Origin of the sequence: Microbacterium jejuense, from assembly GCF_039544225.1 — a bacterium.
Lineage (GTDB): Bacteria > Actinomycetota > Actinomycetes > Actinomycetales > Microbacteriaceae > Microbacterium > Microbacterium jejuense.
This window is the reverse complement of record NZ_BAABLG010000006.1, coordinates 1-98,191: the sequence shown is the minus strand read 5'-3', so window position 1 is coordinate 98,191 and position 98,191 is coordinate 1. Positions and strand designations below refer to the sequence as shown.

Annotated in this window: 75 protein-coding genes; 40 read left to right on the top strand and 35 right to left on the bottom strand. The window is 71.1% G+C overall.

All coding sequences use genetic code 11. The features are described from left to right. From ABEA46_RS12625 to ABEA46_RS12575, 11 genes are all read right to left on the bottom strand, one after another. Window positions 1–901, bottom strand: a 901-nt coding sequence (locus ABEA46_RS12625) for an RDD family protein (protein ID WP_345544910.1), incomplete at its 3' end; no start/stop codon positions are given. 16 nt (window positions 902–917) lie between these two features. Further along, window positions 918–1,673, bottom strand: a complete 756-nt coding sequence (locus tag ABEA46_RS12620) for a hypothetical protein (RefSeq protein WP_345544909.1) — start codon at window positions 1,671–1,673, stop codon at window positions 918–920. Further along, on the bottom strand, window positions 1,670–3,277 hold the full coding sequence (locus ABEA46_RS12615; RefSeq protein ID WP_345544908.1) for a DUF5684 domain-containing protein: 1,608 nt from the start codon (window positions 3,275–3,277) through the stop codon (window positions 1,670–1,672). The genes ABEA46_RS12620 and ABEA46_RS12615 overlap by 4 nt, the downstream gene beginning before the upstream one ends. After that, complete coding sequence (locus tag ABEA46_RS12610) at window positions 3,274–5,922, bottom strand: transglutaminase TgpA family protein (protein WP_345544907.1); 2,649 nt, start codon at window positions 5,920–5,922, stop codon at window positions 3,274–3,276. Before ABEA46_RS12610 ends, ABEA46_RS12615 begins: the two co-directional genes overlap by 4 nt. After that, entirely contained in the window at window positions 5,919–7,325 is a 1,407-nt protein-coding gene (locus ABEA46_RS12605; protein ID WP_345544906.1) for a DUF58 domain-containing protein, read from the bottom strand. Before ABEA46_RS12605 ends, ABEA46_RS12610 begins: the two co-directional genes overlap by 4 nt. Further along, entirely contained in the window at window positions 7,322–8,287 is a 966-nt protein-coding gene (locus ABEA46_RS12600; protein ID WP_345544905.1) for an AAA family ATPase, read from the bottom strand. The genes ABEA46_RS12605 and ABEA46_RS12600 overlap by 4 nt, the downstream gene beginning before the upstream one ends. An 87-nt stretch (window positions 8,288–8,374) precedes the next feature. Further along, entirely contained in the window at window positions 8,375–14,779 is a 6,405-nt protein-coding gene (locus ABEA46_RS12595) for an Ig-like domain-containing protein (RefSeq protein ID WP_345544904.1), read from the bottom strand. Then, the gene (locus ABEA46_RS12590; RefSeq protein ID WP_345544903.1) at window positions 14,779–15,927 is read right to left on the bottom strand and encodes a serine/threonine-protein kinase; all 1,149 of its coding nucleotides are present in this window, start codon (window positions 15,925–15,927) and stop codon (window positions 14,779–14,781) included. Before ABEA46_RS12590 ends, ABEA46_RS12595 begins: the two co-directional genes overlap by 1 nt. A gap of 153 nt (window positions 15,928–16,080) precedes the next feature. Further along, the gene (locus ABEA46_RS12585) at window positions 16,081–16,740 is read right to left on the bottom strand and encodes a spermidine/putrescine ABC transporter substrate-binding protein (protein ID WP_345544902.1); all 660 of its coding nucleotides are present in this window, start codon (window positions 16,738–16,740) and stop codon (window positions 16,081–16,083) included. A 74-nt stretch (window positions 16,741–16,814) separates the two neighbouring features. After that, window positions 16,815–17,360 carry a hypothetical protein gene (locus ABEA46_RS12580; RefSeq protein WP_345544901.1) on the bottom strand — a complete coding sequence of 182 codons (546 nt, stop codon included), beginning with the start codon at window positions 17,358–17,360 and terminating at the stop codon, window positions 16,815–16,817. A 118-nt stretch (window positions 17,361–17,478) separates the two neighbouring features. Further along, window positions 17,479–18,567, bottom strand: a complete 1,089-nt coding sequence (locus ABEA46_RS12575) for an ABC transporter (RefSeq protein WP_345544900.1) — start codon at window positions 18,565–18,567, stop codon at window positions 17,479–17,481. A gap of 153 nt (window positions 18,568–18,720) precedes the next feature. Here ABEA46_RS12575 and ABEA46_RS12570 point away from each other — a divergent pair, with 153 nt between their 5' ends. Beyond that, window positions 18,721–19,308 (top strand): hypothetical protein, encoded by a 588-nt coding sequence (locus ABEA46_RS12570; protein WP_345544899.1) that lies wholly within the window; start codon window positions 18,721–18,723, stop codon window positions 19,306–19,308. Between the two features lie 22 nt (window positions 19,309–19,330). Here ABEA46_RS12570 and ABEA46_RS12565 read toward each other — a convergent pair whose 3' ends face one another. The 4 genes from ABEA46_RS12565 to ABEA46_RS12550 form a co-directional block, all read right to left on the bottom strand. Continuing rightward, window positions 19,331–19,945 carry a hypothetical protein gene (locus ABEA46_RS12565; protein WP_345544898.1) on the bottom strand — a complete coding sequence of 205 codons (615 nt, stop codon included), beginning with the start codon at window positions 19,943–19,945 and terminating at the stop codon, window positions 19,331–19,333. Between the two features lie 103 nt (window positions 19,946–20,048). Then, window positions 20,049–23,921 (bottom strand): DNA-directed RNA polymerase subunit beta', encoded by a 3,873-nt coding sequence (rpoC, locus tag ABEA46_RS12560; protein WP_345544897.1) that lies wholly within the window; start codon window positions 23,919–23,921, stop codon window positions 20,049–20,051. A gap of 39 nt (window positions 23,922–23,960) precedes the next feature. Continuing rightward, complete coding sequence (rpoB, locus tag ABEA46_RS12555; RefSeq protein WP_345544896.1) at window positions 23,961–27,461, bottom strand: DNA-directed RNA polymerase subunit beta; 3,501 nt, start codon at window positions 27,459–27,461, stop codon at window positions 23,961–23,963. Between the two features lie 332 nt (window positions 27,462–27,793). After that, window positions 27,794–28,126, bottom strand: coding sequence for a hypothetical protein (locus ABEA46_RS12550; RefSeq protein ID WP_345544895.1), 333 nt, complete (start codon window positions 28,124–28,126; stop codon window positions 27,794–27,796). A 225-nt stretch (window positions 28,127–28,351) separates the two neighbouring features. On the opposite strand from ABEA46_RS12550, the gene ABEA46_RS12545 reads away from it, so the two are divergent. Beyond that, window positions 28,352–30,958 carry an ATP-binding protein gene (locus ABEA46_RS12545; RefSeq protein ID WP_345544894.1) on the top strand — a complete coding sequence of 869 codons (2,607 nt, stop codon included), beginning with the start codon at window positions 28,352–28,354 and terminating at the stop codon, window positions 30,956–30,958. A gap of 17 nt (window positions 30,959–30,975) precedes the next feature. On the opposite strand, the gene ABEA46_RS12540 is transcribed toward ABEA46_RS12545, so the two are convergent. Both ABEA46_RS12540 and ABEA46_RS12535 read right to left on the bottom strand, forming a co-directional pair. Beyond that, window positions 30,976–32,613 carry a 5-oxoprolinase subunit B/C family protein gene (locus ABEA46_RS12540; RefSeq protein ID WP_345544893.1) on the bottom strand — a complete coding sequence of 546 codons (1,638 nt, stop codon included), beginning with the start codon at window positions 32,611–32,613 and terminating at the stop codon, window positions 30,976–30,978. Next, entirely contained in the window at window positions 32,607–33,362 is a 756-nt protein-coding gene (locus ABEA46_RS12535) for a 5-oxoprolinase subunit PxpA (RefSeq protein WP_345544892.1), read from the bottom strand. The genes ABEA46_RS12540 and ABEA46_RS12535 overlap by 7 nt, the downstream gene beginning before the upstream one ends. Window positions 33,363–33,535: 173 nt before the next feature. Between ABEA46_RS12535 and ABEA46_RS12530 the strand changes: the two genes are divergently transcribed. From ABEA46_RS12530 to ABEA46_RS12520, 3 genes are all read left to right on the top strand, one after another. Next, the gene (locus ABEA46_RS12530; protein WP_345544891.1) at window positions 33,536–34,399 is read left to right on the top strand and encodes a spermidine synthase; all 864 of its coding nucleotides are present in this window, start codon (window positions 33,536–33,538) and stop codon (window positions 34,397–34,399) included. A gap of 141 nt (window positions 34,400–34,540) precedes the next feature. Further along, window positions 34,541–35,068, top strand: a complete 528-nt coding sequence (locus ABEA46_RS12525; protein ID WP_345544890.1) for a hypothetical protein — start codon at window positions 34,541–34,543, stop codon at window positions 35,066–35,068. A 48-nt stretch (window positions 35,069–35,116) separates the two neighbouring features. After that, window positions 35,117–35,605, top strand: coding sequence for a SprT-like domain-containing protein (locus ABEA46_RS12520; protein WP_345544889.1), 489 nt, complete (start codon window positions 35,117–35,119; stop codon window positions 35,603–35,605). 13 nt (window positions 35,606–35,618) lie between these two features. Here the strand turns inward: ABEA46_RS12520 and ABEA46_RS12515 are convergent, their stop codons facing one another. Further along, the gene (locus ABEA46_RS12515) at window positions 35,619–36,260 is read right to left on the bottom strand and encodes a 2-phosphosulfolactate phosphatase (protein ID WP_345544888.1); all 642 of its coding nucleotides are present in this window, start codon (window positions 36,258–36,260) and stop codon (window positions 35,619–35,621) included. 148 nt (window positions 36,261–36,408) lie between these two features. Between ABEA46_RS12515 and ABEA46_RS12510 the strand changes: the two genes are divergently transcribed. Further along, complete coding sequence (locus ABEA46_RS12510) at window positions 36,409–36,927, top strand: hypothetical protein (RefSeq protein WP_345544887.1); 519 nt, start codon at window positions 36,409–36,411, stop codon at window positions 36,925–36,927. Window positions 36,928–36,950: 23 nt separating this feature from the next. Here the strand turns inward: ABEA46_RS12510 and ABEA46_RS12505 are convergent, their stop codons facing one another. Beyond that, window positions 36,951–37,544 (bottom strand): NADPH-dependent FMN reductase, encoded by a 594-nt coding sequence (locus ABEA46_RS12505; RefSeq protein ID WP_345544886.1) that lies wholly within the window; start codon window positions 37,542–37,544, stop codon window positions 36,951–36,953. A gap of 76 nt (window positions 37,545–37,620) precedes the next feature. Between ABEA46_RS12505 and ABEA46_RS12500 the strand changes: the two genes are divergently transcribed. The 3 genes from ABEA46_RS12500 to ABEA46_RS12490 are packed head-to-tail and all read left to right on the top strand — an operon-like array spanning window position 37,621 to window position 41,919. Beyond that, a complete protein-coding gene (locus tag ABEA46_RS12500) occupies window positions 37,621–38,793 on the top strand; it encodes a DUF2235 domain-containing protein (RefSeq protein WP_345544885.1) in 1,173 nt (390 codons plus the stop codon). A gap of 1 nt (window position 38,794) precedes the next feature. After that, window positions 38,795–40,537, top strand: coding sequence for a gluzincin family metallopeptidase (locus tag ABEA46_RS12495; RefSeq protein ID WP_345544884.1), 1,743 nt, complete (start codon window positions 38,795–38,797; stop codon window positions 40,535–40,537). Then, a complete protein-coding gene (locus ABEA46_RS12490; protein ID WP_345544883.1) occupies window positions 40,534–41,919 on the top strand; it encodes a ComEC/Rec2 family competence protein in 1,386 nt (461 codons plus the stop codon). The genes ABEA46_RS12495 and ABEA46_RS12490 overlap by 4 nt, the downstream gene beginning before the upstream one ends. Before the next feature lie 155 nt (window positions 41,920–42,074). On the opposite strand, the gene ABEA46_RS12485 is transcribed toward ABEA46_RS12490, so the two are convergent. The 6 genes from ABEA46_RS12485 to ABEA46_RS12460 form a co-directional block, all read right to left on the bottom strand. Then, the gene (locus ABEA46_RS12485; protein ID WP_345544882.1) at window positions 42,075–43,559 is read right to left on the bottom strand and encodes an ABC transporter permease; all 1,485 of its coding nucleotides are present in this window, start codon (window positions 43,557–43,559) and stop codon (window positions 42,075–42,077) included. After that, window positions 43,556–44,368, bottom strand: a complete 813-nt coding sequence (locus ABEA46_RS12480; RefSeq protein WP_345544881.1) for an ABC transporter ATP-binding protein — start codon at window positions 44,366–44,368, stop codon at window positions 43,556–43,558. The genes ABEA46_RS12485 and ABEA46_RS12480 overlap by 4 nt, the downstream gene beginning before the upstream one ends. 224 nt (window positions 44,369–44,592) lie before the next feature. Next, window positions 44,593–45,099: an SRPBCC family protein gene (locus ABEA46_RS12475; RefSeq protein WP_345544880.1), complete on the bottom strand. Its 507-nt coding sequence runs from the start codon at window positions 45,097–45,099 to the stop codon at window positions 44,593–44,595. Window positions 45,100–45,176: 77 nt separating this feature from the next. After that, window positions 45,177–45,584, bottom strand: a complete 408-nt coding sequence (locus ABEA46_RS12470; RefSeq protein ID WP_345544879.1) for a VOC family protein — start codon at window positions 45,582–45,584, stop codon at window positions 45,177–45,179. A 33-nt stretch (window positions 45,585–45,617) separates the two neighbouring features. Then, a complete protein-coding gene (locus ABEA46_RS12465; protein ID WP_345544878.1) occupies window positions 45,618–46,271 on the bottom strand; it encodes a response regulator in 654 nt (217 codons plus the stop codon). Further along, complete coding sequence (locus ABEA46_RS12460) at window positions 46,268–47,458, bottom strand: sensor histidine kinase (RefSeq protein ID WP_345544877.1); 1,191 nt, start codon at window positions 47,456–47,458, stop codon at window positions 46,268–46,270. The genes ABEA46_RS12465 and ABEA46_RS12460 overlap by 4 nt, the downstream gene beginning before the upstream one ends. 298 nt (window positions 47,459–47,756) lie before the next feature. Between ABEA46_RS12460 and ABEA46_RS12455 the strand changes: the two genes are divergently transcribed. From ABEA46_RS12455 to ABEA46_RS12415, 9 genes are all read left to right on the top strand, one after another. Beyond that, window positions 47,757–48,605 (top strand): nitrilase-related carbon-nitrogen hydrolase, encoded by an 849-nt coding sequence (locus ABEA46_RS12455; RefSeq protein WP_345544876.1) that lies wholly within the window; start codon window positions 47,757–47,759, stop codon window positions 48,603–48,605. A 12-nt stretch (window positions 48,606–48,617) separates the two neighbouring features. Then, entirely contained in the window at window positions 48,618–50,054 is a 1,437-nt protein-coding gene (gene hydA / locus ABEA46_RS12450; protein WP_345544875.1) for a dihydropyrimidinase, read from the top strand. A gap of 25 nt (window positions 50,055–50,079) precedes the next feature. After that, on the top strand, window positions 50,080–51,099 hold the full coding sequence (locus ABEA46_RS12445; protein WP_345544874.1) for a TIGR03842 family LLM class F420-dependent oxidoreductase: 1,020 nt from the start codon (window positions 50,080–50,082) through the stop codon (window positions 51,097–51,099). Between the two features lie 21 nt (window positions 51,100–51,120). Beyond that, window positions 51,121–52,047 (top strand): ABC transporter permease, encoded by a 927-nt coding sequence (locus ABEA46_RS12440; RefSeq protein WP_345544873.1) that lies wholly within the window; start codon window positions 51,121–51,123, stop codon window positions 52,045–52,047. Then, window positions 52,044–52,892, top strand: coding sequence for an ABC transporter ATP-binding protein (locus ABEA46_RS12435; RefSeq protein ID WP_345544872.1), 849 nt, complete (start codon window positions 52,044–52,046; stop codon window positions 52,890–52,892). Before ABEA46_RS12440 ends, ABEA46_RS12435 begins: the two co-directional genes overlap by 4 nt. Next, the gene (locus ABEA46_RS12430) at window positions 52,889–53,719 is read left to right on the top strand and encodes an ABC transporter permease (RefSeq protein WP_345544871.1); all 831 of its coding nucleotides are present in this window, start codon (window positions 52,889–52,891) and stop codon (window positions 53,717–53,719) included. The genes ABEA46_RS12435 and ABEA46_RS12430 overlap by 4 nt, the downstream gene beginning before the upstream one ends. An 83-nt stretch (window positions 53,720–53,802) precedes the next feature. Further along, a complete protein-coding gene (locus tag ABEA46_RS12425) occupies window positions 53,803–54,996 on the top strand; it encodes an ABC transporter substrate-binding protein (protein WP_345544870.1) in 1,194 nt (397 codons plus the stop codon). 106 nt (window positions 54,997–55,102) lie between these two features. Next, window positions 55,103–56,419: an aspartate aminotransferase family protein gene (locus ABEA46_RS12420; RefSeq protein WP_345544869.1), complete on the top strand. Its 1,317-nt coding sequence runs from the start codon at window positions 55,103–55,105 to the stop codon at window positions 56,417–56,419. 46 nt (window positions 56,420–56,465) lie between these two features. Beyond that, complete coding sequence (locus ABEA46_RS12415) at window positions 56,466–57,983, top strand: CoA-acylating methylmalonate-semialdehyde dehydrogenase (RefSeq protein WP_345544868.1); 1,518 nt, start codon at window positions 56,466–56,468, stop codon at window positions 57,981–57,983. An 84-nt stretch (window positions 57,984–58,067) separates the two neighbouring features. On the opposite strand, the gene ABEA46_RS12410 is transcribed toward ABEA46_RS12415, so the two are convergent. Further along, window positions 58,068–58,514, bottom strand: a complete 447-nt coding sequence (locus ABEA46_RS12410; RefSeq protein ID WP_345544867.1) for an Lrp/AsnC family transcriptional regulator — start codon at window positions 58,512–58,514, stop codon at window positions 58,068–58,070. A gap of 71 nt (window positions 58,515–58,585) precedes the next feature. On the opposite strand from ABEA46_RS12410, the gene ABEA46_RS12405 reads away from it, so the two are divergent. From ABEA46_RS12405 to ABEA46_RS12395, 3 genes are read left to right on the top strand one after another with little or no spacing between them, the layout of a single operon-like run. After that, window positions 58,586–60,019 carry a DUF6421 family protein gene (locus tag ABEA46_RS12405; protein WP_345544866.1) on the top strand — a complete coding sequence of 478 codons (1,434 nt, stop codon included), beginning with the start codon at window positions 58,586–58,588 and terminating at the stop codon, window positions 60,017–60,019. Beyond that, window positions 60,006–60,710 (top strand): SDR family NAD(P)-dependent oxidoreductase, encoded by a 705-nt coding sequence (locus ABEA46_RS12400; protein ID WP_345544865.1) that lies wholly within the window; start codon window positions 60,006–60,008, stop codon window positions 60,708–60,710. The genes ABEA46_RS12405 and ABEA46_RS12400 overlap by 14 nt, the downstream gene beginning before the upstream one ends. Window positions 60,711–60,721: 11 nt before the next feature. Continuing rightward, on the top strand, window positions 60,722–61,792 hold the full coding sequence (locus ABEA46_RS12395) for a threonine aldolase family protein (RefSeq protein ID WP_345544864.1): 1,071 nt from the start codon (window positions 60,722–60,724) through the stop codon (window positions 61,790–61,792). 184 nt (window positions 61,793–61,976) lie between these two features. Here the strand turns inward: ABEA46_RS12395 and ABEA46_RS12390 are convergent, their stop codons facing one another. From ABEA46_RS12390 to ABEA46_RS12380, 3 genes are all read right to left on the bottom strand, one after another. After that, window positions 61,977–63,584 carry a coiled-coil domain-containing protein gene (locus ABEA46_RS12390; protein WP_345544863.1) on the bottom strand — a complete coding sequence of 536 codons (1,608 nt, stop codon included), beginning with the start codon at window positions 63,582–63,584 and terminating at the stop codon, window positions 61,977–61,979. Between the two features lie 240 nt (window positions 63,585–63,824). Next, window positions 63,825–65,738, bottom strand: coding sequence for a M3 family metallopeptidase (locus ABEA46_RS12385; RefSeq protein ID WP_345544862.1), 1,914 nt, complete (start codon window positions 65,736–65,738; stop codon window positions 63,825–63,827). Window positions 65,739–65,792: 54 nt separating this feature from the next. Further along, window positions 65,793–66,380: an NUDIX hydrolase family protein gene (locus tag ABEA46_RS12380; RefSeq protein WP_345544861.1), complete on the bottom strand. Its 588-nt coding sequence runs from the start codon at window positions 66,378–66,380 to the stop codon at window positions 65,793–65,795. A 74-nt stretch (window positions 66,381–66,454) separates the two neighbouring features. Between ABEA46_RS12380 and ABEA46_RS12375 the strand changes: the two genes are divergently transcribed. After that, window positions 66,455–67,126 carry an alpha/beta hydrolase gene (locus ABEA46_RS12375; protein WP_345544860.1) on the top strand — a complete coding sequence of 224 codons (672 nt, stop codon included), beginning with the start codon at window positions 66,455–66,457 and terminating at the stop codon, window positions 67,124–67,126. Here the strand turns inward: ABEA46_RS12375 and ABEA46_RS12370 are convergent. Together ABEA46_RS12370 and ABEA46_RS12365 are read right to left on the bottom strand one after the other, a co-directional pair. Next, entirely contained in the window at window positions 67,123–67,371 is a 249-nt protein-coding gene (locus ABEA46_RS12370) for a hypothetical protein (protein ID WP_345544859.1), read from the bottom strand. The genes ABEA46_RS12375 and ABEA46_RS12370 overlap by 4 nt on opposite strands. Window positions 67,372–67,461: 90 nt before the next feature. Then, window positions 67,462–71,235 (bottom strand): rhamnogalacturonan lyase family protein, encoded by a 3,774-nt coding sequence (locus ABEA46_RS12365; protein ID WP_345544858.1) that lies wholly within the window; start codon window positions 71,233–71,235, stop codon window positions 67,462–67,464. A 408-nt stretch (window positions 71,236–71,643) separates the two neighbouring features. Here ABEA46_RS12365 and ABEA46_RS12360 point away from each other — a divergent pair, with 408 nt between their 5' ends. Further along, window positions 71,644–73,299 (top strand): ABC-F family ATP-binding cassette domain-containing protein, encoded by a 1,656-nt coding sequence (locus tag ABEA46_RS12360; protein ID WP_345544857.1) that lies wholly within the window; start codon window positions 71,644–71,646, stop codon window positions 73,297–73,299. A gap of 114 nt (window positions 73,300–73,413) precedes the next feature. Next, window positions 73,414–73,593 carry a PspC domain-containing protein gene (locus ABEA46_RS12355; protein ID WP_345544856.1) on the top strand — a complete coding sequence of 60 codons (180 nt, stop codon included), beginning with the start codon at window positions 73,414–73,416 and terminating at the stop codon, window positions 73,591–73,593. 13 nt (window positions 73,594–73,606) lie between these two features. Here the strand turns inward: ABEA46_RS12355 and ABEA46_RS12350 are convergent, their stop codons facing one another. Further along, window positions 73,607–74,116 (bottom strand): hypothetical protein, encoded by a 510-nt coding sequence (locus ABEA46_RS12350; protein WP_345544855.1) that lies wholly within the window; start codon window positions 74,114–74,116, stop codon window positions 73,607–73,609. A 116-nt stretch (window positions 74,117–74,232) separates the two neighbouring features. On the opposite strand from ABEA46_RS12350, the gene ABEA46_RS12345 reads away from it, so the two are divergent. From ABEA46_RS12345 to ABEA46_RS12315, 7 genes are all read left to right on the top strand, one after another. After that, the gene (locus tag ABEA46_RS12345; RefSeq protein ID WP_345544854.1) at window positions 74,233–79,071 is read left to right on the top strand and encodes an Lhr family ATP-dependent helicase; all 4,839 of its coding nucleotides are present in this window, start codon (window positions 74,233–74,235) and stop codon (window positions 79,069–79,071) included. Beyond that, window positions 79,064–79,852, top strand: a complete 789-nt coding sequence (locus ABEA46_RS12340; RefSeq protein WP_345544853.1) for a DNA-formamidopyrimidine glycosylase family protein — start codon at window positions 79,064–79,066, stop codon at window positions 79,850–79,852. The genes ABEA46_RS12345 and ABEA46_RS12340 overlap by 8 nt, the downstream gene beginning before the upstream one ends. 268 nt (window positions 79,853–80,120) lie before the next feature. Further along, entirely contained in the window at window positions 80,121–81,317 is a 1,197-nt protein-coding gene (locus tag ABEA46_RS12335; protein ID WP_345544852.1) for an ABC transporter ATP-binding protein, read from the top strand. 40 nt (window positions 81,318–81,357) lie between these two features. Then, window positions 81,358–82,536: a polyamine ABC transporter substrate-binding protein gene (locus ABEA46_RS12330; protein WP_345544851.1), complete on the top strand. Its 1,179-nt coding sequence runs from the start codon at window positions 81,358–81,360 to the stop codon at window positions 82,534–82,536. Next, window positions 82,529–83,458 carry an ABC transporter permease gene (locus ABEA46_RS12325; protein WP_345544850.1) on the top strand — a complete coding sequence of 310 codons (930 nt, stop codon included), beginning with the start codon at window positions 82,529–82,531 and terminating at the stop codon, window positions 83,456–83,458. Before ABEA46_RS12330 ends, ABEA46_RS12325 begins: the two co-directional genes overlap by 8 nt. Then, window positions 83,455–84,351 carry an ABC transporter permease gene (locus tag ABEA46_RS12320; protein WP_345544849.1) on the top strand — a complete coding sequence of 299 codons (897 nt, stop codon included), beginning with the start codon at window positions 83,455–83,457 and terminating at the stop codon, window positions 84,349–84,351. Before ABEA46_RS12325 ends, ABEA46_RS12320 begins: the two co-directional genes overlap by 4 nt. A gap of 93 nt (window positions 84,352–84,444) precedes the next feature. Then, window positions 84,445–86,094: an amidohydrolase gene (locus tag ABEA46_RS12315; protein WP_345544848.1), complete on the top strand. Its 1,650-nt coding sequence runs from the start codon at window positions 84,445–84,447 to the stop codon at window positions 86,092–86,094. Between the two features lie 198 nt (window positions 86,095–86,292). On the opposite strand, the gene ABEA46_RS12310 is transcribed toward ABEA46_RS12315, so the two are convergent. Next, window positions 86,293–87,141, bottom strand: coding sequence for an NAD-dependent epimerase/dehydratase family protein (locus ABEA46_RS12310; RefSeq protein WP_345544847.1), 849 nt, complete (start codon window positions 87,139–87,141; stop codon window positions 86,293–86,295). Window positions 87,142–87,205: 64 nt separating this feature from the next. Between ABEA46_RS12310 and ABEA46_RS12305 the strand changes: the two genes are divergently transcribed. From ABEA46_RS12305 to ABEA46_RS12280, 6 genes are all read left to right on the top strand, one after another. Continuing rightward, window positions 87,206–87,568 (top strand): winged helix-turn-helix transcriptional regulator, encoded by a 363-nt coding sequence (locus ABEA46_RS12305; protein WP_345544846.1) that lies wholly within the window; start codon window positions 87,206–87,208, stop codon window positions 87,566–87,568. Window positions 87,569–87,591: 23 nt separating this feature from the next. Next, a complete protein-coding gene (locus ABEA46_RS12300) occupies window positions 87,592–88,149 on the top strand; it encodes a cysteine hydrolase family protein (protein WP_345544845.1) in 558 nt (185 codons plus the stop codon). A gap of 121 nt (window positions 88,150–88,270) precedes the next feature. Beyond that, window positions 88,271–89,701 (top strand): NAD(P)/FAD-dependent oxidoreductase, encoded by a 1,431-nt coding sequence (locus ABEA46_RS12295; protein WP_345544844.1) that lies wholly within the window; start codon window positions 88,271–88,273, stop codon window positions 89,699–89,701. After that, entirely contained in the window at window positions 89,698–90,021 is a 324-nt protein-coding gene (locus ABEA46_RS12290) for a cupin domain-containing protein (protein ID WP_345544843.1), read from the top strand. Before ABEA46_RS12295 ends, ABEA46_RS12290 begins: the two co-directional genes overlap by 4 nt. 214 nt (window positions 90,022–90,235) lie before the next feature. Next, a complete protein-coding gene (locus ABEA46_RS12285; protein ID WP_345544842.1) occupies window positions 90,236–91,162 on the top strand; it encodes a GIY-YIG nuclease family protein in 927 nt (308 codons plus the stop codon). A gap of 83 nt (window positions 91,163–91,245) precedes the next feature. Then, on the top strand, window positions 91,246–92,289 hold the full coding sequence (locus ABEA46_RS12280) for a zinc-dependent alcohol dehydrogenase family protein (RefSeq protein WP_345544841.1): 1,044 nt from the start codon (window positions 91,246–91,248) through the stop codon (window positions 92,287–92,289). 51 nt (window positions 92,290–92,340) lie between these two features. On the opposite strand, the gene ABEA46_RS12275 is transcribed toward ABEA46_RS12280, so the two are convergent. Together ABEA46_RS12275 and ABEA46_RS12270 are read right to left on the bottom strand one after the other, a co-directional pair. Continuing rightward, the gene (locus tag ABEA46_RS12275; protein WP_345544840.1) at window positions 92,341–92,544 is read right to left on the bottom strand and encodes a hypothetical protein; all 204 of its coding nucleotides are present in this window, start codon (window positions 92,542–92,544) and stop codon (window positions 92,341–92,343) included. Between the two features lie 79 nt (window positions 92,545–92,623). Next, on the bottom strand, window positions 92,624–94,201 hold the full coding sequence (locus ABEA46_RS12270; protein WP_345544839.1) for a PucR family transcriptional regulator: 1,578 nt from the start codon (window positions 94,199–94,201) through the stop codon (window positions 92,624–92,626). A 167-nt stretch (window positions 94,202–94,368) separates the two neighbouring features. Here ABEA46_RS12270 and ABEA46_RS12265 point away from each other — a divergent pair, with 167 nt between their 5' ends. The 3 genes from ABEA46_RS12265 to ABEA46_RS12255 all read left to right on the top strand — a co-directional run bounded on the left by ABEA46_RS12265 (window position 94,369) and on the right by ABEA46_RS12255 (window position 97,927). Next, complete coding sequence (locus ABEA46_RS12265; protein WP_345544838.1) at window positions 94,369–95,937, top strand: CoA-acylating methylmalonate-semialdehyde dehydrogenase; 1,569 nt, start codon at window positions 94,369–94,371, stop codon at window positions 95,935–95,937. A 57-nt stretch (window positions 95,938–95,994) separates the two neighbouring features. Beyond that, window positions 95,995–97,371, top strand: a complete 1,377-nt coding sequence (locus ABEA46_RS12260) for an aspartate aminotransferase family protein (protein ID WP_345544837.1) — start codon at window positions 95,995–95,997, stop codon at window positions 97,369–97,371. A 148-nt stretch (window positions 97,372–97,519) separates the two neighbouring features. After that, complete coding sequence (locus tag ABEA46_RS12255) at window positions 97,520–97,927, top strand: transferase (protein WP_345544836.1); 408 nt, start codon at window positions 97,520–97,522, stop codon at window positions 97,925–97,927. Window positions 97,928–98,191: the final 264 nt, after the last annotated feature.

Sequence of the window (98,191 nt, the reverse complement as noted above, 5' to 3'; positions counted from 1 at the left end):
GGGCCTGCGGCGGCGCGGAGGCCTGTGCCTGCGCGGCGGCCTGAGCCGGCGCGGGGGCCGGTGCCGCGGCGGCGGTCGGCGGCGGGGCTGCAGGGTTCGCCGCTGCGACGCCGGGGGCGCCGGTCACGAGGCCGGTCGCTGCGTGCGCGACCGCGGCGGCACCCGGCACCTGCGCGATGACGCTCGCGTCCACGCCGTCCGCGACAGCCTCCCACTGGGCGCCGGTGCTGCCCGGCCCGACGACGCCGGCGCGCGACCGTGAGCCGGGGATCCGCAGCGCTGTGGCGGCATCCGCGTCGCTGGCCATCGAGGGCAGCTCCTCGCTCTGGTCGGGGCGCCCGGCGGCGGCCCGGCGGGCCTGCCGCAGCGCCTTGGCATCGAACGGGTCGAGTCCGGCGCGCGCGTCGATCACCCAGCATCCGCCGACGCGGTCCAGGATGCTGCGCCCCCGCCGCTGCGGATCCCACAGCCCGGACGCGAACATGAGGGCGGGGCCGACGAGCGGCACGATCCCGCTCGCCCACAGCACGAGCGCCCGGAGCGCGACGCGCCAGAATCCGGCGCGGCCGAGGTCGTCGACGTCGATCGAACGCAGCCGCATCGCAGCCTTGCCGGCGGTGACGCCGCGGCGCCCGTGCAGGATGAGCTGGAGCAGACCGAACAGCAGCGGCAGCACCGTGCCGATGAGGATCAGCAGCGGCGCGACGAACGAGGTGTCACCGGCGAGCAGCATCACCGCGCCGACGACGGCGGGCGAGGCCAGCAGGATCCAGATGCCCGCGTCGATCGTGAACGCGACCGACCGGATGCCGGGTGCCGCGGGCACGATGCCGAGCGCGGCGGCGTCCTCGGAGCGGACAACGGCGACGGGAGGAGGGGGGACGGATGCGGGGAGGGTCATCGGCTTCCTCGATGGTTCAGATCAGCAGCAGCACCAGTGCGACGACGGCGGCGACGAGCACCACGGCGACCACGACGGCGACGATCAGCAGCCGGCGGCGATCGCGTCGTCGGCGTGACGCGATCCCGTCGGGGGCGGGCGGGGGCGTGGCGGACGGCGGTGAGGCGGTCTGCGCGCGGCTGGCCATCGCGGGACCGGTCGTCCTCGGCGCCCGGCGGTCGGGCGTCTCGCCGGTGGGCACGTAGGCCGTCCGGCGCAGCTCGGCCGGATCAGGCCCCGCGGGCGGACCGGCCGGAGCCGCGCGGCGCACCGATCGCAGCACGGTGTCGTCGGTGCGCTCCTCGATGGTCGTCCCGCCCGCGGTGCGGGTCTCGGCCGATGCCGGGGGGTTCGGAAAGCCCTCGGCCGTCGTGGGGCGACGGCCGGCTATCGAGGTCGCGTCGAGGTCTTCGTCGACGGGCGCGGTGCGGCGCGATGGAGCGAGCACCGTGTTCTCGTCGACGTCGGGCTCCGGCTCCGACACGCGCCGGGCCGACAGCACGGTGCGGTCGTCGACGTCGGGCTCCGCAGCAGGCGCACGCCGTGCCGACAGCACCGTGGCCTCGTCGACGTCGGGCTCCGCAGCAGGCGCACGCCGGGCCGACAGCACCGTGGCCTCGTCGACGTCGGGCGCCGGGCTCCGCCGAACCGACAGCACCGTCGCCTCGTCCGGCGCGTCGTCGGCGTCGGGCGGCGTCACGCGATGCGTCAGCTCGTCGTCGGGGAGGATCACACGTCGCTCCGCTGCAGCCGGATCTCGGCGTCGCCCAGCAGGAAGCGCTCACCCGCCTCGACCTCTTCGCCCGGGGTCGCCTCGACCTCGGTGCCCATCACTGTCGAGAACAGCACGCCGTTCGTCGAGTCGAGGTCGACGACGTACCACTTGTCGTCGCGCAGCTGCAGCCGCGCGTGCGTCTTCGAGACCGTGCCGTCGTGGATCGACACGAGCTGCGCGCCGGGGCGCTCCGCGTCGGCCGACGGGCGGCGTCCGAGGATCACGACGTCCGCCGTGAGGGCGATGGGGTCGCCTGCCGGCGGGATGAGCGTCCAGTCGGTGCGCTTGCGGCGCGCGATGACCGTCTCGTCGAAGGAGTCGTCCTCGTCGGGGAGCTCGGGGCGGCCGTGCTGGGCCGACACCGACGAGCGCGCCGAATACGGGATGCCGGCATCCGCCACGCCCGCGACGGCCGATACGGGGCCGGAGGCCTCAGGGAACGCTTCGGACTCCGCCATCGGCGAATGCGCCGGGGCCCAGGGCTCGCGGTCGTCGCCGGTGATCGCCGGCAGCGGCACATCGGTCACCGGCGGACGCATGATGCCCTCGCCGGGGGGCTGGGTCGACGGACGCGGTGCATACGCCTCGGGCGGGATCTCGTACGCGGTCGGAACCGCCGGGACGCCCTCGGGGCCCGAGGCCGGCACCGCCGAGATCGGGGCAGGGGCGCCGGTGAACGCCCCGGTCACCTCGGCGCTGCGGTCGGTGGTGTCCAGCGCGAAGCCCTGCCACGGATCCGCGTCGCCGGACGCGTCCCCACCCGTGGGCGCGCTCTCAGCGGGCAGGCCGTCCAGCGCCGCCTCGGCGGCAGCCGCCGACACCGGGCGCCCCGGCAGCGGCGGCGGCGTCCAGCCCCCGGGCGGAGGCACGACGACAGCCCCGGCGGCCGGAGTGTCGGTGGGCGCGGCCGGCGCCGGCTCGGACGCGGGCGCGGGCGCCGGCGCCACGGCCGAAGCGACGGGAGCAGCGACAGAAGGAGCCACGGGCTCGACGGCCGCAGGAGCCGGAGCAGCCGCGGGAGGCGTGTACGCCGGCGGCGGCGCGAACCCGCTCACGGCAGGGTCGGTCGCGACGGGCGCGGGGAACGCGGCCGGGGCACCGGACCGCGCGACGGGAGTGGGGAACGGGGGCAGCGGGGGCAGGCCGGCGGCGGCCTCGGCCGCACGCCGGGAGGCGGCATCCACTTCTCGTCCGACCCAGCGCGCACTCCCCCAGCCGATCACCGAGGCCCACACCGGGAACACCAGCACGCCCAGCACCGTCATGCCGGCGCCGTACCCGAAGGCGACGCTGACGCGATAGACGGCGAACACGAACACGACGACGAGCGCGATGGCTCCCAGCACCGGGAAGAAGATGAGCAGCAGCCACCAGCCCGACATGCCCGCGAGCTGCAGCACGACGACGGCGTTGAGGACGGGCACCCAGGCCTTCCACGACTCGACACCGGACTTGCGGAACACCGCGGACAGCGCGAGCGCGATCCAGACGTAGACCGCCGCGGAGAGCAACAGGGTGATCAGCGACCCGACGAGGGCGGCGGTGGGATCGGTGGCGTTCATGGCGTGGGACGCACGGGCTCGGCCCGTCGTCTCCCCCTTTCGGCAAGTCGGGCCTTCTCGGCGGATCGGGTGCGCGAAGCGGATCCGGACCTCAGCGGGCGGAGCAACGATCTCAACGATACGGTTGCGCGGGCTCCGCGCCAGAACCCGTTCTCCCGACGGAGCTCCCGGCGCTCCGTGTCGATGGCACGCCAGTAGCCTTCCGCATCCTCGCCCGACATCGCCGCGGGCGAGAACACCGCCCGGTCGGCGTCGCGTGCGAGGTCGGCGCCGGCGGGCGTCGCGAACGCCGCGGCGAGTTCACTGCGAGTGGATGCCGGCACCGCTGTGCGTCCGGCGTCCAGGGCCGCGTCGACGTATTCGTCCCAGCCGCCGGCGACGCGGTCGGCGGGAGTGCCGAAGCGGCGGCGCTTGCGCCGGCGACCCGCCTTCGCCCAGATGATGGCCAGGAACGGCCCGAACGCGAGCGCGAGCAGGAGCAGCGTGATGCCGCCGACGCGCAGGATCGGCCACAGCCAGGCCAGGTCGACCGCGGTCTGCTGCTCGTCCTGGGTGTCGGAGCCGGAGTCCTCCTGCGTGGGGTCCGGCGGCACGACCTCGTGCACCGAGTCGGGCCGGACCTCGGTCACGTTCTCGGGGTCGCGCTGCTCGGTCACGTCGAGGCTGGGGCTCTGCGCGTACTGAGGCGACACGTCGATCGCGACCCAGGTGCCGTCGGCGGACTGCACCTCGGTCCAGGCCGTGAGGTCCTCGGCGCGGCACGCGCCGTCGTCGCACGTCGCCAGAGCGGGGTCGGCCGTCTGGAGGCGGGCGCCGAGCACCACGCGCGACGGGAAGCCCACCTCTCGGGCCATCAGCGCGACGGCGACGGCGAACTGCTCGTCGTCGCCGACGGCCGCGACGTAGTTCCCGGATGCCTCGGCCCGAGGATCGGCCTCGCGCTCCAGCAGCCGCGAGAACATCGTGTCGATGCGGGCGAGCGAGTGCCCCGACGCACTGGGCTGGAAGGCGTAGTCGCCCAGCGCCTCGGTCCACACCGGGGCGGACTCGCCCTCGGTGAGCCCGTGGCTGAGGTAGCCGCGCTCGCGCAGCAGCTTCACGAGTCCGGCGAGCTCCGTGCCGCCCGACCCTGACGCGTGCGCATCCATCCACGCGCGCAGGCTGTCCGGCGCCGAGACACCGCCCGGGCTGCCCGGCGCCTCGAGGCTCTCGAGGTCCTCGATCTTCGGCGTCACCGCGTGCACGACATACGAGTCGCCGGCCGTGAGGCCGCCGCCCGAGGTCTGCACGCCGGCCGCCGCGGCGGCGTTGTAGTAGAACCGGTCGGCGAGCGATGCCGACCTGTCGCCCGAGAAGTCCACCGACTGCAGGCGGCCGGCCGTCGGCATCCAGATCTCGTCCCATGTGCCGATCTCGACCCGCAGCGTGACCTCGTCACCGGCCCCCGCGTCGAGCGTCGACGGCACGCGGACGAAGCGCCCGGCGTCGACGGCGCCCTCGCCGCCGGAGCGGAACACCTCGCCGTCGTACGCGTCGAGCGTCGCGATCCGCACGCGGTCGGGCAGCGTGCCCGGCCCCGCCTCGACAGTGAAGAGCACGTCGGCGGCGCGGTCGTCGGCGAACAGCGAGCGGTACTGGGCGAGCGGGCTCACCTCTGCCGACAGGTCGATGTCGGGACCGACGGCCGAGCGCAGCACGTCGCGGTCCGCACCGCGTGCCGCGTACGGCACGACGGCGATCGCGATCACGAGCGCGCCCACGACCATGCCGGTGCCGAGCACCGTGCGGCGCCGGTCGGCGCCGGTCGGCTTGCGCGAGATGCGGACCCCGCTGGATGCCGCAGCCCGCTGCAGCGCCCGCAGGCGCTGGTCGTGGGTGCGCCACGCGAGCCACAGCAGGCACGCGAGGAGCCCCGCGATGCCGATCGCGGTCTCGACCGGCGCGTACAGGGTCACCGGGCCGATCCGCCAGGGCGCGCTCACCGTCGTCCGCCCGAAGAACAGGCCGAACGACACCATCGCCAGCCCCACGGGAACTGCGAGCAGTGCGGCCCCGTCGTCGCGCCACGCGAGCAGCAGGACGAGGCACGTGCCGATGAGGAACACCACGAGGGCGGGCACGAGCAGGTTGCGGTACGAGCCGACGGGCAGCTCGACGGTGACGAGGTCCTTCCACGCGAAGACGAGTCCGTTGCCGAGCTCGATGAGGCCCCGCAGCAGCTCGGACACCCCTCCCAGGCGCGACGGCACCGCGAGGGGGACGCCGACCAGCAGCAGCGTCACGGCGATCACACCCGCGACGATCGCGGCGTTCCACCGCCGCCACCACGCGACCGCGGCGATGCCGCCGCCCAGGAGAGCGCCCGCCGCGACGAGCACCACGAAGTTCAGGGACCGGTAGATCGGCCACGCGGCCACCGCGGCGACCACGACGATGAGCACCGCGAAGGCGACTCCCGCCGCGATGCGCGGAACGAAGCGCCGGGGGGCCGATGCCGTGACGGCCCCCGTCGCCGGGCCGCCGGCATCCCGTCGTCCGCCATTGACGGGAACGCCGCCGGTGCCCGGCGCCGGGGCGCCCGGAACACCGGTGCCCGGAGCCTGACCGCCCGGAACGCCGACGCCCGCTGCCATGCCGTCGCTCACGAGGTCGCCCCCCTCAGCAGCAGGCCGGCGAGGTCGTCCAGGGTGCCGACGGTGAGCACCGTCATGCCCGACACGGGCTGCATGCGCGGGTGGGCGCGCTCGTCGCAGATGAGCCCCACCACCTCGGTGCCGGCGGGGAACGCGAGCGCGGCCTGCTGCAGGCGCGTGAGCGGCACGCGCGAGCCCACGATGACGAACGCGATCGACAGACGCTCGCCCGACTCGGCGGTCAGGCGGCACACGTCGCCGACCGGCATGGTGCTCTCGAGCATGTCGACGCCGCTGAAGCCGTCGAGCATCGGCCGCGGCGCCACCGACGGGATGTGCCGGATCGCGCGCAGCCGGCCGCGCACCACGCGCGGGATCTCGGAGCCGACCACGATCTGCACGTCGCGGGCGTCGTGAACGGCGCGCAGACCGAGCGACGCGGCGCACGAGACGGCCAGTTCGAACTCGTCGGCGTCGGCGTACTCGCCCTCGGCGACACCCAGCACGACGGCCATGCGCGAGCGGCGGGACTCCTCGTACTGCCGCACCATCAGTCGCCCGGTCTTGGCTGTCGACTTCCAGTGGATCTGCCGGCGCGAGTCGCCCGGCGCGTACTCGCGGATCGCGTGGAACGACATGTCGGCGTCGACGAGCCGCCGCGTCGGGCTGCCCTCGAGGTCGCGGATGAGGCCGGCACTCGTCGACGGCAGCGAGGTCGTGCGCGGATGCACGAACACCTCATGCACGTCCTCGAACGCGTGCTCGCGGCGCAGCAGGCCGATGGGGTCGCTGCGGACCGTCGTCGCGGGGCCCACGGTGACCACGCCGCGACGCATGCCGGGGATGTCCAGCGGCTGCGAGATGTGGTGCCCCGGCCGCAGCAGCGGCACGCCGAACTCCACGAGCCCCGCACCCACCGGGATGTCGATGCGGCCCGGCAGCGACAGGCGGTGGCCGTCGTTGCGCACCACGATCTCGCCGGCGACGTCGTCACCGGCCACGACCCGCTCGTGCGTGAGCGTCAGGTCCACGTCGTACGAGCGGGCCCCGAACAGGAACGGGATCGCCGCCACGAGCAGGACCAGGGATGCCGCCCCCGCGACCATCCACTCGACCCAGCCGAACAGCATCCCGAGCACGAGGCCCACCGTCGCCGCGAACGCGACCAGCGCACCCGCAGGGCGGATGGTGCCGGCGGCCCACTCGGCCGCCGACGTGACCCCCGAGCCGGTGGCGCGCCACACACCCGTCCACCACACGGCGGCGCGCACGAACGCGCGCGACCGCCGCGACCGCCCGGTGGTGCCGAACGCGGTGCTCGTCGAGGTGACGTGCGTGCGTCCGGACGCGCCGGTGCGACCGGCGGTGCCGGTGGAGTGGACGGTGCGGGTGAGCCGCGACTCTTCGAGGGTCATGCGGTCTCGCGGCGTGAGGGCGGGGCGACGTCGAGCAGCACCTGTCCGACGACGGTCTCCTGCGTGACGCCGTCGAACTCGGCCTCGGGGTGCAGGATCAGGCGGTGCGAGAGCACCGGCACCGCGAGCGCCTTGACGTCGTCGGGCGTCGCGTACGTGCGGCCCTGCGAGGCGGCACGCGTGCGGGCGGCCCGCGTGAGCGCGAGGGCGCCGCGGATGCTGACGCCCAGACGCACCTCGTCAGCGGTGCGCGTGCTGTCGACCAGGCGCGCGATGTAGTCCAGCACGAGGGCGTCGACGTACACCTGGGCGCCGAGGTCGGCCATGCCGACGAGGGCCTGCGGCGTGATGATCGGGGTCAGCTCGGCGGTCGCGACAGCCGCGCCGTCGAGGATCCGGACGGTCGCGGCGTGGTCGGGATAGCCGAGCGACGTGCGCATCATGAAGCGGTCGAGCTGCGCCTCGGGCAGACGGTAGGTGCCCGCTTGCTCGACGGGGTTCTGCGTCGCCAGCACGAGGAACGGCACGCCGACCGGGCGCGAGACGCCGTCGATCGTGACGCGTCCCTCCTCCATGACCTCCAGCAGCGCCGACTGCGTCTTCGGGCTCGCGCGGTTGATCTCGTCGGCCAGCACGATGTTGGCGAAGACCGGGCCCGCGTGGAACTCGAACACGCCCTCCTTCTGGTCGTAGACGCTCAGACCCGTGATGTCGCTCGGCAGCAGGTCGGGGGTGAACTGGATGCGGGTGTTCGACCCCTGCACCGACTGGCCCATGGCGCGCGCGAGCGAGGTCTTGCCGGTGCCGGGGACGTCCTCCAGCAGCACGTGCCCGTCGCTCAGCATCGCGGTCAGCACGAGTTCGACGACGTGACGCTTGCCGAGCACAGCCCGCTCGACGTTGTCGGCGATCTGCCGGAACGTCTGCGCGAACCAGTCGGCCTGCTCCTGCGTGATGGTCATGTCGTGTGGTTCCTCTGGTGTGGGGGTCGTGTGCGGTTCGTCTGGGGGGAGGTGGATGCCGGCGGCCGGTGTGGGTGCAGCCCGGGATCAGGGGGTCGTTGTGGGGTCGGGATCGGGCTCGGGTTCAGGGGCGCCCGGTGAACTGCCGCGCTGCCAGGCAGCGCCGTCCCAGTAGGCGGTGTCCCAGTTGCCCAGTCGCACGTACTGGCCTTTGGCCCAGATCGTGGTCTGCCCGAGCGCGCCCATCCCGCGCAGCTCGTCGAGGTTCTGCGGAATCCGCTCGTACTCCGAGACGAAGTGGCCAGGCTTGCCGGCCACCACTCCCGTCGGCAGCGGCTCCGGCGCTCGACCGCTCTGCCACTCACCGCCGTCCCAGTACGCCTTGGACCGGTCGCCCAGCTCCACGTACTGTCCCGGGACCCACGCAGCGGACTGACCGAGCGCGCCCATGCCGCGCAGCTCGTTGAGGTTGCCCGGGATCCGGTCGAAGTCCGAGACGAAGTGGCCGGGGTCGCCGGCGACGACGCCCGTCGGCAGCGGTTCGACCGACGAGCACTCGGCCCGTGACAGCTCGGCGCCCTTGACCCGCGAAAGACCCCAGTCTGCGCCGCTCCAGTCCACCGTGACACTCACGCCGGTGACATACGCCGCACCGGCCGGGACCTTCGTGCGATCGGCGGTGTCAGTGATGTCCTTGCCCCGCTTGCTGAAGTAGCGCGCAGCCGAGTAGTCGAACGTGAACTTCGCCTTCGAGTCGGTGGACTGCCCGGCCGCGGTGATCGTCCCGCCGCCCACGCACGAGGTGATCCCCCACGTCGCCTGCACCTGGTACGGCGCGCTGCCCGACTTGGGCGTCACCGCCGACCAGTCGGTCGCGATGGGCCACCTGTCGTGCACGTAGCGCACCTGGATGCCGGGGTCGCTGCCGATCACCGTCGTGCTGCCGTTCCACCCCGAGAACTCGACGTGGTTGTTGTTGGGGACCTTCTCCTTCGACGCGGGATCGCTGCGGATCACCCACTCGGCGTGCCCGTCGCTCACATTCGGTGTGGCATCCACCGCGAACGTCCAGCCCGACGGCGCGTCGCCGGACTGGCGGGCCTGCACGGTCTCGCTGTCTTCGGCGCGCCCGTACGAGCGGTCGCCCCAGACGGACTCGACGCACATGCGGTACGTGTACTCCGTGCCGTCGTCGACGGTGAAGGTCTTGGACGGCCCGCCGTCGGCGACGCATCGCTGCCCCTCGGGCACGAAGCCGTAGCGCAGCTTCGAGCCGTCGCCGCCTGCGATCGCGGTCCCCGTCGCCGTGATGGTGGACTTCCCGTCACCGTTGGACTTCGACTCCAACGTCAAAGCAGGTGACTGCGGCTCGCCGACGCCGTTCGTCGTCACGGTCACGGTGCCGCCCGACGCGACACCGGCGAGACCCGCAGGGATGTCGAAGCGCGAGTAGGGCGTGATCGTGACGATGGTCGCGCGGTTGGTGCCGATGCGATACGAGGGCACGTCGATCGTGTTGCGGTTGCCGTTCACCGGCACCCGCACCGTCTCACCGGTCTCGCTGCGGATCTCGATGCTGCCCGTGGAAGCGGTGTCGACGCCCTTGATCGTGAGCGACACGACCTGGCCGTTGCCGTCGCCGGTCACCACGGGCGCCGCCGTCACGCCCGAGGGCGCCGGTGGCGTGTCGTACGCCCACGCGACGGTGCGCACGCTGCCCTTCGACTCGCCGACGGAGTTGACAGCCCACGCCTCGTACGTGCGCTGCTCGCCGTTGGGGGCCTCGATCGGCGGGCACGACCCATCGGCCTCGCACTCGGCGACGTCCTTGCCGTCCACGCGGATCACGAAGCCCGTCAGCGCCGGGTAGGCCAGACGCGACTCGCCCGGGTCGACCCGCAGCGTGACGGTGCCGTTCGCGTACGAGGACTGCACGACGCTCGCCGGCGTCCTCGGGTAGCCGAGCAGGTCGAGCAGCACGCGGCCGTCGCGCTCCGAACTCGTCACGCGGCCCTGCGCGTCGCGCACGGAGAACGCGGCGGTGCAGGTGGCGCCCGGGGCGTCGCCGGTCCAGGTCGCCGTCACCGCGGTCGCGGACGCCACCTGGAATCCGACACCCGCACAGGAGCCGGTCGGGCGCACCTCGACGAGCTCGAGCGGCGTGTTCGGCAGCGGATTGACCTCGTCGCTCGCGCCGATCACCGTGAACGTGCACGACGAGCCCGACGCCTGCGTGCACTGCTGCGTGATCGAACCGCCCTGCGGAAGCGTCGAGGGCGCCGCGCCCACGCGCAGGATGAGCCGGGCCTGGGCGACGGCCGGGTGGCTCGTGACCGAGACGATCACGACCTCCTCCGAGCCGGGCACGGCACGATCGGTGCCGGTCACCGTGAGCGTGGAGCCGTCCTGCGTGACCTCGAACGCGCTGCCGGCGTAGTCGGTCGCGTAGACGATGCCCTCCCAGTCCGCGCGCAGCTGCCACGTGGTCATCGTCTTCAGGTCGTATGTCGACGTCTCGCCCGGGCCGACCGTGATCGACGCGGGGTGCAGCTCGGGCTGCGGGTCGCGCGGAGTGACGGTGACCGGCACCGACAGGTAGGTCCAGTCCGACTTGCCCTCCAGGCGCACGGGCACCTGGCACGCGTCGACCCAGGGCGCCCCCGTCCCGGCGTCGTAGCGGACCGTCGTGCCGGATTCGAGCGTGCACACGGCTTCGGGGCGCGCGCCGGACGACTTGGTCTCGGCGCCCACCTCGAGGCTCGTGCCCTTTGGCCGCGCGACGAGATCCGCCATGTCGAACGAGACCGACTCCTGCTCGGTGACGGTGGGTGTCGTCGCCCCCGCGCGCAGCGTCAGCGCGAGGTCGTCGTCGCCGGGGACGCGCAGGAACCCGTACGACGTCACCTCCTCGCCCGACGCGCTGGTGCCGGTCACGGCGAACGGGATCAGGCGGGTCTTCTCGGGCAGCTCGCCGCGCAGCTTCGTGCCGTCGACCGTCACGCCGGCGGGTTCGCCCCACAGCGCCACCGTCAGATCGCTCACGTCGCCGCCCGACCACGTCGCCTTGCCCTCGAGGACGTCGACACCGCGGGGGAAGTCGTCGCGCGTCTCGACCGTGAGGTTCGTGTCTGCGACCACCGGGTAGTCCGGCACGCGCTCGCGCACGACCCTCACCACGATGAGACCACGGCCGGTGTTGCCCGAGGTCGACTCGACGTCGTACAGGAACGACATGGTGGTCGGCTCTTCACCGGCGGCGATCACGACCGTCGCGTCGTCGATGTCGAGCACCTGCTCGCCGAGCCGCGCGTAGTCGGGGTTGGCGCTGCCGTCCATCAGCGAAGTGGGCACGTCGGGCCTGATGTCGGTGATCTTCAGCGCGCCCATCGTCGGGTCGACGTCGTTCGAGAGCGGGCTCACGCGGATCGTGTTGCCCTTGCCCGCCTGCACCTGCACGTAGTCGGTGTAGGTGATCGGGCTCGGGTTCGCCTCGCTGTCGAGCACCCCGACGCGGACCGTGCCCTCGGCGCTCTCGCCGAACGAATCCACGACGCGGTACCGGAACGAGACCTGTCCCTTGTCTCCGGGAACGCTCGAGTACAGGATGGATGCCCCGTCCGCGGCGATCGTGGCGGCACCGCGCTGCGGCTGCTCCACGATGCTGTCGAGCGTCACGACGTCGCCGTCGGGGTCCATGCCGAAACCGTCGAAGTCGATCTGAGCGGACTGGCCGCTGAGGACGCGGCCCTCCATCGTGTCGGCGGTCGGCGCACGGTTCGCGTCGTCGTTGATGACCTGGACGCGCACCGTCGCGGTGTCGGCGAGCGAGGGCGATCCGGTCGTGAACACCGAGTAGTCCACGCCGTACTCGCCCGGTGCGCTGGGGGCGAGGTAGCGCAGCACGTCGCCCGAGGCGAAGGCCAGCGCATCCGGCGTCGACGAGACGACCGATGCGGGGTTCAGGGTCGGGCGTCCGCCGGCCGGCGAGATGTCGTTGTCGAGGACCGGGATGTCGATCTGCGCTCCCGCGCGCACGACCACGGTGTCGTCGACCGCGATCGGCGCGAGCTCGGGTGCGGGCGGCAGCAGATACACCGTCGCCTGCCCCTGCACGCGCGAGCCGGCGTCCTCGGTGCCGTCACTGACCAGGTACGTGACAGTCCCGAGGCGCCCCGGGCTGCCGTCGGCCGTTGTGCCCGACACGCGCAGGTGGTTCTGCCCGACCGCGTCCACCGACAGCGTCGCGCCGTCGTCGGCGCGGGCGACCACGTCGCTCAGCAGCAGCACGCGGCGGGTCGGGTTCGACACCGCGTCGAAGACCTCGAGCGTCGCATCCTCACGCGGGTGGACGAAGGCGACCACGGGCGACGTGGCCAGCTGCGCGGGCGCATCGGCAGGAAGCAGCGTGATGCGCGCCGTGCCGTTCGCCTCGCTCGTGCCGTCGGTGACAGTGAAGTCCACCCGGTAGGTGCCGGGGCTCTTCGAGGTGAAGTCGAACGAGGTCGACCCGCCGACGACCGTCGCGGTCGCCGCCGCGTCGTCGAGCACGCGGACCGAGTCGAGCGACAGCGTTCCGGCCGTCCCGGTCACATGGTCTGCCACGTCGACGGTCAGACTCGAGGCCACCGTGTCGGTCACCGCGAACGATTGGACGGCGAGCTTCGGCTGCCCCGACACCTTCACGACCAGCGCCTTGACCGCCGTCTGGCCCTGCGTGTCGGCGACCGTCACCGCGAGCTCGATCGTCTGGTCGCCGGTCTGCCCGTCGTCGCTGTGCTGGTACACGACGTCGCCGCCGGGCGTGGCGGCGACGCTGCCCACACCCGTAGTGTTCTCGACCGACAGCAGCAGGAGCGGGTCGCCCTCGGGGTCGACCCAGCCGTTGAGCACCGGCACCGTGACCGTGCCGCCGAGCGCGACCTCGGGCTGCGGCCACTCCACGAGGCAGCGGTCGACGCCGCACCACTCCGGAGCCGACTCGGCGCCCGCGCCGGCCACGGTCAGCGTGACGGTGGTGGGCTCGGACGTCAGACCGTTCTCGGCCGTCCCGTCCGTGACGCCGTACGAGAAGGTCGCCGACCCGCTCGCGCCGGGCGCCACCTGGACGGCGAAGCGCTGGCCGTCGTCGGTGACCGCCACCGTGCCGAACGCGGGGTCGAGCCCGTTGACGGACGCAGGGTCGATCGTCAGCACGTCCTCGTTCGGATCGTGGTCGTTCAGCAGCACGGGCAGCGTCGCCAGCGCACCGGCGCGCACACCGAAGGCGTCGGGCTCGGCGACCGGAGGCTTGGGATCCAGCACGACCTGCAGCTGGTCGTCGCTGGGCACCGCGTCGGGGTCGGTGCGGTCGTCGAGGCTCCAGTCCTGGCTGGACGGGATCAGCGCGCCGTCGGGAACGGACCACGCCCAGCCCGACCGCGTCTCGTTCAGGATGACGGCGGTGCTGCTGGCCACGAACACCGGGCGCCGGGTGTCGCCGATGCTCTGCCCGTCGTAGTCGAGCGGCACGGTCCCCTCGCCCGACCGCCACAGGAGTCCGTCGGTCTCGCCCTCGCCGAGCCATGCGGCGTACGTCACCCCGTCGTGGGTGATGGGCTGGGCGGGGGTGCCGACGACGGCGCCGTTGCCGCCGCCGACCTCGACCTGCATGTCGGATCCGTCCACGGGCACGCGCACGAGGGCGGTGTCGTCGGCGAGGTACACGTTCGTGCCGCCGGCGTCGGGGGTGCCGACCACGACGGTGCTCGTCATCGGCGCCCGGGATGCGGCATCCTGACCGCGAAGCCACACATCGCCGTCCTCGGTGTCGACGACCGCCCACGTATCGCCCGCCGCCGTGATCGCCGGCATCGTGAGGCCCTCGGGGTCGAGGGCGTCGCGGCCACGCACCTCGCCGTCGCGGACGCTGTAGCGCAGCACCGAGCCGTCGGCGCGCGAGTAGGCGAACAGCATGCCGCGGGTGTCGATCGCAATGGCGTCGGCGGTGTACTGCGGCGCGTTCTCGTCGTCCGACGGGAAGGGATCGAGCTTGCCGGCGGGGCCGCCCGAGAGCCGGCCGGCGTACACGGCGCCGGAATCGGTGAGGTAGGCGGCGAAGTCGCCCGCGGTGACGACCTCGGTGGTTCCGGCCGGAGTCTTCTCCGACGTCTGCAGCGCCTCTTCGTCGAGGTCTGCGGGCATCGACTCGTCGATGCGCGTCACGGTGCTGTAGCTGTCGCTGAACAGGTAGGCGCCGTCGCCGGTCTGCACCACCTGGTCGGGGTTGCTGATGCTGCGGACGGTGTCGAGCTCGCCCACCGACGTGTTGACGCGCGCGTAGCGGCGCCCCTCGCCGGTCTGCAGCGCCCACACCGCGGTGTCGACGTCGGGGGTCTCCTGCGCGTCGAGGCCCGGCCACACGACGCTCACACCGATGACGGCGGCCACCACGGCGCCGGCGGCGACGAGCCCGAACAGCGTGCCGCGACGCATCGGGCCGCGACTGCCGGCCATCACAGCACCCCCGCCGCCACGAGCGTGACCACGACCGCGCCCGCACCGACCACGAGGCCCGCGCCGATGCCGATCACCCAGGGCAGCACGCTGGGGCCGCCGCCGCCGCGACGGCGGGCGGGGGCGGAGATCTCGGTGTCCTCGTCGCGGGCGAGCCCGGCGACCCCGGTGCCCGCGCGCGACTTGCGGGTGAGGTCGCGCTCGACCCGCGAGCGGGCGGGACCGCGCAGGCCCGAGTCGGCGAAGTCGACGGGAGCGGATGCCGGCGACCATTCCGCGTCGGGGATCTCCAGCGGCGTGGGCGACAGACCGAGCTCGGCCTGCACCGAGCGCAGCGCCTCACCGAGCGCGCGGGCCGAGTCGTAGCGGCGCGCGGGATCGCGGTTCATCGCCGTGGCGAGCACCGCCTGCAGCGAGGCGGGCACCTCGTGCCGCGGGATCTCGACATAGGCCGCACGCGCGATGCGGCGGCGCAGGAGGTCCTTCGTGTTCTGTCCGCGCTCGCGTCGCTCGAAGGGGCTGTGCCCGGCCAGCAGCGAGTACACCGTGGCACCGAGGCTCCACACCTCGCTCGCGACGGTGCCGCTGGTCTGCTCGGCGACGACCTCCGGCGCACTCCACGGGATCGACATCGCGAGCACTTCGCCACCGCTTCGCCGCTGCAACGACGCCGAGATGCCGAAGTCCGCGAGCACGGGGGTCCCGAAGGTCGTGACGAGGATGTTGCTCGGCTTCACGTCGCGGTGGATGAGCCCGGCACGGTGCGCCGACTCCAGCGCGCTGGCCATGCGCACACCGATCACCAGCACCTCGTCCACCGGCATCCGCTCGACGCGGTACCGCTGCGACAGCGAACCGGGGCAGAACTCCATGACGATGTACGGCCGGCCGTCGGCCGAGATGCTCGCCTGGTAGACGGTGACGATCGAGGGGTGCGCCGAGAGATGGGCGAGCACGTCCGCCTCGGCGTTGAACATGCGCCGCAGCTCGGGATCGCGCACGTCGCTCGGCATGACCTTGACCGCGACGTTGCGGCGGGGCATGTCCTGCTCGTACAGGTAGACATCGGCGAAACCGCCGGAGCCGAGCGGGCGGATGTAGGCGAGGCCCGGAAGGATCGGGGGTGCCGAGGGAAGCCGTGTGGCCACCGCACCTCCCCGATCCGAAAAACAACTGTGTCTCTGTGCACGCCCCAGGCGCGGCAACAAACCTGGCTAGCCTAACAAAATCGACTCTGACAACGTGCCACGGGGTACCCGGGTATCCCGTGGGAGCGTGGACTCACGGGCGCATTGCTGGACTCAGTCCAACTCGTCGGGCTCATGCGGGTCGAACGGGGCGTCGAGCGACCGCGTCAGATCGGCGAGCATCGCCTCGATCTGGGGCTCGACGTACTCCGCGACGGCGGCCTGGATCCGCAGCCGGTGGTGCAGCAGGATGGTGCAGACCTCACGGCCGACCATGTTGGCGTAGTCGTCGGCGAGCCCGACCTCCTGGCGCAGCGCGGCCTTGGCCTCGTCGGTCAGCGGCGGCAGCGCCGGCACGCCCGCGTCGGCCTCTTCGGCCAGCCCCGCGATCGTGAACAGGAACGGGGCGCCGGGCACGGGATCGGGATCCAGCGGCAGGCCCTCGAACTCCGGGTCGAGCCCCTCGCTCGGACGATAGCTGCGAGCCCGGTTGCGGGTCGCCTGCTGGTCGAGCTCGGCCTGCAGCATGGGGAGGTTCAGCGCCGTGTACTCGGCCACCGCCCGGTCGACGATCGTCTTCATGCGCGTCGAGAGGCCGTGCTGCACGCCGTGCGGGACGTCGGCGCCGAGACCCGCGGCCGACAGCACGGGCGACCCGAAGCAGCGGCGGCACGGCGCCGTGCGACCGCGATGCGTGGCGGGCTCCCAGCGGGGCAGCCACACGAGCCAGGCGTCCACCGCCTGGCTGACCTGGGTCTCGAGCGACCGCTCCACGGTCCCACGGTAGTACGAGGCATCCTCCCGCGCCCCCATTCCGTTCGTCCGTCGCAGCGGCCGGGCGTGCGGGGTCAGGGCTCGCGGGGGTCCTCCCACGGCCACCGCGGCCGGTGCGCGCGCGTGCGCACCAGGGCGATGCCGGCCCACGCGCTGACGAATGCCGCGCCCGCGACGACCGCGCCGAACCACGATGTCGCCAGGCGTCCGGCGACGCCGGTCGCGACGGCCAGGTCGGCGCCGGTGGCGACAGCGCCGAACCACACCCCCCCGACATAGGCGAGGAACGCGGCAGCCGTCGTCCACACGACTCCCCAGAACGAAGGATGCCGGCGGCCTCGGTCGCCGGATGCCGCCGGGGCGGCGGCATCCACTCGCTCGCCGGCGTTCGCGATCGAGGTCCACAGTCCGCCCGCGAAGGCGAGCACCGCGAGGATCACGCCGACGATGCCGGGGATCTGGCCGAGGCCGGGAGTCGCGATGACGTCCTCGCCGGTCGAGAGGCTCACCATGCCGAACCCGAAGATCACGAGGGCCGCGAAGCCGATCGTCGCGAAGGCGAGCGCGACCGGCGGGCGCACCGGCCCGCCTGACGCTCCCGGGGTTCCGTCGGCGGCCATACCTCCAGGGTACGTCGGCGCGGCCGCCCGGGACCGGGCGCCGACACAGCGGAATCCCGCCGAGGCAGGTGACGGTGTCACCGGTCTCGACGGGATTGCCCGGTCTCGTGGTGCGCTGCTACGGGCGGATCAGCTGCGGCCCCGCCTCGAGCGTGCGCTCGTACTCGCGCTGCGCCTCGATGTTGAGCTCGGTGACGCGCTTCGCGCGCGCCGCGGCCCAGGCTCCGAACCAGATCGTCAGCTCGCGGCCGATCACGAAGGCCCCGAACGCGAGCGGGGTCAGCAGCTGGCTCTCGGCCAGGTCGGAGCCCTCGCTCGCGGTGAGCTCCCAGAACGGCGCCTGGAACAGCGCGCCGAGGATGTGGCCGCCGTAGGCCGCGGCGCCGACGAGCAGGCCGAAGATCACCCATGCGCCCCAGCGGCCGCGATTGATGATCGCCCCGAGCAGCCAGAACGCGAGGAAGAACACGACGACCGGCACCCACAGCGACCACGTGCGGAGCGCGTCGACGACCGTCGTGCCGATGTTCTCGCCGGTCACGTCGCCCTCGATGGCGCGGACGCCGAGGCCGAGCGCGAGGTAGAGGACGGCGAAGGCGAGGGCTGCGAGCAGGCCGATGGCGCCTGCCGCGGCGCGGTTGCCGCGAGGGCGCGGCGCCTCGGGGGCCTGCACGAAGATCGGCTGGGCGGCCGCGACCGTCGCGGCCTCGGCCACCACCGGTTCGCTCGGGGTGACGACCGGCGCCTCGGCCACCGGCGCGTCGACGACCGGCGCGTCGACGACGGTCGGGGACTCGTCGGCGGCCGACGAGTACACCGCGGTGTCGGCCGCGGTCGCGGCGGGGATGTCGAGGGATGCCGCCTCCGCCGAGTCCCACGGGTCGGGCTCTGCGGCAGCAGGCGCCGGCTCGGACCCGGTCGCGGTCTCGGACGGGACGGACGGTGCGGGCGTCGCGACGGGCTGCGCATCGGTGGACTCGGCGGGAGCCGCTGCCCCGTCGGCCGTGGCGTCGGCGTCGGCCTCGACGGCCGAATCTGTGACGGCCTCGCCGTCGGCCGGGGCCTCGGGTCCTGACGTGCCGGAAGCCTCGGCGCCGCGTCCCGCGGCCTCTGCCTCGGCAAGGCCCTCGTTCGCGCGACCGACGACGTCGTCGACACCGCCGGGCTCTTCGACGGGCTCGCCGTAGGACGACTTGGGGTCACTCATCGTCAGCACTCCTCACGTCGGGGCCGGTGCCCCGCAGTGCGACAGTAGCCCGTGGCCTCGCGCATGCCACGCAGGCGTGCCGGGCGCGGCGCGGACGCCCTGAGGCCGCGCGGCGCGGCGGGCTCGGGCGCGACGAGCGCCTAGCCTGGGGCGATGGCAGCCCCAGCGACCCGACTCGCCGCCATGGCGGCATCCGTTCTCCTCGCGATCGCCGCCCTCACGGCGTGCGCGCCCGACGGCACCCCCGAAGGGGAATTCACCTACACCCCGACGCCGTCGACGAGCACCTCGGCGAAACCCACGCCGACCCCGACGCCGACCGCGCACGCCGAGATCCCGACCGACTGCAAGGAGATCCTCAACGCGGATGTGCTCGCGCAGCTGGAGGGCACGCCGCTCAACGATCCGGCCTTCGGGGCCTCGGGGCCGCAGTCCGACGGGAGCCTCATCTGCGTATGGGGCGACCCGGCGGCCGATGCCACCAACCTCGTCACCACGATCACCTACATCTCGCGCGGTCCCGCGCTGGACCAGCTCAACAAGCTGGCCGACGAGGAGGGCTTCACCTGCTACACGCCCGACCACGGCACGCGCTGCGAGAAGACCTGGCAGGACGCGGATCATCCGGTCACCTCGGGTCGCACCCTGTACTGGCGCGACGGCGTGCTCATCGACACGAAGTACTCGCACCTCGCGCCGACCGGCTACACCTCCGCCGTGGTCGCCGCGATCTTCGGCTGAGGACGCGCAGGCCTGAGCCCGCTCAGCCGAACACCTCGCTCTCCAGCCGCGCGCCGAACCGCTTCGGGTGCCATCCGGTCTCCACACTGACGAGCCACAGCCCATCGCGCAGGGTGTGCTCCTCGCGCACCTCCCCCTGCGTGCGGGCGCAGTCCAGCGCCTCGCCTGCCGTCTCGCACGCGAATCCGTCGGCCTCGAGCGACGCCTCGGCGATCGCCGACGAGTCCGCGTCGATCCTGGCCAGCGTCGTCACGATGCCGCCCGATTCGAACCGCCAGGTGCACGTCACCACGACGTCGGCGTCGACCGCGTCGGCGAACGCGCGTGCCCCGGTCGTCGGGGCCGCGTGCGTCTGGTCCAGCAGCGACCCGGGATGCCACATCAGCTCGTTCCACAGGTCATCCGCGTACAGCGACCGGCAGTCGACCTGCTCCCCCGCCGCGACGTCCTGCGCGGGCGTCGGCGCCGTCGTGTGAGTGGGCCGCGGCGCTGTCGCCGTGCGAAGTGTGTCGCCGATCCACGCGACCGACACCGGGACCATCGGCAGCGCCAGCCACACGAGTCCCGCCACGACGCCGGCGCACAGCATCCCGGCGGGCACGGCGATCCACGAGTTGCGCCCGCTGATCCGTGCCATGGTCCCCCCGACCGTCTCCCCCACGGTAAGTCGGGGAAGCGGATGCCGGACGCAGGAACGCCGAAGGGCCCCGGCGAACCGGGGCCCTTCGTGAGTACGGGACTCAGTTGTAGTCGGTCGAGAAACCGTCCGTCGAGAAGCTGTCGAAGTCGACGTAGCTCAGGTCGGCGTCGGTGTACGCGCCGTCCGAGGCGAAGATGCGGTTGGGGTACCGCTCGCTCTTGGCCTCCTCCGTCGCCTCGACCGTGACGTCGCGGTACTTCGCGAGGCCGGTTCCGGCGGGGATGAGCTTTCCGATGATGACGTTCTCCTTGAGGCCCATGAGCGGGTCGCTCTTGCCCTCCATGGCCGCCTGCGTCAGGACGCGGGTGGTCTCCTGGAACGACGCAGCCGACAGCCACGACTCGGTCGCGAGCGACGCCTTCGTGATACCCATCAGCTCGGGACGACCCGACGCCGGGCGCTTGCCCTCGCCGACCGCCTCGCGGTTGATGTTCTGGTACTTCTTGAAGTCGACCAGCTCACCCGGCAGCAGCGTGGTGTCGCCGTGGTCGACCACGGTGACCTTGCGCAGCATCTGACGGACGATGACCTCGATGTGCTTGTCGTGGATCGGCACACCCTGCGAGCGGTACACGCCCTGGACGCCGTTCACGAGGTACTTCTGCACCTCACGGGCACCCATGACACGCATGACCTCCTTGGGGTCGAGCGTGCCCACCAGGATCGGCTGACCCACCGTGACGCGCTGACCGTCCTCGACCAGGAGCGTCGCGCGCTTCAGGACCGGGTAGACGTGCGGCTCGTCGCCGTTGTCGGGCGTGAGGATGACCTTCTTGGACTTGTCGGTCTCGTCGATCGTGATGCGGCCATCGGCCTCTGCGATCGGCGACGCGCCCTTGGGGGTGCGGGCCTCGAACAGCTCCTGCACGCGGGGAAGACCCTGCGTGATGTCGTCGGCGGAGGCCGAGCCACCGGTGTGGAAGGTACGCATCGTCAGCTGCGTGCCGGGCTCACCGATCGACTGGGCCGCGATGATGCCGACGGCCTCGCCGATGTCGACGATCTTGCCGGTCGCGAGCGAACGGCCGTAGCACTTCGCGCAGACGCCGACCGCCGAGTCACAGGTGAGCACGGAGCGCACCTTGATCGACTCGACACCGGCCGCCACCAGCTTGTCGATGAGCACGTCGCCGACGTCCTCACCGGCCGAGGCGACGACCTCGCCGGTCGGGGCCACGGCGTCGGCCGCGAGCGTGCGGGCGAACACCGAGTTCTCGACGTTCGCGTCGCGCACCAGGACGCCTTCGCTGTTCGGCGCCGCGATGACGAACTCGAGGCCCTTGGTGGTGCCGCAGTCCTCTTCGCGGATGATGACGTCCTGCGAGACGTCGACGAGACGACGCGTCAGGTAGCCCGAGTCGGCGGTACGGAGGGCCGTGTCGGCCAGACCCTTACGGGCACCGTGCGTCGCGATGAAGTACTCCGCCACCGACAGACCCTCGCGGTACGAGGAGATGATCGGACGGGGGATGATCTCACCCTTCGGGTTGTTCACCAGGCCTCGCATACCCGCGATGTTGCGGATCTGCAGCCAGTTACCACGGGCGCCCGACGAGACCATGCGGTTGATGGTGTTGTCGGCCGGGAAGTGGTCGCGCATCGCCTTCTGGACCTCGTCGGTCGCCTCGGTCCAGATCTTGATGAGCTCCTGACGACGCTCGGCGTCGGTGGTGAGACCCTTCTCGAACTGCGCCTGGACCTTCGCGGCCTGCTTCTCGTAGCCCGCGACGATCTCGCCCTTGTTCGGGGGCGTCAGGATGTCGCTGAGCGCGACCGTCACACCCGAGCGCGTGGCCCAGTAGAAGCCGGCGTCCTTGATGCGGTCGAGCGAAGCCGCGACCTCCACCTTCGGGTACTCCTCGGCGAGCTTGTTGACGATCTGCGACAGCTTGCCCTTGTCTGCCTGCTCGCGCACGAACGGGTAGCCCTTGGGGAGCGTGTCGTTGAAGATCGCCTGGCCCAGCGACGCGTCCACGAGGCCGTGGCGCTCGTAGCCCTCGGGAGCTTCGCCCTCGAGGAAGGCGAGACCGGGGATGCGGATGCGGACCTTGGCCTGCAGGTCGAGGGTGCCCTCGTCCTTCGCCAGGATCGCCTCGCCGACCGAGCCGAACACACGACCCTCACCGGCAGCGCCCTCCTTGACCGTGGTCAGGTGGTGCAGACCGATGATCATGTCCTGCGAGGGCAGGGTCACCGGGCGGCCGTCCGACGGCTTCAGGATGTTGTTCGACGCCAGCATCAGGATGCGGGCCTCGGCCTGGGCCTCGACCGACAGCGGCAGGTGCACGGCCATCTGGTCACCGTCGAAGTCGGCGTTGAACGCCGCGCAGACGAGCGGGTGCAGCTGGATGGCCTTGCCCTCGACGAGCTGAGGCTCGAAGGCCTGGATGCCGAGACGGTGCAGCGTGGGCGCACGGTTCAGCAGCACAGGGCGCTCGCGGATGATCTCTTCGAGCACGTCCCAGACCTCGGGACGCGTGCGCTCGACGGCGCGCTTGGCGGCCTTGATGTTCTGCGAGTGACCGAGGTCGATGAGGCGCTTGATCACGAACGGCTTGAACAGCTCGAGCGCCATCTGCTTGGGCAGACCGCACTGGTGGAGCTTGAGCTGCGGACCGACGATGATGACCGAACGGCCCGAGTAGTCCACGCGCTTGCCGAGCAGGTTCTGACGGAAGCGACCCTGCTTGCCCTTGAGCATGTCGCTCAGGGACTTGAGGGCGCGGTTGCCGGTGCCGGTGACGGGACGACCGCGGCGGCCGTTGTCGAACAGCGCGTCGACGGCCTCCTGCAGCATGCGCTTCTCGTTGTTGACGATGATCTCGGGGGCACCGAGGTCGATCAGGCGACGGAGGCGGTTGTTGCGGTTGATCACACGACGGTAGAGGTCGTTCAGGTCGGAGGTCGCGAAGCGGCCACCGTCCAGCTGCACCATCGGGCGCAGCTCCGGCGGGATCACCGGGACGACGTCCAGCACCATCGAGGCCGGGCTCATGCCGGTCGAGAGGAACGAGTTGACGACCTTCAGGCGCTTGATCGCGCGGATCTTGCGCTGGCCCTTGCCCTCCGAGATCTGCAGGTGCAGGCTCTCGGCCTCGGCGGCCAGGTCGAAGCTCTCCAGGCGGCGCTTGATCGACTCGGCGCCCATGTGGGCCTCGAAGTACTGACCGAAGCGGTCCTGCAGCTCGTGGAAGATCTCGTCCTCGCCCTTGAGCTGGCCGACCTCGAGGTTGCGGAAGTCCTCCCACACCTTCTCGAGGCGCGTGACCTGGTCGTCCGCGTTCTTGCGGATCGAGGCCATCTCCTTCTCGGCGGCGTCCTTGACCTTCTTCTTCTGGTCGGCCTTGGCACCCTCCTCCTCGAGCGCGGCGAGCTCCTCCTCCAGCTTCTGGAGGCGAGCGGCGACACGCGCGTCGCGGCGGTCCGCGAGCGTCTTCAGCTCGAGGCGGATGTTGTTCTCCTGCGTCGAGAGGTCGCGGTGACGCGCCTCCTCGTCGACCGAGATCACCATGTAGGCGGCGAAGTAGATGACCTTCTCGAGGTCCTTCGGCGCCATGTCGAGCAGGTACCCGAGGCGCGAAGGAACGCCCTTGAAGTACCAGATGTGCGTGACGGGCGCGGCGAGCTCGATGTGGCCCATGCGCTCACGGCGGACCGAGGACTTGGTGACCTCGACGCCGCAGCGCTCGCAGACGATGCCCTTGAAGCGGACGCGCTTGTACTTGCCGCACGCGCACTCCCAGTCGCGCGAGGGTCCGAAGATCTGCTCGCCGAACAGGCCGTCCTTCTCGGGCTTCAGGGTGCGGTAGTTGATGGTCTCGGGCTTCTTGACCTCGCCGTACGACCAACGACGGATGTCGTCAGCGGTGGCCAGGCCGATGCGAAGCTGATCGAAAGTGGTTGATTCGAGCACTGGTTCTCCTGTGTCGGAAATTCGTTCGTTGCCTGGTGCTTAGATCTCGTCGATCGACGAGGACTCGAAGCGGCTGGAGATGTTGATGCCGAGCTCCTCCGCGGCGCGGAAGGCGTCGTCGTCGGTGTCGCGCAGGTTGACCGCGGTGCCGTCGGCCGAGAGCACCTCGACGTTCAGGCAGAGCGACTGCATCTCTTTCATGAGCACCTTGAACGACTCGGGGATGCCGGGCTCCTGGATGTTCTCGCCCTTGACGATCGCCTCGTAGACCTTGACGCGGCCGAGGATGTCGTCGGACTTGATCGTGAGGAGCTCCTGGAGCGCGTATGCGGCGCCGTAGGCCTCGAGGGCCCACACCTCCATCTCACCGAAGCGCTGACCGCCGAACTGCGCCTTACCACCGAGCGGCTGCTGGGTGATCATCGAGTACGGGCCCGTCGAGCGCGCGTGGATCTTGTCGTCCACGAGGTGGTGCAGCTTCAGGATGTACATGTAGCCGACCGAGATCGGAGCCGGGAACGGCTCGCCGGAGCGGCCGTCGAAGAGCTGCGTCTTGCCGGTCGAGTCGATCAGGCGCACGCCGTCGCGGTTCGGGGTCGTCGAGTCGAGCAGACCCGCGATCTCGTCCTCGAACGCGCCGTCGAACACCGGGGTGGCGACCTTGGTGCCGGCCGGAGCCTCGAACGCCTGCTGCGGCAGGTGCGCGGCCCACTCGGGCGTGCCCTCGACCTTCCAGCCCTGCTTGGCGATCCAGCCCAGGTGCAGCTCGAGGACCTGGCCGAAGTTCATTCGACCCGGGATGCCGAGCGGGTTGAGGATCACGTCGACCGGCGTGCCGTCGGCGAGGAAGGGCATGTCTTCGACCGGAAGGATCTTCGCGATGACACCCTTGTTGCCGTGGCGGCCGGCGAGCTTGTCGCCCTCGGTGATCTTGCGCTTCTGGGCGATGTAGACCACAACGCGGCGGTTGACGCCCGAGCCCAGCTCGTCGTCGCCGTCTTCGGCGTTGAACTCCTTGACCGCGATGATCGTGCCCTGCTCACCGTGGGGGACCTTCAGCGACGTGTCGCGGACCTCGCGGCTCTTCTCGTTGAAGATCGCGCGCAGCAGACGCTCCTCGGCCGACAGCTCGGTCTCGCCCTTGGGCGTGACTTTGCCGACGAGGATGTCACCGGGACGCACCTCGGCGCCGATGCGGATGATGCCGCGCTCGTCGAGGTCCTTCAGCAGGTCGGGGCTGACGTTGGGGAGGTCACGGGTGATCTCCTCCTTGCCGAGCTTGGTGTCGCGCGCGTCGACCTCGTACTCCTCGATGTGGATCGACGAGAGCACGTCGTCCTTCACGAGGTTCTGGCTGAGGATGATCGCGTCCTCGAAGTTGTGGCCCTCCCACGTCATGAAGGCGACGAGGAGGTTCTTGCCGAGCGCGAGCTCGCCGTTCTCGGTGGCGGGGCCGTCGGCGATGACCTCGCCGGCCTCGACACGCTCGCCGGCCGAGACGACCACGCGCTGGTTGTACGAGGTGCCCTGGTTCGAGCGGTCGAACTTGCGCAGGAAGTAGTCCTGCGTGCCGCCCTCGTCCAGCTGCACGGTCACGACGTCGGCCGAGACCTCGACCACGACACCCGGCTTCTGGGCGGTGACCACGTCACCGGCGTCGATGGCCGCGAAGCCCTCCATGCCGGTGCCGACCACCGGCGACTCCGAACGCAGGAGCGGGACGGCCTGGCGCTGCATGTTCGCACCCATGAGGGCGCGGTTGGCGTCGTCGTGCTCGAGGAACGGGATGAGCGAGGTCGCGACCGACACCATCTGGCGCGGCGAGACGTCCATGTAGCCGATCTCGTCCGAGTGGAAGAGGTCGACCTCGCCACCGTTTCCGCGGCGGGCGAGTACCCGGTCCTGGGCGAAGCTGCCGTCCGACTTCAGCTCGACACCGGCCTGCGCGACGATGTAGTCGCTCTCTTCCGAGGCGGTCAGGTAGTCGATCTGGTCGGTGACCTTGCCCTCGACCACGCGACGGTACGGCGTCTCGATGAAGCCGAACGCGTTGATGCGCGCGAACGAGGCGAGCGAGCCGATCAGGCCGATGTTCGGGCCTTCCGGGGTCTCGATCGGGCACATGCGGCCGTAGTGCGACGGGTGGACGTCGCGGACCTCGACGCCGGCGCGCTCGCGCGACAGACCGCCGGGGCCCAGGGCCGACAGGCGGCGCTTGTGGGTCAGACCCGCGAGCGGGTTGTTCTGGTCCATGAACTGCGACAGCTGCGACGTGCCGAAGAACTCCTTGATCGCCGCCACGACGGGGCGCACGTTGATCAGGGTCTGCGGCGTGATCGCCTCGATGTCCTGCGTGGTCATGCGCTCGCGGACGACGCGCTCCATGCGCGACAGACCGGTGCGGACCTGGTTCTGGATGAGCTCGCCGACCGCGCGGATGCGACGGTTGCCGAAGTTGTCGATGTCGTCGACGTCCAGGCGGATCTCGGCGGGCTTGCCGCCGCGCACGCCGTCGAAGACGACGTCGCCGCGGTGCAGGCGCACCAGGTACTTGATCGTGGCGACGATGTCGTCGACCGTCAGCACCGAGTCGGTGAGCGGCTTGTCGAGACCGAGCTTGTGGTTGATCTTGTACCGGCCGACCTTCGCGAGGTCGTAGCGCTTCGGGTTGAAGTAGAAATTGTCAAGGAGCGCGCGGGCGGCCTCGGCGGCGACCTGCTCGCCCGGACGGAGCTTGCGGTAGATGTCGCGGAGCGCGTCCTCCTTGGTGAGGATCGTGTCCTTCGACAGCGTCTCTTCGATCGACTCGAAGCCGGCGAACTCGTTGAGGATGTCTTCCGACGTGAGGCCGAGGGCCTTCAGGAAGACCGTGACGGACTGCTTGCGCTTGCGGTCGATGCGCACGCCGACCTGGTCGCGCTTGTCGATCTCGAACTCGAGCCACGCACCGCGCGAGGGGATGACGCGCGCCGACACGATGTCCTTGTCGGAGGTCTTGTCGGGGGTCTTGTCGAAGTAGACGCCGGGCGAACGGACGAGCTGCGACACGACGACGCGCTCGGTGCCGTTGATGATGAACGTGCCCTTGTCGGTCTGGAGCGGGAAGTCGCCCATGAAGACCGTCTGGGTCTTGATCTCACCGGTCTGGTGGTTCATGAACTCGGCCTCGACGTAGAGCGGGGCCGCGTACGTCTTGCCGCGCTCCTTGCACTCCTCGATGGAGTACTTCTCAGGCTCGAGGTACGGGTTCGTGAACGAGAGCTGCATGGTCTCGCTCAGGTCCTCGATCGGCGAGATCTCTTCGAAGATCTCCTCCAGTCCGCTGACCTCGGGGACGTCCGTGCGGCCCTCGCCCTTGGCCTCGGCGACGCGCGCCTTCCAGGCCTCGTTGCCGACGAGCCAGTCGAACGACTCGGTCTGCAGCGCGAGAAGGTCGGGGACCGTCAGCGTGTCGGAGATCTTGGCGAACGAGAGGCGGGAAGCTCCGCGTCCGTTCTTGGGGGTGGTGGTGGGATTGGATGCGTTGCGCGCAGCAGCCAAGGGGATTACCTCCGTGGGCCCGTGGGGCTCGTTTCCTTGTCGTCAGGTGGAGTGCTCTTCGTCCCCGAAGCCCGCGCACCACGCCTCGCAACGAGCGAGGGGGCACAGGCACAGCCGACCACCATATGAGGGCAGGGGGAATCCAAGAGCGCAAAGACCTACTATACGTCGAACGACGCGCCGTGTCCAGTCGGATTCTTGACGAGTTTCGGATGCTGCGGTATAAGCCCGATTCTCGCAGATCGTTCACAGCATCGGGGCCGTCGCACGGTCTGCGCGACGGCCCCGACGGCGGCCCGCTGCCGGGCCGGCTGTGCGTGGGACGGCTCGGATCAGCCCGTCTTGCCGCTGCCGTTGCAGGCCATGCCGGGTGAGGGGACCATGTCCTTGAGCCCCGCCCGCACGAACATGCCGTAGCTCTGCGTGCCGTGGTACCCGTTCTTCTGGTTGCCGCGCATGGCCAGGCCGTCGTCGTCGAACCCCTCGGGGTTGCCCTCGAGGCTGTCGACGGTGTCCTGGCCCGAGAACGCGCACTCCGACGAGTGGCCGTTGCCGGCACCGTGGGTGTCCTTCCCGTTCCCGGTGACCTCGCCGGCGTTGGCCACCCCTGCGCCCGCCAGCACCAGTCCCACGGCGAGCGCACAGCCCGCGATCAATCGCTTCATTGCTTACCTCCCCAGATTCGAAGGTCGCAGATGCGGCCCTCCCCGGCGCACAAGGTACGCCTGTGCGACCCCGGCCGGAAGACCCCCGCGAGCGGACGCAGACCGCAGGTGGCGGCATCCATTCGCCTTCCTCACCCCGGGGAGCGGATGCATCGGTGTACCGAAACCGTGGCGTGACGGGCCCGGCAGGGCCATGATGTGCACATGACTGGGGGACGATCCCCCGTGATCCGCACGCCCGACCAGCGGATCCGGGTGTTCGTGAGCTCGACCCTGCGCGAGCTCGCGGAGGAACGTGAGGCGGTGAAGTCCGCCGTGGAGCGACTGAGACTCGCGCCGGTGATGTTCGAGCTGGGGGCTCGTCCGCATCCGCCGCGGGAGCTGTACCGCTCGTATCTCGCGCAGAGCGACGTGTTCGTCGGGATCTACGGCGCGAGCTACGGCTGGGTGGCGCCCGGCGAGGAGGTGTCGGGACTCGAGGACGAGTACAACCTGGCTCCTGCGGGAATGCCGAAGCTGATCTACGTCAAGGACGCCGACAGCCGCGACGACCGTCTGGCGGCGCTGATCGCGCGCATCCAGGACGACGACACGGCGGCGTACCTGCACTTCCGCACCGCGGCCGAGCTCGAGGACCAGGTGGCGTCGGACCTCGCGATGCTGCTGGCCGAGCGCTTCGACGAGTCCCGGGTGGATGCCGGTCCCGACGGGGCCTCCTCGTCGCTTGCCGGGCGGGTGCCGGTGCCCTATACCGCGACCATCGGCCGCGACGCCGACATCGAGGCCGTGCGCACGCTCCTCGCGCGCGGCGCCGACCGGGTGGTGAGCCTGGTCGGACCCGGCGGGATCGGCAAGAGCCGCCTCGCGATCGAGACCGCGCGGGCGTGCGAGGAGCTCTTTCCGGACGGCGTGTACTTCGTGCTGCTGGAGGGGGTGCTGGAGCCCGGGCTGCTGCTGCCGACGATCGCCTATCACCTCGGCATCCGCGACAACGGCGAGGCGGCACTCGAGGAGCGCATCGCGCACGCGCTGCAGGACCGTCGCGTGCTGCTGGTGCTCGACAACTTCGAGCAGATCGTGGATGCCGCGCCGGTCCTGGTCCGGCTGTACACGGTGGCCCCCGCGGCGACGTTCCTGGTGACCAGCCGGATCGTGCTGCGCATCCGCGGCGAGCGCGTGTACGAGGTGCCCCCGCTGTCGACGCCGCGGGACGAGCTGCCTGCGAGCCTCGACCCGGCGACCCGGACCGCTGCGGTGGCGCTGTTCGTGGATCGCGCGAAGGCGATCGACCCGCACTTCGACGTCACCCCCGGCAACGCCGCCGCCCTCGCCGAGATCTGCCGTGCGCTCGAAGGGCTGCCGCTGGCGATCGAGCTCGCCGCCGCCAAGGTGCGGATCCTCAGCCCCGCCGGCATCGCCGAGCGACTCGGGCAGAGCCTGCCGCTGCTGACGGCGGCCGTGCGCGACCTGCCCGAGCGGCATCGCACGATGCGCGCGACGATCGACTGGAGCGTGAGCCTGCTTCCCGACGTGCAGCGCGACCTGCTCGAAGACCTCGGCGTGTTCGCGACCCGGTTCACACTCGACGCCGTCGAGGCGCTGGGACGCGGCCGGTCGTGGGACGGCCAGGCGATCGACGCGCTCGCGGCGCTCGTGGACGGCTCCCTGGTCAAGCAGTACGAGCTCGGCGGCCGGCGCGTGTTCTCGCTGCTGGCGATCGTGCGCGAATACGCCCTGGGCCGCCTCAAGGAGCGGGGCGAGGCGGTGCGCATGCGTCGCGCGCACGCCGACTACTACTGCGCGCTGGTGAGCCGCGTGGCTCCCGACCTCGGCGGCCGCGGTCAGGCCGAGGCGGTCGCCCGGCTCGGCCTGGAGCTGCCGAACCTGCGCGCTGCCGTGCGGCATCTGGTGCACACCGACCGGCTCGACGACGCCGGCGACTTCGCGTGGAGCCTGCTCATCTACTGGTGGATCTCGGGGTTCTTCGCCGAGGTGCGGGTGTGGATGCTGGAACTGCTCGAGAAGCAGCACGACATGCCGATCACCCCGCACACCCGCGCGATCGCATGGTTCTTCGCGCTGTGGGGCGAGATGTGGCAGCGGCCTTCGGAGCAGGTGGTGGCGGGGCTGGGTGAGTGCGTGCGGCTGTTCACCGAGAGCGGGGATCCGGATGCCGCGGCCATGGCGCTCGCGGCACGGGCGACGGCGCGCGTGCAGTTCTCGGACCTGGACTCCGACAAGGCCGAGACCGAGCTGCGCGACGCCGTCGTGCGGCTGCGGGAGCACGGCAACGCGTGGGCCGAGGCGATCACCGAGGTCTCGCTCGGGCGTCTGGCCTGGGTGCGCGGCGCCACCGACGACGCACTCGCGCACTTCGACCGCGCGACGGCTGTCGCCCAGGAGCACGGCGACCTGTTCACCACCTCGGTCGCCGGCAACCTGCGATCGCGACTGAACTTCCAGCTCGGACACCTCGAGACCGCCGAGGACGAGTTCGTCCGCACCCTGCTGATGTCGGTGCGCCTGCACTACGACGAGGGCGTCGCCTACGGACTCGAAGGCGTGTGCGCGGTCGCCGCCGCCCACGGCGAGGCGTGGCGGGCGGCGGCGCTCGCGGTCGCGGCGGGTGAGATCCGCCGCCGCATCGGCATCTTCGACGTCGAGGCGTTCACGGTGCACACGCCCTACCTCGACATCCTGCGCGGCCGCGACCCGGCGAGCGTCGCCGCGGGCGAGGCCGCCGGCGCGGAGCTGTCGCTGGCCGAGGCGGTGCAGCTGGCGCTCCCCGAGCACGATCACGACGCCGTCGCCGCCGCCCTGCTGGCCTGGTGACCGGCGCGCAGCGCGGGTCAGGCGTGGCGGAAGCGGATGCGCGTGCCGGGCCGGGCCTGGGCGACGAGGTCGAGGCAGGCTCCCGTCACCACGGCGATCACCGGATACCCGCCGGTCACAGGGCCGTCGGCGAGCAGGATCGTCGGGCGCCCGCTGGGCGGCACCTGCAGCGCGCCGGGAACCATGCCCTCGCTCGGCAGCTCGCCGGCGCGCGCACGGACGAGCTCGGGACCGTCCAGCCGCACTCCCACGCGGTCGGCGTCGCCGGTGACCGTCCACACCGCGTCGAACAGCGCGGTGCCGGCGGCGAACCAGTCGGCACGGGGCCCCGGGGCGAGGTCGAGCTCCAGCTCGTCGTCGTGCGGCGCTCCCCACGACTGCGGCGGTGCGACCGGGATGGGAGTGGCGGGAACGTCGCCGACCGCGACGCGGTCGCCGGCCCGCAGCACCGCCGGCCCGAGTCCGGCCAGCAGGTCCGTCGCCCGCGAGCCGAGCACGGCCTGCGCGTCGATCCCGCCGCGCACCGCGACGTACGCGCGCGCGCCGTGCGTGAACCAGTCGATGTGCAGCTCGGTGCCGGCGGGCCACGCGTGGGCCGCGTACGGATCCACCTCGCGGCCGTCGAGGCGCACCGGCCCCCACGCGCCGGTCACCGCGACCCACGCGTCGGAATCGGCCACGGCGCGCCAGCCGCCCATGGTCACCTCGATCGCCGCCGCACCCTCGGGGTTGCCGAGCAGCCGGTTGGCGGTGCGCAGCGCGGTGCGGTCGAGGGCTCCCGACACCGCGACCCCGACCGCGGCCGCGCCTGCGCGCCCCAGGTCCTGCACGGTCGCGAGCAGCCCCGGTTCGACGATGCGCAGGGCCGCCGCGTGGGGCCGGGTGGCGGCATCCACCTCACTTCCGCGGTCGCTCACACCCGCGCCGGCGCCGACGTCGAGACCAGGCCGATCCGGCGTGAATCGACCTGTCTCGGCCGAGACACCTGTTCTGGGAGCCGGGACCGCAGACACCGATGCCGCCGACTGCGCGCCGACTGCGCGGAACCGCACCCGAGTGCCGGGGGCGAGAAGGGCGGGGGATGCCGCGGCAGGGTCGAACAGCGGGGCCGAGGTCGTTCCGATCAGGCGCCAGCCGCCCGGGGTGTCGCGCGGATACGCGCCCGAGAACGCGCCGGCGAGGCCGACCGAGCCGGCGGGGACGCGCGTGCGCGGTGACTCCAGACGCGGGACGTCGTAGGGCCAGTCGTCGCTGACGAGGTATCCGAAGCCGGGCGCGAAGCCGGTGAAGGCGACGCGCCAGCGAGCCTCGGCATGCCGATGCGCGAGCTCGTCGGGCGTCACGCCGAGCAGCCGGGCGGTCTCGTCCAGGTCGGCGCCGTCGTACGCGATGTCGAGCTCGACGAGCGGACCCGCGGCAGCGTCGCCGGGCTGCGCCACCTGCGCCGCGCGCAGCGCCCACGAACGCGCGGCCGCGATCGGCAGCATCCGGGGATCCAGGCGCACCAGCACGGTCCGCGCGGCGGGCACGAGGTCGGTGACGCCCGCGGGCGGAGAGGCGGCCAGCGCGGCATGCACCGCGAGCACCTCGTCGAGCCCGTCGACCTCGACGAGGAATGCGCGCTCGCCCATCGGCAGCGCCCGCGCGGTCACCACGGCGCCCGCACCTCCACCCCGGCAGCATCGAGCGCGGCTCGCACGGCACGCGCCATCGCGACGGCCGACGGCGAATCCCCGTGCACGCACAGCGACGCGGCGTCGGCCGGCACGAGCGTGCCGTCGACGGCCTCGACCAGGCCCTCGCGCGCGAGCCGCACGGCGCGCGCCGCGACCGCGGCCGGATCGTCCAGCAGCGCGCCCGGCTGCGTGCGCGGCACGAGCGCACCGTCGGGCAGATAGCCGCGGTCGAGGAACGCCTCGCGCACGAACGGAAGACACCGGGATGCCGCGGCCTGCTCGATCTCGCCGGGCAGACCGAGCACGGGCAGAGGCCGTCCGAGCCGGTCGGCCAGCGCGGCGACCGCGGCCGCCACGGCATCGGCCTGCACGCGGTCCGAGATCACGGCGTGGTACAGCGCGCCGTGCGGCTTCACGTAGCGGACGTCGGCGCCGGCGGCCACCAGGGCATCGAGCTGCGCGGCGACGGCGGCTTCGAGCTCCGCGGGGTCCATCGATATCGGCACCCGACCGAAGTTCGCGGGGTCGGGATAGGACGGGTGCGCGCCGACGGTCACCCCGAACCGCGCCGCCCGGGCGACCGCCTCGCGCATGGCGGCGGCATCCCCCGCGTGCCCGCCGCACGCGATGTTCGCACTGGAGATCACCGCGAACATCGCCTCGTCGTCGGCCGTCGGCACCCCGTCGACGGTCTCGCCCAGGTCCGCGTTGAGGTCGATCACCGCCATGGCTCCACGGTACTGCGGGCTCCGCGCCCGGGGACCGTCTCGGTCGCCGGGCAGAATTCCGTCTGTGCTCGGCCGGATGCCGCCGGCGAACGTTCTTCGCGTCGCCCGGCCGCGCGCGGACTGAATGATGCGCACCGCGGCGCGCGCACTGCGCACCCGGCTACCGTGGAGGCATGGCACGTGGGCGAGACGAGGCACCCGCTCCCTCGGTGAGGCTGGCGGACGGGACGATCGCCCGCGTCATCCCGTCGCCGTTCGGCGGCGGGTGGGAGCTCGACGTCGACGGCACTCCGCAGTCGCATGTCGACCTCGACGACCCGACGCACCTGCACTTCGAATACGTCGCGCGGATGGGCGCCGTGATCGACCGGCTCCGGATGCCGCGCCAGCCGCTGACCGCGATCCATCTGGGTGCGGGCGCGCTGACCATTCCGCGATACGTCGAGGCGACGCGGCCCGGTTCGCGGCAGCAGGTCGTCGAGCTGGAGCCGGCGCTGTGGGACCTCGTGCGTGAGAACCTGCCGCTCCCCCGCGGCGCGCAGATCCGGGTGCGCATCGGCGACGCCCGCGAGGCGCTCGGCCGGCTGCCCGCGGGGCTCGTGGGAGCGGCCGATCTCGTCGTGTCGGACGTGTACTCCGGCGCGCAGACCCCGGCCCACCTCACGACTGTCGAGTTCTTCACCGAGGCCGCCCGCTTCCTCGCACCCGACGGCGTGCTGCTCGTCAATGTCGCCGACGGTGCCGGGCTCGCGTTCGCCCGCCGCGAGGTCGCGACGGTGCAGGCCGTGCTCGAGCACGTGATCGTGCTGGCCGAGGTGCAGACGCTCAAGGGCCGGCGGTTCGGGAACCTCGTGATCGCGGCATCCCGCCGGCCGCTGCCCACCGAATGGCTGCCGCGTCTGATGGCCGCCGGCCCGCACCCCGCCAAGGTCGCCGAGGGCCGCGAGGTCGACGAGTTCGCCCGCGGCGCCCGGGTCGCCACCGATGCCGATGCGACCCCGTCGCCCAAGCCCTCGGCGTCGCTCTTCACGCGGTGACGCGTCGCCCGCGTTCTTGCTCGTTCGTCGAACTCTCCCAGAGGGTGGGTGGATGCCACCGACCGGCGTGGCACCCCTGCCCGGGCGACGGCGGCAGGCACACTGGAACGAGCCGCTCCGGCGCTGTGAAGGGAGTCACACGTGAGCTACATCAGCGGGTACGACCCCGACACTCTCCGCGAGAAGGTGAGCCCCACGCAATGCCGCGATCGTCTTGAAGAGATCGGCGAGCAGCGCAGCCTTCCGGCGCTCCTCGAGCGCGTGTGGCTGCTGAAGGTGCTCGACCGTCCCGACGAGGCGCTAGCGGTCTCGGAGCAGTCCGTGCGCGTCGCGCGCATGGCCGGCACCCGCAAGGACCTGCTGCGCGCCCGCATCCTGCACGCGACGGTGCTGCAGGCGCTGGGCAAGTACCCGGCGGCCTGGCAGGAGCTCACGACGTGCGCCGAAGAGGCCGAGGGGCAGGGATGGGCCGGCATCGGCGCCTTCGCCCATCTGCACCGCGGCAAGGTGAACTACGACGACGGCGAGTTCGAGGCGGCGCGCAAGGACTTCAAGCGCGCGCTGTTCCTGCGCCAGGAGTCGGGGGCGACCGAGGACCAGCTCGAGTCCGTGCTGATGGCCATCGACGCCGCGGACCGGCGCCGGGCCGCGGCATCCGTCGCCAGCTGAGGGATGCCTCAGCCATGAGTGTCGGAGATATGTTCTAACCTCGCGCACATGTCGGATTCACATCGCGTGCGGCAGTGGGCCGAGGCCCTGATCGCCGCCCACCTCGACCCGTCGTGGACGTTCGGCTTCGACAACGCCAAGCGCCGCGCCGGTCTGTGCGACTACACGCACAAGCGCATCAGCGTGTCGCGCTACCTGTCGGCCAAGTACGACGACGACACCAACCACCAGACGCTCCTGCACGAGGTCGCGCACGCGCTGGCCGGTGCGCGCGCGGGGCACGGTCCGCGGTGGAAGGCGATCGCCCGCGACCTCGGCTACGTCGGCGGGACGACCCACCACGGCGAGACCGCGACCGAGCTCGCCCCGTGGATCGGGGTGTGCCCCGCCGGGCACACCGCGTACCGGCACCGCAGAGCCACGCGCCCCACGTCGTGCGCCAGGTGCGCGCGCACGTTCGACGAGCGGTACCTGTTCACCTGGACCCGTCGCGAGATCACTCCAGCCGCACGACTGGCGGCGCTCACACCGCGGTAGGCCGGAGTCCGCGTCAGTACGCGACGAAGGCGCCGTCGCGCAGGACGGGGACGACGGATGCCGCATCCACCGCCGCGGCGCCGAGCACCTCGTCGCGGGCGTCGCGGGCGAGCAGCTCCTGTCCCGAGCCGCTCGCGGTGAGCAGGTGCCGCAGCGCGCCGCGCAGTCCGCGGAACGCCTCGGCGGCGGCGGCCGCATCGGGCGAGGTGTGATCGATCCCGAGCACGCCGAGGGCGTCGACGATCGCGCCGGCGCCGAGCTGGTCCTCGACCGCGAAGCGCAACGACGCTCCCGCGTCGCGACCGGTGAGCTCGCCGCCCGCGATCACCGACACGGCGGTGCGGTCGCCGCGACGCCGCTGCACGTCGAGCACGGTCTCGGCGACGGCTCGCGCGTTGCGCAGGCATCCGAGCAGCACGGTGGCTCCCGCGGCGGCCGCGGCCTGCGCGATCGCGGCGCCGTTGATCGACACCGCATGCGCCGACGCGTCCAGCGGCACGCAGTCGCCTCGGGCGACGGCATCCGTCACCGTCGTCGAGAACCGCAGCACATCGACCACGACGACGATCTCGGCCGGCGCGAGTCTGGCGAGGCCTGCCGCGCCCCACTCGTGGCGGACCTGGTAGCGGTGCTGATCGAAGGGCGTCTCGGGCATCCGTCCAGCGTAGGCGCGAGAGGGCGCCGTCCGTCCTCAGCTGAGGTGTATCGCCCCGGATGCGCAGCGGTACGCAGATCCGACCCCGCACCTCGGCAATCGCCCTCGGATGAGGAGCCGCGATCGCGGCGCGGTGACACACTGAAGCATGCGGATCCTGCTGAAGTTCGTGATCGACTGCGACCCCGACGCGGCCTGGCGGGCGCTGCATTCGCCGCGGGCCGTCGCCGAGCTGTACGGCCCGCTGCTCGACCTGGAGCCGCTCGTGCCGTCCGGGCTGCCGACGAGCTGGAGCCCCGGCGACGACGTGCCGGTGCAGCTCGCCGCGTTCGGCAAGGTGCCGATGGGGCGGCAGCTGATCCACGCCGGCGAACGGTTCGTCGACGAGCCCGCCGGGCAGGTGCGCATCTTCCGCGACAGCGGCATCCCGCTCACCGGACCGCTGTCGAGCCTGGACGTGTGGGACCACCAGATGGCCGTCTCGCCCGCACCCGGCGAGCCCGGCAGGACGCTGTGGCGCGACCGGCTCGTCTTCGCCGGTCCGACGGCGGGGATCCTGTGGCCGGTGCTGTGGAGCGCATGGCAGTGGCGCGAAGCGCGCGTGAAGGCGCTCGCACCCGGCTGGGCTCACGAGCTCCCCGAGGCCGGTTCCGACCCCGCCGCCTGATCCCGCCGCCTGATCCCGCCGCCTCAGACCTGTGGGATCACCGTCAGCACGCGGGCGACGTACTCGAGCAGCTTCTCCATGTACATGCGGAGGAACTGCTCCGTCGCGGGCACGGTCACCTCGCCGCTTGGCTCGATGAGGCCGGGCGTGAAGTGGATGTACGCCTCGGGCGTGGTCATCTGACGGGCGTTGAGGAAGCTCAGCGTGCTGCGCAGCGACTGCTGCCCGACGGCGGTGCCGATCTGGCCCGCCGAGGCGCCGATCACGCCGACCGGCTTGTCGGACCACGCGTTCTGCCCCCAGGGCCGGCTGCCCCAGTCGATCGCGTTCTTGAGGGCGCCGGGGAGGGACCGGTTGTACTCCGGCGTGACGAACAGCAGGGCGTCCGCCGAGCGCACGGCCGCCTTGAAGTCGAGCGCGCTCTGCGGGTAGTCCGCATCGAGGTCGCGGTTGTAGAGCGGAAGGTCGGCGTACGAGATCTCGAAGAACTCGAGCTCGGGCGGCGCCAGCTTCTCCAGCGCAAGGGCGAGGCGGCGGTTGATGGACTCGCGCGACAGGCTGCCGATGATGACGCCGACGCGATAGGGCGGTTCGTGCTCAACGATCTCGATCTGCATGAGGCCAGCCTGCACCCGTGCCCGCCCGAACGCACCCCCTCGGTATCACTCGGGCCTGCGGCATCCTCTCCCCTGCATGGAGACCGCCACACAGGAGTCGTCCGCACGCACGCTCGTGCTGTGCCTGGACGGGACGGGCAGCGAGCCGGAGTCCGGCGTCACCAACGTCGCGCGGCTGTACGCGATGGCCGTCAAGGACGATCGGCAGCTCGTGTTCTACGACCCCGGCGTCGGCACGATGGGCGCGCGCGGCGCGGTCACGCCGTTCGGCGCCTGGCTCACTCGCACGGCGGGGCTCATCGTCGGCTACGGCATCCGCGACAACATCGCCGACGCGTACGTCTGGCTGATGAGCCAGTACCGCGCCGGCGACCGCATCATGCTGTTCGGCTTCAGCCGCGGCGCCTACACCGCGGTGGCGCTCGCGGGCGTGCTGCGCAGCGTCGGGCTGCTGCGCCCGGGCGCCGAGAACCTCGTCCCGTACGCGCTCAAGATGGCCCTCGCGCACGGCGATGAGAACAGAAGGGCGGTCCCCGCATCCTCTCCCGACTCCGCCGGCGCGCCGCCCGCAGCCTCGGGGCGCGCGGGCTCAGCCGCCGACAAGGCGTTCTGGCGCACCAGAGGGGACTTCGACCACGGGTTCGGCAACCCCGACTTCGAGCGGTTCGCCAAGCCGGTGACCTTCCTCGGCGTCTGGGACACCGTCAAGTCGGTCGGGTGGTTCAACCTGCGGGCGCGGTTCGAGCAGGTGCGCTGGCCGTTCACGCGCAACCTCGACGGCGTGCGGACCGGCCGGCTGGCGCTCGCACTCGACGAGAACCGCCGCGCGTTCACCGAGTACAGGTTCGGCGCCGACAGGCACGGCGTGCGGATCGTGGACGACCCGAAGCGCGACGCCCGCGAGATGTGGTTCGCCGGCGTCCACAGCGACATCGGTGGCACGTTCGAGGACGACCACGGGCTGTCGGACCTTTCGCTGGAATGGATGGCTGCCGAGGCGGCCGCCGCAGGCCTGCGGATCGACCCGAACGCGTACGACGAGCTGCTCGGCGTGACCGGTGGAGCGCCCGTGCCGTCCGAGCGGGCCGAAGGCCGCATCCACCGCCACCAGTGGTACTGGGCGATCGCGGGGCTCGGCTGGCGCCGACGTCATCCCGCGCGCGCGGACCACCTGCATCCGTCGGTGCAGCATCGCATCGACGTCACCGCGGCGAGCGCCGCGCCGTACCGGATCACGTGGGAGAAGTGACATGCCCGAGAGCGTCCAGTTCGCCGAGCCGTCCGATGAGCCGCGCACGCATGTGAGCCTGCGGCTGATCGCGCAGGATCCCGCGGTGAAGGGCGACGACGAGCGCATCCTCACCGCGAAGGTCAAGGTGCCGTGGTCGCGCATGGAGGACGGCCCGCGCGGTGCACGGCTGCATGTCGTCGACTTCGACACCGCGACCGGCGAGTACCTCAAGCATCCCGGCATCGCCGACGACGACGTGTTCGCCGACGCCGACGACGACGATCTGATCCGCGACAAGGCCTTCCACGCACAGCACGTCTACGCCACGGCGGCGCGCACCCTCGCGACGTTCGAGTCGGCGCTCGGACGCCGGCTGTCCTGGGGGTTCGGCGGTCACCACCTGTACCTCGTGCCGCACGCGTTCGCCGAGGCCAACGCGTTCTACTCGGGCGACGACCACGCCGTGCTCTTCGGGTACGTGCCGGCGACCGGGGACGGCGAGCGCGACGCCGTCTACACGTGCCTCAGCCACGACGTCGTGGTGCACGAGACGACGCATGCCGTGCTCGACGGGCTGCGCCATCGATTCCTCGAGCCGAGCCTTCCCGACCAGGCGGCCTTCCACGAGGGCTTCGCCGACATCGTCGCGCTGCTGTCGGTGTTCTCGATGCGCCCCGTGGTCGAGCAGGCGCTCGGCAAGGCGAGGCAGGACGGCCGCATCTCGCGCAGTCAGGTCGCGCCGGAACGGCTGCGGCGCAGCGTCCTGACCGGTGTCGCCGAGCAGATCGGCCGGGTGCTGACGCAAGGACGCGGCGCGCTGCGGCGCTCGGCGCTGCATCCGCCGCCCGCCGACTGGGCCGAGCGGCCGCAGTACGGCGAACCGCATCGCCGCGGCGAGGTGCTCGTCGCGATCGTGCTCGACGTGCTGATCGACATCTGGGCGAAGCGGCTCGAGGCGCTGTTCTCGCAGCCCGAGGGCACGCGGCGCGGCAAAGAGGTCACCGTCGATCGGGCCCGCGCCGCCGAGGAGGGCGTGAAGGCCGCATCCCAGCTGCTCACGATGCTGATCCGCGGCCTCGATTACCTGCCTCCGGTCGAGTTCGAGTTCTCGGACCTGCTCGATGCCGTGCTGCTCGCCGACGCCGAGGTGGTTCCCGACGACGACCTCGGGTACCGGCAGCTGCTGGTGGAGCGGTTCGGGGCGGCCGGCATCCATCGTCCTCGCGACCGCGTCGCTAACGTGCTCGACGCCGAGCTCGCGCCCCGCTACCTGGGGATCAACTACGCGGGACTGCGCAGCGACCGCGACGAGGTCTTCCGGTTCCTGTGGCAGAACGCACTGCGGCTGAACATCAACACCCGGTATTACACGGTCGTCGAATCGGTCCTGCCGACGCAGCGGATCGGCCCCGATGGCCTCATCGTGCCGGAGTCGGTCGCGACCTATGTGCAGATGGTCGACCTCACCGCCGGCGAGCTGCAGGAGGAGAGCGAGCTCGCGCTCCCCGACGGCGTCACGCGCGACACCCCGGTGCAGCTGTTCGGCGGCGGCACGCTCGTCTTCGACCAGTTCGGGCGGCTCAAGCTCCACATCTACAAGCGCATCGATGACTGGCGCCGCCAGCTGCGGCGCCTCGACTACCTCGACCGCACCGGGCGCCGCGACACGCGCAAGCGCCTGGGATTCTCGGAGGGCACCGCGCGCGGTCAGGCCTTCGCCGCCCTCCACAGCACCGAGCTCAGCTCCGGGGAGGCATGGTGAGCACTCCGATCCGCGTCCGCGTCCGCATGTACCAGGTCGGTTTCGGCGACTGCTTCCTGATCTCGGTCGAGTACGACGAGCCCCTGGCCGACGGCCGCGCCGAACGCCACCTGCTGATCGACTACGGCACGAGTCACTCGCCCCGCAAGGGCTTCGCGCGCGGGCGCATGGCCGAGGTCGCGGCGCTGATCGAGCAGCACACCCACGGCGAGCTCGATGTGCTCGCCGTCACGCACCGCCATCGCGATCACCTGCGCGGCTTCGAGGTCGACGCCGGCGCGGCGATCATGCGCAAGCTGGCGCCCAAGGTCGTGCTGCGCTCGTGGACCGAGGACCCGGCACTGGCGGTGGATGCCACCGGCCCGGGAGGCGGGGCTGCCCTGGCCGGCGCAGCCGCCGCCGGTGCGGCCTCGGCCGACGGGGCTGCGGCTGCAGCGGCCGCGGACGGCGCCGTGGGAGCGGCATCCACCGCTTATGCACAGTCGCTGGCTCGCACGCAGGGCCACACCGCACGCCTGGCCGGGCTCGTCGGGCTCGACGACGACGTGCGGGCCGCCGCCGAGGATCAGCTGAAGAACGCGGAGGCGGTCGCGCTGCTCGACGAGCTCTCGAAGGACGGCCGCGGCCGCTACTTGTATGCGGGCGCGGACGCCGGGCTCGCCGAGCTGATCCCGGGGCTCACCACGACGGTGCTGGGACCGCCGACAGTGGACCAGGACGAGCGGGTCGCGAAGCAGGCGGCCGACGACAAGGAGTACTGGCTCGCGGCGCTGGACGCCTCCCTCGCCCTGACATCGGCGACACCCGAGGTCGAGCTGGACGGCGACGCCCGTGCGGCGATGCCGGTCGGGCCGGGACCGGTGCGCTGGCTCGTCGAGCACCTGCAGAGCCAGCGGACGCACTCGATGCTGCGCCTCGTGCGCAATCTCGACGACGCGCTCAACAACACCAGCCTGCTGCTGCTGTTCGAGTTCGAGAAGCTGAAGCTGCTGTTCCCCGGCGATGCGCAGATCGAGAACTGGCAGTACACGCTCGACCGCCTCGACGATGAGCCCGCCCTCCGAGACCGCCTCGCCACTGTCGACCTGTACAAGGTGGGGCATCACGGCAGCCGCAACGCGACGCCGCGGTCGTTGTGGGGGCTGTGGAAGGAGCGCTCCGACGACCTGCCGAAGCTCACCGCGCTGATGTCGACCCGCCGTGACGTGCACGGCGACGCCATCGACACCGCCGTGCCGCAGGACCAGCTCGTCATGGCGCTGCACGAGGTCGCAGACGTCTACTCGACCGACGAGCCCGTGAGCAGCGAGGCGTTCGTCGAGCTCGTGGCAGAGGTCGGCGTCGGCGGGCCGTTCCGCCCGGTGCCGCCCCCCGGTCGTTGAGCGAGCGCAGCGAGACGAATCGCCGCGAGCCGCCCATCGGATCCGGCCGCCCCGCAACAGATGCGGAGCGGCCGGGTACTCGAGAGCGTCTCGCCGCGTTTCGACTTCGCTCCTTCGTCGCTCCGCGGGGCGCCCGGGTGGCGGGCGCGCGGGGCTCAGTCCGCGAGCGCCTCGACCGGGGCGACGCGGGTGGCCAGACGCGTCGGGACGACGGCGGCGACGAGGGTCAGCACAGCGGTCGCTGCCACGATGATGGCGACGGGAAGCCACGGCACGGCCGGGGCCACGAACGTCGGAGCCGACCACGACGGCGGTACCGCCACCGAACCCAGGAGCGACTGCGCGCCGGCCCAGCCGTAGGCGATGCCGAGCACGAGGCCGGTCGCCGTCGCGGCGATCGTGATGTGCGCGGCCTCCAGCAGCACCATGCGGCGCACCTGACCGGTCGACACCCCGAGCGCGCGCAGCAGGCCGAGTTCGCGCTGACGCTGCACCACGCCGATCGTGAGCAGGTTGACCAGCCCCACGGCGGCGATGACCGCCGCGACCGCGACGAGCCCCATCATGATGGCCGCGAACGTGTCGATCAGCGTCGTCATCTCCACCGGAGCCTCGCCGTCGCCCGACGCGATCATCACCGCCTTCACGGTCTCCAGCGCAACGGCGAACATGGTCACGAGGGTCACGCCCATCACCACGCCGATCGCCATGCGGCTCGAGCGCTCCGGGTAGCGCAGTGCGTTCTCGGCAGCGAGACGCGCCGTCGCCGAGCCGCCGAACAGTCGTCCGACGAGGCGAAGCACGGGCGGCATCACGAGCGTCGCGCCGAGCGCGAGGCCCGTGAACGAGAACACTCCCCCGAAGAACGCCACGATCACGCCGAGCGGCGACAGCAGCCCGAGCGCGATGCCGCCGGCCAGCAGCGCCGCGCCGACGAGGAAGAGCGTGATCGCCACGCCGTTGCGCGCGCCGCGACGCGTGAACGCGTCGTGCGACGCCTCGACCGACCCCCCGAGCGCCTGCAGCGGCGTCACCGTCAGCACTCGGCGCGAGCCCGCCCATGCGGCGGCCCACGTGGTGAGCGCCACCACGACGGCCGGGATCACCAGCACGGGCTGCAGCACGGCGTAGTCGACGTCCTCGAGTCCCAGCGCCGATGTGGCCAGCACGACGCCCGCCCACGAGAGCAGTGTGCCGCCCACGAGCCCGACCCCCGCACCGATGACGCCGACGACGAGCCCCTGCCGGGCGACCTCCTCACGCTGCGACCGCGCCGATGCGCCGATCAGTCGCAGCAGCGCGATGCGGCGCGTGCGACCGGCGATGACTGTCGCGAACGTGTTGGCCGTCACGATCGACGCGACGTACACCGCGACGCCGATCAGCAGGAAGCTCATGATCACGAGCACGACCGCGAGGGTGCCGCTGTCGCCGATGTACGGGTTCGCCTTCAGCATCGCCGCGATGAATCCGGTCGCGCTCAGCAGGATCGCACCGAACGCGCTCGAGATGGCCGCGACCAGGATGCTCCCGCCCATGCCGCGCTCGCGCAGCCACGACAGCGGCGCGCTGCGCTGGTGGCCAGTGGATGCCGCAGCCGGCGGCATCCCGGTCCCCCGCGTCTCGACGACGGCGGTCATGATGCCACCTGCGCGACCGGGACGGCCGTGGCCGGAACGGCCGACGCGGCCGTGCCGAGCTCTGACGCGAGCATGTAGGCCGAGATCTCTTCTGCGCTCTGCCGCGGCTTGTCGGCGACGATGCGGCCGTCGCCGAGGAACAGCACCCGGTCGGCGTGCGAGGCGGCGACGGGGTCGTGGGTCACCATCGCGATCGACTGGCCGTGCTCGCGCGTGGCCGCAGCGAGGAGAGCGAGCACCTCGCGGCCCGAGCGCGAGTCGAGGTTGCCGGTCGGCTCGTCGGCGAACACCAGATCGGGGGCCGTGGCCAAGGCGCGCGCGATCGCGACGCGCTGCTGCTGGCCGCCCGACAGCTGATGCGGACGGTGGTTCAGGCGCGTGGCGAGCCCGAGACGCTCGACGAGGCCGTCGATGCGGGCCTTCTCCAGCGCGGTCGGCCGACGCCCGTCGAGGTCGAACGGCAGCATGATGTTGCCGAGCGCGTCGAGCGTGGGCACGAGGTTGAACGCCTGGAACACGAAGCCGACGCGGCGTCGCCGCAGGATCGTGAGCTCGAGGTCCGAGAGGCCGGTGATGTCGGTGTCGCCGATCCATGCCCGCCCCGAGGTCGGAGCGTCGAGCCCCGCCATGATGTGCATGAGGGTCGACTTGCCCGAGCCCGATGGCCCCATGATCGCGGTGAACTCGCCACGGCGGATGCCGACGCTCACCCCGTCGAGCGCGTGGACGGCGCTCTCGCCGGCGCCGTAGGTCTTGGTGAGCTGCTGCACCCGGGCGGCGAGGCCCAGGTCGGTCGATGAGAGTTCCATGCCTACGACGGTATGGACGACCCGGGCCCCTCCGCGTCGGCCGGGAGAGGCATCCCGCTACATCGCGAGGATGATCCGCTCACCCACCCCGCTCGTTGAGCGGAGCGAGGAACGAGCGAAGACGAAACGCCGCGAGCCGCTGTCGGGAACCCGGCCCATCGCGTACGTCGCGAAAGGGTCACGTCCGATGGGCGGCTCGCGGCGTTTCGTCTCGCTCCGCTCGCTCAACGACCGGCGGCTGCGACGCCCTGGTGCAGCGCCTCGTGCTCGTGGGGCAGCAGCTGCTCGTCGCCGCGGAACTCGTACGGCGTACCGGTCCCGGTCTCGATGAGGGCCTTGAGGCTGTGGTTCACGAACATGCTCCACGCGTTCGCGCAGGTCTCGTAGCAGGGCACGTCGGTCGCGAGTCCCTCGTGCGTGAACACGACGGTGGCCCCCTCGCCGGCCGGCGCGATCTCGAACCGCACTGTCGTGCCGTTCCATTCCTGGTGGTCGTCGACGAAGTCGAGATAGCTGCCGGTCACGAGCCACTCGACCAGGCGGCCGGGTTCCAGTGCCACGACACGGAAGCCGCTGTAGTGCAGCCCGGGCACGACGTAGACGAACTCGCCATCGACTGCCGTCGTCGTGCCGGTGGTGCGCCCCCACCAGGCGGAGACGTCGTTGATCGCGTCGAAAGCCTGTTGCGGCGAGCCCGAGACGGTGATCGTGGTGGTGTAGTCCTCCGACATGACGTACTCCTTCGATAACTGACTTGCGTGATGAAAGTGAGCGTAGACCCGCTCGCTTTCATCACGCAAGCACCGTTTCACGACTCCGGAGACGCCGCCTCATCCGAGGTCAGCAGGATCGCGTTCCCGTCGGGGTCCTCGACGATCGCCGCGTAGGGCCCGAACGTCTGTGTGGGCGGCATCCGCCCGACATAACCGGCCGCGATGAGCTCGTTCCAGCGGCTGTCGACGACGGCATCCTCACCCACATAGAACTCGAGCATCTGCGAGTAGCCGCGCCCTTCGGGGCGCGACCACGTCGGGTCGTACCTCGACGCGAAGTCCGACGTGAGCAGCAGCGTCACCCCGCTGCCCATCCGATGCCCGACGACGGGGCGTCCGCCCGGCACGACGTCGGGGATCGCGAGTCCCAGCCGCTGGTAGAAGCGCACGGATGCCTCCAGGTCGGCGACTTCGAGGACGACCATGCTCAGCTGAAGTTCCATGCGCCGATCCTGGCGCATGCCGCCGACACGCGGCTAGGCGAGGTCGTGCTCGAACGCGAACACCACCAGCTGCACGCGGTCACGCAGTCCCAGCTTGGTGAGGATGCGGCTGATGTGCGTCTTGACCGTCGCCTCCGAGAGGAACTCGCGCGCGGCGATCTCGGCGTTGGACAGTCCTCTCGCGGCCAGCGCGAAGATCTCGCGCTCCCGCTCGGTGAGTTCGAGGTAGGCGGCCGGCACCGGTCGGGCGACGGCATCCGAGAATCTCTCGAACAGCTCGCGAGTGGCGGATGCCGCGATCACGGCCGATCCGGAGTGCACGGTGCGGATCGCCGCGAGCAGGAACTCGGGGTCGGCGTCCTTCAGCAGGAACCCGCTCGCACCCTGCCGGATCGCCCGCGCCGCGGCCTCGTCGAGGTCGAAAGTGGTGAGCATCACGATGCGCGGCGACGGTGTCCCCTCCGCGCGCGGATCGGTGAGCAGCTCGGCCGTCGCTGCGAGACCGTCCATCACAGGCATGCGGATGTCCATGAGCACGACGTCGGGCGCGGTCGCCCTGACCATCGCGACGCCCTCGCGCCCGTCCGAGGCCTCGCCCACGACCTCGAGGTCGGGCTGCGAGTCGACGAGCATGCGGATGCCGGCGCGGAACAGTGCCTGGTCGTCGACGAGCGCGACGCGGATCATGCGGGTCCTCCGATCGGGATGACGGCGAGGACGACGAAGTCGCCGCCCTCGGCTCCCGCGTCCAGGCGCCCGCCGGCCAGCTGCGCGCGCTCGCGCATGCCGATGATCCCGTGTCCCGGCGACTCGCCGCGAGCCGTCGTGGAACGGAGGGGATTGCGCACCGACAGCTCGACGCGGGCGGGGAGCCAGGAGAGGCGGACGTCGACGGCGCCGCCGGGGGCGCCGTGGCGGAGGGCGTTCGTCAGCGCCTCCTGCAGGATGCGGTAGACCGCGAGCTGCACGGCCGCCGGCGGTGCGCCGGGCGGCACCGGGTCGACATCGACCCGCAGCGGGACGCCCGCCGCGCGCACCTGGGCGTAGACCTCTTCGAGGTCGGCGATGGTCGGCTGGGGCCCGTCGCCCTGCCGGTGCCGCAGCTGGCCGAGGAGCAGCCGCACGTCGGCGAGCGCCGACCGCGCCGTGGTCGAGATCGTCGCGAGCGCCTCGGTCGCGACGGCGGGATCCGACGATGCCGCGTAGCGCGCGCCATCGGCCTGGGCGATCACGACCGCGAGGGAATGGGCCACGACATCGTGCATGTCGCGGGCGATGCGCACGCGCTCCTGCTCGGCTGCCGTCTCTTCCTCGGCGCGGTGCTGCGCCTCGCGGTTCTCGCGCGCCCGCACAGCGGTGCGCACCAGCGCGCCCGTCGTCCACGACAGTCCCAGTGCGAACGCGGCAGCCACCAGCAGCACGAGCGCCAGCGGCAGCGTCTGCCACGTCAGCCCGCCGCCCGCGAAGGACGGGCCTGCGAACAGGTAGACGGTGATCACCAGCGCGCCGATGAGCGTCGACGCGAACCCGACCCAGTAGACGACGCGCGACCCGTACGCGGCTGTCGCGTACAGCACGCCGAAGATCGCGATGTCGCTGAAGCTCGGCGGCCGGCCCAGTCCCATCTGCACGAGCGCCCCGGCCCACGCCAGCCCGAGCGCGAGGGGCGGCGACAGCCGGCGCAGCGCCAGCGCGGACGAGAACAGCGCGGCGATGAGGCCGCCGAACAGCAGCTGGCCCACCGAGGCGAGGTGGTACTCCACCCCGAACGCACCGACGACGAGGACCGATTCGATGGGCCACGCGATCAGGAAGAAGACCAGGGCGATCGAGACGTCGACGACGAGCTGGTACGTCTTCAGTCGGCGGAACACCGTCTCACGGTACGGGAGGAACGGGTGACCCGGCATCCGTCGCGCGCTGTAATCGCCGGGATGCGGCATCCCTCGTCCGATGTATGCACCACGGCGGCCGGGGCCACGGAAAGGTCTGCTGGGCCGACCATTGCGCCGCACCCGGCGAGGCTTTACTGTCGCGTCACAGGCCGAAACCGACGGGAAACGTCGAGTCGACAGGATCGGGGAAGCAGGGGTGCTCCTCCGGTCGGACCCCGTCGGTCCTCCACCCGAGGGACCGGAGCGAGCACCTGCCCGCCCAGGAACGGAGAGACGAATGACGACGGTACGCGCTGCGATCTCGCAGACCACCTGGACGGGCGACAAGCAGTCGATGCTCGACAAGCACGAGGGCTTCGCGAGGGATGCCGCGGCCCAGGGGGCGCAGGTGGTGTGCTTCCAGGAGCTGTTCTACGGCCCGTACTTCGGGATCACGCAGGACAAGAAGTACTACCGCTTCGCGGAGCCGGCGGACGGGCCGATCGTGCAGCGGTTCGCAGCCCTCGCGAAGGAGCTCGGGACCGTCATGGTGCTGCCGATCTACGAAGAGGCCGAGACCGGCGTCTACTACAACACCGCCGTGCTGGTCGATGCCGACGGCACCGTCCTCGGCAAGTACCGCAAGCACCACCTGCCGCACCTCGACCGGTTCTGGGAGAAGTTCTACTTCCGTCCGGGCAACCTCGGCTACCCCGTCTTCGAGACCGCCGTCGGGAGGGTCGGCATGTACATCTGCTACGACCGGCACTTCCCCGAAGGATGGCGCGAACTGGGCCTGAACGACGCGCACATCGTCTTCAACCCGAACGCCACCAAGCCCGGGCTGTCGAACCGGCTGTGGGAGGTCGAGGGCCCGGCTGCCGCCGTCGCCAACGGCTACTTCGTGCTGCAGCCCAACCGCGTCGGCCGCGAGGACAACGAGTACGGCGACCTCGCCGTCGACTTCTACGGCACGAGCCAGGTGATCGACCCGCGCGGGAACTTCGTGGGCGAGCGCGGGTCGGGCGAGCACGAGGAGCTGCTGGTGCGCGACCTCGACCTCGACATGGTGCGCGAGATGCGCGACGACTGGCAGTTCTACCGCGACCGCCGACCCGACTCGTACACGAAGATCGCGCAGGCGTAGAGGGGGCGGGACATGGCAACGACACTCATCACCGGCGGCACCGTCGTCTCGGCGACCGGCCGTGGCGAGGCCGACGTGCTCATCGACGGCGAGACCATCGCGGCCGTGCTGGCGCCCGGCTCGCAGCTTCTCGGAACGGGTGTCGCGGCATCCGTCGACACCGTCATCGACGCCACCGGAAAGTACGTGATCCCCGGCGGGATCGACGCGCACACGCACATGCAGCTGCCGTTCGGCGGCACCGAGGCCTCCGACACGTTCGAGACCGGCACGCGGGCCGCCGCGTGGGGCGGAACCACCTCGATCATCGACTTCGCGGTGCAGCGCTACGGCGAGCGCGTGCAGGACGGACTGGCCGCCTGGCACGAGAAGGCCGCCGGCAACTGCGCGATCGACTACGGGTTCCACCAGATCGTGGGCGGGGTCGACGACGACTCGCTGCAGGCGATGCGCGGGCTCGTCGACGAGGGCATCACGAGCTTCAAGCTGTTCATGGCCTACCCCGGCGTCTTCTACTCCGACGACGCGCAGGTGCTGAGGGCGATGCAGGTGTCGCAGGAGACGGGCCTGCTCACGATGATGCATGCCGAGAACGGCCCGGCGATCGACGTGCTGGCGGCGCAGCTGGCGGATGCCGGCAAGAAGGCGCCGTACTACCACGGCATCGCCCGCGCGTGGCAGATGGAGGAGGAGGCCACGCACCGCGCGATCATGCTGGCCAATCTCACCGGCGCACCGCTGTACGTCGTGCACGTCTCGGCCAAGCAGGCCGTGGACCAGCTCGCGTGGGCCCGCGATCAGGGCTGGAACGTGTTCGGCGAGACGTGTCCGCAGTACCTGTATCTGTCGCTGGAGGAGCAGCTCGGCGGGTTCAGCGAGGAGTGGGGCCAGTTCGAGGGCGCCAAGTGGGTGTGCTCCACGCCGCTGCGCTCGCGGCAGGAGGGCCACCAGCACCACATGTGGCAGGCGCTGCGCACCAACGACATCCAGATGGTGTCGACCGACCACTGCCCGTTCTGCATGAAGGGCCAGAAGGACCTCGGACAGGGCGACTTCCGCGCGATCCCGAACGGCATCGGCTCGGTCGAGCATCGCATGGACCTCATGTACCAGGGCGTCGTGACCGGCAAGATCACGCTGGAGCGCTGGGTCGAGCTCACGAGCACGACCCCGGCGAGGATGTTCGGGCTCTACGGCCGCAAGGGCGTCATCCAGCCGGGGGCCGACGGCGACGTCGTCGTGTACGACCCGAACGGGCACACGTCGATCGGCGTGGGAAAGACCCACCACATGAACATGGACCACTCCGCGTGGGAGGGGTACGAGATCGACGGGCACGTCGACACCGTCATCTCGCGCGGGAAGGTGGTCGTCGACGGCGGCGAGTACCTCGGCGCGAAGGGCGACGGCCGGTTCCTCAAGCGCGGTCTGTCGCAGTACCTCATCTGACCGTCCGCGATCGAAAGGAGCCGGCATGGATTTCGGCGTCGTCCTGCAGACCAATCCGCCCGCGGCCCGCACCGTGCAGCTCGCCACGCTGGCCGAGGCGCATGGGTTCAGCCACGTGTGGACCTTCGACTCGCACCTGCTGTGGGAGGAGCCGTACGTCATCCACTCGGCCATCCTGGGCGCCACCAACCGGGTGGTCGTCGGCCCGTTCGTGACGAACCCGGCGACGCGGGACTGGACGGTCACGGCATCCGTCTTCGCCACGCTCAACGAGATGTACGGCAATCGCACGATCTGCGGCATCGGCCGCGGCGACTCCGCGGTGCGGGTCACCAACGGCGCGCCGGTGACGATGGCCGAGCTGCGCGAGTCGATCCACGTCATCCGCGAGCTCGCCAACTCGCGGGCCGTGGACTACAAGGGGTCGACGCTGCGGTTCCCCTGGAGCCGCGGCTCGGAGCTCGACGTGTGGGTCGCCGCATACGGTCCGATGGCGCTGAAGCTCACCGGCGAGGTCGCCGACGGCTACATCCTGCAGCTCGCGGACCTCGACATCGCGGCCTGGATGATCAAGACGGTGAAGGACGCCGCGGCCGCCGCCGGGCGCGATCCCGACGCCCTCGCGATCTGCGTCGCCGCACCGATGTACATCGGCGACGACTGGGCGCACATGCGGGATCAGTGCCGCTGGTTCGGCGGAATGGTCGGCAACCACGTGGCCGACATCGTCGCGAAGTACGGCCATCACGGCGAGGGCGTCCCGGAGTCGCTGACCGACTACATCGAACGCCGCAGCGGCTACGACTACAACACGCACGGCAGCGCCGACAACGACCACGTCGACTTCGTGCCCGACGACATCGTGGATCGCTTCTGCGTCCTGGGGACGGCATCCGATCACATCGCCAAGCTCGAGGCGCTGCGCGACCTCGGCGTGACGCAGTTCGCCGGCTACCTGCAGCACGACAACAAGGAAGAGACGCTGCGCGTCTACGGCGAGACGGTGATCCCCGCCCTGCAGACCCACCTGACGGCGAAGGCCTGACCCGGTGACGGCGGCGCGCGCATGAGGGCGGTCGGCTGGTCGGCGAGGCGGCAGGGCGAGCTCCGCGGCTGGGTCGCGGCGGCCTGGGGCGCGCTCGGCGTGCTGACGGTGCTCGCACTGTGGGAGCTGTACAAGTTCCTGGGTCCGGCGGAGGGCGTCGTGATCGGCGCCGTGCCGGGTCAGGCCGGAACGGGCGTCATGCTCCTGCCGCGCACCCATGACCGCGCCATGCCGCACGTGTGGGACATGGTGGCACGGCTGTTCGCCCCGACGAGCGGCGGCGCCACCCCGCCGCTGTGGGTGTCGGTCGCCGGCGCCGCGCTCGTGACCCTCGGGATCGCCGCCATCGGCTGGCTCATCGGCGTGATCGTCGGCGCGGCGCTCGGACTCGTCATGCAGCGCTGGCAGCTGCTGGAATGGGGCCTGCTCCCCTGGATCGTCGTCAGCCAGATCGTGCCCCTCATCGCCTTCGCGCCCGTCGTCAACGCGATCGGCAATCAGATCGACCGCGGCGGCGGCACGTGGCCGCAATGGCTGTCGGTCGCGGTGATCGCGTCGTACCTCGCCTTCTTCCCGGTGGCGATCGGCATGCTGCGCGGACTCGCCTCGCCCGACCGCATCCATCTCGACCTCATGCGCAGCTACGCCGCCGGCTACTGGCCGACCCTGGTGCGGCTGCGCCTGCCCGCCGCGGTGCCGCACCTGCTGCCCGCGCTGCGGCTCGCGGCGGCCAACGCCGTGCTCGGCGCGGTGGTCGCCGAGGTGTCCATCGGCATGCGCGGCGGCATCGGGCGCATGCTCATCCAGCTCGCCGGCCAGGCCTCGAGCGATCCTGCCGCGCCCTGGGGGCCGACGTTCGGCTCGATCGCGCTCGGGCTCATCGCCGCCGGCTCCGTCGCCCTGATCGGGCTCGGGCTGGCCAACTACCGCAGAGGAGAGGCGGCATGATGCCGGGCACCCCCGATCAGAGCGAGCGCACGGATGCCGCCACCCCGGCCGCTCCCGTCGTCCCGGCCGTGCGCGGCGCGGGCGTGAGCAAGGTCTTCACGACGAAGACCGGCGACGTGGCCGCGCTCCAGGAGGTCGACCTCGAGGTCGCGGACGGCGAGTTCGTGGCCCTCATCGGGCCATCGGGATGCGGCAAGTCGACGCTGCTGCGCCTGATCGCCGATCTCGATCAGGCGAGCGCGGGCACGCTGGAGATCTTCGGCAAACCCGCCAAGCGCGCCCGCGCCGACCAGGACTACGGCATCGCGTTCCAGCAGGCGGGCCTGCTCCCCTGGCGCACCGTGGGTGCGAACATGGCACTCCCGCTCGAGCTGCACGGCACCGGCAAGGCGGAGCGAGCGACCCGCGTGGCCGAGCTGGCCGAACTGGTCGGCCTCACCGACTTCGTCGATCGATATCCCGACCAGCTGTCGGGTGGCATGCAGCAGCGCGTCGCGATCGCCCGTGCGCTGGCGGCACGACCCAAGCTGCTGCTCATGGACGAGCCGTTCGGCGCGCTCGACGAGATGACGCGGGAGCGGCTGCAGGGCGAGCTCACCCGCATCGCCGCCGAGACGGCGGCGGCCGTCGTGTTCGTGACGCACTCGATCCCCGAGGCGGTGTTCCTGTCGGACCGCGTGGTCGTGATGAGCCCCCGACCGGGGCGCATCACCGAGGTCATCGACGTCGGCCTCGGCGCCGACCGGTCCGAGGCGCTGCGCGAGTCCCCGGAGTTCTTCGACCGCGTCACCGCGGTGCGCGAAGCCCTGCACGGCACGCCCGTCACGAGGGCGAGCGAGTCATGACCGTCCCTACGACGAGCACGCTCCCCGGCCCGAGCCGGCCCGCCGCCCGCGCGGCACCCGGCGAGCGCCGGCTGCCCGGGTGGCTGCGTTGGGTCGCGCCCGTCGTGGTCGGCGCGCTCATCGTCGTCCTGTGGTGGTTCTGGGTCGATGTGCTCGGCACCGCACCGCGCATGCTGCCGAGCCCGTTCGCGATCCTCGAGGAGTTCGTCCGGCGGTGGCCGATCATCGCACAGGACATGACGATCACCGCCACCAATGCCCTCGTCGGTCTCGTGATCGGATCGCTCATCGCGGTGCTGTTCGCCGGGCTCGCCGCCGCGGCGCGGCCGATCGACGGCATGCTCGCGCCGCTGGTGGCCGCCCTCGCCGTCATCCCGATCGTCGCGATCACGCCGATCCTCAACACGATGTTCGGCGCGTCGAGCCAGTTCGGACGACAGGCGGTGGCCACCATCGCGGCGTTCATCCCGGTGTTCGTCAACGTGCTGCGCGGCCTCCGCCAGACCCGGCCCGTGCACCGCGATGTGCTGCGCGCCTCGGCGGCATCGGGCTGGCAGACCTTCCGCTTCCTGACGCTGCCGACCGCGCTCCCGTACCTGCTGACGGGTCTGCGCATCGCGAGCTCACTGGCCGTCATCGCCGCGCTCGTCGCCGAGTACTTCGGCGGACCCGCCGACGGCATCGGCACCGCCATCGCCACCTATGCCAAATCCGGCCGAGCCGCACTCGCGTGGGCGTACGTGCTCGGCGGCATCATCATCGGCCTCGTCTTCTACCTCGTGACCTCGCTCCTGGAGCGACTGGCCACCCGGCGATCCCAGATCTGACGCGACCGGTCGACCGGGCACGCGTGAGGAACAGCATCACACCGACCTCCAGGGGAAAAGCAGCACCACACGAAAGGAACGCAATGACACAGCAGCATTCGCGCGGCCCGGGCATGCGCCGGGGCCTTCTCGCGGCATCCATGTTCACCGTCGCGGCCCTCGCACTCGCCGCCTGTTCCGGATCGCCCGACACGTCCGGCACCGGGGGCGGCAGCGACGACTTCGAGCCCCTCACGTCCCTCAAGCTGCAGCTGCAGTGGCTGCCGCAGGCCCAGTTCGCCGGCTACTACGTCGCGCAGGAGAAGGGCTACTTCGCAGAGGAGGGCTTCGACGACGTCGAGATCATCCCCTCGGGCGGCGACATCGTGCCGCAGGACGCCCTCGTCGACGGCGACGTCGACTTCGCGATCGCCTGGGTGCCCAAGGTGCTCGGCACGCTGGAGGCCACCGGCGTCGAGCTGACCGACATCGCGCAGGTGTTCCAGAAGTCCGGCACCCTGCAGGTGTCGTGGAAGGGCGACGGCATCACTTCGGTCTCGGACTTCGAGGGCAAGCGCATCGGCTCGTGGGGCTTCGGCAACGAGTGGGAGATCTTCGCCGCGATGGCAGCCGAAGGCCTCGACTCCACCACCGTCTCGATCACCACGCAGGACTTCTCGATGAACGCGCTGCTGGACCGCGACGTCGACGCCGCGCAGGCGATGACGTACAACGAGTGGGCGCAGATCCTCGAGGTGAAGAACCCCGACACCGGCGCGCTGTATCAGCCCGAGGACTTCGACGTCGTCTCGTACGAGGACACCGAGGGCGCCATGCTGCAGGACGCGGTGTGGGCCGACACCGAGCGGCTGAAGAACGACCCGGCGTACGCCGACGCGGCCGTGCGGTTCCTCAAGGCCATCACGAAGGGCTGGGTCTACGCGCGTGACAACGCGGAGGAGTCGGCGTCGATCGTCTACGACATCGCCTCGACCGCCGAGGCCGCCTTCCCGGTCGGCCCGGTGCACCAGCAGTGGATGATGAACGAGGTCAACAAGCTCATCTGGACCGGGGCCGACTTCGGTCTCGTCGACAAGGCCGCCTGGGACAAGACCGTCGACGGTGCCCTCTCGGCCAAGAACCAGGACGACCTCGAGCTCATCACTCAGAAGCCCGCCGACAGCGCGTACTCGAACGAGTACATCCAGAAGGCGCTCGACGAGCTGAAGGACGAGGGGGTCGAGGTGAGCGGCGAGTACACGCCGATCGACGTCGTCCTCACCGAGGGCGGGCAGTAGCCGACCGCGTTTCGTCTCGCTTCGCCCGCTCGACGACCGGTGGTCCGGTCGTTGAGCGGGCGGGGCGGCCCTTGACCCGACGACGCAGAACGGGGAACGTTGCGACATGACCGAAGACCTCGACGCCCTCGCGAAGAAGCTCGACCGCGAGCACGTGTTCCACTCCTGGTCGGCGCAGGCCGGGCTCGACCTCCCCGTCATCGCCGGCGGGTCGGGAACCGTGGTGTGGGACCACGCCGGCCACCGCATGCTCGACTTCTCCAGCCAGCTGGTGAACGTCAACATCGGGCACCAGCATCCCGCCGTCGTCGAGGCGATCCGCGCGCAGGCGGCCGAGCTCGCGACCATCGGCCCCGCGACCGCGAACCTCACTCGCGGGCAGGCCGCGGAGCGCATCCTGTCGCACGCGCCCGAGGGCTTCAACAAGGTCTTCTTCACCAACGGCGGCGCCGACGCGATCGAGAACGCGATCCGCATGGCGAGGCTCCACACCGGCCGCGACACGATCCTGTCGACCTACCGCTCGTACCACGGCAACACCGGGGCGGCCATCGTCGCGACCGGCGACTGGCGGCGTATGCCGAACCAGTTCGCCCGCGGGCACGTGCACTTCTTCGGCCCGTACCTGTACCGCACCGAGTTCTGGGCGACGACGCCCGAAGAGGAGTGCGCACGCGCGCTGCACCACCTCGAGCGCGTCATCCAGTCCGAGGGCCCCGCGACGATCGCGGCGCTGCTGCTGGAGTCGATCCCCGGCACCGCGGGGGTCATCGTCCCGCCGCCCGGCTACCTCGCCGGAGTCCGGGCTCTTGCCGACAAGTACGGTCTGCTGCTGATCCTCGACGAGGTGATGGCGGGCTTCGGGCGCACCGGCCGCTGGTTCGCGTTCGACGGCCATGACGTCGTGCCGGATCTCATCACCTTCGCCAAGGGCGTGAACTCCGGCTACGTGCCCGTCGGCGGCGTGATCATCTCGGCGCCGATCGCGGCGACCTTCGACGACCGCGTCTTCCCAGGCGGGCTCACGTACTCCGGTCATCCGCTGGCCGCGGCATCCATCGTCGCCGCGCTCGATGCGATGCAGAGCGAGGGGATCGTCGAGAACGCCCGTCGTGTGGGAGCGGATGCCATCGGCCCGGGCCTGCGGGAGCTCGAGGCGCGGCATCCGCTCATCGGCGAGGTGCGTGGCGAGGGCGTCTTCTGGGCGCTCGAGCTCGTCGCCGACCGCGAGACGCGCGAGCCCGTCGGCGCCGACGTGGTCGGCCGGCTCAAGAAGGAGCTCGTCAGCCGGGGGCTGCTGCCCTTCACTGCCGACAACCGCATCCACGTCGTCCCGCCCTGCGTCGTCACCGACGCGGAGGTGGAACAGGCCATGGCGATCTACGATGAAGCCCTGACGAGCGTCGAAGGCGACCTCTTCTGACGCGTGCATTCCGCCTCACGAGGGCGGTTCCGAAGGAGGAACACGAATGACCGACACCATCGACCGCACCGAGACCGCGGTCCTGGATCACTGGGTGAACGGCGCGCCGTGGGCCGGGGCATCCGTTCGCTCCGGGCAGGTGTTCGATCCCGCCCTGGGCACCGTGCAGAAGCACGTGCGATTCGCGACGACGGAGGACGTCGGCGCTGTCGTGGATGCCGCCTCGGCCGCGTGGGCGCAGTGGCGCGACGCGTCGATCGCGAAGCGCCAGTCCGTGCTGTTCGCGTTCCGCGAGCTGCTCAACGAGCGCAAGGAGGAGCTCGCCGAGATCCTCACCGCCGAGCACGGCAAGGTGCTCTCGGACGCCCGTGGCGAGATCGCCCGCGGCATGGAGGTCGTCGAGTTCGCGTGCGGCGTCGGCCACCTCACCAAGGGCGCCTACTCCGAGAACGTCTCGACCGGCATCGACGTCTACACGCTGCGGCAGTCGCTGGGCGTCGTAGGCATCATCAGCCCTTTCAACTTCCCGGCCATGGTGCCGCTGTGGTTCTTCTCGATCGCCCTCGCCGCCGGCAACGCGGTCGTGCTGAAACCCTCCGAGAAGGACCCGACGGCGGCCAACTGGCTCGCCGGCCTGCTCACCGAGGCCGGGCTCCCCGACGGCGTCTTCAACGTCGTGCACGGCGACAAAGAGGCGGTGGACGCGCTCCTGGACCACCCCGATGTGCGCGCGATCTCGTTCGTCGGCTCCACGCCGATCGCCAAGTACGTGTACGAGAAGGCCACGAGCGCGGGCAAGCGCGTGCAGGCCCTCGGCGGGGCGAAGAACCACATGCTGGTGCTGCCCGACGCCGATCTCGACCTCGCCGCCGATGCGGCCGTCAACGCCGGCTTCGGCTCGGCGGGCGAGCGCTGCATGGCGATCTCGGTCGTGCTCGCCGTGGACTCGGTCGCCGACGCGTTCGTCGCCAAGGTCGCCGAGCGCATGGGCGGACTGAAGGTCGGCGACGGCCGGCGCGGCACCGACATGGGGCCGCTCATCACCGGCCAGCACCGCGACAAGGTCGCCTCGTACATCGACGTCGCTTCGGCGGACGGTGCGGCGGTCGTCGTCGACGGCCGCGGGATCGAGGTCGACGGCGACGCCAACGGCTTCTGGCTGGGCCCCACCCTCATCGACAACGTGCCGACGTCCTCGTCGGTCTACGGCGACGAGATCTTCGGGCCGGTGCTCTCGGTCGTCCGCGTCTCGGGTTACGAAGAGGGCCTCGGCATCATCAACGCCAGCCGCTACGGCAACGGCACAGCGATCTTCACGAACGACGGCGGCGCCGCGCGGCGCTTCCAGCGCGAGGCGACGGTCGGCATGATCGGCATCAACGTGCCGATCCCGGTCCCGGTGGCCTACCACTCGTTCGGCGGCTGGAAGGCCTCGCTGTTCGGCGATGCGAAGGCGTACGGCCCGCACGGGTTCGACTTCTTCACCGCCGAGAAGGCGGTGACCTCGCGCTGGCTCGACCCGTCGCACGGCGGCATCAACCTGGGCTTCCCCCAGCACGACTGACACGTTTCGTCTCGCTGCGCTCGCTCAACGACCGGTGATCGGTCGTTGAGCGAGGGACGAAGGAGCGAGACGAGACGCCCCGGTTCAGGCCGGCAGCAGCGGGCGGTTCTCGTAGAACGTCTGCAGCACGACCGTCGTGCGGGTGTTCACCGAGGCGGCAGAGCGGATGTCGCGGATCAGGGTCTCGAGGTGCCGCGGCGAGGCGACCCGCACCAGGAGCATGTAGGCCGCGTCGCCGGCGATCGAGTGGCAGGCCTCGATCTCGGTGAGGTGCTCCAGCAGCTCGGGCGCGTTGTCGGGCTGGCCGGGGTCGAGAGGGGTGATCTCGACGAAGGCAGCCAGCGGCTTGCCTACGGCCTCGGCGTCGACGACGGCGCGGTACCCCGAGATCACGCCGCTGCTCTCGAGACGCTTCAGGCGCGCCTGGACGGCAGAGACCGAGAGCCCCGCCTTCTCGGACAGCTGCGCGAGCGTCGCGCGGCCGTCACGCGAGACCTCTTCGATGATCCTCAAGTCGACAGCGTCTTCCACACATGGAAGAATATCAACCAGAGCCGGTTCTCACCGGAATATTTCCTGTCATCGACGGATCGGAGGTTCACATGTCCAGCACCGCTCTTCACACCGCGAAGGCGATCGTCGGCGAACCCGAGGTCGTCGAGGACGCCGCGCACGCCGAGGCGAGCGACGCCTGGCTGCGCCTCAAGGCCGCCGCGACCGCGATCCAGCCTCTGCAGATCAAGGACGGCTCGATCCCGGATGCCGGCGCCCACGCCGTTGCGCACACCTACGTCGCCGAGATCCTGGCAGGCATCCGCGCCCTGGCCCCCGCGTTCCCGCATGACGCCGCCTACCTCGCCGCGTCGGCCCGCGACTTCGAGCGCTGGGCTGACGCCGGGTTCGGCATCCCGGACTTCCTCGACTCGCTGAACGCCTTCCAGCCGCAGCAGCACCGGGTCGACGGCATCCGTCATCTCGTCGTGTTCCCGATGTACACGCAGAACGGATCGACCGATCGCCACGTCGAGGCCGTGCTCGTCGAGGTGATCTGGCCCGAGTTCATCGCACAGCTCGAAGCGGGCGACTACGGCAACAAGCTGTTCGTGTCGCTGCGGTTCGTCGACTTCACGCCCGGCTACGACACGAACTCCGCCGTGCTGTTCCCCGAGACCGTCGCGATGCGCGAGATCCCGGCGTTCACCTGGGGCGCGATCTTCCAGGACCGCGAGGCGGCACGCTTCCGCCGTGTCGTCCGGGCCGCCGCCGAGATCACGAAGCTCGACCTGCCGGAGGCCGCCGCGCGCATGCTCGACGACCAGCAGCTCACCGAGAAGACGTTCGTGATGTGGGACATCATCCACGACCGCACGCACATGCGCGGCGATCTGCCGTTCGATCCGTTCATGATCAAGCAGCGCATGCCGTACTTCCTGTACTCGCTCGAAGAGCTGCGCTGCGACCTCACCGCGTTCCGCGAGAGCGTCGCGATCCAGAAGCGGCTGACGGCGCGCGTCGACGCGGGCGAGCAGCTGGATGCCGCCGAGGCCGAGACCCTCGAGCACGCCGACCTCGTGCAGTACGCCGTGATCTTCGACCGCATCTTCCGGTTCGCGATCACGGGCTCGCGCGTGCGCAACTACGACGGGCTGGGCGGCCAGCTGCTGTTCGCGTGGCTGCACCAGCGCGACGTGCTGCACTGGACCGACACCGCGCTCGCCTTCGACTGGGACGACGTTCCGGCCGCGGTGGTCGCGCTGGGCGACGCGATCGACGAGCTGTACTGGCGATCGATCGACCGGCCCAAGACCGCCCATTGGCTCGCGGCGTACGACCTCGTGCGCGCAACGCTCACGCCCAACCCGGCGTCGGCCTGGGCGCGGGGCCTTCCGGACGAGACCCTCGCGGGGGCTCCGAAGGGATACACGGATGAGGTCATGGACGACGAATTCCCGCTGTCGATGTTCTTCGAAGCACTCGACAAGAAGATGAAGCCCGTCATCGAGTCCACCGCCGGGATCACGGGTGCCAGCACCTGATCTCAGCGGGGCAGCGCCGATCTCCGGCGCTGCGGAGCGGCTCGTGCTCGTCGCGGGGGCGACGAGTGCGAGCGGCCTCGCGGCGGCGCGCGTCCTGCGTGGGGCAGGCGCGCGCGTCGTCGCGGTCGGCCGTGACGCCGAGCGTCTCACTGCGCTCGGCGTCACGGTGCCGGGGGTGCACACCGAGGTGTGCGACCTGACCGACGAAGCCGCCGTGGCGCGGCTCGCCGAACGCGTGCACGCCGCCGAGGGCGCCGTCGACGGCGTGCTGCACCTCGTGGGCGGCTGGCGCGGCGGCGGGGGGCTCGCCGGGCAGACCGACGCCGACTACCGCTTCCTGGAGTCGTCGTTCACCGCCCTGCGCCACGTGAGCCGCGCGTTCGACGCGGACCTGCGGGCCGCCGAGGCTGCGCGATTGGCCGTCGTGTCATCCACCGCGGTCGCCCGTCCGCTCGCCGGCGGCGCCAACTATGCCGCCGTCAAGGCCGCGACCGAGGCGTGGACGCGCGCGGTCGCGCAGGGCTTCGCCAAGGACGCCCGGGATGCCGGAAGACCGCTGTCGGCGGCATCCACCGTCTTCCGCGTCAAGACGCTCGCCGGCCTCGAGGACGCGCTCGCCCGCGCCTACACCGGCCTGTGGGATGCGGATGCCGCATCCGTCAACGACACCGTCATCGACCTCGAAAACTAGGCTGGACCTTCGTGACCACGATCCACGACCCGAACCTGCGCGGCTTCGCCTCTGACAACTACTCCGGCATCCACCCCGAGGTGCTCGCGGCGATCGCCGCCGCCAACGACGGCCACCAGGTCGCCTACGGCGACGACGTCTACACCGAGCGCCTGCAGGAGGTGATGGCCCGCCACTTCGGCGAGGGCGTCGAGGCCTACCCCGTGTTCAACGGCACCGGCGCGAACGTCGTCGGACTGCAGTCGATGCTCCCCCGCTGGGGCGCCGTGGTCGCCGCCGGCACCGCGCACATCAACGTGGACGAGGGCGGTGCGCCCGAGCGGGTCGCCGGCATCAAGCTGCTCACCGTGCCCACCGACGACGGCAAGCTCACCCCCGAGCTCATCGACCGCGAGGCATGGGGCTGGGGCGACGAGCACCGTGCCCAGCCGCTGGTCGTGTCGATCACGCAGTCGACCGAGCTCGGCACGCTGTACACGCCGGATGAGATCACCACGATCGCCGACCACGCGCACGGCCTCGGCATGCACGTCCACATGGACGGCTCGCGCATCTCGAACGCGGCGGCGTCGCTCGGCGTGCCGTTCCGCGCCTTCACGCGCGACGCCGGCGTCGACGTGCTGAGCTTCGGCGGCACCAAGAACGGCGCGATGCTCGGCGAGGCCGTCGTGGTGCTCAACCCCGAGGCGTCGACGGGCCTGAATTTCCTGCGCAAGCTCGACATGCAGCTCGCCTCCAAGATGCGCTTCGTTTCGGCCCAGCTGCTCGCGCTCCTGGAGGGCGACCTGTGGCTGCGCAACGCCTCGCACTCCAACGCCATGGCGCAGCGCCTGCGCTCGGGCATCGAGAAGGGGCTCGCCGGCGGCTCGATCCAGGGCGTCGCGTTCACGCAGCCGACCCAGGCGAACGGCGTGTTCGCCACGCTGCCCGACGGCGTCGCCGACCGGCTGCGGACGTCGTTCCGCTTCTACGACTGGGATGCCGCGAAGAACGAGGTGCGCTGGATGTGCTCGTTCGACACGTCCGAGAACGACATCGACGCCTTCCTCGCCGCGATCGCCCGCGAGACGACCGCGGGCTGACCCTCCGCGGTTCATCCGCGCCGCCCGGTTCGGAGATCGCAGGTACCTCGGAGAGATCCGCTGGATCCGTCCGAGATACGCGATATCTCCGAGCGGAGCGCAAGCCCGCGCATGACAGGACGCGCCTGACCTTGATGCAAGGTCAGGCGCGTCGCGCGTGTGGGGCGCCCGCGGGCGCGCCGGGTCAGTCCTTGACGGCCGCCTCGGGCTCCTCGTCGGCCTCGGTCTCGTCGGCCTCGGCCTCTTCGCCCTCGGCCTCGTCGGCCTCGGCCTCTTCGGCCTCGACCGTGTCTTCAGCCGCGTCGGCGGCATCCACCGGCGACGCGTCTGCGACGTGCTCCTCGACAGCGTCTGCGACGCCGCCCGACGCCGCCACGGCGGCCAGGACGCCCTCGGGACGGATGAGCTCCTTGACCTCGGCCATGAAGCTCATGAGCTGGTGCTGCTGCCAGCGCAGCTGACGGGTGCGGTCCTCGGCGTCGCGCAGCACGGAGTCGGAGTGCGTGGTCACGAGCGACATGATGCGCTCGGCCTTGAGGTGCGCCTGCTCGAGGTGCTCGCGGGCGCGCAGCTGCGCGTCAGCCTCGATCTGCTGCGACTGCGCGCGCATGAGGCGCTCGAAGTCCTCGGCCTTCACCGACACGCGCTGAGCGTGGTCCAGCGACGCCGCGACCTGCTCGTTCGCGTCCTGCGTGATGCGCTCCGCGTGGGCGACGGCCTGGTTGTGCAGCACGAGGAACTCCTGGTGCGCATCATCCTGGCGTCGGGTGAGGGATGCCTCGAACTCGAGTGCGCGCAGACGCAGCTCGCGCACCGCCTCTTCGGCCTCGGAGCGGTCGCGTGCCGTCTCGCGGGCGACTGTCGAGCGCAGCACGGCGGCGCCCTTCTCAGCCTCGGAGCGGATGGCGGCAGCCTCGCGCTCGGCCTGCGACACCTTCTCGGCGGCGTGCGCCGTCTCGCGCTCGATGCGTGCCTCGTGCGCGGTCGACTCGGTGTCGATCTTGAGGCGCACCTGCTGCGCCTCATGCTGGGCCTGCGAGACGATTCCCTCGGCCTCGGCGACCGCGCTCGTGCGGCGATTGGCGATCTCTTCGCGCGCGGCCTCGAGCAGACGGTCGCCCTGGATCGAGGCGTTGCGGATGAGCAGGCTCGCCTGGTCCTCGGCGACGCGCAGCACCTCTTCGAACTTCTGGCGGTTCGGCGACTCGGTGGTCGCGCCGACGAGCTCGTCGGTGAGCGCCTGGATGCGCTGCTCGGCGTCGCCCAGCTTCGTGGTGGCCACCTCGAGCTCGCCGGCGAGACGCTCGGCCTCACCGCCCTCTTCGGCGCGGGCGGCGGCAGCGCGGTCGTCCGCCTGCTTCAGCTCGTCGCGGTGGCGGGCTTCGCTCTCGTCGAGTGCGGACTGCAGCCGGTCGATCTCGTCCTGCCGTGCCGAGATCGTCGCGTCGATCTCGGCCTGGCGGGCGGAGATCGCGGCGTCGATCTCGGCCTCGCGGCGCTCGGCGGCCGCCTGCAGCTCGGCTTCGAGGCGCTCGGCCTTGGCACGGCTCTGCGCGACGGCGGCGCCGGCGCGACGCTGGTGCTGCTTGAGCTGCGCGACCTCGTCCGACGCGGCGCGCACGCGCGCGTCGAGGCCGGCGATCGCGGCATCCACCTCTTCTTTGTCATACCCGCGGAAGGTGGTCGTGAAGCCCGCGCCGAAGGCGGTGGACGACTGTTCGGCGATCAGGCTGTCGAAGGGAGTGTGGTCTTCCGAACTGGAGCTCGAGGCGCCTACGGCGTTGTCGGACATCGTGTGTCTCCGCTTCTTTCGCGATCGCTGTAAAGGTGTTTCGCGGCGTCGGCGAGCGTTCGGCGGAGGCGGTGCAGGCCTCCACCCCGCTCGTGCGTCGGCGACCAGGTCGCCGACGCACGAGCAAGCGAAGACCGCTTCGCCCTCGACGACACCGGGGGGATGTGTCGGCAGGGTGACTGCGCATCGGGTAGCTGAACACTACCCCGCTGCGCTGTGTCTGCGAAACGGGCGTCCTGGTCAGTCGCCGGCGAGCCAGTCGCGGTACGCGTCGAAGGTCGACGGACGCCCCAGGAACGCCTCGACGAGGTCGTTCGCGTCGCGCGTTCCGCCGCGTTCGAGCACCTCGGTGCGGTACCGCAGCGCCGCCTCGGGATCCATGAGTCCGGCGCCGAATCCGCTGAGCAGATCCCGCGCGATCACCAGGCTCCACTGGTAGGTGTAGTAGCAGGCGCCGTATCCGGTGAGGTGCCCGAACCCGGCGTACGGATGCAGGCCGCGCAGCGGCTGGACCGGGCTCGTCACGGAGTAGAGACGCTCGGTCTCGGCCTGCAGATCGGCCGGGCGGTCGACGTGCAGGTGGTACGACACGTTCGCGTGGCCGAGCTGGCGCCGCACCTCCAGCCCGCGCCCGAACGCGTCGGCCGTGCGCATGCGCTCGACGAGGTCGGCCGGGATCGGCTCGCCGTCGGCGTCGACCGCGAACGAGGCCAGGACGCCGGCATCCCACGCCCACTCCTCGAGGAGCTGGCTCGGCGCCTCGACGAAGTCCCACTCGGTCGCCACGCCGCTGAAGCGCGCGAACCGGTGGCGGCCGCCGAGGATGTCGTGCACCAGGTGCCCGAACTCGTGGAAGAACGTCACGACCTGGTCGTGCTCGAGCAGGCCGCGCGAGAAGTTGCACAGCAGCGCCGCCTCGGGCAGCACGCGGCCGGTGACGCCGGGGGCGATGGGGAAGCACGCGGCATGACTGAACTTGCCCTCGCGCGGGTGCAGGTCGAGGTGGATGCGGCCGAGCCGGTCGCCGTCGCGCACGACGTCGTAGGTGCGGACGTCCGGATGCCAGGCGGGCGCATCGACGGGGACGTACTCGATGTCGAAGAGGCGCCCGGTCACGTCGAGCACGCCGGCCGCGACGCGGTCGAACGGCAGGTACGAGCGCACGAGCTGCGCATCGACGTCGTACTGCTCGTTCTTGATCGCACCGAGGATGTGCCAGAAGTCGGCGATGGTCACCTCGTCGGCGTCGGGCACATCGCGGCGCAGTCGTTCGAGCAGCACCGGGTACTCCGCCTCGGCGGCGGGGAGGGATGCCGCATCCAGCCGCTCCAGGAACTCCGCGATCGCCGCACCCGAGCCGATCATGCGCGTCTCGGTCTCGTAGTCGGCCCAGTCCGCGTACCCGAGCAGACGGGCGCGTTCGGCACGCACGTCGAGCATCTCGGCGAGCACGGCGTCGTTCTCGGGCCACGCCAGGTCGTTGTAGGCGCCGACGAGTGCGACCCGGGTCGCACGGTCGGTGGCGTACTCGCGCACGGGCATCAGGTCGGGGTAGTCGGTCGACAGCGTGACCATCCCCTCGTCATCGATCGGATGCACGTCGACGAAGTCCTGCGGCAGCCCGGCGAGCCCCGCGACGGGCACCCGGATCTGCCGCCGACCGTCGCGGACGTTGCGTGAGAACGTCAGCGAGAGCTCGGTGTCGCGATCCGCGAGCTGCCGCACCCGCTCACGGTCGGCATCGGACAGTTCCACTCCCCCGCGGCGGAAGTCGCGCAGCACATGGTGGAGCAGCCGCGCCTGGTCGTCGTCGAGGCGCTCCCCTGCGGCATGCGCGAACCCGCGCCAGAGCTCCCGGTCGAGCAGGCGCGCGGCTGACAGCGATTCGACGGCCTGCACCTGCTGCTCGGCGGCCTCGCGCACATCGGCGTCGGGGTGCGCCTCGCTGACGATGTACGCCTCGTTCATGGCTTCGCGCAGCGCGATCTCGGCGTCGTTCCACAGGTCGAGTCGCTCCGCGGCGCTGAGGCCGGCCTCGCTGCGCAGGCGTCCGTCCACCTCGTGGACGAACGCAATGCGGGCAGCGGGGCGCTCGGTGGCGAAGGCGGTCCACCCGTCGGCGTCGGCGGGGAAGGGAAGGGGTTCGGGGGTCACCCTTGCGAGCCTAGGGGGCCGCCCCGACAGTGGCGAAGATTCCGGGGCGGATGCTCAGCGCAGTGCGCCGACGCTCGCGAGGGCCAGCCGGATGAGCGTGCCGCGGCCGCCTTCCATCTCGTCCGCGAGGGCGTCGGACGACGCCTCTTCGGGTGTCAGCCACGTCACCTCGAGTGCGTCCTGGCGGGGCTCGCAGGTGCCGGTCACGGGCACCACGAACGCGAGGGACACCGCGTGCTGCCGGTCGTCGTGGTACGCGCTGACCCCGGGGAGCGGGAAGTACTCGGCGACCGTGAACGGCGTCGGCTGCGGCGGCAGCAGCGGGAACGCCATGGGCCCGAGGTCGTTCTCGAGGTGGCGGAACAGCGCGTCGCGCACCGTCTCGCCGTACCGCACGCGGCCCGACACGATCGTGCGGCTGATCTCGCCGAGGGGCGAGGCACGCAGCAGCAGGCCGACCGAGGTCACCTGCCCCATGCCGTCGGTGCGCACCGGTACACCCTCGACGTACAGCATCGGCAGCCGACGGCGGGCCTCTTCGAGTTCGATGTCGCTCAGCCAGGCGGGGTTGGAGATGTTGCCGGCGGGCGGGCCGAACGGCTCGTCGCCCGCAGGTTCGGGGTCAGGAGTGCGCACGGACATGCCTCCTGTATACCCCGCGGAGCGCTCCCGCGCCGAGCCCAGCGCCGTGTGCGCGCGGATGGGAGGATGTCGGCATGACGGAAGCGCTCGTGCTCGATGCCGACGCCGTCCTGTGGTCGGCTGATCGTGAGGCCCTCGCGGGGCGGCATCTGCTGCTCCTGCTCCACGGCTACGGAGCCGACGAGCACGACCTCTATCCCCTGCGTGCGTACCTCCCCGAGCAGTTCGCGGTCGCCAGCCTCGCCGCTCCCCTGGTTCCGCCGTGGCCGGCCCCCGGCCGCTCGTGGTACCCGATCGACGGCCTCGACGGACGCGACCCGTCGCACGTGACGCGAGCGGCCGAGGCCGTGATCGCCTGGGCCGACGCACATGCGGCGGGGGCGGCATCCATCGGTCTTCTCGGGTTCTCGCAAGGCGGTGCGGTGTCGCTGCAGGCGCTGCGGCTGCAGCCGCAGCGCTTCGCGTTCGCGGTGAATCTGTCGGGCTACGTCACGCCCGGCGCACTGCCGGGGGATGCCGCGCTCGCCGAGCTGCGTCCGCCCGTGTTCTGGGGACGCGGGACGAACGACGACGTGATCCCGGGGTTCCTCGTCGAGCACACCACCCAGTGGCTCCCCGAGCGCGTCGACCTCAGCGGACGCGTGTACCCAGGCCTCACGCACAGTGTGTCGGAGCCCGAGCTCGCCGACGTGCGCACCTTCCTCGACAAGCGCCTCGACGACCTCGCAGAAGCCGCCGAGGCCTAGTCGCCGTCGACCGGACGCTCTTCGTCACCCGCTGAGGCGGAGCGGCGCTTCGCAGCGGCCGCCCCGAACACGGCGGCGAACGCGGCGCCGAGGCCGAGCCCGAGTGCGATGCCCACGCCGACGTTGCCCAGCGCGACCCCCAGCGAGCTGCCGAGGGCGACGCCGACGCCGATGCCGCCCGCCAGCCCGATGGCGTATGCACGGGCGGCGGGGTGAGGGGCGTCGGGCGGTGTGGGAGCGGTCATGTCGTCAGCCTACGAACGGGCGGAGGCCCCCGTATCCCCCGTGGGACGGAGATTCCGGAGGGGCCGTGGCCCCGGCCCCTCCGGAAGCGCCTACTTCGTGACCTTGACGGTCACCGGGGCGGACGCCGTCTCGCCGTTGGCGTTGGTGAACACCGCGACGAGCGTGTGCGTGCCGACCGGCACGCCGGCCAGCGCGACCGACGCCTTCTGGGCGCTGGGAGTCGCCGCCGTGAGCGATCCGCTCCCGACGACCGCGCCGTCGAGCTCGAACCGGTAGCCGGTGGCATTGGTGCCCCACCACAGGTTCGCGGTCGCGGTGAACGAGCCGTCGCCGTCGTGGTCGTCGTGGCTGACCACCGGCTTGCCCGGGGCCGCCGCCGTCACGTTCACGGTGGTCGACGACGTCTGGGTCGTGCCCTTCGCGTTGATCAGCTCGCCGGTGTAGACGTAGGTGCCGTTCGGCTTGCCGGTGAACGACAGCCCGGTCGTCTGCGACGTGCCCGTCGCGGTGAGCACCTTCGTCGCGATCAGCGTCCCGTTCTCGTAGAGACGGAAGATGCTGCCCGGGATGCCCCACCACAGGTTCATCACGACGTCGTAGTCGCCGTCGTGCAGGCCGTACTCCCATCCGCTCGTGTTCGAGAGGGTGCCCGCGCCCGGCTTCGCGGTGGCGGAGTCGGCCGGGACGACGAGGATCGTCGACGACGCCTCGGTCACCAGGCCCGCGTGGCTGGTCGCCGTGACGGCCACCACGACGTCGCCGGCGAGGCCGGACAGGTCGACGGCGGCGTCGGGCTTCACGGATTCGCCCGCGACCGTGACTTCGAGCGAGCGGATGCCGCTCTCGGGGTCGTCGGCCGTGATCGCCAGCTGCAGCGGCTTGTCGGCCACCACGGTGCCCTGCGGCAGCCCCGAGACGACCGGCGCCGTCTCGTCGCCCGCCGGCGCGGCCGTGTACGCGATGCTCGCCTGGGGCACCTCGCCCATCCCGGCGCCCAGGTAGTAGCTGGTGTGCGGCGGCTGGTTGTACGCGCTGTTCTGCGACGCGATCGACTGGCGGTACTGCGAGTCGTGCATCAGCGTCGGGATGCGCTCCTCGGTCACGTCGGTCGTCGTGAACACACGCAGGGCGTCACCGGCGTCGGTGCGCACGATGAGCTCCTCGCGCCAGTCGCCGAGGATGTCGGCCTGCAGCGACGGGTTGCCCTTCGTCGTGTTGTTGGTCAGCGTGCCGTCGAGTCGCTCGAGCAGCTCCTCCTGCTTGGTGGCGGGGTTCCACTTCGAGATCGTCGGCACACCCGTCGCCGTGGCGTCGGAGTAATCGTGGTCGAAGATCTCCTGTCCGAGCTCGCCGTCCCAGTTGATGACGAAGTTGGCCGCCGGGATGTCGGTCGACAGCAGGTCGCCGTGCTCGGACTTCAGCGAGCCCGTCGGCGAGTTCCACACGTTGCTGCCGATGTTCCACGCCTCGGCGCCCGGGCTCGTCGGGTCGATGTCACCCGCCGCACCGCGGCCGGTGTCGGTCGTGGCCGCGGTCTTCCAGATGACCTCGCCGGTCTCGGCATCCCGCATCGTCGCACCGATGCCGCCGTTGCCCGAGACGTCCTCGTGGACCGCGAAGACCTCCAGGCCGGGGCGGTCGGTGACGAAGTCGCCGACGTGCAGCGCGTCGCCGTGACCGAGGCGCGTGTTGTAGAGCACCGTGCCGTCGTCGTCGATCGTCATCGACCCGAACACGATCTCGTCGAGGCCGTCGCGGTCGACGTCGGCGGTGACGAGCTGGTGGTTGCCCTGGCCCTCGTACTGCTTGCCGGCGACGTCGGAGTCGAACTTCCAGCGCTCGACGAGCTTGCCGCCCTTCAGGTCCCACGTCGTGATGACGGTGCGGGTGTAGTAGCCACGGCTGAACACGAGGCTCGGGTGCTCGCCTTCGAAGTACCCCACGCCGGCCAGGAACCGGTCGACCCGGTTGCCGTAGGCGTCGCCCCACGCGCTCACACTGCCGCGCGGCGGGTCGTACGAGACGGTGTCGATGACGCCGCCGGTGCGTCCGTCGAAGACGCTCAGGTACTCGGGTCCGCTCAGGATGTAGCCCGACGAGTTGCGGTAGTCGGCGTTCGCGTCGCCGATGACCTTGCCGGTGCCGTCGGTCGTGCCGTCCGCGGTCTTGAACGACACCTCTGCTCGGCCGTCGCCGTCGAGGTCGAAAACGATGAACTGCGTGTAGTGCGCGCCGGCGCGGATGTTCGCGCCGAGGTCCATGCGCCACAGGCGGGTGCCGTCGAGCTTGACCGCGTCCATGTAGACGCGACCGGTGTAGCCGGACTGCGAGTTGTCCTTCGAGATCGAGGGCGCCCACAGGAAGACGACCTCGTACTGCCCGTCGCCGTCGAGGTCGCCGACGCTCGCGTCGCCGGGGGCGTACGTCACAGTCTGCCCGTCGGGCAGCGTGACCGGTGCCGGCTTGTCGAGCGGGATGTCGAAGAACTGGTCGGGCTGCACGCCGAACTCGTCGGTGACCGTGACCTCGCGGTCGCCGGTGAGGGCGGTCACGAAGTACGTCGAGTCGGCGGTGCCGTCGGCGTCGACGAAGTTGGTCGAGCCGGTGATCGGCTGGTCGGTGATGCGCACACCGTCGCGGTACACCTGGAAGCCGAGATCGCGGTCGTCCAGGCCCAGCAGGCGCCAGCCGAGGTAGACGCCCTGGTCCACCTTCACGGCCACCGGTGCGCGGTCGAGGTACTCGACCTGACGGACGAGCGTGGTCGCGACCGCCGTGCTGTACACCTCGGACTCTGCCGAGGAGCCGCCGGCATTCAGCGCCACGAGCTTGTACAGGTACGGGCGCGTGGTGAGCACGTCGCCGTCGGTGTAGCTCGGCTCGTCGACCGTGGCGACCAGCTGGAACGGCAGGTCGGCGCGCGTCGAGCGGTAGACCTTGTACTGGTCGGCGTCACCGGCGTCGCTCCACGCCAGGGTGAGCGTGTTCCGCTCGATGGCCTCGGTGGCGATGCCGCTCGGCGTGGCGGGCTTGGCGACCGACTCGTCGACGACGGCGGCCGCGACGCGGTCCCCCTGCCGCGACGTGCGGGCATCCTTGACCGTGGCGACGGCGTACTCGTAGGATTCGCCGAGCGCGACGCCCGTATCGGTGAACGCGGAGCCGCCGGTCGTACGACCGATCTCGGCGAGCTCGCCGCCCGGCGCCGCGCGGTACACGACGTAGCCGGTCGCGGCGTCGACGGCGTTCCAGGCGAGCGAGACCGACAGGTCGCCGGTCGCGTCCACACCAGTGACAGCCAGCCCCGTCGGAGCGGCGAGCTGCGACTGCACGCGGATGCCGTTGATGCGCCCGTCGCCGCCGGTGACGCGGACGTTGAGCTGACCGTCGGCGACCGTGACCGCCGGGAAGTAGTGCTCGTCGATGACGCCGGTCGTGGTGCGCGGCCCCGCGTACGCGGTGCCCTCGACGTCCCACACGGTGTTGTTGCTGGCGATGAGATCGCCCGCCCACGTGGTCACCTCATAGGTGCCGTCGGGCACATCGACGGCGAACGCCTGTGTGTTGCCGATCGTGAAGTCACGGGCGACGACGTTGTCGCCGCCACGGTCGCGGAACCCGTTGGACGCCGGCGCCGTCGTGAAGCCATAGCCGGTCGTGGCCGAGTACGCGCTGCCGGGGTTGATGCCGATCCAGCCGTCGACGACGGGTGTGGCGGGTCCGCCGAAGTCGAACGACAGATCGACAGGGCCCTCGGCGGCCACGGCGGGCGCTGCGGTGGCGAGGACGCCGACGACGAGCGCGCCACCGGTGAGTGCGGCGACGCGGCGACGCCAGGGGGAATGGGGCGATCGGGAACGCACGGGATCTCCTTCGATCTGTTTCGACGACGACGTCGGTGGGGGCTCGATGATCCGAAGTCGGAGAACGGGAAAACGCTTCCCGACTTGAATCGATACAATCCTGCTCGTCCCGGCGGTGCATCGTCAAGGGGACGCCGACATGTGACATCGTCGCGGCGGTTCACTGGCGGCATCCAGAACCGTCCGCTATGGTGGCGGACGGCCTTGTTCCCTCGGTGAGGAAATCCATTGAAGAACTTCGACGTGACCGCGCGCTGATCGCGCTGATCCGTCGTTCCTCGACGCACCAGCGCTTGACCATTTCGCGCTGGCCCGTCGATCGGCCGCTTCTCTCTCGCTCCGGCATGCCCGGACGCTCGAGGTCTACAGCCGCCCCGGTGTCAGCGCTCGACTGACTCAGGAGGCCTCATGCCTGCACACACCCTCACCCCCGCGATCGTCCTCGATCGCGTCTCCTTCACCTGGGCCGACGGCACCGTCGCGCTCTCGGACGTCTCGGGCTCGTTCGGCACCGGCCGCACGGGCCTGGTCGGACGCAACGGCTCCGGCAAGTCCACCCTGCTGCGGCTCATCGCCGGCGACCTCACGTCGTCGTCCGGGCACCTCACCCGGACAGCGGATGCCGCCTACCTCCCCCAGCGGCTGACCCTCGACATCGACCGGCCCGTGGCCGATCTGCTCGGGGTGGGCGACACGCTGCGCGCGCTGCGCGCCATCGAGTCCGGCGACGTCGACCCACGTCACTTCGACACCGTCGGCTCCGATTGGGATGTCGAGGCGCGCGCCCACGCGGCGCTCGCCGAGGCCGGGCTCGCACCCGACATGCTCGACCGCAGCGTCGGGCAGCTGTCGGGCGGCGAGGCCGTGCTGACCGCGATCGCCGGCATCCGTCTGCGCGGCGCGCCCATCGCTCTGCTCGACGAGCCCACGAACAACCTCGACCGCGAGGCCCGTGGGCGACTGCACGACATGGTGCGCTCATGGCGCGGAGCGCTCGTCGTGGTCAGCCACGACACCGCGCTGCTGGAGCTCATGGACGACACCGCCGAGCTGTATGCCAACGAGCTGTCGGTCTTCGGCGGCCCGTACTCGCAATGGCGTGCCTGGCTGGATGCCGAACAGGATGCCGCCCGTGACGCCGAACGCGCCGCGAAGCAGTCGCTCAAGCGTGAGAAGCGCCAGCGCATCGAGGCCGAGACGACGATCTCACGCCGCAAGGCCATGGGTGACAAGGCGTTCGTGGAGAAGCGCGTGCCGAAGATCATCGCCAACGGCCGTCGCATGGCCGCCGAGGTCTCGGCGGGCAAGCTGCGCGGCGAGAAGGCCGATCGTGAGGCATCCGCCCGCGAAGCGCTGGATGCCGCCGGCCGCCGGGTCCGCGACGACGCGTCGATGAAGATCGACCTGCCGGACCCCGGTGTCCCGGCGGGGCGCCGCATCGCCACGCTCGGCGACGGCTCGCGGTCCTGGATCGTCCAGGGTCCCGAGCGGGTCGCGTTGATCGGCCCGAACGGCGCGGGCAAGACGACCCTGCTGGAGCGTCTGCTCGGGGCTGTCGTCGAGGATTCAGGAGACACGCCGGACGACGGGTCCTCGGGGCGCGTCGACGGCGAGTTCTTCCTGAATTCTGCGCACGGCACGCTTCACACCGACCGCGTCGGCTACCTGCCGCAGCGGGTGGACGGGCTGGACGAGGCCGCCTCGGTGCTCGACAACGTCGCTGCAGCGGCGCCGCAGGTCGGGATCGTCGAGCTGCGCAACCGGCTCGCCCGGTTCCTCATCCGAGGAGCAGCAGTGGAGCGCCCGGTGGCGACCCTCTCGGGCGGCGAGCGGTTCCGCGTGGCCCTCGCGCGGCTCATGCTGGCCGATCCGGCGCCGCAGCTGCTCGTGTTCGACGAGCCGACGAACAACCTGGACCTCGACACTGTCGACCAGCTCGTCGACGCCATCGGCGCCTATCGCGGCGCGGTGCTCGTCGTCAGCCACGACGACGCGTTCCTCGAGCGCATCGGCGTCAGCTTGACGCTCGAGCTCGATCGCGAAGGGCAGCTGACCGAGCGGTGAGCCCGGGCCGCGGCATCCGCTGTCCTCACGACGTGGATGCCGCGGCCTGCCGCCGCAGGATTCCGGGGGTTCTCCCCCCTGCGCCGACGGCGCCTGGGGCGGCAGGATGAAGACATGAACGCACTCATGAGACCCCGCCAGGGACGCCTGATCGCCGGCGTCTGCGCCGCCGTCGCGAACCGGTTCGGCTGGAACGTGACGCTGGTGCGCATCCTCACGGTGATCGCCGTGATCTTCTTCGGCCTGTCGCTGTGGGCCTACATCATCCTGTGGATCCTGATCCCGAACGAGTAGAGAGCCCTGAGGGTCAGGGCGTCTTCTTGTTGTGACCTGGGGCGTTCTCGCTGTTGCCCCGGCCGTTCGTCGGCTCCGTGCCACCGTCGTCTCCGGCGGCCGACGGCTGCGTCGTCGCCGATGGAGTGGGCGTCGGCCCGGGGTCTGCAACGGCGGACGGCGGCACGTCGGCGACCGGCTCCTCCGGGGCGGGCACGTCAGCGCGATCGGCATCGGCATCGGCATCGGCATCGGCATCGTCGGCCGGTTCGGCCGTGCGGTGGGGTGTCGCGGACGGCGACGGGCTCGTGGCGCGCGGTGTCGGGGTGCGCTCCTCCGAGACCGGGGCGGGATCGGCGGGCGTCATCCCGGGCTGCGACGACACGACGATCGCGACGACGATCACCAGCGCCAGGCCCACAGCGCCGCACAGCGCGCCGAGTCGGAGCATCAGCACACGGCGCGAGCGCGCCGCTGCGGCTGCGGCGGCACGGCGGGTGGAGGGTACGACCGGCTCCGACCCGCTCGACGGCGTCGAATCCATCACGCTCCTCGGCGGCGAACGCGTGCGGGGGACACGCACGCGCGAGTTTACGCGACAGGCATCCGCCATCCGCCGCGCCCTGGCCCGATGTCGGCGCAGGCGACCAAGATGGAGGGGTGGGTGACGTCCTGGAGCGATTCGGTCCTGCCACGCAGGACTGGTTCCGCGGCGCCTTCCATGCACCCACCGACGCGCAGAAGGGCGCGTGGCAGGCGATCTCGGCCGGCAAGCACGCGCTGGTGGTCGCCCCGACCGGTTCGGGCAAGACGTTGTCGGCCTTCCTGTGGGCGATCGACCGGGTGTTCCACGACAAGGCCGCGACGACGGCATCCGCCGATCCTTCTCGCAAGAAGAAGAGGGATGCCGCACCGCCCGCGACCCGGATCCTCTACATCTCGCCGCTGAAGGCCCTCGGCGTCGACGTCGAGCGCAATCTGCGGTCGCCGCTGGTGGGGATCGGGCAGTCCGCGCGCCGCCTGGGGCTCACCGTCCCGGACGTGACCGTCGGCGTGCGCTCGGGCGACACCCCGGCGGGCGACCGGCGCAAGCTCGTGCAGGCGCCGCCCGACATCCTCATCACGACGCCCGAGTCGCTCTACCTCATGCTCACCAGCCGGGCGGGCGAGACGCTGCGCGACGTGCACACGGTGATCGTCGACGAGGTGCACGCCGTCGCGGCGACCAAACGGGGCGCCCACCTGGCCGTGAGCCTCGAGCGGCTCGACGCGCTGCGGCGCTCGTTCGCACCCGACGCGCCGCCCGCACAGCGGATCGGGCTGTCGGCCACCGTCCGCCCGATCGACGAGGTGGCGCGGTTCCTCGGCGGCGCCGAGCCGGTCGAGATCGTGGCGCCACGGGCGACGAAGGCCTTCGACATGAAGGTCGTCGTGCCGATAGGCGACATGCTCAACCCGCCGCCTCCGCCGAGTGCGTACACCTCGGACGGGGGTGCCGCGCCCTCGGCAGACACGGACGACGAGCCGATCGACGAGGACTGGTTCGCCGACGGCTCGTCGGGCGCGGGCCGCCGGGCCACCGGCGCCGGTGAGACCGAGGTCACCGGGTCGGTGTGGCCGCACGTGGAAGAGGCGATCGTCGACCGCATCCTCCAGCACCGCTCGACCATCGTGTTCTGCAACTCGCGACGTCTGGCCGAGCGCCTGACCGGGCGGCTCAACGAGATCTACTCGGAGCGGCTGGGACTCGATCTGCCCGACGCCGCGGTGCCGGCCGCCATGGGGGCCCACGGAGCAGAGGCTCCGCGCGGCGCGAATGCGACGCGTGGAGGGGCGAACGGGGAGGCGCAGGCCGGCGCGACGGCGGGCGCGGAGCCCGTGCTCGCCAAGGCGCACCACGGCTCGGTGTCGAAGGAGCAGCGCGCACAGGTCGAGGAGGAACTGAAGTCCGGCATTCTGCGCTGCGTCGTGGCGACCTCGAGCCTCGAGCTCGGCATCGACATGGGCGCCGTTGACCTGGTGATCCAGGTCGAGGCGCCGCCGAGCGCGGCGTCCGGACTGCAGCGCATCGGACGCGCGGGACACCAGGTGGGCGAGGTCAGCCGGGCCGCGCTGTTCCCCAAGCACCGCAGTGACGTGCTGCACACCGCGATCGTCACCGAGCGCATGCTGGCCGGGCAGATCGAGGCCATCGCGATCCCCCAGAACCCGCTCGACATCCTGGCCCAGCACACCGTGGCCGCGGCCGCGATCGGTCCGGTCGACGTCGAGGGCTGGTACGAGACGCTCAAGCGCAGCGCGCCGTTCCGCTCGCTCCCCCGTTCGGCGTACGAGGCGACGCTCGACCTCATCGCGGGCAAGTTCCCGTCCGACGAGTTCGCCGAGCTGCGACCTCGGGTCGTGTGGGACCGCGACCTCGGCGTCCTCACCGGGCGGCCGGGCGCGCAGCACATCGCGGTGACGAGCGGCGGCACGATCCCCGACCGCGGGCTGTTCGGGGTGTTCGTGGCGGGCGAGTCGCAGAACGCGCGCGTCGGCGAGCTCGACGAAGAGATGGTCTACGAGTCGCGCGTGAACGACGTGTTCACCCTCGGCACCACGAGCTGGCGCATCGTCGAGATCACGCACGACCGCGTCAACGTGCTGCCTGCGTTCGGCCAGCCCGGCAAGGTGCCGTTCTGGCACGGCGACGGCATCGGCCGGCCCGCCGAGCTGGGCGAGGCGCTCGGCAGGTTCTCGCGCGAGGTGTCGACCGCCAAGCCCGACAAGGCCGAGGCCCGGCTGCGCGAGGCGGGGCTCGACGAGTTCGCGCAGGACAACCTCCTCGCCTACCTCGCCGAGCAGCGCGAGGCCACCGGAACGCTGCCCACCGATCGCCAGCTGACCGTCGAGCGCGGGCGCGACGAGGTCGGCGACTGGCGCGTCATCCTGCACTCCCCCTACGGCATGCAGGTGCACGCGCCGTGGGCGCTGGCCGTCAACGCGCGCATCCGCGAGCGTCTCGGTGTGGAGGGCTCGGCGGTCGCGAGCGACGACGGGATCATCGCGCGGATCCCGGATGCCACGGCCGAGCCTCCCGGGGCGGACCTGTTCGTCTTCGACCCCGACGAGCTCGACCAGATCGTCACCGAAGAGGTCGGCGGATCCGCGCTGTTCGCGTCGAGGTTCCGCGAGTGCGCCGCACGCGCCCTTCTCATGCCTCGCCGCAATCCGGGCAAGCGGACGCCGCTGTGGCAGCAGCGGCAGCGCTCCGCGCAGCTGCTCGAGGTCGCGCGCCGGTACCCGACGTTCCCGATCATCCTCGAGACGCTGCGCGAGGTGCTGCAGGACGTCTACGACGTGCCCTCGCTCCTGCGCCTCATGCGCGGCATCGGCGAGCGCCGCGTCCGCCTCATCGAGACCGAGCCGGCGCAGCCCTCGCCGTTCGCGCGCGACCTGCTGTTCGGCTACGTCGGCGCGTTCATGTACGAGGGCGACTCGCCTCTCGCCGAGCGCCGGGCCGCGGCCCTGTCGGTCGACCCCGCCCTGCTGTCCGAGCTGCTCGGCAAGGTCGAGATGCGGGAGCTCCTCGACCCGGACGTCATCGCGCAGTTCGAACGCGAGGTGCAGCGGCTCGACCCGGAGCGCCGCGCCCGCGGTGTCGAGGGCGCCGCCGACCTGCTGCGCCAGCTCGGGCCGCTTGATGCCACCGAGGTCGCCGCCCGCCTGGAGCCCGCCGCCGGTGCCGACGCGGCCGCCGCGGCCGAGGCATCCAGCCATCTCGACGCCCTCATCGCGGCGCGCCGCGCCATCCCGGTGACGATCGCCGGAGCCTCCCGGGTCGCCGCGATCGAGGACGCCGGGCGCCTGCGCGATGCGCTGGGAGTGGCGCTGCCCGTCGGCATCCCGACGGCGTTCCTCGAGCCCGTGGCCGATCCGCTCGGCGACGTCATCGCGCGCTACGCCCGCACGCACGGACCCTTCCGTGCGGATGCCGCAGCCGATCGCTTCGGCGTCGGCATCGCCGTCGCACGCCTGACGCTGCAGCGCCTCGAGTCGCAGGGACGCGTGGCGTCCGGGTACTTCCTGCCCGAGACGGCGACCACGGCGGCCGCCGATGAGGCCGAGTGGTGCGACAGCGAGGTGCTGCGACGCCTGCGGATGAGGTCGCTCGCAGCGATCCGCGGCAGCGTCGAGCCGGTGCCGCAGCACGCGTACGGCCGGTTCCTGCCGGTGTGGCAGCACATCACGCGACCGCTGGAGGGCATCGACGGCGTGGCCGCGGTCGTCGAGCAGCTCGCGGGCGTGCCGATCCCGGCGAGCGCGTGGGAGTCGCTCATCCTGCCGACTCGCGTGGCGGACTACACGCCGGCGATGCTCGACGAGCTGACGTCGACGGGCGAGGTGGTGTGGTCGGGGCATGGCGGTCTGCCCGGACGCGACGGCTGGATCGCCCTGCATCCGGCCGATGCGGTGCCGCTGACGCTCGCGCTGCCCGATGAGGCCGAGGCGCCCGCCTCGGGCTCGCTCGACGCGCAGCTGCTCGCCGCGCTCGACGGCGGCGGCGCGTACTTCGCCGCGCAGCTGCGGCAGACGACCGGCGCCGAGAACGAGCAGTCCGTGACCGAGGCGCTGTGGCGCCTGGCGTGGGCGGGCCTTGTCACCAACGACACCTTCGCACCCGTGCGCTCGCTCGTCTCGGGCGGGTCGCAGGCGCACCGGGTGAGCCGGCGCACACCGCGCGCCCGGCTCTACCGCGGGACCCCCGGGAGCATGAGCGTGGCAATGCGGTCGGTGTCGGCATCCCTTCCGGCACGGTCGCCTTCTGTGGGCGGGCGCTGGTCGCTGCTGCCGGCGCCCGAGGCCGACCCCGCGCTGCGCGCCACCGCGACGGCGAGCCTGCTGCTCGACCGCTATGGCGTGGTCACCCGCGGTGCCGTGCAGTCCGAAGGCGTGCCGGGCGGGTTCGCACAGACCTATCGCGTGCTCGCGGGGTTCGAAGAGGCCGGGCACTGCCGGCGCGGCTACGTGATCGAGAAGCTCGGGGCGGCGCAGTTCGCCGCCTCAGCGACGGTCGACCGGCTGCGCGAGTTCGCAGGGCTCAGCGACCCGCCACCGCTGCGCGCCGTGGCGCTGGCCGCCACCGACCCCGCCAATCCGTACGGCGCGGCGCTGGCGTGGCCCGCACTGGAGGGCGTCGGCCACCGGCCCGGCCGCAAGGCGGGCGCACTGGTCGTGCTCGTCGACGGCGCCCTCGTGCTGTACCTGGAGCGTGGTGGCAAGTCGGCGCTCACCTTCACCGGCGACGAGGCCGCGCTGGCCGGTGCGACCCGCGAGCTCGCCGCGACCGCGCAGGCCCGGCGCCTCGACACCCTCACGATCGAGCAGGTCAACGGCGCATTCGTCTACGGCACGAGCGTGGGACGGGCCCTGCGCGACGCCGGGTTCGTCGAGTCCCCCCGTGGCCTGACGCTGCGCCGCGTGACCGCCGGCGACGCTGTGCGGGGCGCGCGTGCCTGAGGGCGACACCGTCTACCAGGCCGCACGGCGGCTCGACGCGGCACTCGCGGGCAGCACGGTGACGAGGTTCGAGCTGCGCGTTCCGCAGGCGGCGACGGCCGATCTGCGTGGCGAGGTCGTGCACGGCGTCGCGAGCCGCGGCAAGCACCTGCTGCACCGCATCGGCACCTGGACGCTGCACTCGCACCTCAAGATGGAGGGCGAATGGCACGTGTACCGGCGCGGGGAGCGGTGGCGGGCGCCCGGATTCCGGGCGCGCGCAGTGATCGGCGCGACGGCGCCCGACGGCACCGAGTGGGAGACGGTCGGCTTCGACCTCGCCGACATCAAGGTCGTGCCGACCGCCGACGAGGACGACCTGGTCGGCTACCTCGGCCCCGACCCGCTGTCCGACTCGTGGGACCCCGCCGAGGCGGCGCGCCGCCTCCACGCCGACACCCGCGCGGTCCACGTCGCCGTGCAGGACCAGCGCAGCATCGCCGGATTCGGCAACGAGTACGCGAACGAGATCCTGTTCGTGCGCGGCATCCTCCCCACGACACCGGCGGATCACGTGGATGCCGCGGCCCTCGTCGACCTCGGGGCACGCATGATCCGCGCCAACCGCGACCGCGTCGACCGGACCTTCACGGGTGACGCGCGCCGCGGGCTCACAACGTGGGTCTACGGCAGGGAAGGACGCCCGTGCCGCCGGTGCGGCACCCTGATCCGACGCTCCGCGCTGGGCGCCGATCCGTCCCGCGAGCGCATCGTGTTCTGGTGCCCGAACTGCCAGCGCTGACGCGCGCAGGTCACGATGGTGCAACGGACGATCTGTCGTCCGGATCCACGGCCGGCGGCATCCACGGCTCGACTTCTCGTTGAAACATCGCGGATTCCGCGGGTTCACGCACGCCCGGACGATCTGTCGCACCGGACGCACGTGGCGGCCCGGATCGTCCTGTTTCACGGTCCGGTGGATTGCACCCGGGCACGCCCCGATATTGAATACCCACACACCCGATAGGCCGCGCACCGTCGCACGGCCCGCGACACGAAGGACCTCACGAGTGACGACGTCCACAGGCACTGCGCCCGCCTCGGCGCTTCCGGCAGACCAGGTTCCCACCGACGGCGACGCTTCGCGCGGGGCGGTCCTGCTCTCGGGCATCACCAAGCGCTACGGCGACCAGCTCGCCGTCGACGATCTGTCGCTGACCATCCAGCCGGGCGAGTTCATCTCGCTGCTGGGCCCGTCGGGGTGCGGCAAGACGACGACGCTGCGGATGATCGCCGGATTCGAGCAGCCGGACGCGGGCGACATCCGCATCTCGGGCCAGTCGGTGCTCGGCGAGCCGCCGTACCGCCGCAACGTCAACACCGTCTTCCAGGCATACGCACTGTTCCCGCACATGACCGTGGCCGAGAACGTGGCGTACGGACTGCAGCAGCGCAAGACCCCCAAGGCCGAGATCCGCACGCGCGTGTCGGAGGCGCTCGACCTCGTGCAGATGCGCCAGTTCGCCGACCGCAAGCCCACGCAGCTGTCGGGCGGCCAGCAGCAGCGCATCGCGCTGTCGCGGGCGCTCGTCAATCGTCCCGCGGTGCTGCTGCTCGATGAGCCGCTCGGTGCGCTCGACCGGCAGCTGCGCGAAGAGATGCAGCTGGAGCTCAAGCTCCTGCAGTCGCGCCTGGGCATCACGTTCGTGTTCGTGACGCACGACCAGGGCGAGGCGCTGTCGATGAGCGACCGCATCGCGATCATGCGCCACGGCCGCATCGAGCAGATCGCCGACGCCGACACGGTGTACGCGCGTCCGGCGTCCGCCTACGTGGCGGCCTTCGTCGGTCAGCAGAACTTCTTCACCGGGGCCGTCGCCGCCGACGGCGCGTCGGTCGAGGCGCCCGAGGGCCTGGTACGCGGCGCGACCGCCGAGCTCGCAGGGTTCACACGCGGGCAGGCCGCCGTGCGTCCCGAGTTCGTGCGTATCGCGGCGGAGCAGAGCGCCGGCGCCGGCGTAACGGCATCCGCTCTCAACTCCGTCCGCGGCACGCTGCTGGGGGTCGCGCACCTGGGCGAGACCATGCAGTACCTGGTGCAGGTCTCGGACGACAAGAGCATCATCGCTCGCCGTCCCACGCCCGAGGCGCCGTCGCTGGCCGTCGGCGACGCGGTGGTGTGCTCGTGGGATGCCGCGAACGTGCTGCTCTTCCCCGCCGACGACGCCGCCGCCGACAGCGGCTACGTCGCCCCGCCCGCCGCCTGACCCGACCCCGCCTTCCGCACCCGAACACCAGGAGACACCGATGCCCGAGTCCCCGATCCGCATCCTCGCCAGCAGTGACGCCGTGCCCACGATCCGCCGTGAGCTGAGCCGCCGCGGCTTCCTCGGCATCGCCGCCGCGGCGGGCGCCGCCGCGATCCTGACCGCGTGCTCACCCGGCGGCGGCACGTCCGCCGCGCCGAAGGCGACGGGCGGCGCGCTGGAGAGCAAGCTGTCGATCTACACGTGGGGCGACTACGACAGCCCCGACGTGATCGACGCGTTCACCAAGGAGCAGGGGCCGACGGTCGAGCTCAGCTCCTTCAACTCCAACGAGGAGATGATCGCGAAGCTCACCGCCGCCAAGGGCACCGGCGGCTACGACATCGTGGTTCCGACAGGCGTCTACATCCAGCAGATGGTGCAGAACGGCCTGCTGCAGAAGCTCAACCTCGACCTGATCCCCAACTTCAAGAACCTCGACCCGGCGTTCGTCGGCCGCGCGTGGGATCCCGACAACGAGTACTCCATCTGCAAGGACTGGGGCACGACCGGCTTCGTCTACGACAAGACCGTCATCTCGCGCGAGCTCTCGACGTGGAGCGACTTCCTCGACGCCGCCCAGAACGAGGCCAGCGGCAAGACGTCGATGCTCGACGACGCGAGCGAGCTCACGGGCGCCTATTTCTGGGCCAACGGCATCCCGTGGACGACGACCGACGAGGGCGACCTGGATGCCGCGGAGGACTTCCTCGTGAACACCCTCGCCCCGCACCTCGAGGCGTTCGACTCGTACCCGGGCGGTGGCGCCATCCAGCAGGCCTCCCACGTGCTGATGCAGGCCTACAACGGCGACGTCCGCCTCGCGCTCATGGAGACCAGCGAGCCCGACCGCTGGCAGTGGGTGCTGGCCGGTCCGAAGACGGAGATCTGGATGGACAACTGGTCGATCCCGACGGGCGCGCCGCATCCTGAGGCCGCGCACGCCTTCATCAACTACGTGCTCGACCCTGCGGCGTCGCTGCAGGAGCTCGACTACATCGGCTACCACACGGGTGTCGCCGACATCGAGCAGGCCGCCGCCGACGCGGGCCTGGAGCTGCTGGACATGGTCTTCTTCACGCCCGAGCAGCTGGCGACGATGGAGGAGGGCGAGGTCAACGACTCGCTCGCGCGCGTCGTCGACATCTACAACAAGGTCAAGGCGGCCGCGGGTGCGTAAGAAGGCGGGCATCGCCCTGGCGTTCCCCGCGTGGGCCTGGCTGCTCTTCTTCTTCGTCATCCCGGTCGGCTACGTCGTCTGGTTCAGCTTCGGCTACAAGCCGGGCATCTTCGGCACCCACGCGAACGACGTGCTGTCGTTCGACCGCTACGTCGAGGTACTCACGCCCACGTTCTTCGCGACGTTCCAGAACACGCTGTGGATCGGCATCCTGGGTACCCTGGCGTGCCTGGCCATCGGGGCCCCGGTGGCGTACTGGATGGCGGTCAAGGCGCCGCCGTCCAAGCGGGGACTGCTGGTGGCCCTGGTGATGGTGCCGTTCTGGACCAACTTCCTGGTGCGCACGATCGGGTGGCAGATCATCCTCGCCCCCAACGGCTGGGTATCGGGGGTCATGCAGACGCTCGGGCTCGGTCCGCTCGACATCCTGTACACACGCCAGGCCGTGCTGCTCGGCGTCATCTACAACTACCTGCCGCTCATGATCCTGCCCCTGTTCGTCGCCTTCGACCGGGTCGGCCCGGCGCTGCGCGAGGCGTCGAAGGACCTCGGCGCCGGCCGCTGGAGCACGTTCCTGCGGGTCACGCTCCCGATCTCCCGCCCGGGAGTGCTCGCCGGCGTGCTGCTCGTGTTCATCCCCCTCATGGGCGACTACATCACCGCGACGATCCTCGGCGGCGCGAAGGGCAACATGATCGGCCAGATGGTCGCGACGCAGTTCCAGACGGCGCAGAACTGGGCGCTGGGCTCGGCGATGGCGATCATGCTGATCCTCATCGTGCTGCTCACGACGGCGGTGGGCCTCGGCCTGGTGTGGCTCGTCGGCGTGCCGATGCGCCTGCGCAACCGCGTGGTGCTCGATCCGGTGCCCGCCCCTGTGACGCTCGCAGCGCCCGCTTCCCCGGCCGGAGGTGCCGCATGACCGCCACCGACACCCGCACGATCCTGTCGGCGAAGAGCTCCGTGACCCCGCGCGCCAAGCGCAACCGGGGCGACCTCGGCTTCACGATCTGGGGTATCGCCGTCCTGGTGTTCCTGTTCCTGCCGATCGCGGTGGTGGTCGTCTACTCGTTCAACGTGGGGCGGCTGCTGACGTCGTTCACGCAGTTCGGGTTCGACTCGTTCGCCGCGATCGTCTCCAATGAGGTCGTCCGCAATGCGGTGCTGATCTCGGTGCAGACCGGCTTCCTCGCGGCGCTGCTGGCCTCGGTGCTCGGCACTCTCGCGGGCATCGCGATGGCCCGCCACCCCGGCAGGTGGGTCTGGTGGTTCCTGGTGCTGCTGCTGCTCGTGTCGGTGACGCCCGAGATCGTCGACGCTGTCGCGCTGCTGCCGTGGCTCGTGACGCTCGGCCAGGACTGGGGCATCGCGCTCTTCAACAACGGCATCCTCCGCCTCGTGATCGGCCACTCGCTGTTCTCGATCGCGGTCGTGTCGTACCTGGTGCGCGCCCGGCTCATCGGCCTCGACGCCCAGCTCGAAGAGGCCTCCGCAGACCTGTACGCACCGCCGCTGACGACGTTCCGCCGCGTCACGCTGCCGCTCGCGATGCCGGCCGTGCTCGCCGGCTTCCTGCTGTCGTTCACGCTGAGCCTCGACAACACCGTCATCGCGGCGTTCGTCTCCGTCGCCGGATCCACGCCGTGGCCGGTGTACATCCTGGGCGCCGTGCGCACCGGACTGCGTCCCGAGATCGCTGCGGTGTCGACGATCATGCTGCTGCTGACCCTCATCGCCCTGGCCGTCGTCGCCCTCGTGCTCAAGCGCGCCGGCGACTCGGCGGCCGACATCGCCCGCACCATGGCGGGCGGATGATCGGGATGCCGCGGGCTTAGCCGACCGTCCGCCGGCCCGTTTCGTCCCGCTCGTTCCTCGTTCGCTCCACGACCGGATTGCTCAGGGAGTCCCATGCCTCACGCCGACCTCGTCTTCACGGGTGGTCCCGTCTTCACCGCGAACACGGTGCGCTCGCGCACGAGTGCGGTGGCCGTCTCGGGCGGCCGCATCGTCGCCGTCGGAGGCGACGAGGTCCGCGACCTCGTCGGACCCTCGACCGAGGTGGTGGACCTCACGGGCAGGATGCTGCTCCCGGGCTTCCAGGACGCGCACGTCCACCCTGTGTGGGGCGGGCTCGACATGCTCCGCTGCGACCTGTCGGCCTACGAGTCGGCTGCCGACTACCTCGACGCCGTCGGACGGTACGCCCTCGAGCACGCGGACGACGAGTGGATCCTCGGCGGCGGCTGGGGGATGTCGGCCTTCCCGGGCGGCACGCCGACGGCATCCCTCCTCGACACCGTCACCGGCGACCGCCCGGCGTTCCTGCCCAACCGCGACGGCCACGGCGCCTGGGTGAACTCGGCCGCGCTCCGCCGCGCGGGCATCGACCGCGACACTCCGGACCCCGCGGACGGCCGCATCGAGCGCTACGCCGACGGCAGTCCGTCGGGCACGCTGCACGAAGGCGCGATGGCCCTCGTGAACCGTCTGCTGCCTGCCGAGCCCGCCGAGCGCATGGTCGAGGCGCTGCTCACCGGCCAGCGCTACCTGCATTCGTTCGGCGTGACGGCCTGGCAGGACGCGATCGTCGGCTCGTACGGGGATGCCGGCGACCCGGGCCCCGCCTACCTCGCGGCGGCCGCGGACGGGCGGCTCACCGGCCGCGTCGTCGGCGCGCTGTGGTGGGACCGCACCGCGGGGCTGGAGCAGATCCCGTTCCTGGTCGAGCGCCGCGAGCAGTACCGCGCCGGGCGCTTCGCGGCGACGAGCATCAAGATCATGCAGGACGGGGTGGCCGAGAACTTCACCGGCTCGATGCTGGAGCCGTACTTCGACGGCCACGGCCACCCGACCGACAACTCGGGCATCTCGTTCGTGCCGCCGGCGGTGCTGAACGAGGCCGTGCCGCTGCTGGACGCGGCCGGGTTCCAGGTGCACTTCCACGCCATCGGCGACCGCGCCGTGCGGGAGTGCCTGGATGCCGTCGAGCACGCGATCGCCCGCAACGGCCGCAGCGATCACCGCCATCACATCGCGCACATCCAGGTCGTTCACCCCGAAGACCTCTCGCGGTTCCGCGAGCTCGATGTCGCCGCCAACATGCAGTCGCTGTGGGCGACGTACGAGCCGCAGATGGTGGAGCTGACGCTGCCGTTCTTCGGTCCCGAACGCTCGGCATGGCAGTACCCCTTCGGCGACCTGCTGCGCGCGGGCGCCGTGCTCGCCGCGGGCAGCGACTGGTCGGTGTCGACGCCCGATCCGATGGCCGCCATCCACACCGCCGTCAACCGCAAGGCCGCGCCCGGGTACGAGGAAGGCGAGTACGACCCCTTCTATCCCGAGCAGGCCATCGACCTCGCGACCTCGCTCACCGCGTACACGGCGGGCTCGGCGTGGGTGAACCACCTCGACGATCTCACCGGCACTGTCGAGGTCGGCAAGTACGCCGATCTCGTGGTGCTCGACCGCGACCCGTTCGCCGGGCCCGCCGACCAGATCGGCGCGACCCGCGTGCTGCAGACGTTCGTCGAGGGCGAGCGCGTGTACGCGGCCTCCTGACCCGGTCTGCCATTTCGGTCGTTGAGCGAGCGAGGAACGAGCGAGACGAAACGCCGCGAGCCGCACGTCGGACCCCGCCGCTTCCGCAACGGCTGCGAGGAGTCGAGTCCTGAGACCGTCTCGCCGCGTTTCGTCTTCAGGCGCCGGAGCGCCTTCCGCTCAACGACCGGGAGATTCGGGCGCCAGAGCGCCCTCCGCTCAACGAGCGGGAACGCCTGCCAGTTCGTGCAGCACGCCGTGATGCTCGGGCGTCCAGCCGAGCTCGCGCGCCTCGGCGCCGAAGGCGGCCTGGTCGAGAAGCAGCGCGTCGGCGAACGCCGTGCCGAGACGGGCGCGTGTCGCCTCGACGGACTCGGGTGAGGCATCCGATCCGGTCGCCTCGGCCACCTCCCGCACGCTCACCGGCGCGCCGTCGCTCGCGATCAGCCGGCCGACAGCATCGGGGTGCGTCACCGCCAGCAGGTACAGGCGGGCGAGGTCGTCGACGTGCACCCACGTCCAGCGCTGCGAGCCGTCGCCGACGAGCGTGAGGGCGCCGTCGGCGGTGCGCGGCGCGTCGACGATCACCGACAGAAGCCCCTTGCCGTGGCCGTACACGACAGCCGGCACGAGGACGGCGGCGGAGACGTCCGCGGCCAGCAGACGGTCCTCGAGCGGCACGCGCCACGCCACGAGATCGGTCGGAGCCGGTGTGTCGGAACTGTGGATGCCGTCGCCCGCGCCGTACTCCCAGATCCCGCTGGTCAGCACGAAGCGCCGATCCGTGCCGCCGTACGCGCGTTCGGCCGCCTCGACGACTGCGAGGTTCAGCCGTTCGGCGTCGTCCGAGGCGGCGGTGTGGATCGCGGCATCCGTCCCCTCGAGCAGGCCTGCGAGCCAGCCCGCGTCGTACAGGTCGCCGATGACGGGCGTGGCGCCCTTCGCCGCGACGGTCGCCGCGGCCTGATCGCTGCGCACTGCGGCGACGACGTCGTGCCCGGCGTCGAGGAGGGTGTCGAGGACGGCGGAGCCGATATTGCCGGTCGCACCGGTCAGTAGGATCTTCATGCCGTTCACGGTAGGGCCGACCCCGTCGGTTACTTCAACGGAACTTCCCCGGAGGTGACCCCGCATGACGACTGTCGAATGGGACGTGACCAGCCCGGCGTGCCCGAGCAGGGTCATCTTCTCCCGCATCGGCGACCGGTGGACGATGTTCATCGTGCTCGCGCTGTCGGAGCGGACCATGCGGTTCTCCGAGCTCAAGGAGCGTCTCGGCCAGGTCTCGCCGAAGGTGCTCACCGAGACGCTGCGCGCGCTCGAGGCCGACGGCCTTGTCGAGCGGCAGTCGTTCCCGGACTCTCCGCCGCGGGTCGAGTACTCGCTCACCGCCCTCGGCCGCTCGCTCCTGGAGCCGATAGCGGCCATGCGGGCGTGGGCGGAGCAGCACGTGCCCGAGGTGCTGGAGTCGCGCCGGCGTGCGCTCAGCGCCTGACAGGGGCGACCTATGCTGTATCGGTGACCCGACTGCTCCTCGTCATCGACATCCAGCGCGACTACTTCCCCGGCGGGCGTCACCCGCTGGTGGGGTCGGATGCCGCCGCCGACGCGGCTGCGCGCCTGATCGGCGCCTTCCGCACGACGGGTGAGCGGGTCGTCCACGTGCAGCACATCTGGGACGGTCCGGATGCCGCGTTCTTCGAATCCGAGACGCCCGGGGTCGAGTTCGACCCGCGCGTGGCGCCCGACGGGCAGGAGCACGTGATCGTCAAGCACGAGCCGAACGCGTTCCTCGGCACAGGGCTGGAGTCGCTGCTGCGCGCCTCCGAGGCCGACGAGATCGTCGTCGCCGGCATGATGACGAGCATGTGCGTCGATGCGACAGTGCGTGCGGCGTCGGACCTGGGCTTCACCCTCGCCGTCGCGCAGGACGCGTGCGCCGCCCCCGACCTGACCCTCGGCGAGGTCACGGTGCCCGGCGCACAGGTGCACGCCGCGTTCCTCGCCGCCCTCGACGGCACGTACGCGCGCGTCGCCCCGGTCGAGGCGCTGATCGGCGAGCTCGCCACCGTCTGACCTCGGGCGCGGTCGCCCGACAATCCGTCCGGACGCCTTCGGAATCTCCGACACCGGCCCGCCCCACCGTGCACGCCCACGGGCGAGGATGGGAGAAACCAACGCATCGGAGTTGATAACCGTGGGCACGACCGTCTTCGAACGACAGCGGCCGCAGGCATCCGTCATCCGGTACTCGCTCGCCGATACCAGGCACTCCGTCTTCTGGCGTGACGACCTGCCAGAGCCGCTGACGCCGGACCGCCCGCCGCTCGTGGGCACGCATCGCGCCGACCTCGTCATCGTCGGCGGTGGCTATACCGGCCTGTGGACGGCGCTGCTGGCGAGCGAGCGCACCCCCGGCGCGAAGATCGTCGTCGTCGAGGCGCAGCGCGTCGGCTGGGCCGCGTCGGGCCGCAACGGCGGCTTCTGCGAGTCGAGCCTCACGCACGGCCACGAGAACGGCATGGCCCGGTGGCCGAAGGAGATGCCGCTCATCGACCGGCTCGGCCTGGAGAACCTCGACGCGATCGAGACCTCCGAGACGACGTACGGCATGGACTTCCAGTTCGAGCGTACCGGCCAGCTCGCTCCCGCCACCGAACCGCACCAGGTCGAGTGGCTCAAGGAGTGGGCCGCCGAAGGCGAGGACGGCGTCGTCTACCTCGATCAGGACGAGGTGCGCGCCTCGGTCGACTCTCCCACCTACCTCGCGGGGGTGTGGGAGAAGGACACGTGCGGCATGGTGCACCCGGCCCGCATGGCGGCCGAGCTGGCGCGGGTCTGCGAGGAGCGCGGCGTCGAGATCTTCGAGCGCTCGCACGTGACGGGACTCGACACCTCGGGCCCGGGCGTCGTCGTGATCACCGAGCAGGGCCGGGTGCAGGCTCCCCGAGCCGCCCTCGGCACCAACGTCTTCCCGTCGCTGCTCAAGCGGAACCGCCTCATGACGCTGCCGGTGTACGACTACGTGCTGATGACCGAGCCGCTGTCGGCCGAACAGCTGGCATCGATCGGCTGGAACGACCGGCAGGGCATCGGCGACCTGGCCAACCAGTTCCACTACTACCGGATCACCAAGGACAACCGGATCCTCTTCGGCGGGTACGACGCGATCTACCGCTACGGCCGCAAGGTCGACCCGGCGCACGAGCACCGCCCGGAGACATGGGAGAAGCTCGCGAGCCACTTCTTCACGACCTTCCCCCAGCTGGAGGGCCTGCGCTTCACGCACCAGTGGGCGGGCGCGATCGACTCGTCGACCCAGTTCACCGCCTTCTTCGGCACGGCACGCGAGCGCCGCATCGCGTACGCGGCGGGCTTCACGGGCCTGGGCGTGGGCTCGACCCGCTTCGCCGGCGAGGTCATGCTCGACCTGCTCGACGGCGTCTCGAACGAGCGCACCGAGCTCGAGATGGTGCGCAAGCGCCCGATCCCGTTCCCGCCCGAGCCCGTCGCCTCGATGGCGGTGAACACCGTGCGCTGGTCGCTCGATCGCGCCGACCACAACCTCGGCAAGCGCAACGTGCTGCTGAAGACCCTCGATGCGCTCGGTCTGGGGTTCGACTCGTGACGGTGAATGTGGATGCCGTGGCCCTGGCGATCCCGCTGGAGCCGCTGCCCGCCGACCAGGTGGTGGCCGGCGCCCCGTCGACCGGGTTCGTCGAGCTGACCGACACGATCGGCGTGTGGGAGCACACCCCCGGCACCTCGACCGACGTCGAGGCCGATGAGGTCTTCGTCGTGCTGTCAGGCTCCGCGACGCTGTCGTTCGCCGACCCGGCGCGGGAGCCCGTGGAGTTGCGCGCAGGTTCGATCGTGCAGCTTACGGAGGGCATGCACACGGTGTGGACTGTGCACGAGACGCTGCGCAAGGTCTACGTCGCCGGCTGACGCGAAGCCCTCTGATTCCGTGCACCCCGTTTCGTCTCACTGGCGCTCGCTCAGCGCCCGACCAGTCGTTGAGCGGGTAAAGGGGCACCAAAGTACCGCCACGCGAGCACAACAGGCTCACGGCGTTGGTACGTGCATGGGGATTACTACACGAACAGGTCGCACGAATCGATACACCATCGCCCGTTCACCAGCTTTGAGGTAGACAGTTCCTGTGAGTGACTGGCGAACGAGCGAACCTGAGCCGAATTTCGACCCGAACTCCGCGGCACCAACCGGTCAAGCATCGGATGCTCCCCACGCCGAGACGGAGTTCGCTGACGTGGATGGCGGCACCGACATCGAGGAACGGCCACTCGAGCCACTCGACGAGATCCGGCAGCTCTTGTTTGAAGATCAATCCCGTCTGGGGGATGTGTATAGGCTGCACGTCGTTGACGGACACTCTCCCCAAGAGGTCGCAGATCGCCTCAACATAGGCACGCCGAACTTCGTGTACAGCTACCGGGCCTACGTCGACGCGATACTGAGCGGCAAAGTGTCTTCGGGTGCGCAACTTCGGCGACAGACGGCGAGCGCACTGCGTTCACTGATTCGACGAAACCGCAGTGCGCTGAGCACGGAAGCGCTCAGGATCCTGAACGCCAATCTGGCGCTCGCGGAGCAGCCGACTGTGTCGGATGAGGCTCTCGATGAAGCGCCGTCTGAAGCCGTACAAGATGAAGAGACACGCGCGGTCACCGACGCGCTGGAGCGTACGCCAGGGATCTACGCATTCTCGTATGGGTGGTACCTCGAGAACCCTGTGGACAACAAAGCCAACACGCTCATCAAGATCGGAAAGTCAGAAAACGTAGGCGAACGGATCCGCCAGCACCGTGTCGGGGCCAGGGCCCACATTCCGGAGCCTCTGGTCGTCGTTCGCGTTTACGGAATCGGCGACCGGGATCTCGATCAGACGGAACGAGATTTCCATCGGCTGCTCAGCACGGCTGGACACGACAATCCGCGAAGAATCGTCGCTCAGCGCAGCGAGGTCGGGAAGGAGTGGTTCCTCACGAACGAGGCGTTCCTGGATGCAATCGCTAGCGCGCTAGGACTTCGCACGGAATACATCGGCCGATCGGAGTTCGTCGAATAGCGGACCGAGCGATCGCTCACATGAGCGACATGGCACCGACGCTCCCGGCAGGATCGCAGGCACGCCGATGCGACCATGGAGGCATGCGTGCAGTCGTCTACGACGCCTTCGGCGTCGCGCCTGAAGTTCGTGACGTCGCGAGGCCGACGGCGCCGGCAGGAGGGGTCGTCGTGGAGGTGCGGGCCACCGGACTGTGCCGCAGCGACTGGCACGGCTGGGCAGGGCACGACGACGACATCTCGCTCCCGCATGTGCCGGGTCACGAGCTCGCGGGGGTGATCTCCGAGGTCGGCGCGGGGGTGACGGACTGGCGCGTCGGCGACCGCGTCACCGTGCCGTTCGTGTGCGGCTGCGGACGGTGCCAGTGGTGCCTGCAGGGTGACGCGCAGGTGTGCCCCGACCAGACGCAGCCGGGGTTCACGCACGACGGATCGTTCGCCGAGTTCGTCGTGCTGCACGCGGCCGACGCGAACCTCGTCGCGATCCCCGAAGCGGTGACCTTCGAGGCCGCGGCGGCCCTCGGGTGCCGGTTCGCGACCGCCTACCGCGGCCTCGTCGGGCGCGCCCGCCTCGCGGCGGACGAGTGGGTGACGATCGTCGGCGCCGGCGGCGTGGGCCTCAGCGCCGTCATGATCGCCAAGGCCCTCGGCGCGAAGGTGATCGTCATCGACCGTCACCGGGCGGCGCTGGATGCGGCATCCCTTCTCGGCGCCGATCACACCGTCCTCGCGGACGGGCGCGACGTGTCCGCCCTCGTGCATGAACTGAGCCATGGCGGGACACACGTGTCGGTGGACGCCGTCGGCAGCGAGCAGACCTGCGCGGACGCGATCCAGAGCCTCCGTCGACGCGGACGCCACGTGCAGATCGGCCTGCTCCCGCCCCTCGAGGGGCACCCCCGCGTGCCGATGTCGCGAGTGATCGGCTGGGAGCTCGACCTGCTCGGCAGCCACGGCATGGCCGCGGGGGACTACCCGGGGATGCTGGCGCTCATCGCGTCCGGCGCGCTGCACCCGGAGTCCCTCGTCGAGCGCGTCGTCGGGCTGGCAGAGGCCGCGGCGCTGCTGCCCGCTTTCGACCAGGCGACGCCGGCCGGCATGACGATGATCGACCCTCGCCCGCCCTGATCTCCGAACGGGCGTCGGTGGGGACGCTCGTGAGCGCCCCCACCGACGCGGCTATCCGAAGTGGATGCCGTCCGACCCGGCGGCGATCAGATCCAGGGGCCGCTGGGTGATCTGACGCACCGGCTGCCAGTAGTTGTCGATCCAGACAGGCGTGTCGTCGTCGAACCCGCTCAGGAACTCGATCACGTCGGACGTGGTGAAGAACTGGTGCCCTTCGGGCAGGCGGTTCTTCAGGGGCCAGGTGTTATCGGCCATGAGGTCTTCCTTCCGGTACAACTCCCGCCCGGCGGGCAGGGTTGGTACGCGGAAGGGGCCATGCCGTCATGGTAGCGAGTCAGCGCCCCGCGGACCTCCGGACCAGGAGCGCGAGATGCAGGGCCGTCTGGGTCTCGCCGTCGTCGAGGTCGGAGCCGAGGAGCTCCTCGATCAGGGCGATCCGCTGGTAGAACACCGAACGCGACAAGTGCGACGCGGATGCCGCGGCCGTGCGGTTCCCGGGGTGGGCGAGCATCGCCTCCAGGACGTCCAGCAGGTCGCCCGAACGGGACAGGTCGTGCGAGATCAGCGGCGCGAGCATGCGTTCGCCGTGCTCGAGCACCCGGTGGTCGTCGCGCAGCGCGCTCACCAGCTGCACGAGCGGGCGGTTCTCGGAACGCCGCAGATACGGCCCGCGGCCCGAGCGGCGCCGCCGCCCACCGGCGAGGTCGACGGCCTCGTGCACCGACGCCAACGCGTCTTCGATCCCCTCGGCACCGCGACCGACCGAGACCACGACGCGCTCGATGTCGGCGGGATCGACCAGCGCACGAACGAGACCGAGCACCGCCGCATCGTCGAAGGCGACCTCCGGCGGCAGCGACATGAGCAGGGTCGCGCCCACCCCGCCGCCGGGCGCCGAGCCGGCGAGCGCGCGCCCGCGCAGGACCCGGGCTGCGGCATCCACTCGCTCCGCCGCGACCGGCACACCCGATATCACCACGCCGTGCAGGCGCGAAGCGCGCAGCGGCAGCCCGGCGGCCTCGAGGCGGGCTGCTGCTCCCCCGACGCCGGCGAACCGGCCGGACAGCAGTCCGTCGACGAGGCGGCGGCGTCCGATCCGGGCCCACTCATCCGCGTCCCCGTCGGCGAGACGGCCCACGGCGAGCGCGATCGCGCCCTGCTCGAGCACAGCGGTACGGCCGGCGGCGTGATCGGGTCCGGGTAGCGCGATGAGGTTGCCCCACCGGATGCCGCGGGCCTCGACCGGCACGATGAGCCAGTCGTCGGCATCGGGGCCGAGGCCTCGCTCGCGGCGGGCTGCGAGGCGGCGGTGGGCGGAGCGGGACTGCAGCTCCCACTCGGTGAACAGGTCCTCCTCCATCGCCAGCGGCACCTCGGCGGCGACGACCTCGTACCCGAGGTTCTCCAGCACGATGGGGGCGCCGAGGGTCTGGGCGAGCTGATGGACGATGAAGTCCGCGGGCGAGCCGCGCAGCACGAGCGCCGTGAAGCGCTCGCGCACCTCGTCGCGGGCGCGCAGAGCGTCGGTCTGGCCGGTGATGATGCGGCTGTGCACGGCCTCGGTCAGGGCCACGAACTTCACCTCTCGATGCAGCACCACCAGGGCCAGTCCGCGCTCGCGCGCGGCGTCGACGACCACCGCCGGCACATAGTGGTAGTGCGTGCCGAGTTCGAGCACGAGGCCCGCGAGACCGGCATCCACCAGCTCGTCGATGAAGCGGCGCAGGTCCGACGGCTCGGCCGGCCACGACGAGCCGGTCGACAGCAGCAGCTCGCCGCCGTCGAGCAGACGGGCGACGCCGGCACTGTCGGACACGTGCAGCCAGCGCACACGGGCGTCGAGCGCATCGTCGCCGACGAGCACCTCGGGAACGCCGTTCGCGACGGCGTCGAGAGCGATCACCTCGCGCACGGTCGGGAGCGTTTCGTTTGCAGATCGTTCGGCCGGACGATCCGTATGGAACGTTCGATCTTCGCGACGGTCGGGCACCGTTGCCGCCTCTTCTTCTCTGACAGGCTGGGACCCGTCAAGCCTAAGGGATCGTCACACGATCTGTCCGACGCCGAAGGAACCGCTCCATGACCACCGTCGAAACCACCGTCGCTCCGTCCGCGCAGACCACCGAGGTCCGCGTCATCTCCCACTGGATCGACGGCGCCGAACGCCCGTCGACGAGCGGGCGCACGGCACCGGTGTACAACCCGGCGACCGGTCAGGTCACCGCGCACGTGGCCCTGGCCGACCAGGCCGAGATCGACGCGGCGATCGCGTCGGCCAGTGCCGGCTTCGAGATCTGGAGCGGCTACTCGATCGCCAAGCGCCAGGCTGTGCTGTTCTCGTTCCGCGAGCTGCTCAACTCCCGCAAGCGCGAGCTCGCCGAGATCATCACCTCCGAGCACGGCAAGGTCGTCTCGGATGCGATGGGTGAGATCCTGCGTGGCCAGGAGGTCGTCGAGCTGGCCACCGGGTTCCCGCATCTGATCAAGGGCGCATACTCCGAGAACGTGTCGACGGGCATCGACGTGTACTCGACCAAGCAGCCCCTGGGCGTGGTGGGCATCGTCTCGCCGTTCAACTTCCCGGCGATGGTGCCGATGTGGTTCTTCCCCATCGCGATCGCCGCGGGAAACGCCGTCGTGCTGAAGCCGTCCGAGAAGGACCCGTCGGCCGCACTGTGGCTGGCCGCACTGTGGAAGGAGGCGGGTCTTCCCGACGGCGTCTTCACGGTGCTGCAGGGCGACAAGCTCGCCGTCGACGGCCTGCTCACCAGCCCGGCCGTCGAGTCGATCAGCTTCGTCGGATCGACCCCGATCGCCGAGTACATCTACGAGACCGCGGCACGGCACGGCAAGCGCGTGCAGGCCCTCGGCGGAGCGAAGAACCACATGCTGGTGCTGCCCGACGCCGACCTCGATCTCGTCGCCGACTCCGCGGTCAACGCGGGCTACGGCGCAGCGGGCGAGCGGTGCATGGCGATCTCGGTGGTCTTGGCCGTCGAGCCCGTCGCCGACGACCTGATCGCGAAGATCCAGGAGCGCATCGCGAAGCTGCGCATCGGCAACGGCGCCGGCGTGGACGGCGTCGAGCCTGACATGGGACCCCTGATCACCGGCATCCACCGTTCGAAGGTCTCGGAGTACGTCGACATCGCCGAAGCGGACGGGGCCGAGGTCGTCGTCGACGGCCGCGGGTTCCAGGTCGACGGCCACCAGGACGGGTTCTTCTTCGGCCCGACCCTGCTCGACCGCGTGCCGACCACGAGCCGTGCGTACACCGAGGAGATCTTCGGGCCGGTGCTGTCGGTCGTGCGGGTCGAGTCCTACGACGAGGGTCTCGAGCTCATCAACTCCGGCCAGTTCGGCAACGGCACCGCGATCTTCACGAACGACGGCGGCGCCGCCCGCCGGTTCCAGAACGAGGTGCACGTCGGCATGATCGGCATCAACGTGCCCATCCCCGTGCCGGTCGCGTACCACTCGTTCGGCGGGTGGAAGAAGTCGCTGTTCGGCGACGCGAAGGCCTACGGCGTGCACGGCTTCGACTTCTTCACGCGCGAGAAGGCCATCACCAGCCGCTGGCTCGACCCCGCCACACGCAGCGATTCAGAACACCGCGGCATCAACCTCGGCTTCCCCCAGAACAACTGATCCGCGAACACGTCTCGTCTCGCTTCGCTCGCTCAACGACCGGGTAAAGGACCCCGCATGACTGACACCCTCCTCACGGGCATCGAGCCCGACCTCGAGGCCGACGCCCGCGTGCGCGCGGACGACCGCGGGCACGTGTTCCACTCGTGGAGTGCCCAGGCCCTCATCGATCCGCTGCCGATCGCAGGCGGCGAGGGCTCGACGTTCTGGGACTACGCCGGCAACGCGTACCTCGACTTCAGCTCGCAGCTGGTCAACCTCAACCTGGGGCACCAGCATCCCGATCTCGTCCGCGCGATCCAGGAGCAGGCGGGCCGGCTGGCCACCATCCAGCCGTCGATGGCCAACGACGTGCGCGGCGAGCTCGCCCGGCGCATCGCCGAAGTCGCCGGCGACGGGTTCGAGAAGGTGTTCTTCACGAACGGCGGCGCCGACGCCAACGAGAACGCGGTGCGCATGGCGCGCCTGTTCACGGGCCGCCGCAAGGTGCTGTCGATGTACCGCAGCTACCACGGCAACACGTCGACCGCGATCAGCCTGACCGGTGACCCGCGGCGCTGGCCGAACGAGCCCGCCGACGGCTCCATCGTGCACTTCCACGGTCCGTACCCGTACCGGTCGTCGTTCCACTCCGACAGTCCCGAGCAGGAGACCGCCCGCGCACTGGAGCACCTCGAGCAGACGATCGTGCTCGAAGGCGCGGCGACGATCGCCGGCATCCTCCTCGAGACGATCGTCGGCACCAACGGCGTGCTCATCCCGCCGCCCGGCTACCTCGCCGGCGTGCGGGCGCTGTGCGACAAGTACGGCATCGTCTACATCGCCGACGAGGTGATGGTCGGCTTCGGCCGCGTGGGCGAGTGGTTCGCGTTCCAGGCTTTCGACGTGCAGCCCGACCTCATCAGCTTCGCGAAGGGCGTGAACTCGGGGTACGTGCCTCTCGGCGGCGTCGTCATCTCGGACCGCATCGCTGCGCACTTCGACACGGTGTCGTTCCCGGGCGGGCTCACCTACTCGGGCCACCCGCTGGCGTGCGCCGCGGGCGTGGCGACGTTCGAGGTGTTCGAGCGCGACGGCATCCTCGAGCGCGTCCGCGACCTCGGCTCGCGCGTGGTGGAGCCCCGCCTGCGCGAGATCGCGTCGCGCCACCCGTCCGTGGGCGAGGTTCGCGGCCTGGGGCTGTTCTGGGCGATCGAGCTCGTGAAGGACCGCGAGACGCGCGAACAGCTCGTCCCGTTCAACGCGAGCGGAGCGGATGCCGCACCCGTCGCCGCAGTCGCCGCCGCGTGCAAGCGCGACGGCGTGTGGCCGTTCACGCACTTCAACCGCGTGCACGTCGCGCCCCCGCTGGTCATCACCGAGGACGAGCTGCTGCGCGGCCTCGACGTGATCGACCGGGCCCTCTCGGCCGCCGACGAGTACGTCACGCGCTGACCTCCACTTCGTCATCGGGGGCCCCGCATCCGCACGGATGCGGGGCCCTCATCGGCTGTCGCCGAATCGTTCCGATGCGCGGGAATAGATGAGCCTTGCCTGAGGTTGTTTCTGTATCCAGCACCATGTGGTGCCGCAGGAGGGGACTGTGGGCAAGAACTACATCGACATCGAGAACGACCAGGGCGAGACGCTGCGCTACCGCAAGCACGTCAATGGTCGTGGCCTGATCGCGCATGGAGCGAAGGTGCACCCGAGCGCCGTCGTCGAGGCGGGGGCGTATGTCGAACCGGGCGTGCAGATCGCGGCGGGCGCGCACGTCGGCCGCGGTGTGTGGGTCGAGACGGATGCCGTCATCGGACCCAACGCCGTCATCGAACCGCACGCGCACATCGGCCCGCGGGCCGCGATCGGCCCCAAGGCCAAGATCGGCGTCCGCACGCAGGTCGGCCACGACGCGCGTGTGGCGGGTGGCTCCCTCATCGGCGACGACGTGACGATCGCCGACGGCGAGCGCGTCGCCACCGACCGGCGGGGCCTGCGCCTGGCGGCGTAACGGCCACGCTTCGCGAGAATCCCCTGTTCCGCCGAGACCGGGGGATCTCGCCGAGACCGAGGGCGTGGCCCCCGGTCTCGCGGAGAACTCCATGGGTCGGCGGGCGGATCCCCTGGGTCGGCGCTTGTCTGTCGCACCGGCCGGACGGCTGTGGATGACTGCGCCGACGGAGCGTGCCGCCCCGCTAGCTGTACTGCCCAGGGACGTTGGTTGATCTGCGACGACTCGCTGTAGTCGTTCGGGTGTGAAGAGGGCCTCCTGCGT

Excerpts from the sequence above, each read along its gene's own strand:
- ABEA46_RS12615 (WP_345544908.1), bottom strand. The coding sequence starts at position 3,277 with ATGAACGCCACCGATCCCACCGCCGCCCTCGTCGGGTCGCTGATCACC.
- ABEA46_RS12605 (WP_345544906.1), bottom strand. The coding sequence starts at position 7,325 with ATGACCCTCGAAGAGTCGCGGCTCACCCGCACCGTCCACTCCACCGGC.
- ABEA46_RS12600 (WP_345544905.1), bottom strand. The coding sequence starts at position 8,287 with ATGACCATCACGCAGGAGCAGGCCGACTGGTTCGCGCAGACGTTCCGG.
- ABEA46_RS12595 (WP_345544904.1), bottom strand. The coding sequence starts at position 14,779 with ATGGCCGGCAGTCGCGGCCCGATGCGTCGCGGCACGCTGTTCGGGCTC.
- ABEA46_RS12580 (WP_345544901.1), bottom strand. The coding sequence starts at position 17,360 with ATGGCCGCCGACGGAACCCCGGGAGCGTCAGGCGGGCCGGTGCGCCCG.
- ABEA46_RS12575 (WP_345544900.1), bottom strand. The coding sequence starts at position 18,567 with ATGAGTGACCCCAAGTCGTCCTACGGCGAGCCCGTCGAAGAGCCCGGC.
- ABEA46_RS12570 (WP_345544899.1), top strand. The coding sequence starts at position 18,721 with ATGGCAGCCCCAGCGACCCGACTCGCCGCCATGGCGGCATCCGTTCTC.
- ABEA46_RS12565 (WP_345544898.1), bottom strand. The coding sequence starts at position 19,945 with ATGGCACGGATCAGCGGGCGCAACTCGTGGATCGCCGTGCCCGCCGGG.
- ABEA46_RS12550 (WP_345544895.1), bottom strand. The coding sequence starts at position 28,126 with ATGAAGCGATTGATCGCGGGCTGTGCGCTCGCCGTGGGACTGGTGCTG.
- ABEA46_RS12535 (WP_345544892.1), bottom strand. The coding sequence starts at position 33,362 with ATGGCGGTGATCGACCTCAACGCGGACCTGGGCGAGACCGTCGACGGG.
- ABEA46_RS12530 (WP_345544891.1), top strand. The coding sequence starts at position 33,536 with ATGGCACGTGGGCGAGACGAGGCACCCGCTCCCTCGGTGAGGCTGGCG.
- ABEA46_RS12520 (WP_345544889.1), top strand. The coding sequence starts at position 35,117 with ATGTCGGATTCACATCGCGTGCGGCAGTGGGCCGAGGCCCTGATCGCC.
- ABEA46_RS12515 (WP_345544888.1), bottom strand. The coding sequence starts at position 36,260 with ATGCCCGAGACGCCCTTCGATCAGCACCGCTACCAGGTCCGCCACGAG.
- ABEA46_RS12510 (WP_345544887.1), top strand. The coding sequence starts at position 36,409 with ATGCGGATCCTGCTGAAGTTCGTGATCGACTGCGACCCCGACGCGGCC.
- ABEA46_RS12505 (WP_345544886.1), bottom strand. The coding sequence starts at position 37,544 with ATGCAGATCGAGATCGTTGAGCACGAACCGCCCTATCGCGTCGGCGTC.
- ABEA46_RS12500 (WP_345544885.1), top strand. The coding sequence starts at position 37,621 with ATGGAGACCGCCACACAGGAGTCGTCCGCACGCACGCTCGTGCTGTGC.
- ABEA46_RS12495 (WP_345544884.1), top strand. The coding sequence starts at position 38,795 with ATGCCCGAGAGCGTCCAGTTCGCCGAGCCGTCCGATGAGCCGCGCACG.
- ABEA46_RS12485 (WP_345544882.1), bottom strand. The coding sequence starts at position 43,559 with ATGACCGCCGTCGTCGAGACGCGGGGGACCGGGATGCCGCCGGCTGCG.
- ABEA46_RS12480 (WP_345544881.1), bottom strand. The coding sequence starts at position 44,368 with ATGGAACTCTCATCGACCGACCTGGGCCTCGCCGCCCGGGTGCAGCAG.
- ABEA46_RS12475 (WP_345544880.1), bottom strand. The coding sequence starts at position 45,099 with ATGTCGGAGGACTACACCACCACGATCACCGTCTCGGGCTCGCCGCAA.
- ABEA46_RS12470 (WP_345544879.1), bottom strand. The coding sequence starts at position 45,584 with ATGGAACTTCAGCTGAGCATGGTCGTCCTCGAAGTCGCCGACCTGGAG.
- ABEA46_RS12465 (WP_345544878.1), bottom strand. The coding sequence starts at position 46,271 with ATGATCCGCGTCGCGCTCGTCGACGACCAGGCACTGTTCCGCGCCGGC.
- ABEA46_RS12455 (WP_345544876.1), top strand. The coding sequence starts at position 47,757 with ATGACGACGGTACGCGCTGCGATCTCGCAGACCACCTGGACGGGCGAC.
- hydA (WP_345544875.1), top strand. The coding sequence starts at position 48,618 with ATGGCAACGACACTCATCACCGGCGGCACCGTCGTCTCGGCGACCGGC.
- ABEA46_RS12445 (WP_345544874.1), top strand. The coding sequence starts at position 50,080 with ATGGATTTCGGCGTCGTCCTGCAGACCAATCCGCCCGCGGCCCGCACC.
- ABEA46_RS12440 (WP_345544873.1), top strand. The coding sequence starts at position 51,121 with ATGAGGGCGGTCGGCTGGTCGGCGAGGCGGCAGGGCGAGCTCCGCGGC.
- ABEA46_RS12435 (WP_345544872.1), top strand. The coding sequence starts at position 52,044 with ATGATGCCGGGCACCCCCGATCAGAGCGAGCGCACGGATGCCGCCACC.
- ABEA46_RS12430 (WP_345544871.1), top strand. The coding sequence starts at position 52,889 with ATGACCGTCCCTACGACGAGCACGCTCCCCGGCCCGAGCCGGCCCGCC.
- ABEA46_RS12425 (WP_345544870.1), top strand. The coding sequence starts at position 53,803 with ATGACACAGCAGCATTCGCGCGGCCCGGGCATGCGCCGGGGCCTTCTC.
- ABEA46_RS12420 (WP_345544869.1), top strand. The coding sequence starts at position 55,103 with ATGACCGAAGACCTCGACGCCCTCGCGAAGAAGCTCGACCGCGAGCAC.
- ABEA46_RS12415 (WP_345544868.1), top strand. The coding sequence starts at position 56,466 with ATGACCGACACCATCGACCGCACCGAGACCGCGGTCCTGGATCACTGG.
- ABEA46_RS12405 (WP_345544866.1), top strand. The coding sequence starts at position 58,586 with ATGTCCAGCACCGCTCTTCACACCGCGAAGGCGATCGTCGGCGAACCC.
- ABEA46_RS12390 (WP_345544863.1), bottom strand. The coding sequence starts at position 63,584 with ATGTCCGACAACGCCGTAGGCGCCTCGAGCTCCAGTTCGGAAGACCAC.
- ABEA46_RS12380 (WP_345544861.1), bottom strand. The coding sequence starts at position 66,380 with ATGTCCGTGCGCACTCCTGACCCCGAACCTGCGGGCGACGAGCCGTTC.
- ABEA46_RS12375 (WP_345544860.1), top strand. The coding sequence starts at position 66,455 with ATGACGGAAGCGCTCGTGCTCGATGCCGACGCCGTCCTGTGGTCGGCT.
- ABEA46_RS12370 (WP_345544859.1), bottom strand. The coding sequence starts at position 67,371 with ATGACCGCTCCCACACCGCCCGACGCCCCTCACCCCGCCGCCCGTGCA.
- ABEA46_RS12360 (WP_345544857.1), top strand. The coding sequence starts at position 71,644 with ATGCCTGCACACACCCTCACCCCCGCGATCGTCCTCGATCGCGTCTCC.
- ABEA46_RS12355 (WP_345544856.1), top strand. The coding sequence starts at position 73,414 with ATGAACGCACTCATGAGACCCCGCCAGGGACGCCTGATCGCCGGCGTC.
- ABEA46_RS12350 (WP_345544855.1), bottom strand. The coding sequence starts at position 74,116 with ATGGATTCGACGCCGTCGAGCGGGTCGGAGCCGGTCGTACCCTCCACC.
- ABEA46_RS12330 (WP_345544851.1), top strand. The coding sequence starts at position 81,358 with ATGCCCGAGTCCCCGATCCGCATCCTCGCCAGCAGTGACGCCGTGCCC.
- ABEA46_RS12320 (WP_345544849.1), top strand. The coding sequence starts at position 83,455 with ATGACCGCCACCGACACCCGCACGATCCTGTCGGCGAAGAGCTCCGTG.
- ABEA46_RS12315 (WP_345544848.1), top strand. The coding sequence starts at position 84,445 with ATGCCTCACGCCGACCTCGTCTTCACGGGTGGTCCCGTCTTCACCGCG.
- ABEA46_RS12310 (WP_345544847.1), bottom strand. The coding sequence starts at position 87,141 with ATGAAGATCCTACTGACCGGTGCGACCGGCAATATCGGCTCCGCCGTC.
- ABEA46_RS12305 (WP_345544846.1), top strand. The coding sequence starts at position 87,206 with ATGACGACTGTCGAATGGGACGTGACCAGCCCGGCGTGCCCGAGCAGG.
- ABEA46_RS12280 (WP_345544841.1), top strand. The coding sequence starts at position 91,246 with ATGCGTGCAGTCGTCTACGACGCCTTCGGCGTCGCGCCTGAAGTTCGT.
- ABEA46_RS12275 (WP_345544840.1), bottom strand. The coding sequence starts at position 92,544 with ATGGCCGATAACACCTGGCCCCTGAAGAACCGCCTGCCCGAAGGGCAC.
- ABEA46_RS12265 (WP_345544838.1), top strand. The coding sequence starts at position 94,369 with ATGACCACCGTCGAAACCACCGTCGCTCCGTCCGCGCAGACCACCGAG.
- ABEA46_RS12260 (WP_345544837.1), top strand. The coding sequence starts at position 95,995 with ATGACTGACACCCTCCTCACGGGCATCGAGCCCGACCTCGAGGCCGAC.